The organism is Shewanella sp. UCD-KL12 (genome assembly GCF_001957125.1).
GTDB lineage: Bacteria > Pseudomonadota > Gammaproteobacteria > Enterobacterales > Shewanellaceae > Shewanella.
On the sequence record NZ_MPHJ01000008.1, the window covers coordinates 115344 to 230686 of the forward strand.

At 42.1% G+C, this 115343-nt stretch carries 90 protein-coding genes, 12 tRNA genes and 1 riboswitch (2 of these 103 cut by a window edge); of the genes, 47 read left to right on the plus strand and 55 right to left on the minus strand.

Annotated elements, in window-relative coordinates:
- From recB to rmuC, 8 genes are all read right to left on the minus strand, one after another.
- Positions 1-3166, minus strand: partial view of an exodeoxyribonuclease V subunit beta gene (gene recB / locus BM736_RS15215; RefSeq protein WP_076413701.1) — the 5' portion only. The gene continues 548 nt to the left of window position 1, outside the view; only the first 3166 of its 3714 coding nucleotides appear in the window; its start codon is at positions 3164-3166; its stop codon lies off the left edge, out of view.
- Positions 3166-6729, minus strand: coding sequence for an exodeoxyribonuclease V subunit gamma (gene recC, locus BM736_RS15220; protein ID WP_076413703.1), 3564 nt, complete (start codon positions 6727-6729; stop codon positions 3166-3168). The genes recB and recC overlap by 1 nt, the downstream gene beginning before the upstream one ends.
- 253 nt (positions 6730-6982) lie before the next feature.
- Positions 6983-9004 (minus strand): DUF3488 and transglutaminase-like domain-containing protein, encoded by a 2022-nt coding sequence (locus tag BM736_RS15225; protein ID WP_076413705.1) that lies wholly within the window; start codon positions 9002-9004, stop codon positions 6983-6985.
- Complete coding sequence (locus tag BM736_RS15230; protein WP_076413706.1) at positions 9001-10002, minus strand: DUF58 domain-containing protein; 1002 nt, start codon at positions 10000-10002, stop codon at positions 9001-9003. Before BM736_RS15230 ends, BM736_RS15225 begins: the two co-directional genes overlap by 4 nt.
- Entirely contained in the window at positions 9999-10910 is a 912-nt protein-coding gene (locus tag BM736_RS15235; RefSeq protein ID WP_076413708.1) for a MoxR family ATPase, read from the minus strand. Before BM736_RS15235 ends, BM736_RS15230 begins: the two co-directional genes overlap by 4 nt.
- A gap of 136 nt (positions 10911-11046) precedes the next feature.
- Positions 11047-11805, minus strand: coding sequence for an EAL domain-containing protein (locus tag BM736_RS15240; protein ID WP_076413710.1), 759 nt, complete (start codon positions 11803-11805; stop codon positions 11047-11049).
- 161 nt (positions 11806-11966) lie between these two features.
- Positions 11967-13916: a transglycosylase SLT domain-containing protein gene (locus BM736_RS15245; protein ID WP_076413711.1), complete on the minus strand. Its 1950-nt coding sequence runs from the start codon at positions 13914-13916 to the stop codon at positions 11967-11969.
- 43 nt (positions 13917-13959) lie between these two features.
- A complete protein-coding gene (gene rmuC, locus BM736_RS15250) occupies positions 13960-15456 on the minus strand; it encodes a DNA recombination protein RmuC (RefSeq protein WP_076413713.1) in 1497 nt (498 codons plus the stop codon).
- A 242-nt stretch (positions 15457-15698) separates the two neighbouring features.
- Here rmuC and msrP point away from each other — a divergent pair, with 242 nt between their 5' ends.
- The 3 genes from msrP to BM736_RS15265 all read left to right on the plus strand — a co-directional run bounded on the left by msrP (position 15699) and on the right by BM736_RS15265 (position 19225).
- The gene (msrP, locus tag BM736_RS15255) at positions 15699-16724 is read left to right on the plus strand and encodes a protein-methionine-sulfoxide reductase catalytic subunit MsrP (RefSeq protein ID WP_076413715.1); all 1026 of its coding nucleotides are present in this window, start codon (positions 15699-15701) and stop codon (positions 16722-16724) included.
- A gap of 53 nt (positions 16725-16777) precedes the next feature.
- Positions 16778-17410: a protein-methionine-sulfoxide reductase heme-binding subunit MsrQ gene (msrQ, locus tag BM736_RS15260; RefSeq protein ID WP_076413716.1), complete on the plus strand. Its 633-nt coding sequence runs from the start codon at positions 16778-16780 to the stop codon at positions 17408-17410.
- Positions 17411-17578: 168 nt separating this feature from the next.
- On the plus strand, positions 17579-19225 hold the full coding sequence (locus BM736_RS15265; RefSeq protein ID WP_083700214.1) for a methyl-accepting chemotaxis protein: 1647 nt from the start codon (positions 17579-17581) through the stop codon (positions 19223-19225).
- A 47-nt stretch (positions 19226-19272) separates the two neighbouring features.
- Here the strand turns inward: BM736_RS15265 and BM736_RS15270 are convergent, their stop codons facing one another.
- Positions 19273-19596, minus strand: a complete 324-nt coding sequence (locus BM736_RS15270; protein WP_076413718.1) for a hypothetical protein — start codon at positions 19594-19596, stop codon at positions 19273-19275.
- A 181-nt stretch (positions 19597-19777) separates the two neighbouring features.
- Here BM736_RS15270 and BM736_RS15275 point away from each other — a divergent pair, with 181 nt between their 5' ends.
- The 3 genes from BM736_RS15275 to BM736_RS15285 are packed head-to-tail and all read left to right on the plus strand — an operon-like array spanning position 19778 to position 22692.
- Positions 19778-20272: a putative 4-hydroxy-4-methyl-2-oxoglutarate aldolase gene (locus BM736_RS15275; protein WP_076413720.1), complete on the plus strand. Its 495-nt coding sequence runs from the start codon at positions 19778-19780 to the stop codon at positions 20270-20272.
- A gap of 30 nt (positions 20273-20302) precedes the next feature.
- Positions 20303-22129: an AsmA family protein gene (locus tag BM736_RS15280; RefSeq protein WP_076413721.1), complete on the plus strand. Its 1827-nt coding sequence runs from the start codon at positions 20303-20305 to the stop codon at positions 22127-22129.
- Positions 22129-22692 (plus strand): BsuPI-related putative proteinase inhibitor, encoded by a 564-nt coding sequence (locus tag BM736_RS15285; protein WP_076413723.1) that lies wholly within the window; start codon positions 22129-22131, stop codon positions 22690-22692. Before BM736_RS15280 ends, BM736_RS15285 begins: the two co-directional genes overlap by 1 nt.
- A gap of 49 nt (positions 22693-22741) precedes the next feature.
- On the opposite strand, the gene BM736_RS15290 is transcribed toward BM736_RS15285, so the two are convergent.
- The 3 genes from BM736_RS15290 to gloB all read right to left on the minus strand — a co-directional run bounded on the left by BM736_RS15290 (position 22742) and on the right by gloB (position 26987).
- Positions 22742-24304, minus strand: a complete 1563-nt coding sequence (locus BM736_RS15290; protein ID WP_076413725.1) for a PAS domain-containing methyl-accepting chemotaxis protein — start codon at positions 24302-24304, stop codon at positions 22742-22744.
- 248 nt (positions 24305-24552) lie between these two features.
- On the minus strand, positions 24553-26106 hold the full coding sequence (locus BM736_RS15295; protein ID WP_076413727.1) for a LysM peptidoglycan-binding domain-containing protein: 1554 nt from the start codon (positions 26104-26106) through the stop codon (positions 24553-24555).
- Positions 26107-26189: 83 nt separating this feature from the next.
- Entirely contained in the window at positions 26190-26987 is a 798-nt protein-coding gene (gene gloB / locus BM736_RS15300; RefSeq protein ID WP_076413729.1) for a hydroxyacylglutathione hydrolase, read from the minus strand.
- Positions 26988-27218: 231 nt separating this feature from the next.
- Between gloB and BM736_RS15305 the strand changes: the two genes are divergently transcribed.
- The gene (locus BM736_RS15305) at positions 27219-27953 is read left to right on the plus strand and encodes a class I SAM-dependent methyltransferase (protein WP_076413904.1); all 735 of its coding nucleotides are present in this window, start codon (positions 27219-27221) and stop codon (positions 27951-27953) included.
- Positions 27954-28859, plus strand: coding sequence for a LysR substrate-binding domain-containing protein (locus tag BM736_RS15310; RefSeq protein WP_076413732.1), 906 nt, complete (start codon positions 27954-27956; stop codon positions 28857-28859).
- Here BM736_RS15310 and rnhA read toward each other — a convergent pair whose 3' ends face one another.
- Positions 28860-29321: a ribonuclease HI gene (rnhA, locus tag BM736_RS15315; RefSeq protein WP_179079063.1), complete on the minus strand. Its 462-nt coding sequence runs from the start codon at positions 29319-29321 to the stop codon at positions 28860-28862.
- Positions 29322-29558: 237 nt separating this feature from the next.
- Here rnhA and dnaQ point away from each other — a divergent pair, with 237 nt between their 5' ends.
- The 5 genes from dnaQ (at position 29559) to BM736_RS15340 (ending at position 34081) form a co-directional block, all read left to right on the plus strand.
- Positions 29559-30287, plus strand: a complete 729-nt coding sequence (gene dnaQ, locus BM736_RS15320) for a DNA polymerase III subunit epsilon (RefSeq protein ID WP_076413736.1) — start codon at positions 29559-29561, stop codon at positions 30285-30287.
- A gap of 112 nt (positions 30288-30399) precedes the next feature.
- Positions 30400-31731, plus strand: coding sequence for a TIGR03503 family protein (locus BM736_RS15325; protein ID WP_076413737.1), 1332 nt, complete (start codon positions 30400-30402; stop codon positions 31729-31731).
- Between the two features lie 130 nt (positions 31732-31861).
- Positions 31862-31938 (plus strand) — tRNA-Asp (locus tag BM736_RS15330).
- A 68-nt stretch (positions 31939-32006) separates the two neighbouring features.
- A tRNA-Asp gene (locus BM736_RS15335) sits at positions 32007-32083 on the plus strand.
- 147 nt (positions 32084-32230) lie between these two features.
- Positions 32231-34081: a sodium:proton antiporter gene (locus BM736_RS15340; protein WP_076413739.1), complete on the plus strand. Its 1851-nt coding sequence runs from the start codon at positions 32231-32233 to the stop codon at positions 34079-34081.
- 170 nt (positions 34082-34251) lie between these two features.
- Here the strand turns inward: BM736_RS15340 and fadE are convergent, their stop codons facing one another.
- Complete coding sequence (fadE, locus tag BM736_RS15345; protein ID WP_076413906.1) at positions 34252-36699, minus strand: acyl-CoA dehydrogenase FadE; 2448 nt, start codon at positions 36697-36699, stop codon at positions 34252-34254.
- Between the two features lie 252 nt (positions 36700-36951).
- Here fadE and BM736_RS15350 point away from each other — a divergent pair, with 252 nt between their 5' ends.
- Positions 36952-37755 carry a class II glutamine amidotransferase gene (locus tag BM736_RS15350; protein ID WP_076413741.1) on the plus strand — a complete coding sequence of 268 codons (804 nt, stop codon included), beginning with the start codon at positions 36952-36954 and terminating at the stop codon, positions 37753-37755.
- 83 nt (positions 37756-37838) lie between these two features.
- Here BM736_RS15350 and BM736_RS15355 read toward each other — a convergent pair whose 3' ends face one another.
- Together BM736_RS15355 and BM736_RS15360 are read right to left on the minus strand one after the other, a co-directional pair.
- The gene (locus BM736_RS15355; protein ID WP_076413743.1) at positions 37839-38606 is read right to left on the minus strand and encodes a DUF3108 domain-containing protein; all 768 of its coding nucleotides are present in this window, start codon (positions 38604-38606) and stop codon (positions 37839-37841) included.
- 179 nt (positions 38607-38785) lie between these two features.
- The gene (locus tag BM736_RS15360; RefSeq protein ID WP_256717889.1) at positions 38786-39142 is read right to left on the minus strand and encodes an MGMT family protein; all 357 of its coding nucleotides are present in this window, start codon (positions 39140-39142) and stop codon (positions 38786-38788) included.
- 267 nt (positions 39143-39409) lie between these two features.
- Here BM736_RS15360 and BM736_RS15365 point away from each other — a divergent pair, with 267 nt between their 5' ends.
- Positions 39410-40111 carry a hypothetical protein gene (locus BM736_RS15365; protein ID WP_076413908.1) on the plus strand — a complete coding sequence of 234 codons (702 nt, stop codon included), beginning with the start codon at positions 39410-39412 and terminating at the stop codon, positions 40109-40111.
- A 208-nt stretch (positions 40112-40319) separates the two neighbouring features.
- On the opposite strand, the gene BM736_RS15370 is transcribed toward BM736_RS15365, so the two are convergent.
- Positions 40320-40535, minus strand: a complete 216-nt coding sequence (locus BM736_RS15370) for a hypothetical protein (RefSeq protein ID WP_256717890.1) — start codon at positions 40533-40535, stop codon at positions 40320-40322.
- Positions 40516-42237: an MFS transporter gene (locus tag BM736_RS15375; protein WP_076413747.1), complete on the minus strand. Its 1722-nt coding sequence runs from the start codon at positions 42235-42237 to the stop codon at positions 40516-40518. The genes BM736_RS15370 and BM736_RS15375 overlap by 20 nt, the downstream gene beginning before the upstream one ends.
- A 172-nt stretch (positions 42238-42409) precedes the next feature.
- Here BM736_RS15375 and def point away from each other — a divergent pair, with 172 nt between their 5' ends.
- Complete coding sequence (def, locus tag BM736_RS15380; RefSeq protein ID WP_076413749.1) at positions 42410-42901, plus strand: peptide deformylase; 492 nt, start codon at positions 42410-42412, stop codon at positions 42899-42901.
- An 85-nt stretch (positions 42902-42986) separates the two neighbouring features.
- Here the strand turns inward: def and BM736_RS15385 are convergent, their stop codons facing one another.
- Positions 42987-44420, minus strand: a complete 1434-nt coding sequence (locus tag BM736_RS15385) for an ATP-binding protein (RefSeq protein WP_076413751.1) — start codon at positions 44418-44420, stop codon at positions 42987-42989.
- Positions 44421-44630: 210 nt separating this feature from the next.
- Between BM736_RS15385 and BM736_RS15390 the strand changes: the two genes are divergently transcribed.
- Complete coding sequence (locus BM736_RS15390; protein WP_076413753.1) at positions 44631-45140, plus strand: tRNA-uridine aminocarboxypropyltransferase; 510 nt, start codon at positions 44631-44633, stop codon at positions 45138-45140.
- Positions 45141-45230: 90 nt separating this feature from the next.
- On the opposite strand, the gene BM736_RS15395 is transcribed toward BM736_RS15390, so the two are convergent.
- Entirely contained in the window at positions 45231-45914 is a 684-nt protein-coding gene (locus tag BM736_RS15395) for a hemolysin III family protein (RefSeq protein WP_076413910.1), read from the minus strand.
- Positions 45915-46297: 383 nt separating this feature from the next.
- Here BM736_RS15395 and BM736_RS15400 point away from each other — a divergent pair, with 383 nt between their 5' ends.
- The 9 genes from BM736_RS15400 (at position 46298) to BM736_RS15440 (ending at position 56093) form a co-directional block, all read left to right on the plus strand.
- Entirely contained in the window at positions 46298-47362 is a 1065-nt protein-coding gene (locus BM736_RS15400; RefSeq protein ID WP_143562412.1) for a hypothetical protein, read from the plus strand.
- 176 nt (positions 47363-47538) lie between these two features.
- Positions 47539-47637, plus strand: a riboswitch (TPP riboswitch).
- A 198-nt stretch (positions 47638-47835) separates the two neighbouring features.
- A complete protein-coding gene (thiC, locus tag BM736_RS15405) occupies positions 47836-49818 on the plus strand; it encodes a phosphomethylpyrimidine synthase ThiC (protein ID WP_076413757.1) in 1983 nt (660 codons plus the stop codon).
- Positions 49819-49821: 3 nt separating this feature from the next.
- Complete coding sequence (gene thiE / locus BM736_RS15410; RefSeq protein WP_076413758.1) at positions 49822-51399, plus strand: thiamine phosphate synthase; 1578 nt, start codon at positions 49822-49824, stop codon at positions 51397-51399.
- Complete coding sequence (locus BM736_RS15415; RefSeq protein WP_076413760.1) at positions 51386-52159, plus strand: HesA/MoeB/ThiF family protein; 774 nt, start codon at positions 51386-51388, stop codon at positions 52157-52159. Before thiE ends, BM736_RS15415 begins: the two co-directional genes overlap by 14 nt.
- Before the next feature lie 9 nt (positions 52160-52168).
- Positions 52169-52423: a sulfur carrier protein ThiS gene (gene thiS / locus BM736_RS15420; protein ID WP_083700220.1), complete on the plus strand. Its 255-nt coding sequence runs from the start codon at positions 52169-52171 to the stop codon at positions 52421-52423.
- Between the two features lies 1 nt (position 52424).
- Positions 52425-53189 carry a thiazole synthase gene (locus BM736_RS15425; protein WP_076413762.1) on the plus strand — a complete coding sequence of 255 codons (765 nt, stop codon included), beginning with the start codon at positions 52425-52427 and terminating at the stop codon, positions 53187-53189.
- Positions 53190-53216: 27 nt separating this feature from the next.
- The gene (gene thiH, locus BM736_RS15430; protein ID WP_076413763.1) at positions 53217-54326 is read left to right on the plus strand and encodes a 2-iminoacetate synthase ThiH; all 1110 of its coding nucleotides are present in this window, start codon (positions 53217-53219) and stop codon (positions 54324-54326) included.
- Between the two features lie 172 nt (positions 54327-54498).
- On the plus strand, positions 54499-54756 hold the full coding sequence (locus BM736_RS15435) for a chemotaxis protein (RefSeq protein WP_076413765.1): 258 nt from the start codon (positions 54499-54501) through the stop codon (positions 54754-54756).
- 5 nt (positions 54757-54761) lie between these two features.
- On the plus strand, positions 54762-56093 hold the full coding sequence (locus tag BM736_RS15440) for a putative metalloprotease CJM1_0395 family protein (protein WP_076413767.1): 1332 nt from the start codon (positions 54762-54764) through the stop codon (positions 56091-56093).
- A 148-nt stretch (positions 56094-56241) separates the two neighbouring features.
- Here BM736_RS15440 and BM736_RS15445 read toward each other — a convergent pair whose 3' ends face one another.
- From BM736_RS15445 to cmoA, 7 genes are all read right to left on the minus strand, one after another.
- Positions 56242-57339 carry a DUF3541 domain-containing protein gene (locus BM736_RS15445; RefSeq protein WP_076413768.1) on the minus strand — a complete coding sequence of 366 codons (1098 nt, stop codon included), beginning with the start codon at positions 57337-57339 and terminating at the stop codon, positions 56242-56244.
- A complete protein-coding gene (locus BM736_RS15450; protein ID WP_076413770.1) occupies positions 57272-59047 on the minus strand; it encodes a M2 family metallopeptidase in 1776 nt (591 codons plus the stop codon). Before BM736_RS15450 ends, BM736_RS15445 begins: the two co-directional genes overlap by 68 nt.
- On the minus strand, positions 59010-59972 hold the full coding sequence (locus BM736_RS15455) for an alpha-L-glutamate ligase-like protein (RefSeq protein WP_076413771.1): 963 nt from the start codon (positions 59970-59972) through the stop codon (positions 59010-59012). Before BM736_RS15455 ends, BM736_RS15450 begins: the two co-directional genes overlap by 38 nt.
- 2 nt (positions 59973-59974) lie before the next feature.
- The gene (locus tag BM736_RS15460) at positions 59975-61480 is read right to left on the minus strand and encodes an inactive transglutaminase family protein (RefSeq protein ID WP_076413773.1); all 1506 of its coding nucleotides are present in this window, start codon (positions 61478-61480) and stop codon (positions 59975-59977) included.
- 12 nt (positions 61481-61492) lie between these two features.
- Positions 61493-62236 carry an ATP-dependent zinc protease gene (locus BM736_RS15465; RefSeq protein WP_076413775.1) on the minus strand — a complete coding sequence of 248 codons (744 nt, stop codon included), beginning with the start codon at positions 62234-62236 and terminating at the stop codon, positions 61493-61495.
- Between the two features lie 75 nt (positions 62237-62311).
- Positions 62312-63304 (minus strand): tRNA 5-methoxyuridine(34)/uridine 5-oxyacetic acid(34) synthase CmoB, encoded by a 993-nt coding sequence (gene cmoB / locus BM736_RS15470; protein WP_076413777.1) that lies wholly within the window; start codon positions 63302-63304, stop codon positions 62312-62314.
- A gap of 51 nt (positions 63305-63355) precedes the next feature.
- Positions 63356-64087: a carboxy-S-adenosyl-L-methionine synthase CmoA gene (gene cmoA / locus BM736_RS15475; RefSeq protein WP_076413778.1), complete on the minus strand. Its 732-nt coding sequence runs from the start codon at positions 64085-64087 to the stop codon at positions 63356-63358.
- 158 nt (positions 64088-64245) lie between these two features.
- Between cmoA and BM736_RS15480 the strand changes: the two genes are divergently transcribed.
- From BM736_RS15480 to ruvB, 6 genes are all read left to right on the plus strand, one after another.
- Positions 64246-67032, plus strand: a complete 2787-nt coding sequence (locus BM736_RS15480; protein WP_256717897.1) for a transporter substrate-binding domain-containing protein — start codon at positions 64246-64248, stop codon at positions 67030-67032.
- Between the two features lie 171 nt (positions 67033-67203).
- Complete coding sequence (aspS, locus tag BM736_RS15485; protein WP_076413782.1) at positions 67204-68985, plus strand: aspartate--tRNA ligase; 1782 nt, start codon at positions 67204-67206, stop codon at positions 68983-68985.
- Between the two features lie 130 nt (positions 68986-69115).
- Complete coding sequence (locus BM736_RS15490; protein WP_076413784.1) at positions 69116-69862, plus strand: YebC/PmpR family DNA-binding transcriptional regulator; 747 nt, start codon at positions 69116-69118, stop codon at positions 69860-69862.
- Positions 69863-69865: 3 nt separating this feature from the next.
- Positions 69866-70387 carry a crossover junction endodeoxyribonuclease RuvC gene (gene ruvC, locus BM736_RS15495; protein ID WP_076413786.1) on the plus strand — a complete coding sequence of 174 codons (522 nt, stop codon included), beginning with the start codon at positions 69866-69868 and terminating at the stop codon, positions 70385-70387.
- Positions 70384-71001: a Holliday junction branch migration protein RuvA gene (ruvA, locus tag BM736_RS15500; RefSeq protein WP_076413788.1), complete on the plus strand. Its 618-nt coding sequence runs from the start codon at positions 70384-70386 to the stop codon at positions 70999-71001. Before ruvC ends, ruvA begins: the two co-directional genes overlap by 4 nt.
- A 20-nt stretch (positions 71002-71021) precedes the next feature.
- On the plus strand, positions 71022-72038 hold the full coding sequence (gene ruvB, locus BM736_RS15505; protein WP_076413789.1) for a Holliday junction branch migration DNA helicase RuvB: 1017 nt from the start codon (positions 71022-71024) through the stop codon (positions 72036-72038).
- A gap of 297 nt (positions 72039-72335) precedes the next feature.
- Here the strand turns inward: ruvB and BM736_RS15510 are convergent, their stop codons facing one another.
- Positions 72336-72836, minus strand: coding sequence for a hypothetical protein (locus tag BM736_RS15510; RefSeq protein ID WP_179079065.1), 501 nt, complete (start codon positions 72834-72836; stop codon positions 72336-72338).
- A gap of 569 nt (positions 72837-73405) precedes the next feature.
- On the opposite strand from BM736_RS15510, the gene BM736_RS15515 reads away from it, so the two are divergent.
- The 5 genes from BM736_RS15515 (at position 73406) to BM736_RS15535 (ending at position 81829) form a co-directional block, all read left to right on the plus strand.
- Entirely contained in the window at positions 73406-73873 is a 468-nt protein-coding gene (locus BM736_RS15515; RefSeq protein ID WP_076413792.1) for a DUF4402 domain-containing protein, read from the plus strand.
- 143 nt (positions 73874-74016) lie between these two features.
- Positions 74017-74817 carry a hypothetical protein gene (locus BM736_RS15520; protein WP_076413794.1) on the plus strand — a complete coding sequence of 267 codons (801 nt, stop codon included), beginning with the start codon at positions 74017-74019 and terminating at the stop codon, positions 74815-74817.
- A gap of 28 nt (positions 74818-74845) precedes the next feature.
- On the plus strand, positions 74846-78043 hold the full coding sequence (locus BM736_RS15525; RefSeq protein WP_076413795.1) for a hypothetical protein: 3198 nt from the start codon (positions 74846-74848) through the stop codon (positions 78041-78043).
- 114 nt (positions 78044-78157) lie between these two features.
- Positions 78158-78586, plus strand: a complete 429-nt coding sequence (locus BM736_RS15530) for a hypothetical protein (protein WP_076413796.1) — start codon at positions 78158-78160, stop codon at positions 78584-78586.
- 714 nt (positions 78587-79300) lie between these two features.
- A complete protein-coding gene (locus BM736_RS15535; protein WP_256717893.1) occupies positions 79301-81829 on the plus strand; it encodes a TonB-dependent siderophore receptor in 2529 nt (842 codons plus the stop codon).
- Positions 81830-81895: 66 nt separating this feature from the next.
- On the opposite strand, the gene gloA is transcribed toward BM736_RS15535, so the two are convergent.
- From gloA to BM736_RS15610, 15 genes are all read right to left on the minus strand, one after another.
- Complete coding sequence (gene gloA, locus BM736_RS15540) at positions 81896-82306, minus strand: lactoylglutathione lyase (protein ID WP_076413798.1); 411 nt, start codon at positions 82304-82306, stop codon at positions 81896-81898.
- A gap of 729 nt (positions 82307-83035) precedes the next feature.
- A complete protein-coding gene (nth, locus tag BM736_RS15545; protein ID WP_076413799.1) occupies positions 83036-83674 on the minus strand; it encodes an endonuclease III in 639 nt (212 codons plus the stop codon).
- A 15-nt stretch (positions 83675-83689) separates the two neighbouring features.
- Positions 83690-84418 carry an electron transport complex subunit E gene (locus BM736_RS15550; RefSeq protein WP_076413916.1) on the minus strand — a complete coding sequence of 243 codons (729 nt, stop codon included), beginning with the start codon at positions 84416-84418 and terminating at the stop codon, positions 83690-83692.
- A gap of 26 nt (positions 84419-84444) precedes the next feature.
- Positions 84445-85083, minus strand: coding sequence for an electron transport complex subunit RsxG (gene rsxG, locus BM736_RS15555; RefSeq protein WP_076413800.1), 639 nt, complete (start codon positions 85081-85083; stop codon positions 84445-84447).
- A 10-nt stretch (positions 85084-85093) separates the two neighbouring features.
- Positions 85094-86125: an electron transport complex subunit RsxD gene (rsxD, locus tag BM736_RS15560; RefSeq protein WP_076413801.1), complete on the minus strand. Its 1032-nt coding sequence runs from the start codon at positions 86123-86125 to the stop codon at positions 85094-85096.
- 2 nt (positions 86126-86127) lie between these two features.
- Positions 86128-88803 (minus strand): electron transport complex subunit RsxC, encoded by a 2676-nt coding sequence (rsxC, locus tag BM736_RS15565; RefSeq protein ID WP_076413803.1) that lies wholly within the window; start codon positions 88801-88803, stop codon positions 86128-86130.
- Positions 88797-89366: an electron transport complex subunit RsxB gene (gene rsxB, locus BM736_RS15570; protein ID WP_076413805.1), complete on the minus strand. Its 570-nt coding sequence runs from the start codon at positions 89364-89366 to the stop codon at positions 88797-88799. The genes rsxC and rsxB overlap by 7 nt, the downstream gene beginning before the upstream one ends.
- Positions 89367-89368: 2 nt before the next feature.
- Positions 89369-89947, minus strand: coding sequence for an electron transport complex subunit RsxA (rsxA, locus tag BM736_RS15575; RefSeq protein ID WP_076413807.1), 579 nt, complete (start codon positions 89945-89947; stop codon positions 89369-89371).
- Between the two features lie 112 nt (positions 89948-90059).
- Positions 90060-91964 (minus strand): EAL domain-containing protein, encoded by a 1905-nt coding sequence (locus BM736_RS15580; RefSeq protein WP_076413809.1) that lies wholly within the window; start codon positions 91962-91964, stop codon positions 90060-90062.
- A 135-nt stretch (positions 91965-92099) separates the two neighbouring features.
- A tRNA-Asn gene (locus BM736_RS15585) sits at positions 92100-92175 on the minus strand.
- Between the two features lie 26 nt (positions 92176-92201).
- Positions 92202-92277: transfer RNA gene (locus tag BM736_RS15590), tRNA-Asn, on the minus strand.
- Between the two features lie 37 nt (positions 92278-92314).
- Positions 92315-92390: transfer RNA gene (locus tag BM736_RS15595), tRNA-Asn, on the minus strand.
- Between the two features lie 32 nt (positions 92391-92422).
- A tRNA-Asn gene (locus BM736_RS15600) sits at positions 92423-92498 on the minus strand.
- Between the two features lie 33 nt (positions 92499-92531).
- A tRNA-Asn gene (locus BM736_RS15605) sits at positions 92532-92607 on the minus strand.
- A gap of 51 nt (positions 92608-92658) precedes the next feature.
- A tRNA-Asn gene (locus BM736_RS15610) sits at positions 92659-92734 on the minus strand.
- A 1374-nt stretch (positions 92735-94108) separates the two neighbouring features.
- Between BM736_RS15610 and uvrB the strand changes: the two genes are divergently transcribed.
- Positions 94109-96124, plus strand: a complete 2016-nt coding sequence (gene uvrB, locus BM736_RS15615; RefSeq protein ID WP_076413811.1) for an excinuclease ABC subunit UvrB — start codon at positions 94109-94111, stop codon at positions 96122-96124.
- A gap of 107 nt (positions 96125-96231) precedes the next feature.
- Here the strand turns inward: uvrB and rrtA are convergent, their stop codons facing one another.
- Both rrtA and queC read right to left on the minus strand, forming a co-directional pair.
- Complete coding sequence (rrtA, locus tag BM736_RS15620; protein ID WP_076413813.1) at positions 96232-96840, minus strand: rhombosortase; 609 nt, start codon at positions 96838-96840, stop codon at positions 96232-96234.
- Between the two features lie 2 nt (positions 96841-96842).
- On the minus strand, positions 96843-97532 hold the full coding sequence (gene queC, locus BM736_RS15625) for a 7-cyano-7-deazaguanine synthase QueC (protein ID WP_076413815.1): 690 nt from the start codon (positions 97530-97532) through the stop codon (positions 96843-96845).
- 194 nt (positions 97533-97726) lie between these two features.
- On the opposite strand from queC, the gene queE reads away from it, so the two are divergent.
- Positions 97727-98395, plus strand: coding sequence for a 7-carboxy-7-deazaguanine synthase QueE (queE, locus tag BM736_RS15630; protein WP_076413817.1), 669 nt, complete (start codon positions 97727-97729; stop codon positions 98393-98395).
- 102 nt (positions 98396-98497) lie between these two features.
- Here queE and BM736_RS15635 read toward each other — a convergent pair whose 3' ends face one another.
- From BM736_RS15635 to BM736_RS15655, 5 genes are all read right to left on the minus strand, one after another.
- Positions 98498-99559 (minus strand): PLP-dependent cysteine synthase family protein, encoded by a 1062-nt coding sequence (locus BM736_RS15635; RefSeq protein WP_076413819.1) that lies wholly within the window; start codon positions 99557-99559, stop codon positions 98498-98500.
- Between the two features lie 208 nt (positions 99560-99767).
- Positions 99768-99852 (minus strand) — tRNA-Tyr (locus BM736_RS15640).
- An 89-nt stretch (positions 99853-99941) separates the two neighbouring features.
- Positions 99942-100026 (minus strand) — tRNA-Tyr (locus tag BM736_RS15645).
- Between the two features lie 97 nt (positions 100027-100123).
- Positions 100124-100208: transfer RNA gene (locus tag BM736_RS15650), tRNA-Tyr, on the minus strand.
- Positions 100209-100238: 30 nt separating this feature from the next.
- Positions 100239-100323: transfer RNA gene (locus BM736_RS15655), tRNA-Tyr, on the minus strand.
- Positions 100324-100448: 125 nt separating this feature from the next.
- Between BM736_RS15655 and BM736_RS15660 the strand changes: the two genes are divergently transcribed.
- The 3 genes from BM736_RS15660 (at position 100449) to BM736_RS15670 (ending at position 103731) form a co-directional block, all read left to right on the plus strand.
- Entirely contained in the window at positions 100449-100961 is a 513-nt protein-coding gene (locus BM736_RS15660) for a VC2046/SO_2500 family protein (protein ID WP_076413821.1), read from the plus strand.
- A gap of 163 nt (positions 100962-101124) precedes the next feature.
- The gene (locus BM736_RS15665) at positions 101125-101412 is read left to right on the plus strand and encodes a DUF406 family protein (protein WP_076413823.1); all 288 of its coding nucleotides are present in this window, start codon (positions 101125-101127) and stop codon (positions 101410-101412) included.
- Between the two features lie 150 nt (positions 101413-101562).
- Entirely contained in the window at positions 101563-103731 is a 2169-nt protein-coding gene (locus BM736_RS15670) for a bifunctional diguanylate cyclase/phosphodiesterase (RefSeq protein ID WP_076413825.1), read from the plus strand.
- A 21-nt stretch (positions 103732-103752) separates the two neighbouring features.
- Here the strand turns inward: BM736_RS15670 and BM736_RS15675 are convergent, their stop codons facing one another.
- Both BM736_RS15675 and BM736_RS15680 read right to left on the minus strand, forming a co-directional pair.
- Complete coding sequence (locus BM736_RS15675) at positions 103753-104238, minus strand: YchJ family protein (protein ID WP_076413827.1); 486 nt, start codon at positions 104236-104238, stop codon at positions 103753-103755.
- Entirely contained in the window at positions 104228-104797 is a 570-nt protein-coding gene (locus tag BM736_RS15680) for a nuclear transport factor 2 family protein (RefSeq protein ID WP_076413829.1), read from the minus strand. Before BM736_RS15680 ends, BM736_RS15675 begins: the two co-directional genes overlap by 11 nt.
- A 105-nt stretch (positions 104798-104902) precedes the next feature.
- Here BM736_RS15680 and smrA point away from each other — a divergent pair, with 105 nt between their 5' ends.
- The gene (gene smrA / locus BM736_RS15685; protein ID WP_076413832.1) at positions 104903-105490 is read left to right on the plus strand and encodes a DNA endonuclease SmrA; all 588 of its coding nucleotides are present in this window, start codon (positions 104903-104905) and stop codon (positions 105488-105490) included.
- Between the two features lie 115 nt (positions 105491-105605).
- Here smrA and BM736_RS15690 read toward each other — a convergent pair whose 3' ends face one another.
- On the minus strand, positions 105606-107444 hold the full coding sequence (locus BM736_RS15690; protein ID WP_076413834.1) for a M2 family metallopeptidase: 1839 nt from the start codon (positions 107442-107444) through the stop codon (positions 105606-105608).
- A 197-nt stretch (positions 107445-107641) separates the two neighbouring features.
- Here BM736_RS15690 and BM736_RS15695 point away from each other — a divergent pair, with 197 nt between their 5' ends.
- Together BM736_RS15695 and BM736_RS15700 are read left to right on the plus strand one after the other, a co-directional pair.
- A complete protein-coding gene (locus tag BM736_RS15695) occupies positions 107642-108280 on the plus strand; it encodes a TetR/AcrR family transcriptional regulator (RefSeq protein ID WP_076413837.1) in 639 nt (212 codons plus the stop codon).
- Positions 108281-108305: 25 nt separating this feature from the next.
- A complete protein-coding gene (locus BM736_RS15700; protein ID WP_076413839.1) occupies positions 108306-110582 on the plus strand; it encodes an acyl-CoA dehydrogenase in 2277 nt (758 codons plus the stop codon).
- A gap of 243 nt (positions 110583-110825) precedes the next feature.
- Here the strand turns inward: BM736_RS15700 and pyk are convergent, their stop codons facing one another.
- Positions 110826-112265: a pyruvate kinase gene (gene pyk / locus BM736_RS15705; RefSeq protein ID WP_076413841.1), complete on the minus strand. Its 1440-nt coding sequence runs from the start codon at positions 112263-112265 to the stop codon at positions 110826-110828.
- A 182-nt stretch (positions 112266-112447) separates the two neighbouring features.
- The gene (locus tag BM736_RS15710; protein ID WP_076413844.1) at positions 112448-113302 is read right to left on the minus strand and encodes a MurR/RpiR family transcriptional regulator; all 855 of its coding nucleotides are present in this window, start codon (positions 113300-113302) and stop codon (positions 112448-112450) included.
- Positions 113303-113611: 309 nt separating this feature from the next.
- On the opposite strand from BM736_RS15710, the gene zwf reads away from it, so the two are divergent.
- On the plus strand, positions 113612-115084 hold the full coding sequence (gene zwf, locus BM736_RS15715; RefSeq protein WP_076413847.1) for a glucose-6-phosphate dehydrogenase: 1473 nt from the start codon (positions 113612-113614) through the stop codon (positions 115082-115084).
- A gap of 12 nt (positions 115085-115096) precedes the next feature.
- Positions 115097-115343: the 5' end (the start) of a 6-phosphogluconolactonase gene (gene pgl / locus BM736_RS15720; RefSeq protein WP_076413849.1), read on the plus strand. The gene runs 452 nt beyond the window's last position; 247 of the gene's 699 nt are visible here — the first part of the coding sequence; the start codon lies at positions 115097-115099; the stop codon falls past the right edge of the window.

Consider the following 115343-nt stretch of genomic DNA (forward strand, 5'->3'; position numbering starts at 1 on the left):
TGAGAAGATCCAGGTACCATGGATAAAGTACGTCATACCAGCTTTCATCGATACCATACTTTTCCATCGCAGTGGGTAGGTGTTCAGCAAGCTCTTTATCTGCTTGATTAAAGTCGATGAGCTCTAATACAAGGTGCATAAAGCTACCCGCATTAGCGCCACGTTCAAAACTGAAACGTGAAGGTAAAGGCTCTATATCCTCTTTAATCTTTTCAAGCTCTGGAAAAACCTCGTCATCTGCACCGGGCACGACTCGCTCGTGGGGCAAGTCTCGAACCAAACCAGAATAACTTCCTACACGCCACGGAGTAGAATAAGGGCGCTTTAATACCTTAGGTGCAAGTGTTTGCTCTATTTGGCTCAGCTGTAATAAAGGGCTAGGGTCTATGTGGTCATCGAGTTCACTCACTGAGATAGCTTCACAGGAGAGTTTATCTGCTTGAGTTTGAATAAGTGTAAAATCACAGGACTTGTCATTGATACCCAATAGGTAACCTATGCCCGTTTCATGGAGTCGACTGGTGATCCCCGCCTTTTTAGTGAAGCGGCTTTGGTTTGCGATATACAGGTAACATAAATAAACAGGTCTAGTCAGAGCGACATAAAGCAAGCGAAGGTCTTCTGCAAGGTTCTCCTGTTTATGGCGTTCCCAGCCCTCATCACTTTGTTCAATATCCCAAATTAACTGGTTATTGTCGTGATAAAGCATAGGTGTAGGTTTACGGCGATTGTCGCGGGCTAAACTCACAAAGGGAATAAAGCAGATAGGGTATTCGAGCCCTTTACTCTTATGGATCGTAACGATTTGTACTAGGTTCTGTTCGCTTTCTAGTCTGAGCTGTGCCTCTTCATGGGCATTACTGTCAATGAGCGCTTGCTCATACCAGTTAACCAATGCACTGACACCATCGAGCTCAGTGGCTTTTTGCTGTAGTAATTCGGCCAAATGTCTAAAGTCGGTAAGACGACGGTCGCCGCCATCGCCGTTAAGTAAACGCTCAATCAGTTTGGTCTCATTGGCCAAATTGAGTAATGCTGGCATAACACCACGCCTCAGCCAGTTTTGATGAAGTCGATCAAACTGTTCAAGTAAACCTTGTCTTACCATCTCATCTTGATTGAATTGGTGAATCTCCTCTGCGCCATAACCAAGTAGCGATGTGGCAAGGGCCGAGCGAAGTGCTCGCTCATCTTTTGGGTTGGCTAAGGCTTTAAGTACCAGCGCCATCTCTCTAGCTTCAATGGTATTAAACACACTATCTCGGCTCAGAAATACACTGCCTATCCCTCGGTCTCTCAGGGATGCTTGGATAACAGCAGCTTCATTTCTATCACGCACGAGTATGGCAATATCTTTAGCTTTAAGAGGCTCTGAATGTTCAGCATTATTGGACTTAGAAACAATACCACACTCGCCAGTTTGCGCCTCACTGAGCAATCTTTTGATTTCACTCGCTGCATCTTCTGATAATCGCTTTCGGGCAGTGGTTTTGTTCAGGCCCTTATCTGAATCTTCACTGAGCAACCTAACTTTAAGGGCTGCTGCACTTGCACTCGTGTCATTGAGAATTTTTCCCGTTGCAAATGGGGAGGGTTTTACGCCTTCAAACGGGATAGAGTGACTAATAAAAGGGTTATCTCTACCTTCGAATAGGGTATTGACGGCCACAATCATGTTGTGGCTTGAGCGGTAATTGGTATCTAAGTTGTAGTGCTGCTGTGTTTGCGTGCGGGCCTGAATATAGGTGTGAATATCTGCGCCCCTGAAAGCATAAATCGCTTGTTTAGGATCGCCAATCATCAATAAGCTCAGATCGCGAGTTTCGTTTAACTTAGCGGTCTCATCTATATCGTCATCTGGTTGATAGATACGGTTAAATATGGTGTATTGAAGAGGATCGGTGTCTTGGAACTCATCAATTAATGCGATAGGAAAACGCTTTGCGATAGTTTTGGCAAGCAACTGGGCACTATCACTCGCTTTTGTTGGGTCTAATACTGGCTCAGCTAAAGGAGTCAGTGCGCCAGCGAGAGTGATTAACAGATCATCTGGGGTGAGTAAATTTCGCTCTATTTTTTGTTGGGCAAAGCGCTGCTTAATTCCGTCCCGGGCACAGTAGATGAAGCTAGGAACCAACTGTTTGATATGTTCAGACAACCGCTCAATATGAGCGAGCAACGAAGCTTGTTCAGCACTGGGGACTTCACCGCCTTTATTGAGCTTGAGATTATTTAAACTCAACGCGTCTAACACCTTTAATGGTGGTAGTCCTTGACTGCTTCTGCACCAATTATCCATGGCATCAAACATGGCTGCAAGTTTAGGAAAGTTATCAGCTTTTTTCCCGAATCGAACACCGTTTAAGGGCAGTAAATGCAGTAATGCTTCAGTTTCATCACGCTCTCTTGGCCAGATAAGCTTTAGTCTACTTAAGCTGGTGGTTAATAGCGCCTGGATTTTACTAAACTCTATGGGCTTAGGTTGTGCGTTTGCCTGGCTTGCCCCTAAAAGTGGCCTCAGTTGCTTTGATAGTGTATCTGGGTCTGCAAATTTATTTTGGATAATTTCAGCTAAGAACAGAGGCAGTGAATAACACTGCTCGCGCCAAAAATCACGCACTGCATGATGTAAAAACTCACTGTCATCTAAGGTAAATTCTGACTCAAATAGTAAAGAAGATTCAAAAGCCATATCGGCTAAGATCCGTTGACAGAAGCCATGAATTGTAAAAATGGCGGCTTCGTCCAGTGACTTTAGCGCTAAATCGAGTCGCTTTAATGCCAGCGGTCGTTCTGTTTCAGGTGTTTGTTGATAGAGCGCATCAATAAGCTGATCACCGGTATCAAGGCCAATGAAGTGACGATAGGCGAGTTGAATTTTTTTGCGAATTCGATCTCTTAGCTCGCCAGTGGCGGCATTGGTAAAGGTTACTACCAATATCTGCTCACAGGTTAATGGGGCACTCAGCTTGTGGCCTAACAATAAACGGATATAAAGCCCTGCAATGGTATACGTTTTACCTGTGCCGGCACTGGCCTCAATGAGCCGACTACCACCGAAGGGGAGGGTAAGAGTATCGAGTGGCTGTGATATGATAGCTTGAGTATCTAATGCAGTAGATGCAGCCACATCCGTATCCTTGTTCTGATTCGAGTGAGTCGACATTAGCAGCTCCCCTCAACAAAATTTGATAATTCACTGAGCTTGTCTTTGTGATATAAACTCAACATTGGGCTCAGCAAGCTTGTTGCTATGTAGCCAAAATCAGACTCAGTGAAGTCTTCTGGAAATTGGTATAAACGTTGGTAATGTGGCTCATAGCCTTCCCCTAACTGGCTCTGCTCATCCATCCATTGACTCTGTGCTTCTTTAAGCTTGTCCTCATGCTCCCCCTCAGCTTCTACATAGGCCAGTGCTGTTCTGGGCATAAACATGAGTGGGTTCATTTGACCTGCATGAAAGTAATTTAGCCATTGGGACAATAGCGTTTGGGCCTGTTCACTTTCAATGGCATGAAAAGCGTGGAAATGGCCTATATCCAGAAGATAGCTGTGACGGGGGCTGACAGCTTCATCCTTACCGTTCTGTAATTTATCACTCATGGCGTTGATAGCTAAGTGTCTCAGGTAAACACGAATAAGATCGCGGCCATTAGCTGTGCCAGGACGGTAGTTGACTAGGCCCTTTGCACATAAATCATCGATACGGCCCACTAATGTTGTTTTGTTCGTGGCGTGTTCATTGTGAAAATCGAGCTCGATATCCAGAGAATTTTGCGTTTCACCTAACAGGTAAATGGCGCGGCCTATTAGTGGCTTAATATCGTGTAAATATTGATTTAAAAGTAGATCATCGAAGGGGTGAAGAGGGAGCTCTCCCGAAGCCTTTAATTTTGTTACGAGCGCTTCTTCGGGAAGCGTTAAGCCTTGCGATATAGCATTATCTAATAGGGTTGATTGTAACTTGTATCGCTCAAGGGCATTGAGGCTAAAAGGCTCATCGTTATCGTCAGCCTGAATATTGAGGCCAAGATCTACCTTTAGGGTACGGTTAAAGAAGTATTGAGCTGGGTTTCTAAAAAAGCGTATGAGTGCTGATAAGTCGAGCTGTTCATCTTCAATGGTGCCAGAGTCTTGCTGGTGGTTCGGCTCAGTTTTCTCGATGTTTATCTCGGTGGTTTTATTGATAAAGTTAACTGGCACAATACTATCTTTTAATGGCGATGTTGGGCACCACTGAGCACTGTAACTTTGTTTAGGCATAAAATGTAAGTCAGCCTGCTCTACGTAAAGCTGCTCATCAAAGGGCTGCAACGGCTGCTCAATCAGTAATTGATTAAAGATAGCTTGTTCTATGTTGGCAATATCTGTTTCATTGCTCTGGGCATCAATCTCAGCCAAGTAACAGAGCTGACAGTACTCGATGAGCTCTGAGATTAACATAGAGGGAATTCGCTCAGAGTTATCACGTTCGCTATGACCGATATAACTGATATATAGCTGCTCACGAGCAGATAAGATGGCTTCAAGAAAGAGGTATCGGTCATCAAGTCTACGGGAGCGATCACCTTTTCTGGGACCATATTGGGCGACTAAGTCAAAGCCCACTGGGTGCTGTACTCTCGGGTATACCCCATCATTCATACCTACCAAACACACCACTTTAAAGGGGATTGAGCGCATGGGCATGAGGGTGCAGAAGTTGACGCTGCCTGCTAAGTAACGCTGCCCAACACTGGACTCAGAAAGTGTACGGGTGAACCAGCTTTGCAAAACCTGGCTGGTGAGAGGAGTCACTTGGCCGGCTTCAAGCAATTGTGTTTTTAGCTTGCTCACCGCTTCTCGAATAGCCAATAACTGTGGCTGCTCCTCATCATCCACATCATAAAATAGCTCCAGCATCTCTGTAAGCTGCGATAAACGGGTATCGATATCGCAGTGGCTGGATAGTTGTTGACGACAAGCGTCTAATGCTTCGATAAAGTTAAGTAGCTTACCTAAGGCTTGAGCAGAGCCTCCTTCTACGCCTTGGACAAGGAGGGTTTCTTGATAGATATCAGCCTCATCATCAAACGCATAACCAAGAATTAATCTTCTCAGGCCAAAGGCCCAGGAGTTTTTATCAAAAGCGGGTAAGGACTGTTCTACACGGCTGCTCTCATCTCGACCCCAGCGAACGCCGGCTTGCTCAAGCCAGTGGCGGATGGTCAGCAGGGCTTCATCATCAAGTTCAAAACGTCTTAAAACCGCTGGAACCTCTAAGATCCCCATGATATCAGTCAATGCAAATCGACTTTGATTGATAGACAGTAAGTGTAAGAAGCTATTGATTAGCGGCGACTCTTGAGCGGCACCTCGATCGGCAATGGCGTAAGGGATAAAATGATCCCCCTGTTTTGCTGAGAAGACGGCATCGATATAGGGAGCATAAGCGGCGACATCAGGTAACATGATAACGATATCTTTTGGCATTAAGTTATTGCCACTATCGCTACTTTCTCTTGCGAGCATCTCTAGTAAATGGTCATGAAGGGTCTCAATTTCCCGCAGTGGGCTATGACAGCTTCTTAGGGTCAGAGAGTCATCATCTTTGGCCAGTACTCTTCGGTCATCTAAGCTCAGATAGAGCTCTGCATCAGGGCCTAAACTTCGGTTTCGAGTGCTAAGCTCTAAAATATCATGTTGAATACCATGAAGAAGGCGCTCTTGCCCCGGGTCTTGGTAACACTCGAAATTAAAGTTTGTATGGGCCTCTGGTAGCTCAAGAATCAGGTCAAGCAACTCGCGACCCATCTTGCCATTGTTGGCCAATATAGGATTGCCAACCTCAAGTTTGTCCTCCCAATCAAGTTCAAGTTTTTGCTTACCTGAATATTCAACTGCCATACGTGCTCTTAGCCTAGGATCGACAATGTCTCCCCAGTAATGCTGGCATGGGCTTAAGTTCAACATGATCACATCAATGCGTTTGGCAAGGTGATAGAGCACATCTAAGGTTTGCGGTGCCATCGATGAGATACCAAACACAAATAACCGCTTAGGCAGGCCATTTAGACAAGTTGCTGGATTATCAAGAGCATCGAAAAGTTGCTGATGTAAATTTGCACGGTGATGCTGGCTTTTGCCTAAATGATTGTTGTTAAAGTCGATGAGTGCTCGCCATAATAGTGGCTGCCAGCGCTGTGCATCGGAGAGCTTGTCACCATTAGGGGGCAGTGTTGGCTCATTTGATTCCCAAGCGGCGATCCAGTCAGGACGATAGACTAAGTATTGGTCGAAAATATCTGCTATCTGTCCGCAAAGTTGAAATAGCTTCAACGGGTGCTCTGCCGGTGAGTTTATTACAGGCTTGCTGCTATTCTCATCTGTGCTGGCTTGTGCAAGATAATTGTTCAGCGGAGCAAACTCTTCAATATGTAATAGCTCGGGCAACAACTCCATTAACTTCCATGTCATTGCAGGCTTAGTAAACGCATTTTCTTTAGGCACATCGGGTAGCAAGGTATGGCAAAGTTGCCAGATAAAGCTTGATGGCAAGGGAAACTCTAGCGCTGCTGCTATTTTGTTACTATTGGCTATCTCGAGTCTTAACCAGGTAGACATACCTGGACTTTGGACCAGTATCTGCTCTGGCATCAACAGCGGCATACCCTGGATTGGCGTTTGGAGCTCAAAGGCAAGCTGCTTTGATAGGGATTCCATTCGATTAGACTGAACGAGATAGAGCATCAAATTTCCTATTATGTGACTTTTGAGGTCATTGCAACTGCTTACTTGTTATTGAGCTGATTATCGCAAGTATACAGCTGATTAATGAGGAACTATTTTATGTTATTGAGAGAGTATGTCTATTGAAAGTAGTGGGTAAGAGATTAGTTTATTTTAACCAGTAAAATCAGCTTGGTATATTTAAGTTTATCTGTATTGTTTCGTTGAAAGCCTGTCAGCAATCAATACTGATGAAGAGGACGTGTTTTCTTACTTAATCCGTTGGTTTTTCTTTTAAAATATTTATTCTCAACAACCTCGACTGCCTGATAAATAGTTTGGTCATTCGACGATTACTGGCCTGTGTTAAGGGTTTATATTTGAGTGCGATATAGTATTTAGTAAACTGTGTAAAGTCCCCCGCAATGTTAGGGTATTTAGATTTAACAGCTTGGCAATAGTCTAGTGGTCCTTGATGAGTTGCACGGGGCACACCTTTTTTGTGTAAGAGTTGACATGTTTTGTTATAAACCGTGGCGATTCTATCCTTGTTGCGGGTAAAGTGCAGTAAGCCTGCAGTATAAGCTATGACTAATCCGATAATACAGATACTGACCAGCATGAATATGATGAGCCTCTCTTGAGTGACCTTACCTAAAAGTTGCTCTAAGACTTTGTCCTGCTTATCGGAGTCAAACCCAAGTACCCAGACACTCCAGTAGTAATCGATACTGGCTAATGTCATTCTGAGATCCGCAAGCAGTGGGAACTCTCTTAGTCTAAGACTGTTAAATGGGTTATCAATTAAGTAACTATCTTGTCCTTGAAAGTAAGCGTCAAAACCTTCTAATACCCGCTGAGGGGCAATCATTGCAGTAGGGTCTAAGCGTACCCAGCCCCGGTCTTGCAGCCATACCTCTACCCAAGCATGAGCCATATATTGGTAAACGCTGAGGTAGTTAGCTTTTGGGTTCCATTCCCCGCCTTGATAGCCAGTAACCATTCTGGCAGGTATCCCCGTAGCCCTAGCCATAAATGTCAAAGCACTTGCATAATGGACGCAAAAACCTTGCTTGTTTTCTAAGAGAAAGTCATCAATTTGATGAGGGCCTACGGGTGGAGGGCTCAAGGTATAGTAATACTTTTCTTGGCCAAAAAGATTCATCATAGCAAGCACTCTTTGTGCTGGATCTGGGTATTTTTCATGGAACTCATTGGCGAGTTGTAGGGTTTTGGGATTGCTGTCTTCAGGTAGTTGTAAATTAACTTGCCTAAGCACAGAGGGGAGCTGTTTATCCATGATAAGACTAGGGTAAGAAGTGACCTTATATTGAAATTTTCTATTTATCACTTTAGTCGAGTACAAGCGATAGTCGGGCAATTGAATGATATGAGCATTATCGCTTGTGCCTACGTCGAGGGAGAATAACCAATGTTGGTTACTGCGTTCTGCGATGATGGAATAATCTTGAGACAGGCCTGTAGGTACAATGTCAATTGAATGCTTGTTAGTGGCCTCTAAATCTATAATGCTCTCATTTTGTTTCCATGTCTCGCCATCATAGTCCTCAAGAACCAATGCTCGCCAGTATAGTTTATTGTTAGCAGGAGGCTTGCCCGTAAAGCTTGCTCTGAAAGCCAAAGCAGAGGAGCGAGTCAGCCGCTCAATCTCACCGAAGCTTACCTCATCAGATATTCCCGTTTGTGCCGTTTTAAATTGGGGAACCATCCACAATGGAGGCAGTCGAGGAAAAACTAAAAAGAGTAGGGCGGCGAGCGGCAAGCTTTGTAGGATGAGCGTAAAGCCTATTTTTGCCGTTTCTTTCACTTTTACATCTTCACGATAAAGACTGACTAGCACGCAAGTATTAATAGCCACAATAATCATCAGAATAATGCTGTAATAGATAGATTGTTGACCAATGAGAGTAATCGCGATAAGGAAATAACCAACTAATACAACGGTTCTCACATCACGTCTGTCTTGCATCTCAATATACTTGAGTGCGTAGCCAAGAATTAGCAGGTTAAATAAACCATTTAAAATACCAATTTGCGACGTGGCTAAAGCTAAGGTGAGGGCAGAACCAAGTGCTAAGGTTGTCACCAATATTCGAGGCGGTTTTGCGACCTTACCGACAAAAATACCGTAGCGCCATACCAGGCATATTGCGCAAATCGCCATAGTCCAAGGAGTAAACTTATCGTATAAAGGGATAAGTACGGCAACATTGATGATAAGTAGCCAGAGTAAGCTATGCCTTGAGATAATTTCTTGCTGGGAGTTTTTACTCATACAGAAGCCACATTCCGAGTTGGAATAAGGGCAATGGTTTGTTGACACAACACTCGGTGTTGCTCACCTTCTGAAGGGGGGATTTTATGCTGACCAACGGCTAGTCCAAATATCTGTCCACGCTCACTTAACCTGTCGATAGACCAAGTTAACTGACTAATTCTCGTCTCGATATCTGGCGCTCCTAATCTGTCTAAGGTGAGCCAAAGAGGTTGTCCTTGTGGCTGCTGAAACTCTTTACTTAACATGCCTCTGCCTTGGGCAAGCTGTTTCCATGCAACCTGACGTAGAGACTCACCTGGAATGTGCTGTCTAAGCCCTTTAAATTCATCAACACCTGGAATGTGCAAACCTTTGTCTAAGGTATGACTGATATCTTCAGTCTCCATGGCGGTGAGAGAGGCTTTGGACTCTAAAGGGGTAGCAAATACAATCAGTTGGTTGTCTAAATCAATATGGGACCAAGCTCTGCAAAGACCTAATGGGTATCTAGATTCCACTTTTAAGCGACCAGGAGAGACTCGACCCCGTTGGCCATTTTTAAAAGGCACGAGAGAAATAAAGGCTTGATCATCAACTACTTTTATTATGTTTGTTTGGTTATTAGGGTAAGTCAGCAGTACTTCAAACTGGGCCTGTTTGGCCTGCAGTTTAATGGGAAATACTAAAGTCTCTCCTGCGTAGGATTGAGGGGAGTTATTCGAGCTAAGCGTGAGTCCCGCCAAGTTACGGTAACTGTAGATGATGCAGGTATTAAATAGACTCAATAAGAGAAAACTGAGGCCTATTACTAAGTTATTCTGGTAGTTGGTACCAAAAAGAAAAAGCAGCAAGATAAGGCAAGCCCATAACAAACCAAATCCGGTTGGCAAAATAAAGATACTTTTGTGTGCGAGTGTCACCTGTTTTGATGGGGGTAACCTTCTCGATAGCCAGCCGCTCCACCACCGAGAGATTCGACTTGGTTTATTTGAGCTTGCCGCTTTAGTACCTATCATAAAATAGGATTAACAATACTAAGAATTTTTTGTGAAAGCGCAGCTCCCTGTTGTTGGCTACTGCTACGGATCCTATGCTCTGCTACTGCAGCAAAAACAGCTTGTACATCTTCTGGCACCAAATAGTTACGACCATGAAGAAAGGCCCAAGCTTTAGCGGCTTGCAGTAGCGCCTTACTTGCTCTTGGCGATAAGCCATAACCTTCATTTTGACTTCGAGATGAGTCGATTAATGCGAGAACATAATTGAGCAAAGCATCAGAAGCTTTCACTTTTTCAACGGCTTGCTGCAGCTTTGTTAGCTCTAATTGAGTAATACACTGAGGCAATGTTATCACTTGCGGGGACTGGTCATGACCCTTAAGCATATCCAATTCAGCTTCTTTACTGGGATAACCAATAGACAGGCGCATCATAAATCTGTCTAACTGTGATTCAGGGAGCGGAAAAGTACCAGATTGTTCACTGGGGTTTTGCGTTGCTATTACAAAAAATGGGCTGGGTAATGGATGAGTTACTCCATCAACGGTGATCTGATTTTCAGCCATAGCTTCAAGCAGTGCACTTTGTGTTTTTGGGCTGGCGCGATTGATCTCATCAGCTAAAACCATCTGTTTAAAAATCGGACCTGGATGGAAGACAAATTGTGCCTGCTCTTTATCAAAAATAGACACGCCTAGAATATCGGCTGGCAGCATATCACTGGTAAATTGGACTCTTTGGTAGCTCAAGCCAAGGCTCTGAGCAATACCGTGAGATAGGCTTGTTTTCCCCATACCCGGTAGGTCTTCAATTAAAAGATGTCCCTTGGCAAGAATGCAGGTCAGCGCCAGTTTTATCTGTTCAGGCTTTCCAAGTAATACGCGACCAAGTTGTTCGATTATCTCAGATATCGATTGTTTATCCATAAAACTCCCTTTATTGATATCCCGAGCAATTAAGCAGAAGTAACTGTGCTAAAAGGTAATATATTACTATGCGATAAAATATCTGATTGATCCAGTGATACCCATAGCTCAGCCATTTAAGTTTAACGCCACATGTTTAGGAACATAAGCTTAATGTTTTACTTTTTATTGAAATACCAGCCCCATTGTTGGCGAGCGTGGTGATTAATGGGACGACAACAGGGGCAGTTATAAACTTAGATTTAAATAAAAAACCTTGGACTAAATCAATCCCAAGTTGCTTTGCAAGCTCAAAGTGTTCCTCTGTTTCAACACCTTCTAACACAGTGAGTTTATGGCAATCTTTGGCAAAGCGGATCAAGGCTCTCATTAGATGTTGCTGTTCAATATTGTTTGCTTGGTTTAACCAATCGATATCAAACTTTAGCGTATCGACCTGGCTTAGAACTGTAAGTGACAGCATTGAGTGCGGCGCACCAATATCGTCCAAGGCCACTTTAACTTGCTTAGACTTTAGGTGTGAAATAAGTATGGCAGACAGGTTAGCATCGTTAATGCAGGTGTTTTCAATTATCTCAACCGTTAAATTAGGTCTGTGAGATAACAGGTTTAACATATGTTGGCTTTGTTGACCGATGGCATGAGGGTCAAGATTAATAAATAGGGGTAATGTTGAAACTGAGTGCTTGAGTTGAAATAGTTTTGCTTGTATTTCAACTTTTTCAAGCAGTGTTTCTTGACGATGAAGTTGGTCAAAAACAAGGTTGGGAGGCGTGTGTCGGCCATTTATATCTGTAAATCGAGAGAGGGCTTCATAGCCAAATACCGTGGCGTCACAGGTACGTATTAAAGGTTGATACTCAGCGCCCAAGTATAGATTTTCCAGTGAGATCATAGATTGACATAATAATTATATGTTAATAAGAATTATTCACACAATCTTCATACTGTCTAATTTCTTTACATTAAGTGATGCTGAGTGCCTTATTATTCGGCAGTAAGTCGAAAGTATTGCTGATTACGCCCAATTGAGTTGGCTTTGATAGCTATTAATATTCAATAGTTATGGTTGAGCTCTTTTGCTGAAAACAGTTCGGCAGGCTTACCTTGTTTAATCTGATAGATGACACGATAGCTCAATACAGCTTGCACATATTCACGCGTCTCAGAGTAGGGGATAGATTCAATGAACGCTATCGCATCTAGCTCGCCATTCGTTGCCTTTAGCCAGCGTTTAACTCTGTGGGGGCCTGCATTATAAGCCGCTGTAGCTAAAATACGATTATCATCAAATTGCTTCAATAGAGAAGCATAATAGGCACTGCCCAAGCGAATATTAAGGTCATTTTGATACAAACTTCTATGGCCTGTGTATTTTATGCCAGCCCTTTTTGCAGTCTCCTTTGCCGTAGCTGGCATCAACTGCATCAAACCTCTCGCACCGACACCTGAAGTGGCATAGGGGTAAAAAGCACTTTCTCTTCTGGCGATAGCCCTTAATTCATCAATATTGACACTGAGTTTGTTGCTCGATTTTACAAAAGCTTCATTGGCGGCATAGGGGAATCTCAATGTCATATCATTCCAAAGCTTGCCTTGAATGCTTGCTTGAACGCCGAGTGCGTCCCAGCCGTTTGTTAACGCAAATGTGGCATACTCTTTTTGCATCGCTTTATCGTGACGATTAAGCATCAACACCCATTCACTACGCGCATCGATAACTTTATCTATAGCAAGCAGCTCAATGACACGAGCTAACCCTTTGTCTTGATAGAGCTGTTCTCTGAGACTGTTATTACTGACTGTGTCTGCATGTTCTAGCTGATATTCACTTTGAAGCTTATTGGCGGCAGCAAAACCATAGAAATTTCGCCGTTGGCTCAATTGGGTTAATATTTTGTCATCGCTTGCTTTCTGTGAGTTAGAGCGAGATTGCCAGTACTGCCATCTCGGGTTAGCTTGTTTTTTATCACTAAGTAGCGCGAGATAAGTATCTATGCTCTTAGTATCATTCTGCCTTATTGCCCATCTTAACCTAAGCTCAACTAAATCATCACTGTCTAGCATAGGTAGCATAGTATCAACGAACGACTTTAACTTTTCTTCTTGCTTAATGATGGCTCGTTTAACGAAGTATCGACTCAGCTTTCGACCTTGGTAATCGGTGAACCTATCGTTTTTCTGGTATTTTACATAGAGCTTTACTGCTTTATTAAGGTCTTTTCGGGCAAGTTTTCTGAGCCCTGCAGCGATGATATCCCCATAAATATTGGCACTGCCAACAAAGCGTTTAGTATGCCTTAAGCTTCTTGGGTCTTTATACACTGAGAGGAGTAATTTAGCTTCATCTCTATGAGTGGTTACTTTTCTTGATAAGTAGGTCAATAGACCATACTGATTAGCATCGAAGCTAAGTAGCATGCGCGACCAGATTAGCTCTTGAGTCCTCTGTCCCGCTTTTTGCCAAGCATTAAAAAGGGGATCGCACTCTTCGGGTCTTGACTTACCATATAACCATAGCGAAACCGCACCTTTAAATGCTTGATCTTTATCTCCATTAGCCAATTGAGCACGGTAATAGTAGCACTGTAAGACGGTGTTATTGGGTCTGCTGGGGCTAACAATGAGAAAATCATTCCAATGTTTACGAGCGCCTGCTCTCATTAGGTAGCGGTATCTTGCGGTATTAAAAAGAGGGGTGTCCTTAAATTGAGTGATTTCATTTAAGGCATCAACGCCATCGAGTTTAATGATGTCATTTATTTTATAATGGAAATCCAGATATACCGTTAATGGGTAGGTATCAAGCTGACTTCGAAGTTTTTTGTATTTGCTAATCGTGTTCTGTTGGAGGGCTTTGCGGGCGTCGAGATAGTTTTGCTGCTCAGGGGTAAAATCGTTCCCGTGAGCAACGGAAAGGCTTACTAAGGATGAAAGTAAAAGAAATACACTTAGTTTTACGTAAATATTTAAGTGACTAACAATGCCTATTAACTGCTTGTGCATTCCTTTTCCTTTGAATAACTGTATGGTTCTACCTGTTAAAGCCTTAGTTTAACTTCGTCTCCTCAATCCGGAAATCAGACAGGGCCGAATCGAGTAGTTTCTGGTCGATTTTCTTACTAGTATCAACACCTAATTGTTGCATCTGATGTGCTTGTCTGACTAAGTTACCTTTACCGCTAGCAAGTTTCCCCATAGCATTGGTGTAACTTTTTTCAGCACCTTCAATCGCTCTACCGAGCTTTTCCATATCTTCAATATAACCGCAGAGTTTATCGTATATCTTTCCAGCCTGTTTAGCGATACGTTGTGCATTTTGATTTTGATATTCGTATCGCCAGATATTGTTAATTGTTCTTAAGGCAACGAGCAAGTTAGTAGGGCTGACCAACATAATGTTTAGCTCTAACGCATAATTGACCAAGCTTGGGTCGTGCTCTAGAGCAAGTAAAAATGCGGGCTCCAGGGGAATAAACATTAATACGTAATCTAGACTCTTTAATCCGTGTAATTTTTGGTAATCCTTTTGGCTGAGTCCTTTGATATGCCCACGTATGGAGGCAATATGATCTTTTAATGCCTGAGCTCTAATCGTTTCATCATCGCTGTTAAAGTAACGCTCATAGGCGAGCAAGGACATTTTGGCGTCTATGACGACATCTTTATTTTCCGGTAGGTGCACGATAACATCTGGTTTGAATCGTTTACCATCATCATTTTTAAGATCTGCTTGAGTATCATATTCATGACCTTCTCTTAGGCCACTTTCTTGCAATACTCTCTCTAAAATGACCTCTCCCCAATTACCTTGCTGCTTATTATCTCCTTTTAGGGCTTTTGTGAGATTAACTGCATCATGGCTCATCTGCAGGTTAAGTGCTTTTAGTGACTCAAGTTGATGAGAAAAAGCACTCCGTTGAGATTGCTCATTAGTATAGGATTCATGAACTTGTTTCCTAAAGCCCTCTAATTGTTGCTTGAAAGGCGCAAGTACTGAGTCCAAATGATGTGTACTTTGGTTTTTAAGCTTTTCACTTTTTTCGTCAAAAATCTTGTTCGCAAGATTTTCAAATTGAATATTTAATCTCGACTCAGCTTCTTCGAGAACCGATATTTTTTCTTCTAAGGCTTGCTGCTGTGTATCGTATTTAACCGTTAATGTTTGCTGCATCGCATTGGATTTAGACAGCGCTAGTTGAGTTTCCATCAACTTTCTTTGAGCATCTTGCAGTTGTGTCTCACAATGGTTAAGTCTTGCAGAATCTGCTTGTGCTTGGCCTAAAGCACTTAAGTTGTGTTCAAATTTGAGGTGTAGTTGATTAAGGTGGGATTCTTTCTCTGCAAGGAGTGATTCAAGGTGGCTTATTTCATTTTGTAGTGCTTCTGCTGTACGTGACTGCGCTTCAATCAATTGGGCTTTTACATTTTCCCATTTATGCCTCGTTAGGCGTTGATTGATCAAGGCGCCAATAAGGATGGAGAGGAAAGCGACTGCAGATAGGACAATAATTTGAGGAATAGAAAGTGCAAGCTCAATAGGCATGTGCTGGGGATCCTAAGGAATAAATGCGTAGACTCTCACGGGATGGAATGATCTTCAAGTCGTCAGACACGGGAAATGTATAAATGAATAACAGTTAATTATCTGTTCATCGTTGTCGCCGTGAAATATGGTCCTTGTTAAAACAGAAAAGTGATGAAAAAACACTTACCAGGAAAGTTTTTCTGCTTTAAGCCTGTCTTATACTGAGTGCAAGCTAGAACCCATTCGCAGTAGAGGTTTCAATGACATTTATTAAAGGTATATCAAAAAGTGCGCCATGGAAGGTAAAAGAATCTGAAGTCACGCCAGAGTCAGTCTTTAAGGATAGAAGGCGTATTATTCAAGCTATGGGGTTAGGGGCTGTCGGTGCGAGTATCCCAGGCTATGTTCAGGCCGGCATCTTTGATCTTTTTGGCAGTCCCAAAAGCACTACACCCTTTAAGACTATCCCATTAGCATTTCATTCTAACCCCCTATTTAGTCAGCAGGAGGGTGTCACACCCATAGAGAAGGTGATGAGCCATAACAATTTCTATGAGTTTGGTACGGGTAAATCAGATCCCGCTGAAAATGCTCAAGGGTTCAATGTTGACCCATGGAAACTTGTGGTAGATGGAGAGGTTGAGCGTACATTGACCTTAGATTTAGACGACCTGACCAAACTTATTGCTCTTGAAGAGCGTACGTATCGTCTTAGGTGTGTAGAAGCTTGGTCTATGGTGATCCCTTGGGTTGGATTTCCGCTAGCAAGTCTACTTAAAAAAGCAGGCTTAACTGATAAAGCTAAATATGTTGCATTTGAAACCCTCTATGATCCAGAGCAGATGCCTGGTCAGAAAAGTCGCTTAATGGGGGGAGGTATCCATTACCCTTATGTAGAAGGCTTAACTGTTGCTGAAGCGATGAATGATCTGTCGTTCTTATCAGTGGGTTTATACGGGAAAACCTTACCACCACAAAACGGGGCGCCAATCAGGTTAGTGGTGCCGTGGAAATATGGTTTTAAGAGCATAAAGTCAATCGTTAGGATCAGAGTCATGGATAAACAGCCGCCAACCAGTTGGAATCAGTTGGCTTCCCATGAATATGGGTTCTATGCCAATGTTAATCCAAAAGTTGATCACCCTCGTTGGTCCCAAGCCACTGAAAGAAGAATTGGTGAAGGAGGGCTATTTTCAGCTAAGCGAATTGAGACTGAGTTGTTTAATGGTTATGGCGATCAGGTCGCAGAGCTGTATAAAGGGGTGGACCTGCGTAAGTACTTTTAATGTGATTCATTTGTAAAATAATAAAACATCGTAAAAAGCGTGTAGGAGCAAATATGAGGCTATCAGCAAAACATCTTCTTTGGTTAAAAGGCGCTGTCCACTTAACGGCAATATTACCTATTATCCTTCTTATCCTCTCAGTTGTTTCTGGTAGCGCTGGCGGCGACCCTGTCGAGTATATCATCCACTATACGGGGGTTGGTGCTTTGAACACCTTAGTGGTTCTATTAATGCTCTCACCTTTAGCACGATATTTTAAACAGGGGGCTTTAATACAGCTACGCAGACCAATTGGCTTGTATGTTTTTGCTTATGCGAGTTTACATATTCTGGCATTTCTTGCTTTTGACCTGCTGTTTGAGTGGTCATTGTTTCTACAAGAGGTTGTTAAACGGCCCTATATTGTCGTTGGCGCTTTGGGCTACATCATTCTCATAGCTTTGTCTGTGACTTCATTTAAGTTCATTAAAAGAAAGATGGGTAAGCGGTGGCAGCAGCTGCATAATTTTGTTTATCTCGTTGCACTACTTGTTCCTATTCATTTCTATTGGTCCGTTAAATCCGAAGTTATAGAGCCGAGTATCTATTTTGTGATTATGGGGCTGCTTCTTTCATTACGTATACCTAAATCCGATAAAATATTGTCCTCTATATCGAGAATGAAGCTTAAATGGAATAATTCATAAAACCTGTTTAAAACGGGTTTTATGAATATCGCTTAGCGGCAATACACTACTCGATATAACAAGTCACCTCTTAGACTAATTAATTCCAAGTGTTTTTTGACAAATAGTCAATTATCTCTAAAAGTTATATTGGTAGCTGTAATTACTTAAAAGGCTTAAGGGTGCAAAATGGATACTATTATCAGTATGTTTCGTAAAGTAAAAATCTCTAAGCGATTGTACTTTATGCTGGGGTTATCGATTGTTGCCACCATTTTTATGTTCCTATTTGCACTGTTCAATATCGAGAATGTCTTAGTCGATGAGAAAGAGGCAAAGCTTGCGTCTTTAGCTGATGTGGGCGAGAAGGTTATCGCTCAGTATTATGAGAGTGCTCAAAAAGGGTTAATGAGCGAAGAGGAAGCAAAGGCCGGAGCCATTTTAGCGTTAGATACCTTAAGGTACGCAGGTAAAGAGTATTACTGGACAATTGATAGGCAAGGAATAATGGTTCAGCATGCTTTTGCGAAAAAATTAGTGGGTACCAATGTGCTCAACATGAAGGATCCTAACGGAGTAAAACTGTTTGAGGAGATGGTCAAAGGGACTGCTAACAAGGATCTTGCCAGAGTAGAATATATGTGGAATCGACCTAATGCCACAGAGCCTAGCCCCAAAATGAGTGTGGTTAAACGATTTAAACCTTGGGGATGGATTGTCGGTACGGGTATGTATGTTGATGATATTAATCAGCAAAAAACGGCATTTGCTTGGCAATACCTCTTAGTTGTAGCCCTAGTTTGGTTTCCTGTTATATCGATTCTATTTATAATCACTAGTAGTATCTCAACACCCATGAGACAGACGATTTTAGCTCTGGAGAATATTGCAAAGGGAGAAGGCGATCTGACATTACGGTTAGAAGAAGTGGGAAATGATGAGCTCAAAGAGGTGGCGAGCAACTTTAATCTCTTTGTCGTTAAAATACAGACCTTAGTTCAATCGGTCTTTACGTCAGTAAACCATAGTCGTGAACTTGCCACTGGGCTTGCCACTATCTCAACTGAAGCCAATGAGATAACCAGCAACATGCAAGCTGAAACTGAAAGTGTTGCGACTGCAATCAATGAGATGTCGATGGCGGCATCTGAAGTTGCCTCCAATGCGCAGTTAGCTGCCGATAGTGCTGGGAGTGCAGACACTGAAGCCGATAAAACGACGCGTGTAGTTGATAGCGCGGTGCATAAGATTAATGAGTTGTCACAAGAGTTAGAAACGACATCTGAGGTGGCTCAAGGGCTTCAAGTTAGCTCCGGTAAGATAGGTCAAATTTTAGATGTGATAGTCGGTATTGCTGAGCAAACAAACTTACTGGCATTAAATGCGGCCATTGAAGCTGCTCGCGCTGGAGAGGCAGGCAGAGGGTTTGCTGTCGTGGCTGATGAAGTCAGAACACTCGCTAGCCGTACCCAAGAGTCAACACAAGAGATCAATGGGATTATTGATGCGATTCGAGGATCGATCGAGAGTGTCAATGCCTCCGTTGAACGTGCAAAAACTCGATCAAGTCAAACAGTGCAAGAAACTTCCCAAGTTGTTGAAGCCTTAGATGTAATCAAATCTTCTATCGGTCAAATATCAGATATGAATATTCAAATAGCGGCAGCAACAGAGGAGCAAAGTGCGGTAATCGCCGAGCTAAATATGAATGTAACTAGAATCAATGACATCTCTGTGGAAAACCAACAAAAGAGTGTTCAAATTGGTGAAACGAGTGAGCAGATACAACAAGGTTCATCAGAATTAGATGGCTTAGTATCAAGCTTTAAGGTTTAAGTAATCGAGCGTTCGTTATATTAAGCTCAGCATTTAAAGCCAGACATCTACCTTGTCTGGTTTTTTGTTTGTCTCATTATTTGTAATACTTCATCATAGGAGATATTGAACTGTCTGGATAAATTTATCACTTTAGTTTTATAGGTTTGAACAGCTTCCTGTTTCGCTATTATACTTTTCTTTTCTAGGACAAGTTCATTTACAGTATCTTGCAATATCAGCAATCTTCGTAAACTATAATCAAGTGAATCTATGTACTTACTCATCTGTTGCTTGTTTCTAGCCTGAGATAAATCACTGGAGTGCTTCTTTTCAAAGCCATATTCATCAAGTGCATTAAGCGCACTTTGTAGTTCTTCATTTTCAAGCATTGAGGTTCACTTATGATAGGTGGTGGGTAATATTAACCAATAAAAATTATTATAGCTTCATCAGTGATGCACTAAAAGATATTTGCACCTTATATTGATATTAACAGTTAAAGGTTTATTGTAAATATTGTTCCAATAATCACATACAAGTAATTTAATGGTTTGTTTATGGAGTTTATAGATGAAGGACCTATTGCCAGATTTATTTGATCATTATAGTGATGACTTATCATTACTAACCTCTCGTTACACCCACTTTGGCCACCGTAGAATATTTTGGGGGGAGATAGTAACGGTCAAGTGTTTCGAAGATAACTCTAAAGTAAAACAGATACTCAATACTAATGGCAAAGGTAAAGTACTCGTTGTTGATGGCGCAGCTTCAATGGAGCGAGCTCTTCTAGGTGATATGATAGCGCTTTGTGCTGTCGATAACTGTTGGGAAGGGATTGTGATAAATGGTTGTGTCCGTGATGTTGGGGCATTAAAGGAGATGGAAATAGGCGTTTTGGCCTTAGGCACTAACCCTATCAAGACCGTTAAGAAAGATGTGGGCGAGATTAATGTTCCCCTGCAGCTGGATAACATTAATGTAGAGCCGGGCATGATGATATATTGTGATGAAAATGGTATTGGGCTCGCTAAGTCTGCATTAGCGCTCTCTTGCTTGCTATAATTTAAAAATCTTATTCAGATGGAACCTGTTATGAAAATTTTGAAGTGGTTGTTTATCTCATTCTTCCTCTTAATCCTCACGCTGGCACTGTATTTAACGTTAATCTTCGATCCAAATGACTTTAAGCCTCAATTAGTCGAAGAGGTAAAAGGGCAAACAGGTAGAGAGCTAATTATTGATAACGATCTATCTTGGACTTTCTTTCCGAGTTTAGGTATCGAATTATCAGCTATCTCATTGTCTAACCCTGAAGGATTTGATTCAGCCGCTATGGTTGAAGTTCAACACATTGTCGCCGAAGTTAAATTGATGCCACTTTTTAGTCGTGAAGTTGAAATTTCACAATTAAATCTGGATGGGCTAAAACTTCACATCGAAAATCATAAAGACGGCCGTTCAAGCTTTGATGGGCTTCAAGGTAATAAACCCAGTAAAGAGCAAGCAGCCCCTAAAGAGACATCAACTGGCGCTGGCTTAGCGAGCCTCGAGATTGGTGGTGTAGCAATCACCAATACTCAGATAACGTTAACAGATCACAAAGCCGGAACTGAGCAAGTATTTACCTTAGATGAACTTCACTTAGGGCAATTTTCGCTGGGAGAGTTCGCATCACTGGACTATAAATTTTCCGCAAACACGGCCGAAGTCAATGCATTGAGCAAAGGTAAAGGCTTGATTAGAATTGCACCTTCCATGAAACAAGTAGAGCTTAAAGATCTCTCAATTGAGAACAGCATTGCTGGAGAGGGATTGCCTAATAACAAGCTTGATGTCAGCTTTAATGCTCAAGTACTCGTTGATCTTGATGCCCAGCAACTAAGTATGAATCTCGAGCAATTAAAAGCTGCAAACATTGAAGCTAGCTTAGGATTAAAGGTCGAGTATGGAAAAAAGGTTCCTTTTGTTGATCTGGCAGTTGAGCTTGGCGATATTGATTTAGATACCTTGATGCCGAAAGAAGAGAATGAAGCAAGTAAAAGCGTAAACACGGATGATAAAAATCGCCCTGTGAGTGAGCCGGACTTATCTGCGCTGCAATCAGTCGATATGGATTTAGCCCTAACGGCTAAATCGATAAAAGTGTCCAATATGCTCACCGAAAACTGGCAAATGGACCTAGTGTTGAAAGCGGGCGTACTAACGCTTAATAAGCTTAATGCCGATCTCTATGACGGTAAATTACTTGCTTCTGCAACCTTAGATGGTAAACAAGCTACTCCAAGCTACAGGTTTAAAAAGTCTGTAACTGGGGTGAAAATTCGTCAGCTGTTGATTGATGCTGCGGATACTGATCTACTGGCTGGAGCGGCTAATTTTACCGTGGAAGGAAAGGGAAGAAGTTTAATCACTGAAAATTTAAAGAAAAATTTAGCAATGAAAGGTCAATTTGAAGTTGCAGATGGTGCGCTCTATGGCGTCAACATCCCGCAAATGATTAGAGATGCACAAGCAAAATTAAGTGGTGATTTATCTGCGCCTGCATCATCAGAAAAGAAAACTGACTTTACGTCTCTAACCGGTACATTTTCAATGGTTAATGGCGTAGCATCCAATCCAGACTTATTGATGGCTTCACCGTTAATCAGGCTTTCAGGTGCTGGCACGGCTAATATTATTTCTGAAGCACTGGATTATAAACTCAGTACTTCAGTGGTTGGCTCTTTAGAAGGGCAAGGGGGAGGTGAAAGAGACATGTTGTATGGTGTTGAGATCCCCTTTGCTATTACAGGTACCATGTCATCGCCTGAGTTTGCGCTCGATACAGCTGCGTTATTTGATGCTAAGCTCAAGCAGGAAACAGACAAGGTTCAAGATAAACTCAAAGATAGTATTTTGAAGAAGCTAGGTGGATTTTAATGAAAAAGGTGTTTAGTTCTATAGTGTGTGTTTTTACTTTAAGTGCTTGCTCTCAAGGCATGTCTACGAGCGAGGTTAAGCATGAGAGTAGCGGTGATCATACCAAACCTAAAGTACAGCAAATAGAAAAAGCAGATAGAGGTGAGATTACCTTGATTAATCCAGACTCAGCGAAAGTAATCCCAAAAGGGCTCTTTACAGGAGAGTTGCAAGTCTCTTTAGATACCGGGTTCGTGGTAACTTTGCTTATTACAAACACACAAACCTTTGGGGTGCCTGTGCAATACCGCTCGGGCATGACTGCTGATGTAAAGCTTGTTGATCCGCAAGGGAATAAAGTTTGGGCTTGGTCTGATGATATGATGTTTACTCAGGCTATTCGTGATGAGGTTATACCTGCAGATAAAGTGAATCCAGTAAGGTTCAATTTACCTAAAACTGTAGTAGCTCAAGTCAATAAGAAGGGTTATCAACTTATAGCTACCTATAAAGGACATTTAACTGAATCAAAAGGCGTGGCTATGGCAGACGTAACTCTGTCTTTAGATCCATTCCTAAACTGAGCTATAACTTAATGACAGTAGGCCAACATGAACTTCATGTTGGCCTTTTTTATCTTTTATTATCGAATTGATTGACGAGATCTAATTGCCTGCTGCACTGTATTTGTATCCTTTGGCTGCTTATTGCCGTAGCGGAACAACTTTGTTTAAATTGCTCATTCCCATCTGCAAGTTCTTGTGCATTTCCGTATACTTGGTTTATTACTGTAGCCTGCTCCTCTGAAGCGACGGCAATCATTTCGCCATTTGAGACAATGTTTGTAAGGGACTGGCTCACTGAGTTCAGGTTATCCTGTAACATGCGATCCGACTCTACACTTTTTCGTGTTAAGTGGTGACTTTGCTCCATTTTGGAGACTGCTTGAGAGGTTGTTTGACCTAAAGCATCGATGATAGCTTGGATCTCTTGTGCCGATGTTTGGGAACGGTTTGCCAAACTTCTCACTTCATCGGCTACGACAGCAAAACCGCGACCAGCTTCACCTGCACGAGCAGCTTCAATCGCTGCATTTAGAGCAAGTAGGTTGGTTTGCTCTGCTAACGACTCGATAACTTCGAGAACTGAGTTGACCTCGCTACATTGCTGTTCTAATGCTGATATAGATTGTTGTGAGTCAACGAGTAGTTGCGTGATCTCCGCAGTGGTCATTTGACTTGTTTTCAATGCCGATTCAGTTGTGGCTATCTGCTGTACTAACCTAGATATCTCATCTGTCGACTTAGTTGTATTGTGGGCAATATCAGAGACCGCGCTGTTCATCTGCCCGATAGCGACAACTATCTGATCTAAGTTTTCCGTTTGCTCCTCTAATTGCTGCTGGTTACCCATATTTTGTTGGTTATTACTCTCCATCTCCCGGTTGAGAGCTTCTGATGAGTCGTGAACTCGGCCAACAATTGAGAGACTTTCAGCCATTTTCATTCGTAAGCTAAACTCCAGGTGTGAGAGTTCATCTCGATAGCCAGTATAGATTTTCTGACCAAGGTCATTATTTTGCACTTGTGTGCTTAACTTTAAAACGAGCTTGAATCTCTGCTTGAGTTTAATGATTGGATATAAACTGGAAGCCATTGCCATTAAGGTTAAAGGCACTGCATAAGTAAGGCTCAGCTGACTGGCTATAAGCAAGAGGCCAAAGCTGCAGAGGCTACCTAGTAACAGTGTTGTGGTAATGCTGAAGCTGTTTTTTGCTTTTAGTGGTTTACCAGCATTTATCGCTTGGTAGCAAGTATTGGCTCGCTCTTTTAGACCTGACTCTGGTTTAGTTCTTACTGATTGATATTCGACAATCTTACCATTAATGCTAATGGGGCTAACAAATGCATTGACCCAATAAAATCGTCCATCTTTACATCGATTTTTAACTAAGCCCATCCAATTTTGACCACTTTTGATGGTTTGCCACAGATCTTCAAAAGCCGCTTTAGGCATGTCTGGATGCCTAATAACATTATGTGGTTTACTCAAGAGTTCTTGGTTTTCATAACCTGAGACTTGAGTAAAGTCGTCATTTACATGGGTGATCAAACTGTCTAGATCTGTCGTAGATAATATCTTGTATTCGTCAGGGTAGATCAGTTCTACTTCATGAGCATATAGGCTGCTATCCATAATATCCTTTAGCCAAAATGATTATAGTTGATTTGGATGTCAGCGTTTTATATCACAATACTTTTCATAATCAATGCATTATAAACTGCATGTTATATGTTTATTATTGAGTTGTGATCGAGATCTATGGACTGGGAGCAGGGCTTTGTTTGAAAGTGACTTATGATACAGATAGGGGGAAAGGCGTGATGAGTAAGCAAGATAACAACAATACTGATGTTATCTTGCTAAGTGTGTGTCAAGCATGTTTATGCTCTAACATTACTCATATCTACGTAAAGCTGCAGTTGTTGGCCCGGCTGAATATACTTACTTTTTTCAAGAGAGTTCCATCGTACCAGATCGGCTACCTTAACCTTAAACTTGGACGCAATTCTAGCAAGAGAGTCACCAGAACGAACGGTATAACGGACTTTACGTGTTACTGAGTTTTCACTTTTACTTCCAGTCCATATTGCCAATTTTTTACCCACTCTAAGTGAGTCTTTAGGTGCCATATTGTTCCAGCGTGCTAGCTCACTGACTGTGACTTTATGGGTATTAGCAATTTTCCAAAAGGAGTCACCAGACTTAACGGTGTAATCTATTTTTTGATTACCACGACTGACATTTTGTTTGGCTTTTATTCTTTGCTCTAGTGTATGTGTGTATTGAGCTGGATCATTGGCAGATACCGGGATCAACAGATGGCGTCCAGCGATAATTTTATTGCCTTTAATATCGTTAACCGCACGCAAGGCCGATGGCGTCGTATGGTACGCTTGTGCAATACGGCCTAAGCTATCACCAGACTTAATTTTATAGCGCTCCCAGTTTAATCTGTCATTGATTGGGGTGTCAGCGAGTGCAAGACTAAAGTCTGCAACTTTATCAACTGGGAGTACTATATTATGCGGGCCTTCTGGTGAGGTAGCCCAGCGATTATACCCAGGGTTAAGCTGATGAAGTTCAGATGTCGTCATGCCTGCAAAACCAGCAGCTAGGGCTAGGTCTATCTGGCCACCAACATTCACCACTTCGATGTGAGGTGTATTATCGATAGGATTGAGTATGATTCCATATTGATCAGCATGTTGAATGACATCAGCCAAGGCGAGTAACTGTGGAACATACCTTTGGGTTTCTGTTGGTAGCTTAAGTGCCCAAAAATCGGTTGGCTTACCTTTTTTCTTATTGCGCTTTACAGCGTTTAGCACTCGACCTTCGCCGGTATTATAGGCAGCTATTGCATACAACCAGTTACCGTTGGTTTTTTTATAAAGATATTCAAGCATATCAAGTGCTGCGATAGTCGCTGCTGGTACATCTCTGCGACCGTCATACCACCAGTTCATCTCTAAGCCAAAATGTCTGGCCATCGGGGAGGTGAATTGCCATAAGCCAGATGCGGCTCCATGGGAATAGGCAAATGGATCGAATGCACTTTCTACAATAGGTAGGAGAGCCAGTTCAATAGGCAGATCACGCTTCTCTATCTCCTCTACGATGAGATAGAGAAAGGGGGTGGCTCGCTCTGAGATCCTTGCCAAATGTTGAGGGTTTTTTATATACCAATCTCGGTACTGATTTACCAGCTTTTCATCAGGTATATCGAACTCAAGCCCTAGACGGATCCTTTGCCATACATCAGTAATTTCGGCAACCTCTGGAACGGATACAACTTCAGTTTTAGGTTTGGATGCTGGAGGTGCTGGTACTAGGGTTTCTTGTGTTTGCTTATCATCTATATTGCTTGAGTCGAATGACTGGCAGCCTGAAAGCAGGATGATACTTCCTGCTATTACAAGTCTATTTATGCGCATTGAAAAAGAATTCCTTAATTCTGTCCCTCTGTTTGAAAGTCAAAAACGGGGACTTATTTTAGCGCAACATTGTAATCTGTTTTTTAGAAATTGTCTTTCCATTGCCTGAGAAGAGTAAAAACCTGCTGAGGATCTGAGTTATTTGTCCCGAAATGTTGGTTAACTGAAGAGGCTACAGTATCGATATTGCAACGAAGAAAGGGATTAATGTTACGCTCAATGGCTATGCTTGAAGGGATTGTTGCAATTCGTTGTTGCCGCTTATTGAGACAAAGGGAATAATAATCCTGCAAGTTCAGGTTTGATGGCTCAACAGCCAGCGCAAACTTTAAGTTATCTAAGGTATATTCATGTGCGCAATATACTTGGGTATCTGCGGGTAACTGAGAGAGACGTGATAATGACTCATGCATCTGCTCGGCAGTGCCTTCGAAAATTCTGCCACAACCACCACTAAATAATGTATCTCCGCAAAAAAGGTTGCTATCGATTAGATAGCCAATATGACCTAGTGTATGTCCAGGTAGTTGAATGACCTCCGCAGATAAGTTAAATGCCTTAAGCAAAATACTTTTCTGGTTTGATATCGGTTTATTAACGCCGTTAATTCCCTCTTTTTCAGGTCCGTATATCTCGACTGAAGTTTGAGCATGTTCAATAAGTTTAGTCACTCCACCGGTATGGTCATTATGATGATGAGTGATCAAGACCCCCGCTAAGCTCAGATTATTATTGGTTAAATATTCAATGACCGCTTCACCGTCACCAGGGTCGACGACATAGACAGCTTTATTATTTTCACAGGCTATCACCCAGATGTAGTTATCGTTAAATACTGCTAATGGGTTAATGGTCAGTTTTACGCTATCTTTTGTTTGCATAGGTGTTTTAACTCGTCTCTATAACGCAGGAATTAGAGGTAACGCCCATTTATACGGGTATTAGCTAAGCAATGGCTGCAAATAGTTTGCGTGTTTTGCTTATAAGCGTTGTAATAGTTATAAATGATTATACCATCAAGATGTACCACAGTTATAAACGTATTCCAATATCCCAAACATTGCGCTTTGGGGAGTCAGATGTAAGTTTAGGAGCGCTGCTTGTTTGATGAAATGAGTATTTTGGTACCCCAAAGTTGGCCAGATCTACCTAATGGTGAAAGGGTAAAGCGCACTGTAGAGCTTCAGTTAGCCCCTTGGTGGCCTAAGGTATTTGGGTATCACATGTTGAGCTTAGGACCGTTAAGTGCTCAATTAGATATGCCAGGCCTGCCTGTGGGGAGGACGTTTTCCATGTTTGATGGGCAGGGGGCGTCAGTTTGCGCCGATTTCAATGCGCTACCTATTAAAAGTGGCGTGATAGATGCCGTTGTCATGAATATGTTGTTAGAGTTTGAATCGGATCCATACAAGCTATTGAGAGAAACCGATAGGGTACTTATATCTGGCGGCTATCTATTTATCGTTGGTTTTAATCCATTAAGCCCAGCTTTTGTTGGTAAGATATTGCCTCAGTTTCAAAATAAGTTGCCTTGGTGTGGCCGTTTTTTTACTCCATCAAGAGTCAAAGATTGGTTAGGTTTACTTGGCTATCAGGTTGTTGCCGATGAGCGCATTATCCATCACCACCTACTAAGCGAAATAGAAAAGGAGAGTATCTGGCAACATGCCCTTAAGGCATGGTTACCGGGTACAGGCAGCATTTATATTATTGTCGCTCGTAAGCTTGAAACCCCTTTAACGCCAATTTATGGGAAGCAGAAGATGCGTCAGCCTAATTGGACACCAGCGCCCACTGCGGGACGAACGTCTTTAGACAATACCCGGATAAATAAATTTAAGAACTAAATGCGAATAACATTAAAGCAATTATCAATTTTTGAAGCCGTCGCGAGAAGTGGCCAAGTAGCCAGAGCGGCGGAAATGATGAACCTGTCAGCGCCCGCGACCTCAATGGCGTTAGCCGAACTTGAAAAACAGTTAGATGCCAGGTTATTTGAACGTGTTGGCAACCGTTTAAGGCTCAACTCTCAAGGTAGCCTATTGTTACCTTTAGCGACCGAAGCTTTACAGAAGGTTAATCAAATTGAGCACGTTTTCTCATCACCTGAAGCTGAACTGAGTGGCACATTGAATGTGAGTGCAAGCTCGACCATAGGTAACTTTCTGATGGCCAAAAGTGCGGTCGCATTTTGCCAACAACATACTAGCGCTTTAGTGGATCTTGATATTGATAATACTCAAGCTGTGATCAAGTCCGTTTTAGAGTTTCGAAGTGAAATCGGTTTTATTGAAGGCCAGTGCTTAGATAGCCGACTTAAAGTTGAGTCATGGCATAAAGATCGTTTACTTATTTTTTGTCATCCCGCTCATCCACTTGCGGGACAAGTCGTGTCACCTCATGCTATTAGAGGCATGCCTTGGGTAATGCGAGAGGAGGGCTCTGGCACAAGGGACTATTTCATCAGTGCAGCCAATGCGCTGGATATGCAACCTGTTGAGCGCTTTAGTTTCAGCACGCCAGATGCAATTAAGCAAGCGGTTAAGCAAGGTGCCGGTCTGGCTGTTTTATCTGAATTGACGTTAGAGAAGGAGTTAAACCGAAAAGAACTCGCTGTGATTGAAGTGGAAGGTTTAGCTTTAACCAGACAGTTTTATCGCATCCATCACAAGAGCCGCAATCTGACGCCTCTATGTGATGCATTCAATGACTTTTGTATAAAATTTAATAAATTAGAACTAAATGTTGATTAATTAACCGGGATAGCCGCTATCTTCTTGGCTTGGTGAGGCTTCAGCAGCTTCTCGGGCCAAGGTATCACAACGTTCATTCTCAATATGACCTGCATGGCCTTTAACCCAGCGCCAATCGATATCATGAACAGCCGATGCTGCGTCTAAGCGTTTCCATAGGTCGACATTTTTTACGGGCTGTTTGGTCGACGTTAGCCAGCCTTTCTGTTTCCAGCCGTGGATCCATTGGGTGATCCCTTTTCGCATGTATTGACTATCACTGGTTAGTACGATTTTACAAGGCACCTTTAAGGCTTCTAGTGCAATGATTGGCGCAAGTAACTCCATCCGGTTATTTGTCGTCATTGAGAATCCATCAGCCATCTCTTTGGTGTGTGCCTTATACTTCATGACCACACCATAACCACCAGGACCTGGATTTCCAAGACAGGAACCATCGGTATAAATTGCTAATGACTTCATAACACCTCTTGAATAAACCATAAATGGCTTTTTTTAAAATTGAGAAATCCAGTGGTAGTCAATACCGCCATCAACTTGTTACCATATCTAAATTATCGCAAAATTATACCCAAATTAGCTCAAAGAGCGAGGCAGTCTGTGTTTAAACGGATACTTTTCAGCCTTACTTTGAAGATAATGGCTAACCTCTTTAGATGTAGGCTAGCTAAATGTTTAATTAAATGAGTTATCCCTCTTATGAATATAGTCTCCAGCTCAAAACGCCAAATCATTCTTGATACTGAAACAACCGGTATGAACCAAGGCGCAGGTGCGATCTATCTCGGTCATAGGATCATTGAAATTGGTTGCGTTGAAGTGGTTAATCGCCGTCTAACTGGCCGTCATTATCATGAGTATATCAACCCTCAGCAGATTATTGATGAAGAGGCCATTGAAGTTCACGGGATCACCAATGAGTATGTCGCTAATAAACCAAAGTTTGCCGAGGTGGCACAAAGCTTTATAGAGTTTATCGATGGTGCTGAAGTTGTCGCTCATAATGCATCATTCGATGTTAGCTTTATGGATCATGAGTTTTCATTGCTGCAGCCAAGAGGGCCAAAAACTGCTGATATTTGCCCTATTTTAGATACTTTAGAAATTGCAAAGTTTCTTCATCCAGGTCAAAAGAATAACCTTGATGCACTCTGTAAGCGTTACGGCATTGACAATTCACGTCGTGATTTACACGGTGCATTATTAGATGCGGAGATTCTAGCTGATGTTTACCTGATGATGACAGGTGGACAAACGAAATTTAATCTCTCTAGCGATGCTGCCAGTGAAACTGCTGGTGGCATCATTCGTTTAGCGCAAGATCGAGCAAAACTTAAAGTGATCTCAGCATCTGCCGATGAACTAGCTAAGCATGAAGAGAGACTCGACTTAGTTGCAAAGGGTGGGATGTGTGTTTGGCGTGACTAAGTCGGTGTACTGAATCCTCTATTTTTTATTTACTTGGCTTTACGGCCAACCCAAAAAATCATCCACATTGTATTGATACTTTAATTCATTGACTAAGGTTAACGTCATTTTTATGAGTTCAAATTGGTTTGTGTTGAGCAGGAATCTTGTTTGCTGTTTTCTTATCGGTCTCAGTGCACTCGTGAGTAGCACTGCTATAGCAAATGTAGTCTCTTCCAGTGAAGCAAGCGTGCTAAAAAATAGATTTAGAATCGATCATATGGTTGATAGCGTCACGCTCTTTATTCAGAGGCAATATGGTAGCGCGCCAGTCGTCATTGTATTACCCGATGGCAGTAAATGGTATGCGAGTCGCCACCCAGAACAGGTGCAATGGGTTGATGGATTAAGTGGCGATATGGTCACTATTGAAAAGCCAATGCCAGGGCCTTGGCAACTTATAGGTCGAGTAGTAGAGGGCTCAACGATACAGAAGATCTCAAAGCTTGGTATTCGTGTAGAGCCTCTTCCGCAGCCATTATTTCAGGGGGAGCGGGTTAAAGTTACCGCCCACCTGCTTGGAGATGAGCAGCGCCTAAGAATGGCTGGACTGGATTATCTGGTTGAATGGACTGCAAGGTTTATTAGTGAGCACCTTCCTGGAGATGAAAACTTTGCTTCGGGTACTTTGATCGTGGGCTCCTATAAAGATCACGGCGAAGGACTTGATGAGCGACCTGATGATGGTATTTTTACAGGAAAAATTAATCTTAATCAGCCTTGGGGACACTACACATTCCAAGTGAAGGTAAGGAATAATGTATTTACTCGTGAGAGTACGCATAAATTTGTGCTGTCACCCATTCCTATAGAGATTGATGTTATAGAGCCAGAGGATCCCTTAACCGGCCGCTACAAACTCTTTATAAAGGTTAATGAAGAGGTTGTTCAGCTAGCCGATACTCATTTAGATCTAGAGCTCGTAGGACCTGCAGGTCTGCAACTGCCTATTACTCAAAATGGTTTAGCGTTAGCCCAAACAGAAATAGCTCTTCCTGAGGTTTCTGATTTTGGTAGTTACAGAATTAAAGGGGTAGCGGCTTCTACGACAACAAGTGGGCGTGAAATTATTTTATCTTTGCCAGAGAAGTTTTTTAACTTAATTGAACCTCCAAAGCCGCCACCATCAGCTGAAGAGTTAGCGGCCGTAGCAGCAAAGAAAGCGGCTATTGCAGAGAAAAAAGCAAAAGATGATGCAATATTTTGGATCATTACCGTTAATTTGGTTTTGTTGATCTTAGGCACGCTTTTATTACTCATTTGGCGTAAGAGGCGGAACCTAAAAGAGGCTTTAGCGGCAACACAGCAGCGATTAGATCAAGAGAAAGAGAAGGACATTGGGCCGAGTTTGGATGAGATAGATCTCACTATGCCTGAAGATCTGCCCGAAGAGGAAAAGAACTAATCGACTATTTGCATACGCCAACGGCTATTAAGGCATCATATTGCTGCTTTTTTGGCTGATTGGTTTGTCTGTGAAAAATAACTATTGACGGGGCTATCAGGTCTACGTATTATTCACCGCAACTTGATGTGGAGCGGTAGTTCAGTTGGTTAGAATACCGGCCTGTCACGCCGGGGGTCGCGGGTTCGAGTCCCGTCCGCTCCGCCAATCAAGTTACTAAATTTAGTTTAATTGTTAGTGACATAACAGTTAAATGCCGAAAGGCAATAAGTTTAGGAGCGGTAGTTCAGTTGGTTAGAATACCGGCCTGTCACGCCGGGGGTCGCGGGTTCGAGTCCCGTCCGCTCCGCCAAACAACGAAGCCCTTGTCGAAAGACAAGGGCTTTTTTGTATCTGCAATATGTGTAGCCTAGGGCTAGTTGCAAAAATCTTCAATTCGCGCTTTCTCCTTTCAAAGATCTGTTACCTATACTGATAACATTATTGAAAGGATATTCTTATGGTTGAGCAGATCACTGCTATGCTGGGTTTACTCGGCGTTCTGTCATTACTGTGCCAATGGTTAGGTTGGAAGTTACGCCTGCCTGCAATTTTACCGCTACTTTTATGCGGATTAATATTAGGTCCAGGTCTTAATATTCTTAACCCAGATGCAATTTTTGGTGATCTGCTTTTTCCTATCATCTCTTTAGGTGTTGCCATCATTTTGTTTGAAGGGGCTTTAACGCTTAATTTTTCTGAAATAAAAGATCATGGCCGTATGGTGACTAACCTTGTCACGATAGGCACTGTCATTACTTGGGTATGTATCTCGACAGCAACACATTTTCTCATTGGTTTTCAGTGGGAAGTCGCGATGCTATTTGGCGCATTAGTTGTCGTAACTGGCCCAACGGTTATTGTTCCTATGCTAAGAAGTGTGAAACCTAAGTCAGAACTTGCACGGATTTTGCGCTGGGAAGGGATAGTGATAGATCCGATTGGTGCGTTGCTTGCGGTATTAGTTTTTGAATATATAGCCGTTGCGGCAGATCCGACAGAGCATGTTTTGTATGCTTTAGGCTATATGTTAGGTATCGGTTTAGGGCTTGGCGCGATAACAGGTTACCTACTCGGTATCATTATCAAAAGACATCTTCTACCTCATTATTTAAAGAATGCCGGTGTACTCACCATTATGTTAGGTGTGTTTGTGGCTTCGAATCTTTTACAGGAAGAATCAGGCTTATTGACGGTGACTGTAATGGGGATAGTACTTGCGAATATGCGGGGCATTGATATCGCAGATATTATCGAGTTTAAAGAAACGCTTACTGTATTGTTAATCTCTGCACTTTTCATTTTATTGGCTGCACGACTCGATTCCTCTGCATTACTCGATCTTGGCTGGGGAGGGTTTGGCTTGCTCTGTATTGTGATGTTTATTGCTAGACCGCTCAGCGTGTGGGTATGCGGAATAGGTACTTCATTGAGACGTAATGATAAATGGTTTTTAAGCTGGGTGGCGCCAAGAGGCATAGTGGCCGCGGCAGTGTCGTCATTATTTGCAATAAAGCTGGAGAATCTAGGGGTGCAAGGTGCGGGCTTGATTGTGCCATTGGTCTTTTTGATCATCATAGGAACGGTTGTTATCCAAAGTCTAACTGCAGGTGCATGGGCTAGGTTTTTGAATGTTAATGCTGGCTCTGCACAAGGCTTGCTAATATTTGGCGCTTCACATTTTTCTAGAGAATTAGCTAAAGTACTAAGGTCTAAAAATATCACCGTGCAATTAGCCGACAATAACTGGGACAGTATTCGACTAGCAAGAATGGATAATATTCCCGTTTATTTTGGTAACCCGACATCGGAGCATGCTGGGAATTTCCTTGATATGACAGGTATAGGGCGGTTATTAGTATTATCACCTTATAGGCAACTTAACCCTCTGGTCTGTTTTCACTTTCAAGATCTGTTGGGAACTAAAAAAGTCTTTGGCCTTAATAACAATGAGGGGAGCAGTGCAAGGCATCAATTATCTGAAAGCTATCTAGAGAGAATGTGTTTATTTGGTGAGTCAGTTACCTATGCAAAATTAGCCAGTTTAATGTCAAAAGGGGCAGTTATTAAAAGTACCAATATCACCGACAGCTTTAGCTTTGATGATTTTGTTGCACGCTACGGCGAGTGTGCAATGCCGTTAGTCTACTTAGCTAATGGAAAAGTAAATATTTTTACAGGAGACATTGCTAAGTTGGTGAGCGGTATTGAGTTAATAAGTTTATTGCCACTAGAGGCGCAGACATTGGCAAAAGAGCATGATCTTGCTCATCAAGTATCCAGTGAGGCAATGACTAAAGAAGAAGCCTAAAGAGTAGTATTGGCCGAGTGATTAAACTTATCGGGCATTAGCCAGCGTTCCCTCTTTATTAATGACATTAAAAAAGGAGGCTTTCGCCTCCTTTATCTTATCTAAAGCCTGAGCCTATTGGCTTCAATACTGTGCATCAAGGCCATGGTGATTAACCAAGACCTGTACTGCTAAGCAGCTTGTTCGTGCTTTCGACTGCTTACCTCTACAGCTTTTAGCTCATCAGAGTCAAAGTCATCAACATTAATGCTCTTTAGTCGACCGATTTCGGCGCGTTTAAGAAGATCAACTTCGGCATCTGAAAGGATACCCAGAGATACTCCCTCTTCGGCGAGCTTATCTAACCAAATAAAAGGTAAGCGCTTGCCTGCAGCTTTACAGATCTTTTCATGAAGAGGTTCACAAGCAAGAATGTCCTTGAACGTTTGCTCTTGAACACCTACAGGGTTGTTCTCGCAAGGTGTCCAGAATTGGCCTTGACCTAATCGCTCACGGCTAGAACAAGGCGTTTGCATTATCTTTGCGACCTTATGATCTAAGACGTCACTCGGGCGCTTGATAGGGCGTCCAAAGGGAAAGATAACCGCGCGCAATACAAAACCTAACCCCATAGGGAAGTTGTCTAGTAGATCATCAAGTGAGTCCTGTAACTTGTAGAGTGAATCTTCAGCTGCCCACTGTACTAGTGCTAGATCTTCACTTTGTCGACCTTCATCTTGATAGCGTTTTAGCGTCGCTGATGTCAGATAGAGTTGACTGAGTAGATCACCAAGTCTTGCTGAAACTCGCTCTTTACGCTTAAGACCGCCTCCTAGTGTTGCCATCGCAAGATCTGAAAGCAAAGCTAAGTTAGCGCTAAAGCGATTCATATGTTGGTAGTAGCGCTTGGTTTTATCTGAATAAGGGCTATTAGAGAATCGACTCGATGTTAATCCAAGCCAAAAGCTTCGCACTAAGTTACTGGTTGTAAAGCCAATGTGACCAAATAAGGCTGAATCAAAATTACTTAAACCGCGATGATTATCGGTATCAAATGCTGATTCCATCTCTGCTATGACATAGGGATGACAGCGGATGGCACCTTGACCATAGATGATCATAGAACGGGTGAGTATGTTTGCTCCCTCTACAGTAATAGCAATAGGAGCGGCTTGATAACCACGGCCTAGATAGTTATTGGGTCCTAAACAGACACCTTTACCACCATGAATATCCATAGCGTCAATAACACACTTTTGCATTCTGTCGGTAAGGTGAAACTTTACGATTGCAGAGATAACAGAAGGCTTTTCACCTAGGTCGATACCTGTCGTAGTCAAGCTAGTCACAGCATCCATTAAGTAGGCATTACCACCAATTCGCGCCATCGGCTCTTCGATACCTTCAAGCTTACCAATTGGTAATTTAAATTGACGGCGGATCCTTGCATAGGCTCCAGTTGCGACTGCCGCAGTTTTGATACCACCTGCAGAGTTTGATGGTAAGGTAATACCACGTCCAACGGATAAACATTCAACCAGCATACGCCAGCCTTGCCCCGCCATTTCTGGTCCGCCAATAATAAAGCTAAGAGGAACAAAAACTTCGTTACCTTTTGTTGGACCGTTTTGGAACATACAATTAAGCGGAAAATGACGACGACCGGTTTCAACACCCTCTATATCTGTAGGGATAAGCGCACAGGTAATACCCAGCTCCTCTTTATCGCCTAATAGCTTATTAGGATCTCGCAGTTTAAATGCTAGGCCTAAAACAGTAGCTACTGGCGCTAAGGTGATATATCGCTTGTTCCAGGTCAATTTCATCCCGAGAACTTCTTCACCTTCCCATTGACCTTTACATACAATACCAAAGTCAGGTATTGCACCAGCATCACTGCCCGCTTCAGGGCTTGTTAGTGCAAAGCAGGGGACTTCAAGACCTTTAGCAAGTCTAGGCAGGTAATGATCTTGCTGTGCCTCTGTACCATAATGTTGTAGTAATTCACCTGGGCCTAATGAATTAGGTACACCAACAGTCGATGCTAATTCACTACTGACACCGGCAAGCTTTTGCAGTACACGTGATTGAGCGTAGGCTGAATACTCTAGACCGCCGTACTTCTTTTTAATGATCATCGCGAAGAAGCCATGATCTTTAAGGTATTGCCAAATTTCTGGAGGGAGATCACCGAGTTGATGAGACACCTGATGCTGACTAAGCATTTTACAGGCTTCTTCTACGGGTCCATCAAGAAATGCCTGCTCCTCAGCGCTTAATCGCGCGACAGGGTAATTATGCAGCTTTTTCCAGTCTGGGTTTCCTGCAAAAAGATCCGCTTCCCACCAAGTGGTTCCTGCTTCAATCGCTTCTTTTTCAGTAGAAGACATTTCAGGCATGATCCCACGATAAAGCTTTAGTAACGGCTTAGTAATAAAGCTTTTTCTAAATGCATTAATATTGAGTGGCAAAGCAATTGCCAAGAAGATGAGCCACACTAGGGGACTGACAACTTCGAGTACTGAGCCCACCGCTATAACTGCTGCAACGGCGATGCTGGAGCTAAGCAAAGATACTCTCATGTAGGCAAATGTGCCTATGACAAAAAGAAACGCGATTATCCATAGTAGGGTTGTCACTGTCATTCTCCTTAAATGCGACCTAATTTTTGACCTAAAGTCAGTATTTTTTGACGATCATTATCACAATTATAGGTTGTGGTCTGACCTGTGTCGCATAAAATTTAAACCTATGTGAAATTTAATACAAGTATTATTTCAAACAAACGTTTAATAAAATGGATTTAGGTCATAAACTACTTTTCTAATCATATGGTTAAAATTAAGTTAGAATAGATTATCTAACGAGTAGTAATTTAAAAGGTTAAATGAATGTGCGAACTCCTAGCCATGAGTGCTAATGTGCCTACAGATATTGTTTTTAGTTTTACAGGCTTAGCTCAAAGAGGTGGTGTGACAGGACCCCATGTTGATGGTTGGGGGATCACCTTCTATGAGGGTAAAGGGAGCAGAACATTTAAAGATGCCCGTCCAAGCAGTGAATCTCATATTGCTGAACTCATACAAAGTTACCCTATCAAAAGCGAAGTGGTAGTGAGTCACATACGCCAGGCAAATCGTGGCTGTGTATCCTTAGAAAATACGCATCCATTTACCCGTGAACTATGGGGCCGCTATTGGACATATGCCCATAATGGCCAACTCAGCGACTACCAAGAGAAATTTGTCGTCTCTAAATTTCAGCCTGTTGGAGATACCGATAGTGAATTAGCATTTTGTTGGTTGCTTGAGCAGGTTGTGAAGCAGTTTGGCGAGCAAGAGCCAGATAACATTGTAGAGGTTTATCAGTTTATTGCTCAATTAGCGGATGAGGTGAGAGCCTTAGGTGTGTTTAATATGATCCTCACCGACGGGGATAACTTGATGAGCTACTGTAGCAATAACTTGTGTTATATCACTCGAAAAGCCCCATTTGGTGAGGCTAAGCTGATTGATACTGATGTTGTTATTGATTTCAAAAAAGAGACAACCCCTGAAGATATTGTGACCGTAATCGCGACAAGGCCCCTTACAAAAAATGAAAGTTGGCATATCCTAGCTGCCGGAGACTGGAAGCTTTTTCATAAGGGGGAATTGATAATGAGTGAATCTAATGAGGCTAAGGTGCCAGTCTAGTTAATTTGGACTAAGCGCTTGGGTGTGATGAGGAGCTGAATATAAGCTCCTTTTACGTATTGATATAATCGATACACACTCTTTTACGGTTGTATATTGACGGCGGGCTTGAGCTCTTCATGCTTTACGGTTTGTTGAGTAGGCGAAAAATGATAGTTCAGTAGTTTTATATCGAGCTGTTTACTGCCTTTTTCAAAGTGGGTTAAACGTACTGGTAGATAGGCGAGATCGGGTGCCATCCAAAAAAAGGTTTGTCTTTTACTACTGTCTCTGACCACCTCAATCTTGATTGTTTCATAGCTCCCACTGTCAATATTCATCCGCTCTTTACCTATGACTTTAAAATCGTACTCATCGACTTCTCCCTCTTTAACCATGGCATAATGGAAGGCCTTCTTCCCTTCAACCATATCAAGCCTAAATTGTAATTGCGCCATTAATGGGTCATAAAGAATGTCGGTGTATTCAAGTTTTGAGCGTTCATCTTTATAACGACTGTGTACAACTCCTTGCCCTTTTGCAAAAGCAGCTTGCTCTTGAAAACTTGGGCCCGTTCCCTTTCTGTTATGGGTATAACGCATAGGGGTCAATTGTCCACCGTCTAAAGTGAAGTCACTGCGTATATTTCTACGGTCAGATAAGACAAGTAAGCTTACATCGCTATCGAATCGGTAATGGTATAGATTACCTTCAGCTTGTGGTAACTGATAGCGCGCCTTACCCAACTCAATACTGCCATAATTCACTTGGTATTCAGCTGTATGAGGGGTTAGCGGGGTAGGGGTTGCCGCTACCGAAAAGCTAAATAATACAATACTGGTTGCTAACACTAAACGCTTACCTATCGACAATGAATTATCCTTCTTAACTATTTTTCTTGATGGCTATGCTGACGATTTAACTCAATATATGTGAACAACATAAGGTTAATAATAGGCAATCTTATCAACTCATGTATGAGTTAATAAGTGGCTAAAGACATAATGTCAGACACTAAATCTAGGCTTTGGTTCACACAGTACCTGTTTCGTTAAAACGGCAATTGGAGTACTAATGTTGCCATATCAGGCTTCCATTCAAATTCAGAAAGTATGACTTTTCCGCTGTTTACTTCAACACCTTCAAGCCTTAGCAGTTCAGTTTGAGTGTGAAAAGGTTGCGTGTTTTGTTTGAATGAAATTTTTCCTTGGCTATTGATCACTCTGTGCCAAGGTAAGTTTAATGTCTCGGGTGCTAATTTTAATGCTTTAGAGACATAACGGGCACGACCGGGTAAACCAGCTAAGTCGGCGACCTTGCCATAGGAGCTTACGCTCCCTGTTGGGATCATCCCGACAATTAACCAGATTTTCTCCATCGGCGACATCTTTGACGCTGTTGAATTCATAAGGTTACCTGAATAAGGATAAACAAAAAACGTATTAAAATTTGTCGAATTTATAAATTAAAAAGTTATCACAATACAAGGTTAAATATCATATCTTTTTAGCTCATTAGTCGCTAGTAAAACCCATTTTAGGCGCTGTAACTTGATGCATTTGTTGCGTATTACGCATAAAGTTGCAGTCAGATTGTCTGGGTGTAAAAACATGTAAAACACCTTGAACTGGCAAGGTGGCATAGCAATAATGCATTTATTTATACGGTATAGATGATGTTTTACTTTACTAATTTATCTCTTAGACACCTCAGTGTTATATCATTAGCATCTCTTTCATTACTTTCTCATAATGTTCACGCTCAGCCAACACGCCATATAGCAGACCCGCTTAATTTGACCACAAATTTAGGTTTTGGTTTTGATGCCGATGTATTAAAAGTCGGTGGCAGGCTAGGGGGAGAAAGTCAGAGCATATCAGTAAACAGCAATTTCTCAGGTGACAAATGGTCACTTGCATATTTGTATGCGCCTAATGACCCAAAGAGCAATTGGAATATAACTAGCTCTATAAATCGAGGTAAAACTGATACAGAGCAAGGTCGATTTGCACATTATAAATATCAATTAGGTGTCATAAATGAGTTTAAAGGATGGCTAGAAACTGCTGTATTCACTGAGTTCGCAGCCAATTATTTAGAGGTAAAAGACAGTAGCACTCATAATAGTTTGGCTGCTAAAGCTAAGGTGTTAATACTCAAGCCATGGAGTGAGCGCTTGTACAATCAGTTTTCCACAGAGCTTGCGGGGGGGATTGATGGCACTGAACGTATTGAAACAAAAGTCGGCCTTTCATTGGGGTATAGGATTAGCGAGCAGTGGTCATGGGAGCTAGGTTATCAATACCAAAAGGCAAAAATTGATGGTGTGGATGATGAGGAGACAAAGTGGTTACTCGGGTTTAAGTCTCAATTTTAACGCTTCACCTGTTTACGATCTTGTTGTTCACTTGCTTAATACCAATCAGTATAAGAAAGCGATCTACTCAGAGTGCTTTTTTGCAACTAATTCAAGACGAATAGCTGATGGAATGGTTATTCCTTTGTGAAGCTGTTCAACGAAGAAGTAGGCGGCCAAAAACACTCCTGAAGGCGAGTTTTAGCACTTCATATGCTGTGTTAAAGAGCTAGAACATAGAATAACTATGCGCTTCACTCGTTGCTAGCCACATGGATGTGGTGAATGTCATTAATGCAGGAGCATTTAATGACCTTGCCTCTGAAGCGCTAAACTCTCGCTGAGCGATCTCATCTTTATATTGATTGATATAAATACTCAATGGCAAAATAGATTGCAGCCATTGAGTTCTGTCACCGCTCGGTTTAGATAGCCTTAGCCTCATTAGATATCTGCTGACTATTCTTGTTTTGTTGCACACTAAATTTATGGAAGATCACTAACCCTACGGCAGTAACTAGTCCAAATAGACCTATGATGTACCACATCAGATCTGGTCGCTGGGCTTGCTTTGCAACCTCTGAGTAGAGAAAGCCTGATAGCGGCCCAGCCAGTAAGAATCCAATAGCCGATGAAACAAAGTAGTAGCCCATAAACATCGCTTTTTTGTCGTTAGGGGCAAAGCTTGCCACATACTCCTGACTTTTAGGCGAAGCGACCATCTCACCAATTGAAAATACTAATATAGAAGTTAAAACCATCACACCACCCATTATAGCCCCATGAGCAACACCACCAAGTGCAGTTCCAAAGGCAATAATCACAGTGCCTGCGACAAGTACAGGAAGGGCCTGAAATCGCTCAGCGAATCGACTGACAAGCAGTTGCAGTACAACTATTGATAAGAAGTTAAGTCCAATTAAGTATTCAGGGTTAACCTGTCGATATTCATTTGACCATAATGATGCAAAATGCTCTGTTTGTGAGGGGTCTGAAGCTATTGCTGTTAAGCCTTGGCCAATTTCTGCAACGGGTACCATGACCTTGTAGTGAACCAGTTCAAAATAGGCCGCTTGAAGATCTATCTCCTTTAACAGGAGCGCTTGTGATAAACGAGCAAGTTCAGTTTGAAGACTTGGAAGATCGACTGGTGCAAAAAAATTCAATAAGCTTGGGTAGGCCGAGAGCATTGCGATGAGATCTGAAGTATCAACAAAGTCTCTTATATAAATAGGTAGTGTGATAAAAATCTGTTGGTAGACCATCCAAAAGCCAGACAAGATAAGCAAGTAGGTGACGAACGGCTTATTGCCGATGGCAATTTTCTGTTTATACCAAGGTGCTTGCAATGATTTTGTTGCTTTTACATTCCATAAATAGTGAGCGGTAAACCAGCCTAAATAGATTAAGACCGTTGTTTGTCCTGAGATCCATTTAGCACCGTATGACATGAGAATAATGAGTGTGCCAAAGAAGAGCAAAGCAAACCGGACGTTACCTAACACCTCTTGGATATCAGCAAACACCGCTTTTAAAGGTTTCCCTTTTTGTGCGTTTTGATCTGTTGGCTCTTTATAAAAAAGCAGGGCAGGGATGAAGTTAACTGCTATCCAAAATGATGACATGATAAATACCCAATCCCAACTGATCGCACGTACATATCCTGCGATGAAGGGACCAAGAAACCCACCTATATTGACCATCATATAGAAAATGCCAAAACCTAAACCGCGGTTTGTTTCGTCTGTGGTTCGAGCTACTGTGCCTGTCACTACCGGCTTAAAGCAGGCGGCACCTAGCGCTACCCCCATGAAGGCAATGAAAAAGCCTGCAAAAGAGTCGACTTGGCCTAAGATAAAGTAGCTAGGGCACATGATGGCATAGGCGATAAGAAACATTTTCCGATAACCGTATCTGTCAGCTAATGCACCTGTAACAACCGGAAAGAGATAGAGGAAAAATGGGATCATACCTTGTAGCAACCCACGCTCAGAGTCACTAAACCCTAATCCTCCTTGGTGTGTTGGAGAGGTCATATAGAGTGAAGATAGAGTAAAAAAACCATACCAAGCAAGCCGTTCAAATATCTCCATGGTATTGGCGACATAGAAAGTTTTGGAAAGCGGTGTGCGTTGAGCTACTGACATAGTACATCCTGTATATTTTATACGATCCACTTTATACTATCGAGCTAGAGGCATTTTTACAAGTCATGTTAAAATTGGTTAAATAACTGCTGCTAATTTATACATAGGTGTGTTGCCTTTATGAGGCATTCGGTCATAATGACGCCAAATTTTTCCATTATGTGATCTAAAAATGGCAGTACTTGATATTTTAACTATTCCTGATGAGCGACTGAAACGAAAAGCTCGCCCTGTTGAAGATATTGCAGCTGTTCAGAGTTTTATTGATGATCTTCTTGAAACTATGTATCACACTGATGATGGTATTGGTTTAGCTGCAACACAAGTAGGTAGTACTCATTCAATATTGGTGATTGACCTTTCTCCGGATAGAGATCAGCCACAAGTACTGATAAATCCTGAAATAGTTGCAGCTGAAGGTGAGTGCAAAGGTGAGGAAGGGTGTTTATCTATTCCTGGTTACCGTGCAAAAGTTACAAGAAGTGAGAAAGTAAAAGTTGCAGCCCTTGATAGAAATGGCAAGCCCTTTGAAATCGAAACCGATGAGTTTTTAGCCATAGTGCTTCAGCATGAGATGGACCATCTCGATGGGATCGTATTTACCGATCACCTCTCTAAACTAAAACAACAGATTGCACTTAAGAAAGTTAAAAAGCATAGCTAATTACTACAGCTAATTACTACAGCTAAATACTACAGCTGTAGTATCGCTATCTACAGCTGAACTCTACTGAGGGATATTAGCAGGCTTAGCCGACTTTAAATCCTAATGTATTATTTACATAGCTTTGCTTTTCCTCAACTCGGTCCTTGGGTGTATGAGGGAGCGTTAAGCGAATACACAAGCCCGTTTGGTGATGATTTCTAGCACTGACCTCTCCGCCTAATAGGTTCAGGCTTTTTTTGACAATAGCAAGGCCGAGCCCATACCCACCTTGGCTGGAGTGCCTTGCTTCATCCATTCTGGTAAAGGGGTTGAAGATATTTTCTAGTTCAGCACTGGCAATACCTGGACCGTCATCTTCTATCTCGATAATCAGTAACTCACCTTTTGCTCGGCAACTGACCATTACAGTACAACTTTCACCTGCGTATTTAAGTGCGTTTCTTAATACATTGTCTATTGCACGTAAAAGAAAACTTGCATCGGTATTTAATTGGATATCTTGTGATAGTTCATTCCAAACAACCTGTTGTTGGTGAGCTGCTTCAAATTGAATATCCTCCAATACTTTTGCACGGATCTCACTGATCCAAACAGGTTCAATATTCAGTTTAACATAAGCATTGTTAAGCCTACTGTAATCCAAAATACTATCTATGAGCGTAGCCATTTGTTGGTTTTCATTTTCTAAACGGGTAATAAATTTATTCTCTTCATTACCCGGTTGCTTTGATAAGAGGTGCAGCGCTAGCTCCTGCCTTGCTAGTGGGGTTCTCAGTTCGTGAGAGACATCCCTGAGTAAACGTTTCTGGTTTTGCATCGCGTTTTGAACTTGTTCTGCCATATGATCAAATTCAGTGGCTAAATGATAGAACTCAGGTTCATTAACCGAAAAGTGTTGGGCGATCCTAGTATCTAATTGCCCATTAGCAAGCTCTTGGGTTCCCGCTTTAAGGTGTTTTAATGGCGTGATCAAGTAACGGGTTAAGATTGATGTAAAAACCAGTAATACAGCTACCCCTACAAGCAGCCGTATAAGCCATAAGCTTTGTGAAAGTTTCTGAGCAGGATGAAGCTCTTCTCTCAATTGAATGACAAGCGTTAGCGGCCCGTTTGATGGGTAGCTGTTTTGCAGTGGAATGCCGATAAGCGGTTTTCTAACACTGTCTCCCATGGGAAGATCGAGTTGTCTTAAATATTGAAGTTTAAATACAAAGTGAGGATGCAAGGCCGTTTTGGTGATTGATTCTAGGTCCTTATCTAGCACATAAAGCCTAAAATCCTGTTGCTTTTCCCACCTGGAAAGTCCAACTAAATCTTGGTTGTTGACCAATTGTGTTGCTTCAGTGGCAAGCTGATGTAACTGCGTTTGTGTCGATACAGGTAATGTCAGTAATCGATTAATTACAACTCTTTCAATCCCTGTTGCAATCAGTAAAATAGCTAATAAGGATACTGAAAAATAACTAAAAATTTTAAACTGTAATCGAGAAAATAGCCCTGCTAATGGTGTAAGCATAAATTGTCACGGCTCAAAATTGGGAATGAGAATTGTTTTCATTGATTTTATCTTAAACTAAGTTGGTTGCATAGCCTAAAGTTTTAAAAGGGTGATGGACCTCTCTGTGCTTAGATGTAGCGAGTTTGGCTAGCTGAAATAGTCGTGCAGACTCATTATTAAACCGTGCATTTTTGAGTAGAGCTGAGAAACCTTAATGGAAGTTAAAAAATGAAGTTTGTGTTATTAACACATGAAAGAGAGTTGCTACGTACAACTAATACAGGAAGCCTAGCTGTAAAGGCTTATCCTGAGTGGTGTGAGAGGCGAGTTTGGTCAAGAGTTCATCCTGATGAAGCACTAGTCGCTCAGCTGAAAAACCATCAAGCAGCCTTACTGTACCCTAAGCTTGATGGCAGAGGTGAACCTGATATTACCCAATCTGGACAAGGTATAGATCTTGACCAAGGCAACTATATAGATTCACTTCCATATACCTTGATCATTCTGGATGCAACGTGGCAAGAAGCTCGAAAAATGATCAAGCGTAGTCCCTATCTGCAGCTGGCAGATAAGTATGCACTCAATACGGACACCGTTTCCGACTTCACCTTAAGGCGTAATCAGATAGAAGGGGGCCTATGTACGCTCGAATGTATTATAGAAGTGTGTAAAGTAAATGGGTTGCTTGATGAAGCTCATGGGCTAAAGATTGCGTTGACAGAGTTTCAATTAGATTGAGTTTAACCGTTAATATCATACACAATATTTAGAGGCTCTATGAGCCTCAAAGAAATGACTTTATACTGAATAAATTTATAGTGATAGCTATTAATGTATTAAGGTTAAATAGACACAAAAAAAATGACTGATGGCACCGGCAAGCACAAAAAGGTGCCATATAGCGTGGTTATAAGGGAGCCTTTTCCCCACATAGAAGATAACCCCCACACTGTAAAAAATGCCTCCCCATAACAATAGCTGAAAACCTAACTCAGTCATCGATACGATTAAATCGCTCATTACAGTTGCACATAACCATCCCATGAGCAGGTAGAGTGCCACACTGAATTTTTTAAAGCGGTTTATAAATAGGGTTTTAAATAATACACCACCAAACGCAAGAGACCAGATTAATACTAAGATCACATTGGCTTTAAAACCATCCAATGCAATAAGCATTAAGGGGGTATAGGTACCCGCTATTAAAAAATAGATGGCACAGTGATCAGCAACTTTAAGTTTATGTTTCCATTTTGGGGAACTGATCCCGTGATAGAGCGTTGAGCAGCTAAAAAGCAGAATAATACTGCTGCAATAGATGACTACACCAAAGAGTTGGATTGAACTTAGTGAGTCAGCGCCTTTTATGAGAGAAAGGACGAGACCTACAATACCTGCAATGACGCCAAGGGCATGGCTCATGGTATTGGCAAACTCCTCTTTAGGAGAGTAGCTAGCAACTGTTGGGGTGACTGCTGGAGACTGATTGGCGATAGATTCTTCTACTGTCATTAAACTGCTTATGATGAATATTTTAAGGAAGTCTATCAGTAATTGGTTTGCAAAACTAGCTTGAGCGTACATGTGTACGCTTAGTTGATTTGAACCTTCATAAATAACTTGATGAAGACGGGTTTTACTTGCTGACGTTTTTACTCAACAAACGCATATGACTCAGGGGCTGGCAATAAAGTGTTTTGCACTAAAAATGAACTTATTTAGAGATTTATAATCTGACTTGATGTTAAGTTCATATCAGTAAACCTAAACTGATACCAATTACAGCAATGCAAGCGTCACTGTCTGTCTGCTTGCGTAGGTTCGTAAAGCAAGAGTTAGGATAGTTGCTGCTAGCTTAGATAGCTTTAATAACGTTGATAATCAGGGAAGAATGAGTGAGTCAATTTTCGACCAGATCTGTGAGGGATTTAGAAGTGTTGCATGATCAAACACTGATAGACACTAATGTACTCACTCATCGCGAGCCTATCATTGACTTCCCGGTAATTAGTCAGCAGATGCTTGCATCAAATGGACATGTAGCTGACGTACCAAAACTTCTTTTACAAGATAATTTTCGGCGAAATCTAGAATCTACCCATGAAAAGATAAATAAACCTAACAGCCTGTGGAGCATAGTTTTAGTTTTTAGCTTACATTTGCTATTACTTGTTTTATTGGGACAATTATGGAGCCCAAGTCTACTACAAATTCCTGTACGTTCTCCTTATAAGCCTTCAAAGCTCAATGCCTATATGTATTACACCAGCAACGTAAAGAATGAAGCATCGTTAACACAAGCGGCTCATGCAGTAGTCAATATAATCCAAGCTGAAAAGGTAGTATCGAGTCGCCAAACAGAGACAAAGGATACAAGTCGTTCAGCAACTTTATCGCTATCATCAAAAGAGGAAGACAAACTAGCTGCTCAAGTACCTGTGGCGGTAGAAGAAGTAAACACCAATAGTGATGACCAAGCGCTAAAAGCATTGTTTAAAGCGATGGATAATAAAACTGTAGGTATAAACTCAGGTTCATATTATGACTCACCTAGCTACAACGAACTTAAGACAAAAAGTGATAGCTCCATTGCTTATTTTGATAACAAGACTCAAAGGTATCTCACTCGTCAGAATGATCAGCGCCTCGATAATTTAGTTAAGGATAGCGCAGATCAATTTACTCAAATTAAAACCCTGAGTGAGATGGATGGCGAGATGATTATCCTCCAATTACCTGAAGTGGATACATGGAGTGAGGCCAAAACACTGGATAATGCGTTAGACCCCAATAGAGTCGTTAAGCAGGGGGATACTTGTTATAGAATCGTAAAAACACCAAACCCTATCAATCCACATGCTGAAAACTTAGGCTACCCCTTTCGTTGCGATGGTGATTCAGTCGTTGAGTCCTTAAAACGAGCTATAGCAAAAAGAACATATAAAAACGCAAAAAAATAGCGGGATTAGATATGAAAATTATTAATCATAAAAACAAAACTTCATCGATATTTTTCATATTGAAATTGTATGCTTTTGTTTTTAATTTGTTTTATTTAAACTTTTAAGTGATTTTATTTGATTGGGCTGCCTTTACAAAGCACTTGTTAATTTTAGTTGTTTACGATTATACTGCTCACATCTTGTCGGAGTGCCTATTGGCTGAGACCGTTTATTCGGGATCCGTTGAACCTGATCGGGTTAAAACCTGCGAAGGAAACAAGCATGATAATTACAATAAATCGTGTGTACAGCTGCGTGTTTAATATCTGTTTTAGGTGATTACTAAGGCAGATGTTATCGATTTTGAACGATCGGAAACGCCAACCCAATTACGATAAAATGTCATTATTTTACATATAAGAACACTCTTATATGTTGCTAATCAACTCTCCAGGCAAGCAACTTCATTTCAATTAAAAGTGAGATTGCTTATGTCAAACCGCCGTGAAACCCGAGCTCAAGCTCAACAGTTTATTGATACATTAAAACCTCTTCAGCACCCTAATTCTGAGAAAGTTTACCTTACAGGTAGTCGTGACGATATCCGTGTGGGTATGCGCCAAATCTTACAATCCGATACGCTTGTTGGTGGCAGTGAATCAGAGCCTGTTTTTGAGACCAACCCGCCTTTAAAAGTCTATGATTGCGCCGGACCATATTCAGATCCTGATGCAAGCATTAACGTGCGAAATGGCTTAGATAAAGCGAGACAGAACTGGATTTTAGAGCGTGATGATACGCAGCAGTTAGTTGGCGTCAGCTCAGGTTTTACTCAACAGCGTCTTGCCGATGATGGGCTAGATCACCTTAGGTTCGAATCACTACTTCTTCCAAGAAAAGCTAAGTTAGGCCAATGTGTTACCCAGCTTCATTATGCCAGAAAGGGAATAATTACCCCTGAAATGGAATATATCGCCATTAGAGAGAATATGGCGTTATCTGAAGTGACGGATGAGGTTCTTACACAAAAGGCGCCAGGAGAAAGCTTTGGTGCATCGATATCTCAGCCAATAACACCTGAATTTGTTAGAGAAGAGGTCGCCCGAGGGCGCGCCATTATTCCACTTAATATTAACCACCCAGAAGCAGAGCCTATGATTATTGGTCGCAACTTCTTGGTGAAAGTGAACGCTAATATTGGTAATTCGGCAGTCACTTCGTCCATTGAGGAGGAAGTTGAGAAACTAGTGTGGTCTACTCGGTGGGGCGCCGATACCGTGATGGACCTTTCTACAGGTCGTTATATTCATGAAACTCGTGAGTGGATTATTCGAAATTCTCCAGTGCCAATTGGGACAGTACCAATTTACCAAGCGCTTGAGAAAGTCAATGGTGTCGCTGAAGATCTCACTTGGGATGTTTTTAAAGATACCTTGATTGAGCAAGCAGAGCAGGGCGTTGATTACTTTACTATTCATGCTGGCGTATTACTACGATATGTCCCTATGACGGCGAAAAGATTGACTGGCATAGTCTCTCGTGGTGGCTCGATTATGGCTAAGTGGTGTTTATCTCATCATCAAGAAAACTTCCTATATGAGCACTTCAGAGATATCTGTGAAATTTGTGCCGCGTATGATGTGTCTTTATCGTTAGGTGATGGCATGCGACCAGGTTCCATTGCTGATGCAAATGACGAAGCGCAGTTCTCTGAATTAGAGACATTAGGTGAGCTGGTTAAAATTGCTTGGCAGTATGATGTTCAGACAATCATCGAAGGCCCAGGTCATATTCCCATGAACTTAATAAAAGAGAACATGGATAAGCAGCTGGAGGTGTGTGATGAAGCACCTTTTTATACGTTAGGCCCACAAACTACTGATATAGCACCAGGTTATGATCATTTTACCTCTGGGATCGGTGCGGCAATGATTGCCTGGTATGGTTGTGCGATGCTGTGTTACGTGACGCCAAAGGAGCATCTAGGACTTCCAAATAAAGAAGATGTTAAACAGGGGCTTATCGCATATAAGATCGCAGCGCATGCTGGCGACGTTGCAAAAGGACACCCCACAGCTCAGATCCGCGACAATGCGCTATCTAAAGCACGTTTCGAATTTCGCTGGGAAGATCAATATAACCTAGGTTTAGATCCTGAAACAGCAAGAGCTTATCATGATGAGTCGCTACCTCAAGAATCAGCCAAAGTTGCTCATTTTTGCTCTATGTGTGGACCGAAGTTCTGCTCGATGAAGATCAGTCAAGAGGTACGTGAATACGCGGCTACTCAGAAAATTGAGATGCAAAGCAAGGATGCCTTTAAGCTGAAAAACAATGAGGACATTCAATCTGGTATGGCACAGATGTCTGCTGAGTTTAAAGCCAAAGGCGCAGCCCTTTACCATGAAGCGACAGCTGATAAAACATCACTGCCACAAGCCGATAAAGCGCTTGCTGAAGAGGTTGAGGGCTAATACATGACAAGTACATCGTCATTGCCTTCGTCGTCAAAACCTATTGTCTGGACCATTGCTGGTTCAGACAGTGGCGGTGGTGCGGGAATACAAACCGACTTGTTAACCATCAATGATCTCAATTGTCATGCTTGTACCATAGTCACGGCTATCACAGCACAGAGTTCGGTGGCGGTTAACGCAGTCGAACCTGTGTCTGATGGGATGTTTTTGTCTCAGCTTGATACGTTGCTACAAGATATGCCACCTAGTGCGATCAAGATTGGCCTTCTGGCGAGCCAGAGGCAAGTTGCGCTTTTAGCGCGTTGGCTATCAATTGATCTACATGATTATAAAAAGAGAAACACCGTAGAGGTCCCGGTTATTTTAGACCCAGTTATGGTCGCGAGTTGTGGTGATCGCCTTGATGATAGTCAAGCTAATATCGATTTCTCCGCTTTAGCTGGATTGATAACACTGGTGACTCCTAATAGCGCAGAGCTTAGAGAGTTAGCGAGTCAAGAGTTAAGCACGATGGAGGCTTTTCATCATGCGGCTCAAGCATTATCGACGGCGTTAAACTGCAATGTGTTAGCTAAAGGTGGGGATAAAGGGGCCCTGTGGGGAGCTGATACTGCAGAAGACCTCTTTGTTTGCACTCATGCACCAGGGAGCTCAGTACTACACCAAGGGAGAAGTTTTTTACTGACAAGTCCCAGAGTTATATCTGAGAACACCCATGGCACAGGCTGTACCTTAAGTTCAGCCATCGCCTGTGTAATGGCATCTGGATTTGTGCTCCATGATGCTATCGTTGTCGCAAAGGCGTATGTGTCATCAGGCATCAAGCAAAGTTATCAGGTTGGCAAGGGCCCTGGCCCTGTCGCCAAAACCAGTTGGCCTAAAGTACTTGGTGACTTCCCTAAGATATCTAGCTATGACGATGGTCCGTCTTTAGACAAAGACCTTGTTTTTAAATCAATTGATGAACGCCTTGGTCTCTATCCCGTAGTATCTGACCTCTCAATGTTAGAGACCTTGTTACGGGCAGGAGCCAAGACTATTCAACTTAGGATCAAAGATAGCAATGATCCTGCATTGGAGAGCAAGATAGCTAACGCAGTCGCATTAGGTCGCGATCACCAGGCTCGTTTGTTTATCAATGACCATTGGGAGCTTGCACTAAAATACAATGCCTACGGGGTTCACTTAGGGCAAGAGGATCTTTATGAGGCCGATCTAACAAAGATTGCTCAATCGCAAATGGCGTTAGGAATATCGAGTCATAGCTATTTTGAGCTCTTATTAGCGTCTCAAATATCACCTTCCTATATCGCATTAGGGCATATTTTCCCTACGACAACCAAAGTAATGCCATCGGCACCACAAGGGCTCAGTAAACTCTGCCATTATGTCGAGCTTTTCAAAGGCCACTATCCTCTAGTGGCTATTGGTGGTATCGATCAAAGCCGAGTAAAAACGGTAAAGAAAACGGGTGTTGATGATATCGCCATTGTTAGAGCGGTAACAGAAGCCGATGATCCAGCTGCATCATTTCAAGCTTTGGCTCAAGCCTGGGAGGACGCAGATGTCACTGTCTGATGCGGACTTTATGCGCTTTTCAAGGCAAGTACTTCTTCCAGAGGTTGGAGAACGAGGGCAAGTTGCACTATCAAACGCTCATGTCACCGTTATTGGCATGGGTGGATTAGGTCACTTAGTGGCTCAATACCTTGCTGCGGCAGGAGTTGGAACGCTCACGCTAATCGATCATGATAAAATTGAGGTGTCTAACCTCCCAAGGCAACTGCTATATAGCAGCGATGATATTGGTTATTTTAAGGCTGATATAGCTAGAGATAAGCTAACTGTAACTAATCATGCTTGTGCTATAAACGCTGTCACCGTCAAAGCTATCGACTCTAATATCAGGGAGTTATTGGCCAAAACGGATCTGATACTGGACTGTACCGATAACTTCAGTACCCGCCAATTAATCAATACCACGTGTGTTAAACAACAAGTACCACTGATCAGTGCATCAGTGGCTCATTTCAGTGGTCAATTGCTTATTGTTGACCTAAACCAGTCCCCAGAGTCAGGCTGTTATAACTGTCTTTTTCCTGAAGACTCAGTTGTCACACACAACTGTCAAACAACGGGGGTGTTAGGGCCTATGGTTGGTGTTATGGCATCAATGCAATCCTTAGTCGCGATGAACTATCTAATGGGAATTGATGTGCCATTTGGCAAACTACTTCAGTTTGATGGATTGAAAATGTGCTGGCGAGAAATTGGATTAAGTCGGGATCTGTCCTGTGAGAGTTGTCAGTCAAGTATAGCAAATGCCACTCAATGTTAAGGGAAATCAATGAATCTTATCAACAATAACTGTGATGGCGAATTAGAGACTTGCTCAACGGCAATAGCGGTTAGCGTCAATGATAAAAGTGTAACGCTTGTTCGCTCAATAACTGTTCAGTCATTGCTAGAGCAACAAAATATAGCACTTAACTCGGTCGCGGTTGCATGTAATGGCCAGGTGGTTCCTAAATCACAATGGGACAATAGAATGTGTTTGCAGGGTGATAATTTTGAGTTGTTTGCTGTTGTAGCAGGGGGATAGAATGTTAAAGATAGCCGATCATAAATTTAGCTCTAGACTGTTCACTGGAACAGGCAAGTTTAGCGATTCATCAACGATGCTCAGCGCAATTAATCAGTCGGGCTCTGAGCTCGTCACTATGGCGATGAAGCGCCTTGATTTGAAATCCGGTCGTGATGATATCTTGCAGCCACTAAAACAAAGCGGTGTAAAGTTACTGCCAAATACATCAGGTGCAAGAAACGCCAAAGAGGCGGTCTTTGTTGCTCAGTTAGCTAAAGAGGTACTAGGTACCAACTGGGTAAAGCTTGAGATCCATCCCGATCCTAAGTACTTAATGCCTGATCCGATTGAGACATTAGAAGCTGCAAAAATACTGTGTGATGAAGGGTTTATCGTTTTACCTTATATTCATGCAGACCCTGTATTATGCCGGCGCTTAGAGGAAGTTGGCTGCGCAGCGGTTATGCCGTTAGGCAGCCCCATAGGCTCAAATCAGGGACTGGCTACAGAGACCTTTCTCAAGATAATCATTGAGCAAGCAAATATTCCAGTCGTCATTGATGCAGGAATAGGCGCTCCATCTCAGGCCACCTATGCGATGGAGCTTGGTGCTGATGCCGTTTTAGTCAATACTGCCATCGCCAGCAGCCCAGATCCTATCTCGATGGCGTCATGTTTTTCCCAAGCGGTGACAACAGGTCGAGAAGCTTATGTTGCGGGGTTAGGTAAAGTAAGCTCTAAAGCACATGAAACTAGCCCCTTAACCGGCTTTTTAACTATCTAAGCCTATAACAGGTTGAGGAGTGAGAAGATGAGCTTTTTAGCTTATTTACAAACCATCTCTCGTGAAAAACTATCGCTATCTTTATATTCAGCGACCTCTGTAGATGTAGAGAAGGCAATAGATTCACCAGCAGGGGATCTAAACAGTTTACTGGCGCTGCTTTCACCTGCAGCAGAGCCTTACCTAGAGAGTATGGCACAAAAATCGGCGCAATTAACAAAGCAAAGGTTTGGTGCCAATATCGGCATGTATATCCCCCTGTACCTGTCTAATTTATGTGCGAACGAGTGTGATTATTGCGGTTTTAGTATGAGTAACAAACTCAAACGCAAGACCCTAAATAGAGCTGAGTTGGCTGATGAGATGTCAGTGGTTAAATCTCAGGGATATGATTCGATCTTGTTAGTTTCTGGCGAGCATGAAACTAAGGTTGGAATTGATTATTTTAAAAAGGTCGTGCCTCAGGTGAAGGCCGAGTTTAGTTATCTCGCGATGGAGGTGCAGCCTCTAGCCGAAACGGAGTATCAAGAGCTAGTCAACCTTGGTTTAGATGCTGTGATGATCTATCAAGAAACTTACAATCCACATACTTACGCTCAGCACCACACACGTGGAAAGAAAAGTGATTATGCTTATCGCCTCGATACGCCAGAACGTATTGCTAAATCAGGTATTGATAAAATAGGCTTAGGTGTACTTTTAGGACTAGATGATTGGCGATTAGATGCCTTACTACTCGGGCACCACCTTGCCTATCTTGAGTCTAAATATTGGCGAACAAGGTACAGTGTATCATTACCTCGTTTACGGCCTTGTACTGGGGGGATTTCTCCTAAAGTGGAGTTGACGGACAAAGGCCTAGTTCAGCTTATTTGTGCGTTTCGCCTATTCAATCATCAGCTCGATATTAGCCTATCAACAAGGGAGACATCAGAGTTAAGGGATAATCTATTTGGGCTTGGTGTTACAACACTCAGTGCGGGTAGCTCTACTCAGCCGGGAGGGTACGTGAATCCAGATACTGAATTAGATCAGTTTGAAATTAGTGACGAGCGCACGCCAATAGAAGTTTGTGAAGCAATGAAGCTAAGAGGGCTTAACCCTGTTTGGAAAGACTGGGAGTCAGCTTGGGTTTAAAAGCTTTTCGCTAATGCTTTTATAACAGCATATTGTTAAATACCAGCGTGGAAAGGGGAGTTATCTAAAAAATGAGTTCTTTATAAAACAAGGGACTATAAATAGGCTGTACTTTCTTATAACGCTGGTTGATAATTAACCATAACACCAAGAAAATTTTGGAGCTATGGATATGCAAATTCCACCAAGTAATGTATCAGGTCTTGCTGGCTTACAGAGTGCTCAATCTGGTCTGACTCAAGCGACGATTGATATCGCTAAGCCTGCAGATACTAATCTGCAAACCGATGAAGCAAGAGCTGTTGAGCAGCCAGATAAAACTCAGGCTTTAGTTTCAGCCATTGAAGCAGAGCAGCAAGGTGAGGCTGCTGTTGAAGTGCTGGAAGCATCATCTGAAACAATTGGTACAATAATAGATTTAGAGGTGTAGTCACTATGTTAGGCGTAAATGCTTCGCCTGACATTCAAGTTGTGCCAAGCAGCTCGTCGTCGAAGCTTTCCAGCAAGGGAAAAGAGACAAGTGGGAGCGCTGTGCCGACGAAGCAGGCTTCTGTCAATCCACTTGTCAGTCAAGCTATTAACCATGCCTCCAGTCAATCTGTAACTCCCCGTTCGGGCGCATCTACTGAAGTTACTTCGGCTGATAGCACTAATCAGGCACCATTAAGTAGTCACCTCAGTATTAACCACAATGCTGCACTTAAATCGACTGAATCGTTGAATTTACCTTCTCACCTTTCATCCTCCACATCACCAACCAATGGCGTTAATGCCAGTAGCTTAATGAAGGGGTCAACGGGGGGAGAGCCTGTTACTTTCAGCTTAAACTTGGGGCCTTTGACAGTTTCCGGTTTGGTCAATACAGCCCCTTCTCGCACTACAAGTGGCGCTGAGCTAGGCTTAGGTTTAGATAATCCCCAAAATCCTTTTTTTCAAGAGCCATTTGATAATGCAAATCAGCAAAACGGCTTTGACTCTCAAACTCAAACTGCGATAAAAGGACAAGGTGACGTAAAGCCAGATAACCCTGCTAAAGAAGCCAAGCAAACTGAAGATGAGCCCCCTGTTATTTTTACCCATAACCTTAATCCTGTAGATGAAGGTGATGATCAAGATAGCGAAGCGCAAGCAGCCATAGAAAAGCAAATACTTGCAGAGCTTTCAAGCAGAGATTCTGAAGTCAAGGCTCACGAGCAAGCGCATTCTACAGTGGGTGGACATCTTGCTCAAAGTCCGCAATTTACTTACGAGCAGGGGAGCGATGGGCGACGTTATGCTGTCGATGGTGAAGTGCAAATTGATATTGCTACTGTGCCAGGCGATCCCTTAGCGACAGTAAATAAAATGAAACAGGTTTACGCGGCAGCTATGGCACCTACCAATCCCTCAATGGCGGATATACGTGTTGCATCTGAAGCGCTAAAGAAAATGAATGAAGCGAAAGCTCAGCTGGTTGAACAGCGCCAGGAAAAAGCACTCACACCGAGTGAGATGGCCCCCTTAATTGGGGCTGAGAATGCCATTAACGGTGTGGTCTTTCCTGAACCTCATCGGCCGATAGTGTCTGGAGAGGTGAAGGAGAACGGTAGCATTTCACCTCACTTAGTCGATTCGCCCTCTGCAATCGATGATATTGATCAACTCACACCGACTGTAGAGCAAATAAATAAGCAGTTACAACATACAGTACCTACTGATAAACCTGTGCTCAGTACTGTAAGCCTCAGCTTTTCGCCTGAAGTGATTGCACAAAGATATTCAGCCTAAAGCCATCAATAATTGCACTAATATCAACCAGCATACTCAAGTGGTCAACCGAGCGCCTGAAAGGCAAGCTTTAGCACTGCTGGTGCGGTGCCTCAAGCTTAACTCTCGCAGGCGGACATATCTTTATGCTTGCTGATATCACTAAATCCTACTGCTTCGGAGAAACTTGTTTCGGTAGGTACTTCTTGGTTGCTTTCAACTCTGTAAAGTACGGGCCTTTATGCAATTTTTCTGGCCACTTAAGCAGCATCATTGCAAGTACATTTCGGTGCTCACCGAGTGCAAGCGCTGGGTTACCCATAGGCGAAGGTATAAATTGCACCTCTTCATCGAACGCATTAACAATGTGAGCTTGTGTTTTAGCGACGACTGGGTGATTTGATAAACCAGCTAAATGAAAACTGATCCCCACTTCAGCAATAATATCATCAGTGGCATCTTTTAAGATCCTATCAATATTGTTATCGAAATAGCCTAGAATCCATGCGAACTCTTTAGGATCTACATTATGCTGATAATACTCACTTGCGGCAAAAATGAAGTGCGTCATTCCATATAACTTATTACGGTATTGTTTTTTATCTAACTCTTCATCTTTAGTTTCGGGGTAGGTTTTTATAAATGCCTGTTTATATTCATTAATATAATCACCAACACCTATCTGTTTTGCCCAGTAAGCGTAATTGATTAATTGTGCAGCCCATGACTCTATCATTGCAGGATCAGTTAAGCCTGTTTCTAAGTCCGCTTTTTTCAGTGCTGAAATAAGCTTGTCATTACAGGGACCTGTTAGGCCAAACTCATCAATTCTGCTTGAAAATCTAAGTAAGACATCGGTATAAAATAGAAACTCTGGAAAAGGTTTTAGTGCTTTCTTTCTCGCTTTAGCTCTAGGCCCTTTACCAAGTACTGAAATAGCTTTTTTAGCTTCACTCGTTATAAAGCCAGGCTCATCAAGTGAGCAAGCGTAAAAAGCTTGAGACTCTGTTACTGCATAGAGATCGACAAGGGCTGCATTAGCGTATTTCTCATCACCCGTCATTCGATATAATCGGATACCATAATGCCCTTGGATCCTCGGAGGCAATTGATATAGGTGCGCCTCTAGATTCTTTTGTATTCCTGTATAAACATACTCTTTTTGAGCTTGGTCTACCTCTTTAACAGCGCTCACTGCATTAAGGCTGAGTAGCGCAAGTGACAGTGTACTGATCTTGAGAATGTTTTTCCGAATAAGAAAAGTCATCATGTATCCTTTTTATAAGAGAACTGGCGTCAACCGGATCACCGATTAATGCCCTAAGCCTTTGGTCTAATGGTAAAGATTCTTCGTTAATTAGAAGCGTATTGTACACACTGCGCGGGTTTTTACAGCGTTTGGTCATTTTATAAATATAGTTTGCCAGCGAATCCTGCCATAACTCTTGGTAGTAGAGGGGACCTGAGCTGACAAGAGCATAAAAATTATAGGGATAATCTTCTACGTTATCCCACGTCCCGTTAAATGATTTTGTAAATTCCTCGCTTAAATCCTCATAGGGCCTATGGATTGGACTTGAATAAAAGTTAAGCGCAACCTTTGCTCTAAAAACCTTTTGCTGTTTAGAAAATTTGTCCATTAATGATTCACGGCTAGCGTGTTCACGTGGCAATAATATTCCATCAGAGAGATATAAGCTTAGCCAACGCTGGCCAAGCGTACTGGAGTCGATTGTTTCACCTAATGTATTAACCAGATAATAGTGACTACTGCCAGACAGTGAAGTGAGGGCTAAAGCATAAGCTTCAATAACTGATAGCTTATGAGAAAAACGGTTAATTTCCTCTTTTAAATTAAGTTGAACTTGACCAAATTGCCTACCTAAAACGGGTGACTTTAGCGTGTAGCTTCGGGACTGTTTAGCCTGCTTTATATAAATATCTCCGAGTAATCGGCCGTTTAGCCAGACTCTATGGGTGCTGCTCGAGATGTGCTCAAACTTAAAGCCTAAAGTTTGTGCCCTTAGTTCAATTTGCGCTTGTAAGGTAGCAATATCGGTCTTTGCTATCGGTGTCTTAGCTGAGTTTGCAAGCTGCTGACCAAATTGCCAAGGAGGCGTGGCTATCAAAGAGGTTTGTGTTTGTAAAAACTGCTTAACCAATGCTGTTGAGGAGAGTAGCTGATCCTTTAGGGCAAAGCTTGAGTAGTCATCAAAGCCACTTTGTAAGGCTTGTTGATTTTTGAGTTGTTTTACTCGCTGTAGAGCCCCACGATTTTTCTGTGCGGCTCGCCCTTGATAAGCTTGCCATACCAGTTTTTGGCATACGGGATCATTTTGAAGAATGAGATAATTAGCAATATTGATATTGAAGTTGTCTTGTTCGGCAGCTTGGTTAGTGCCGGCATCACTTACATTAGCTAGTTGGCAGTTGTTTGAGTGAAATGTTAAGGCCAGTTGCTGATCTCTAAGCCCTTTTTTGATACTAGCTTGAGCAGTATGCAGTCGTGACTTCTCCTTAATCGCAAGGTGAGTGGTTTGAATATACTTCAACCTAGTTGCAAGTAGAGTCAGTTCCTGATCAGCGTCGTCATGATTTTCTACCCCTGCAATCAGTTCAGTAAGCCAAGGTGAATTAATGGTTTCAGCCATTAAATCAGCTAAGTGAAGTTGACACTGAAGTAAGTGTTCTTGATAAAGGGCTGGTAGTGGGTATTTTTTATAATATGCCAGCCTATCTTTGATGTTGAATAGACTTAATAAAGACGCTTCGAATGTATCGGCTTTAACACGTTCATTGCTAACTTCTTCAGGCAGAGTTTGGCTGTACGTAGACGCAAGGTTGTTTTTAAACACGGGAGCTTGCAACTGCAGGCATTGCTCAATCAGCAAAGGAAGAGGAGAGGCGGCAAAAGCCGCCGAACTTGAAAAAGTGAGACTAAAGCTGAGCGCTATGAGAAAAATGCTTTTTCGCATATTCAACACGCTCATCCACAGACATATTATGGTTACCTAAGCTATCAACATGGTCAAGATAGGGAAGAATTCCACGGCCGTTAGCTATTTGAATAGCCAAACCTGGACGGGCATTGAGTTCAAGTAAAAGGGGACCTTTTACTTTATCTAGCACCATGTCAGTTCCTAAGTATCCCATTTCACTCATTTCATAAGCTTTAGATGCTGTATGAAGTAAGAAATCCCATTGAGGAACTTGAATGTCAATCAACACTTTATTGGTGTCTGGGTGAACATCAACAGGGGTATCAAACTGAACTGCGTGTAATCCTTTACCTGAGCCGATATCAACGCCAACACCAACTGCACCTTGGTGTAGGTTTGCCTTACCATCAGAGGCCGCAGTAGAGAGTCTTAGCATTCCCATTACTGGGAAACCTTTATAAACAATCAGGCGAATATCGGGTACACCTTCATAGGAATAGCCATCAAAGACAGGATCAAATTGAATGAGTCCTTCAACAATAGCTACATCCTGATTACCACCTAATGAAAAAAGACCACTTAGCACATTGGAAACATGTCTGTAGACATCAGATGGAGTGACCTCTTGTCCGTTGGGCTTATAGTAACGGCCAGCTTCAACTTTGGTGATCACTAAGATCCCTTTACCACCAGAGCCCTTTGATGGCTTAATGACAAAGCCATCTTCATTCGCTACCATTTCTGGTATCTCTTCAATCTCGTGTTGTTCTCGAACGACACCGATCAGAGCTGGCACTGCAATATCATTGGCTAATGCCAGTTGCTTAGTGGTTAACTTATCATCGACCCGCTTATAAAACTTCCTTGGATTATAGCGGCCGATATAGTCAATATTACGTTTATTCATACACAGCACACCATTGTTGCGCAGTGCAGAAGGCTTAGCGAAGGAGAGTCTCATCATTACTCTCCAGCCAAAGGTTTGAATCGTCTAAGCTCTAATAAACGGTAGCCAGTATATTGGCCTAGTAAAAGCACGACAGCTAAAATCACTAAATGGATGCCTAGGAAGTTAAATACCCAATGTTGAACCCAGCTTGCGCTCATCGCTAAATAGGCGAGTGTTGCGACGAATAGACTACCACCACCTTGTAATACAACCTCTTTAGGGCCTTCCTCTTCCCAAAGAATTGACATTCTTTCGATGGTCCATGCAAGGATGATCATAGGGAAGAAAGTGATCGTTAAGCCTTCACTCAAGCCAAATTTGTAGGAGAGTAGCGTGAATAAGCCTATGATGCCAATTACCACAATAATGACTGCCGATATTCGTGATATGAGCAATAAGTTAAGATCTGAGAGGTAAGCGCGGATCATCAAACCACAGGCAACGATTAGGATAAACCCAATCAAGCCAGTCAGCAGGGTAGTTTGTATAAAAGCCAATGCTATTAATACCGGCATAAAGGTACCTGAGGTTTTTAAGCCCACGATAACCCTTAAAAATACCACCATTAATACGCCAATCGGAATTAACAAGATCCCCTTAAAAAGTGACTGCTCTTCAAGAGGAAGCTGATAGAGAGAGAAATCCAATGTGCCTTGATTTTTCATAACATCAAGAGAGGTCGCTAATGCAGAGCGAGTATCTTGCAGCATTGAAAAATTAACTTGAGAGTTAATGCCACCAATAACATCTAAAGTTGATTTACCTGAGCGATCCCATAAAAGTAAGTTATCTGGTCGGCCTTGGCTACCGTCTGCTGGATTAAATAGATGCCATTCCCCTTCATTATAAACTTCCACAAAAGTCGTTAACTGCTGTCTACGGCGTTGATCTTCTAGATATAGCGCGCTAACTTCTTGGGCAGGTATTCCCTTATTATTGAGCATACGCACAAAGAGTCTTGCCGCCGAATTTGTGCTCAATAGTAGCTCTATGTTCTGGCTACGCTCTTCGGCATTAAGTGCTTTGTTTAATTGCTGAGCAAATGAAAGATTTGTCGCGCTTTTAGCCCAAACCTCTGCAATAGCTTGCTCTGCTGCAACTTTTTCAGCTGCTGGCCAGATATAAGGGGCGGCTGCTATAGGCGACTCGTCAGCTTCAATAGTCGTAATACCAGTAGGGATCAAGGTTACCTTGTAATAGAGGTCTTGCTGCCCTTGAGCCTGACGTACAGACCATATAGCGCGACGATTTTGTGGGTCATCTGAAATAGTTAGCCCATAACCTGGTGATGTCGCATTTTCGACTAACACCTCAAAAGCAGGATCGTTGGGTAGTGCGAAAGAGACCTCTGTCGGCTCGCCTGTTCCTTGGAATCTGACTTTTGCATCAACGGCCCAAGATTGTACTTGCTTGCCTGGTAAGAAAGGAACTTTGTGTTCTATTCCACGGTAAACACTAGCTGCTATACCTGAAATAAAGAGTAGGGCAACCAATATGTAAAAAGGCTTCTTAGAATGCATTAACTAAATTTCCTATTTTTTTTCGACTGTTGGAGTCGATTTTTTTCCATGGATAAACGTTTGTCCAACATCGACAACTGCAATGTCTTGCATAAACTTACGACCTAACAATAACGGAAAGTCGAGGTGGCTTCGGTCAACAAGGTTGAGGTCTGTTTCGGCCTTATATTTACCTATCTGTAGGTGTGCATGTATGACAGGTCGACGATCACTCTTTTCATCAGCATCTTGTTTAATACGTACAAAGCGCTCAACTTTAGACTCAAATGTTTCAGCAGGGGCTTTTTCACCTTGGGTGAAGACGTCAAAACGTACCCATTGTTTACCATCACGTTCAAACAAAATAATGTTGCGAGCATCTAAAGACGATGATTCTGCGCCAGTATCGATACGTGTTTTAAAGCTAGATTTTATCTCTTCGATAAACACATGCTCTGTTGCACCGAGTATTATCTTTCCGCCTAATGGTGAAGGAGGGCAATCAAGCGCTACAGGGATGGGTTGTTCTTCTGGTTTTAGTTCAAGTGTTGCAAGTTGAGCTTTTAAATCGGTAAGTTGGGCTGATAGTTCATTAAAGCTAGCATTCTGAGCTCGCTTATTTTCATCTATAGCAGTGAGGAGGCTCGCTTGCTGATTATTTAGGCCTGTTTCAAGTGCTGCTGCATCAATTGGCTGGGGTAAATCTTCAGTTTTTGTCGTTGTTGCGCAACCTGCTACTGTAAGAATTGCAGCGACACAAAATATCTGCTTAAACATAGTGCTTCCCATTACTATTTTATTTATATCTCGTTCATCTCTAACACTGAGTTTGTAGATGAACGATCGTTAAATTTAAACTAAATCTTTATTTGGCTGGTTTTTGGTTGCGATAAATGTCGCACGTTTAGGTGCTGGATAACCTTCGACCGTCAAATCAATATTGCTAGGATCAAGGTAGTCAACTAAAGACTCATTTGGCATCCAATCCGTACTGCGTTGCTCAGCCAATGACGTTACGTCAACATCGACACAGCGTACATCGATAAAGTCAGCTTTTTTCAACCAAGCCTCTAGCGCAGCCGCAGATGGAAGAAACCATACATTATTCATCTTGCCATATCTATCTCCAGGGACAAGAACAGTATTTTCATCACCATCAATGACTAATGTTTCTAAAACTAGTTCACCACCTGTTCGCAATTGATCTCTAAGCTGTAACAAATGATCAATAGGTGATCTTCTATGGTAAAGAACACCCATAGAAAACACTGTATCAAAAGCATCTAATGGAGGTAGCTCTTCGATGCCCAGTGGTAGCAAATGTACAGGGTGTTGATCGCCTGCAATACGTTTTATTGCTTCAAATTGACACAAAAATAGCGTGCTAGGGTCGATACCTACAACATGTTTTGCCCCCTCGCCGAGCATTCGCCACATGTGGTAACCGCTCCCGCAGCCAACATCTAACACAGTACGATTGGCTAAAGGTGATAGGTGAGGTAAAACTCGTTCCCACTTCCAATCTGAACGCCATTCAGTATCGATGTCGATACCGTGAACAGAAAAAGGGCCTTTTCTCCATGGCATAAAAATACGAAGTAGATTTTCTAACTTCTCTTTTTCTCCAGCAGTTAACTGAGACCCAGAGCCAATTGTGACACTGTTTGTTAGCTCAAGTGTATCAGGCGTTGGGTAGTGTAATTTGTTAAGCACTTTTTCCCATTTAGGTAAGCTGCCATGTTTGTGCTCACGTTGCCACTGGCCAAGAATGGCTGGTAAAGTTTCAAGCCAATGCTGTAAGCTTGAATCAGCAATCTGTTTGTAAAAAGAGCTGAAGCTAATCAATGTATTTATCACCTTTTAATACGACTAATAAGTCGGGATATATTGTTTAAATTACTTAATTGCAACCATTGAAGCAAAGTTAAAGCACTGAAACCATATGTTAAAGTGTTTAAAGCCGTGATGATTAAGACGCTGCTCATGTTGAGATAAGGTATCTGGCTTCATGACATGCTCTAATGAACTTCGCTTTTGGCTAATTTCAAGTTCGCTGTATCCATTAGCTCGCTTAAAGTCTAGATGAAGGTCATATAAAAGGGTCTGAATATCATCATCTTCAAAGTTTAGTTTCTCAGATAATACCAAAATCCCACCAGGGTTCAGGCCTTTATAGATTTTAGCTAACAACTCGTCTCTATCATTGGGGGCTAGGAACTGCATGGTAAAATTGAGTATTACCATAGATGCATTTTCTATTTTAATATCTCTGATGTCGCCACATATAAGGTCAACGGGAGTGTCACTGACATAAGCGGTTAGGTTTTCGCTACAACGTTCAATCATAGATTGACTGTTGTCTACTGCAATAATTCGACAGTTTCTATTTTTAATATGACGCCTAACACTTAACGTTGCTGCACCGAGTGAGCAACCTAAGTCATAGATATGGCTATCTTGAGTGACAAATTTATTCGCAAAATCACCCAGAGTATTGATGATTTGACCATAACCAGGCACTGACCGCTTGATCATGTCACTAAATACACCGGCAACCTTTTCGTCAAACTGAAAGTCACTGATGTTTTCGCATGCCGTAGCATATATATTGTCTTGGGATGATTTCATAAGATATATGTGTGTAAATTCAACACTCCATTCTATCTAATGATGTACTCATGCAGCAAGTCTAGTACTGGATATTTATCGTAAAGTTTTGTCTAATAGCGTTTGTATAACAAGCCTTTTACACTCGTATATCTTTTTGGGTATTGCTCTTGAAATTAATGATTAACCTGTTTGCAGCCATATTACTTGCTCTCCCTTCAATGCTCATTTGGGCGCAAGAAAGTGAGCCTCTCGTTATTGTGATGGGAGAAGATAGTTACCCATATCAATATGTCGATGACATGGGGGAAGCCCGGGGCCTGTTAGTTGATACATGGAAGGCTTGGTCAATGCAGGTAGAAACCCCCGTTGTTTTTGTCTCCCGTCATTGGAATGACTCACTGAAGCAGCTCTCGTTAGGACATGCTGATCTTCATATCGGTATGGCTAAAACTGCGAGTCGCAGTAATGATTTTTTATTTGCGGATCAAATTTCATCCGTCAATACCTATCTTTATTTACATCGCGATCTACAGCAAATAAATAATTTTTCAGAAATTAGCCCCTATCAAGTTGGGATAGTTTCAGGTTCATCCCATGAAACCGAACTGTTAGCGCAAAGCCCCTCTATGATTTTTAAGCGTTATTTAAATAGAGATAAACTATTACAGGGAGTCATCAAGGGAGAGGTAAAAATATTTGCAGGAATGGAGGGTTACCTCAGAGACCACCAACTTAATAAGCAGATAATCGATCAGTTTCCTCTTTCTAACAGGCTGTTAATCAAACAGGTCCCGATTAGACCAGCAATTAACTTAACTAATAAAGCATTGCTCGATAAAGTCAATAATGGTTTTGCCATGCTAGAGTCTGCAATATTTACTGAGATAGAACAGCGCTGGACAGGTATAGATCAGAGCCAAGTTGGCATATCGATTGCCACCGCGATGAATTTAGAACCTTATGTCTCTTTTGGAGGAGATAAGCAACCTCATGGTTTATATGTAGATATATGGCGTTTGTGGTCAGAAAAGACAGGTATTCCGATCTCATTTATTACCAGTGAGTTTAATGAATCAGTCGATAACGTGCTCGCAGGGCGTGCAAGTGTTCATATTGGCTACCCAGAAAGCGACGAGTTTAAAACAGGCCTATTAAGAAGCCAGCTGTTATATAAGGTAAAGAGTCGACTTCATAGTTTTGGTCAACCAATTGTTGATTTAGATAGTATCAAGGGCACTCGGGTTGGTGCTGTACCCACTGCGCCATACCTGTCTGAGCTTAAACAAGCTTTACCTGATGTAGAGCTCAAACTATACGACTCTGTAGCGGCAATGATTGTAGCGGCTAAAGAGGGGCATATTAGTAGTTTTGTTGCCGCATCATCCTGGACCCATCACTATCTTGTGTTAAATGATGCTTGGTCAGATTTCTACCCCTACTCGGATATCGAGTTTGTCACTGATATCTATGTACTCACGCACCTGAACAATACAGGTTTGGCTAAAAGGGTCAAAGCTGGCTTTGAGCTTATCGATAATTCAGCGTTAGTTGAGCTTGAAAAAAAATGGATTATCAACAGTCAAGACCGTATCTATGACAATCAACAATCTCCGTTGCCTCTCACAATAAAACAGCAGGATTATCTCTCTGAACTCGATACTATAAAAGTGGGTTACCTTAAAGACTGGAAGCCGATGGAGTATACAGACCGTAATGGTGACTTTGCAGGCATCAATAGTGAAGTGGCTTCATTATTCTCCGACTCTCTTGGGTTAAATATTGAACCTATAGTGTTTAATGAGTGGCAATCGTTAATCAATGCCCTAATAAAGGGAGACGTAGACATTGCTGGTAGTGTTGCAAAAACTGCTGAAAGGGGGAAAAAGTTACTTTTTAGTGAACCATACTGGCCGTCACCTTGGGCACTTGCGACGCCTATTGATAGAGAAGTCATTTTTAATCTGCATGAGTTAGCTGGTCAAAGGCTGGCTATCATCGAAGGATACCAACTGCTTAATAATATAATGGCGGCAGATTATGGTATCGAATTTGTCTTGGTAGCAGATGCAAAAGCTGGATTAAAGTCGGTAGCGGAAGGTAAAGCAGATGCGTTTGTCGATAAAGCCATAAACATGGCTACCTCACTTAAGCATGGTGATTACTCACAAATTAAAATGTCTGTATTGGCGGACTTTTCGGCGCAACATAGTCACTTCGGTGTACACCCTAAATTGGCACAGCTTGTTCCGTTAATGAATATTGCGATAAAACAACTCAATCAAAATAAACGTGAATCTATCTATCAAAACTGGTTAGCCCCCGCAGCGGATAACGGCCATAGCCAACTTTTTAAGTGGTGTTTAGCGACATTAGGAGCCTTAGGGTTATTACTCGTCACACTTGGAGCGGCTAACTATTTTATTATTAAAGAGAAGCGTAAAAACAGACAACTTGAAGCTAAGCTTGAGAAAATGAGCAATTATGACCAACTTACAGGGTACCCAAATCGTGCGCTTTTAGATGACAGGCTAGCTCAATCCATATTACTTCATAGTCGTGAACAAGCGTTATTTAGTGTGTTGTTTATTGATATTGGTGGTCTTAAAGCCGTGAATAAATCTGCCAGTCATAAGGTGGGCGACCAGTTATTAGTGATGGTCGCTAATGAGCTTGAATCTTGTTTAAGACGATCGGATACTTTAGCCAGATTTGGAAGTAATGAGTTTGTGGTTATTTTAAATAAGACTAAGGATCTCGATCTTGTTTGTCAGGTTGCAGACACCATTATCAGTCAGCTTTCAAAGACATTTGAGTATGAAGAGTTGCGTTTGAATGTCGATACGAGTATTGGCATTGCAATGTTTCCTGCTGATGGCGACAATGCAGTTGACCTTGTTAAATCAGCTGATAAATTAATGTATCGAGCCAAACAAAGTGGTGGAAATTGCTACAAATCAGCTTGATAATGGCATCAGAGATGGTGCAAAACGATAAATTTAGAAAAAAAGTGATTGATCCTTGGCCGACTAGTGGTTAAGTGGTTTTGTAATCGGCAATATTTCACTATAATGCCGCTTTTGTGTTGATTAAAATATTCCTCAGCCATAGGTTTGCGGATTAAAGGAAAGAGTTAGATGCGCAGTCAATATTGTGGAGACGTTAATAAGTCTCACGTTGGACAAGAAGTAACCCTAGTGGGTTGGGTAAATCGTAGCCGTGATCTTGGTGGGGTTGTTTTTCTCGATCTTAGAGACAGGGAAGGTATCATTCAGGTCGTTTATGATCCTGATTTACCTGAAGTGTTTGACGTTGCAAGTACGCTGCGTAGCGAGTTTTGTGTGCAAGTTAAAGGTCTTGTACGTGCGCGCCCTGATAGCCAAATCAATGATCAGATGCGTACTGGTGAGATTGAAGTTTTAGGTACAGGACTTACCATTCTTAATAGCTCTGCGCCTCTACCGATCAACATGGATAAAAACCAACATAACACTGAAGAGCAGCGCTTAAAGTATCGCTACTTAGATCTTCGACGTCCTGAGATGGCTGACCGAATCGTTTTCCGCTCAAAAGTGACCAGTGCCGTACGTCGATTCTTAGATGGCAATGGTTTCCTTGACATTGAAACCCCAATTTTGACCAAAGCAACGCCTGAAGGGGCGCGTGATTATCTTGTACCGAGCCGTACTTACAAAGGTCAATTTTTTGCACTACCGCAATCTCCTCAGTTGTTTAAGCAACTATTAATGATGTCTGGTTTCGACCGTTACTACCAGATCGTTAAGTGTTTCCGCGATGAAGACTTACGAGCAGACCGTCAACCTGAATTCACTCAAATTGATATCGAAACCTCTTTTATGTCATCTTCGCAGGTGATGGCTAAAACTGAAGAGATGACACGTGGTCTGTTTAAAGAGCTATTGAATGTAGATCTTGGTGAATTCCCTAAGATGACCTTCGAAGAAGCGATTCGTCGTTTTGGTTCTGATAAGCCTGATCTACGTAATCCACTTGAACTGATTGACGTCGCTGACTTGTTGGCAGATGTGGAGTTCAAAGTTTTTCAGGGACCAGCGACAGATCCAGAAGGACGTGTCGCAGTACTTTGTATCCCTGGTGGCGCAAAACTGTCACGTAAGCAATTAGATGAGTACGCTAAGTACGCGACAATCTATGGTGCAAAAGGCTTAGCATGGATGAAGGTGAATGATCGAGCTAAAGGCCTGGAAGGTATACAGTCTCCAGTACTGAAGTTCCTTAACGAAGACGTAGTTAACGGTCTACTTGAGCGCACAGATGCAAAAGATGGCGATCTAATACTATTTGGTGCAGATAAAGCTAACGTTGTTGCTGAAGCGATGGGCGCATTACGCTTAAAAGCGGGTGAAGACTTTGAATTGCTACAAGGCGAATGGAAACCGCTTTGGGTTGTTGATTTCCCAATGTTTGAGCGTACCTCTGACGGTGGCTTGCATGCTATGCATCATCCATTCACAGCGCCAAGCGGCATCACACCAGAGCAGCTAGAAGCTGATCCTACGGCGGCTATCTCTGATGCCTACGATATGGTACTTAATGGTTGCGAGCTAGGTGGTGGTTCAGTCCGTATTCACAATAGTGAAATGCAATCAGCTGTTTTCCGCATTCTAGGTATTGAAGAGGAAGAAGCGAATGAGAAGTTCGGCTTCCTACTTGAAGCTTTACGTTATGGTACACCGCCCCATGCAGGCCTTGCTTTTGGTTTAGACAGAATCATCATGCTGATGACGGGTGCAACCTCAATTCGTGATGTTATGGCTTTCCCGAAGACCACTACAGCAGCCTGTCCTTTGACAAATGCACCTGGGTTTGCAAATCCAGAGCAGCTGGTTGAATTAGGTATCGGTGTCATCAAGAGTGATGATGAGCAAGAAGCTTAAGACTAACCTGTAAAAAAGCCGAGGAAACTCGGCTTTTTTGTCGTAATACGTTCAATTTCGAAAATGTTCACTTTCAAATACCCATCTTTTTTATTTCAGCGTTTTATTTTTTTATTCGAGGAGCATTATCATGGCAGGTCATAGTAAATGGGCCAATATTAAGCACCGTAAAGCGGCGCAAGATGCTAAGCGTGGAAAGCTTTTTACCAAATTCATTCGAGAGCTCACCGTGGCTGCACGAGAGGGGGGATCAGATGCTGATTCGAACCCAAGATTAAGAGCTGCGATAGATAAAGCGCTGTCAAATAATATGACGAGAGATACCGTTGAGCGCGCTATCAAGCGTGGCGCCGGTGAACTAGATGGTCAGGTACTTGAAACAATCATGTATGAAGGCTATGGGCCAGGCGGAACCGCTGTGATGGTTGAAACCATGACAGATAATAAAAATCGTACCGTATCCGGCGTTCGTAATTCATTCAGTAAGTCTGGTGGCAACTTAGGTACTGACGGCTCTGTTGCTTACCTGTTTGATAAGAAAGGTATCATCTCTTACGATGAGGGCACAGATGAAGATGCCTTGATGGATGCTGCACTTGAAGCAGGCGCAGAAGATGTTATCACCCATGATGATGCTTCAATGGATGTGTTTACAACACCTGAAGATTTTGGTGCCGTAAAAGATGCACTCGATGCGGCAGGCCTTGTATCGGTTAACGCTGAAGTGACTATGTTCCCATCGACAAAGGCTGATCTGGATGCCAGTACAGCACCTAAATTTTTACGTTTAATTGATAATCTTGAAGAGCATGATGATGTTCAAGAGGTTTATCACAATGCTGAAATTTCAGAAGATGTCATGGAGACATTAGAGTAATCTATGTCAATAATTCTTGGTGTTGATCCTGGCTCTAGGATCACTGGATATGGGGTGATCCGCAGAAATGGTAGACATCCCATCTATGTAGGAAGCGGTTGTATTAGAACCGCTTCAGATGATTTTCCATATCGATTAAAGCAAATCTTTGACGGCGTCAGTGAGATCATACGCCAGTATCAACCTACAGAGTTTGCAATTGAACGTGTATTTATGGCAAAAAATGCCGATTCAGCATTAAAGCTCGGACAAGCCAGAGGCGCTGCAATTGTGGCAGCGACAAACGGCGAACTGCCTGTTGCTGAATACTCTGCGACTCAGATAAAGAGTGCTGTTGTTGGGACTGGTAGAGCGCAAAAATCTCAAGTTCAACACATGGTACAACAGATTTTAAAGCTGTCTGCATCGCCACAGGCTGATGCAGCCGATGCATTAGCCATCGCTATTTGTCATTTTCATACCAGTCAAAGCCTTGCGGTCTTGGGTGGAAAAGCTGATCGAAGAACATACGGACGTTATAGATGATAGGTCGTTTACGAGGCTTGCTAGTTGAAAAGCGAGCCCCAGAGATTTTAATTGATGTAAGTGGTCTTGGTTACGAAGTACAGATGCCATTGACCTGTTTTTATGAGCTGCCAGAGTTAAACCATGAAGCGGTCATTTATACCCATTTTGTTGTGCGTGAAGATGCTCAACTGCTGTATGGCTTCATCACGAAACAGGAACGGGCGCTATTTAGGTTATTGATTAAGACCAATGGTGTAGGGCCTAAGCTCGCTTTGACGATATTATCGGGTATGACATCGGCAGAGTTTGTCGCTTGTGTTGAGAGAGATGACATTGCTACTTTAGTCAAATTGCCCGGTGTTGGTAAAAAAACCGCCGAGCGTTTGTTAGTTGAAATGCGTGATAAGCTCAAAAGTCTTATGGAAGCATCTGCAGGCTCTGAGCGAGAGTTTATGCTCAAGTCAAATTATACACCTGCACCCGTCGTCAATACGGCAGAAGAAGATGCTATCGCTGCCTTGCTTGCACTTGGTTATAAACCTGCTCAGGCTAGTAAGTCGGTATCAGCGGCATACCAAGAAGGTATGAGTTCAGAAGCTTTAATAAAGGCTTCACTTAAGTCAATGCTGTGATTAAGTAAAAAGAGAGATAGATGATAGAAGCTGATCGTATCATTCATGCTGAACCTCAAGGTGTTGAGGAGTATGAAGAGCAAATTGATAGGGCGATGCGTCCTAAATTGCTCGATGAGTATACTGGACAAGATGCGACTCGATCGCAACTTAAGGTGTTCATTCAAGCTGCGCAAAATCGCGGTGAAGCACTCGATCACATGTTGATTTATGGCCCTCCAGGGCTTGGTAAAACGACACTCGCTTTGATTGTGGCTAATGAGATGGGGGTCAACATTAAATCGACTTCAGGTCCGGTACTTGAAAAGGCGGGAGATTTAGCTGCGCTGCTAACAAATCTAGACCCTGGTGATGTGTTATTTATTGATGAAATCCATAGACTAAGCCCTGCAGTTGAAGAGATTTTATACCCAGCAATGGAAGACTACCAGCTTGATATTATGATCGGAGAGGGGCCTGCTGCGCGTTCAATCAAGTTAGATCTGCCTCCGTTTACACTCATTGGTGCAACGACAAGAGCGGGATCGCTTACTTCACCTTTACGCGCGCGATTTGGCATTCCACTAAGACTTGAGTTTTATAATGTTAACGACCTTAGTTCTATTGTGACTCGCTCAGCCAATGTCTTAGAGTTGCCGATAGATCAACAAGGATCGATTGAAGTTGCAAGACGATCGCGTGGTACGCCTCGTATTGCTAATCGCCTGCTAAGGCGTGTACGTGACTACGCTGAGGTTAAGCATGATGGTGAGATCAATAAGCAGGTGGCTGATCTTGCATTGGATATGCTAGATGTCGATGCCGAAGGCTTTGACTATATGGATAGAAAGCTCTTATTGGCAATTATCGATAAATTTATGGGCGGGCCCGTTGGGCTAGATAATTTAGCTGCAGCCATTGGTGAAGAGCGGGAAACGATTGAAGATGTACTTGAACCTTTCCTCATTCAGCAGGGGTTTATTCAAAGAACGCCAAGAGGCAGAATAGCGACAGAAAGGGCTTATAGCCACTTTAATATTGTTCAGCCTGAACCTTAAGTTATACCAATCAGTATAAGAAAGTGATCTACTCAGAACTATTTTTGGCAAACTAATTCGAGGCGAATAAATGATACAATGGTGATCCCTTGTGAAGTTATTCAACGAAGAAATAGGCAGCCCAAAAAGCTCCCAAAGGGCGAGTTTTAGCGTTTCTGATGCGGTGTTAACGAATTTGAACGTAGAGCAACTATGCCCTTCATTCGCTGCCTTGCCTCAGAAGCGCTAAACTCTCGCTGAGCGATCACATCTTTATACTGATTGGTATTATATCACTATTGAGAGGAGCCATACTGGCTATTGCTCCTCTACTATCAAGGTATATTGAGGAAACTTCTCTCCAGCGGTTGATTTTTTAGATGCAATAACTTTAGCACCTATATCAAAATACTCCCCAGCTTGACCCGGATTATCTAGCCCTGTAACAGGAAAGCTCTTGTAGGTTTTATTTTTATATCTGATTCTTAGTGATTTTAGGTTCACCTTGGCTTCATTACCGACTTGAAAGAAGTTGATACTGATAGGGCTGTTAGTATCCGATGTGATTAAATAGCGTCCCTGGTGATAGTCATTATCTAACAAAGTTACATTAGTTGCTCCGCCTAGTGCACCTTTCCAGTTAACGTTAACAATTGAGCTTTTCGTTAAGTTTTTTATCACTGATGGATATTTAATTGGTTGGATCTCTGTGATTGTTATCGCGGCGCTAGCCTTGCATATTGGGCTGAGTAATAAAATTAAAGCAAAGCAATGCTTACTTCGAAACTTAATGTTTGGATTTGCTGGAATAACCATCATAAACCACCTAGATTCATTCTCTTACTGATTACCTTACTGATTCTCTTAAGCGATATTTTGTGAGTTGACTGCTTACTGTCAGCCCTTGAAAAATAATGTGAAGATCCAGTAAGTCATAATTATTCATAAAAATAAACGTGTATATGATACTTAGCTTTAGCCTTCATTTTGAATATAAGATATTACAAAATAGACGCAAGGGGCGTTTTACGCACTCTGATGGCTATTTTATGTATTTTATCTTATAGCAATGGATAGCCCGCTAAGACTACAAAAATAGGCAAATTTACTTGGTCCTGCTTACTCATATGATAAATCCTTAAAAGTATTAAGTGTATTCAGTACTTTACATGTTTCCATTTTAAATATTACTAAATGTGTCGTAAATGTAAATAAGGTGTTGCTAAATGTTTTTCTTTTGATAAGGTAAATAACAGGTGCTGATCAAAATGCACTTTAAACATAAGCTTATGTGTTTCATGGAAGAATTTTAGTTGTAAATTTGAACAAAAAGGATGTTTATCCGCATATAAGAATAAAATAACTAAAAGTACGCTTTGGAACATATTATGAAGAATAAAATTGCCCTATCTACACTTGTTGCCTCTACACTGCTTCTTTCAAGTCAAGCTGGCGCCGTTCAGCAGTCTGGTACAGCGAATTTTAATTTAGTTTACCCAATCACAGTGACAGAAAATACCGCCATGGAATTTGGTGATATTGATATTACATCTGATGGTTCGTGTGTTTTAGATTATGCGGATGGCACATCTGGTACTAACTGTGTTGCGGGTGGTGCTACTGCAGCTTCTGGTGATTTCACTATCACAGCGGCTGATGGCAATGTAACTGTAAGTCTCTCTGCTGCCGATACGAGTGTGGCTGGTGTTACTTTTACGCCTAGCGTAGCAAGTCCTACTGTTGGTATTACCGCAAATACAGCGAACCTGAAAGTTGGTGGTACTGTGGCTGTCGTTGCCGCTTCTGCTACAGCGGGTGCTCATGCGCTGACTTACACAGTTGATGTTATCTATTAAGTAAAAAAGCCTTAAGTAAAATCCTAATGTTTAATACCAATATTAGGATTTTTTACGGCTTTTAATGCTCGAAGTAAGCTAACCAATAATAAGGTTAAAACACGATTTCACGTGTTTTCTAATAATTTAGCTGGGCGTAAATGATGAAAAAATCCTTTTTGGGCTGTATTGCAGCCCTACTATTTTGTGTAAATGTTAATGCAAACTTGCTTGTTTCTCCAACAAGAGCTGAACTAGATGATAAAAAGCATCGCAGTGCAGTGTTCTCTCTCGTTAATAAGGGCGCAGCTAAAGCAAGATACAATATCTATTTTGAAGATAAGCTGCAGTTACCCGCTGGAGGTTATCAAACCCTCGAGGATGCAGAGCCTGTATTAGCTAAGTATGTTCGTTACTCTCCAAGACGCGTATCACTCGAGCCTGAAGAGGGGACTCGGGTCAGAATGGCGGCTAGATTACCAAAATCACTACCTTCCGCTGAATACCGTAGCTATATCGTGTTTCATCAAATTCCTAATACCCCAGAAGCATCGACATCGGATGATATTTCAAGTGATGTGTTTAGTTTATCTGTAACTGCCTATATGCGGATCTCCATTCCAGTCATATTACGAGTGGGTGAAATGAATGGCGAAGTCAGCATAGGTGAAGATGCCGCGATCAAAAATGATATGAGTGTTGATATTGTCATTAATAGACAAGGTGAGCGCAGTTCATATGGGGACATAGAGCTCTTTATTGAAACGCCTAGCAGTGACTCTGATGCAAAGTTGCAGTCAATAGGCAGTGTAAAGAACGCCACGATTTACACTGAACTTACCTCTAGAGTGTTTAACGTCAAATTAAACCAGCCTATTGAAAAGGGCGCTGTGATTCTTGTTAGGTACTCAGAGAGTAGCTCTATTGTTGATGCAAAGACGGTAGAAAGCACACTCGTGTTGTAATCGTTTATCTATTCGTCAAAGTGTACCGATGAATCAGTCAAGACAGAACAATAACAAAAAGCATGGCCTGCTTGGGCCACTGCTTTTATTAGTCTTTGTGCTGTTGCTCATCGGATTTTTGTTAAGTTACGTTTTACCCCATTACCTACTCAAGATTAATGTGCCAAGCGATAATCATTCGGATGCATTTATTGATAATAGTCTGACTTTCAACGATAAAAACTCCCACAGACCAAGCAGTACACCTGCAAGTTCACAAGCTCATCGCTTATTAACTCATGAGATGAGGCATACCGCGGCTAGCCAAGATGTTGTCATTGAGCCACAAGCACACTCGAAGCGGTCTGTTAAGCTGTCAGTCAGCGAAACCAGGCCAGTCACTACAAATAAAAAGCAAATAATTCATCCCATTTCCTCAGTTAGTGATAATGCTGTGCTATCTCATGTGCAGGACCCAGGGACTTTTTATGAGAAAAGGACTTTTAATGACAAAAAGGCAATGAGTGATCAAAGCGCTGTTAATGATAAAAGTATTGTTAATGATAAAAGTGCTATGCAGGCCAGTAGAGTTATCCAAGGTGAAGTAGTCATTAAGCAAGTGGCGACAAATATAGTGTCTTCCAATCATCAGCTTGATGAAAAAGGAGAGCCTGTAACTGTCAATTGGGAGCAAGCAAGTCAACGCAATACTGAGTCTACTTTAGATAAAGGGCGAGTAGTTACAAGCTTAAGATGCGATAAACAGGTATTGGTTTCCTATACCTCTGATCATGCCTCTGAGGAGTTATTTATCATCAGCCAACTTAAGTACGGCAGCATGATAATGAGTGATGAACTATTTGCATATCAGCAAGATGGAAAGCAATACCTGCCTATACAGCTACTAGCCGAGCTACTTTTATTACCAATACAGTTAGATTCAGAAACACAATCAGTATCTGGTTGGTTCATTGATAAAGAAAAGCGAATAAATATCAGTGATGGACTCATGGCTTTTTGGGGGAATGGCGCAAGTTGCTCATCACAAATGAGTAAACTGTTTTATGACGACTGGGATCTCTATCTAGACGCCGAGATCATTGAAAGTATGTTTGGTTTATCAATAAGTTTTGAGCCAGCAAGACAACAGTTTTTCATTGATGAGTCTGCAGCGATTCCTTTAACTCAACTTATGGCGAGAAAAAAACGTTATGAGTTGTTTACCGCTTTGCAAAAGCAGCAAGGATCTATACAGGTAAGTGAAATAGATAGAGAAGATGCCATGCTAGGGGATCTTGCCATGAGTATGGATCTAGGGGTTACATCACAAGACAAGGCAGCGCATAAAGCGACAAGGCTTGATGGCTTTGTTCAGGCAAGGGCTGATGTTGCTGGGCATAATACTTACGCGGGATACTCATGGTCGTCAACAGGGGAAACAGTAAATGCATATATTGAAAAGACCTTAGCTGACTCATGGGTAAGCCATTATAGGCTTGGGAGCATTGAGTCCCATTCTATTCCGCTAATTTCTGAGTCAACAGAAGGCGTTGGGGTCCGTATATCAGCTGGTGATAGCTTTACAGAAGACTTTCGCTCTATCACTGTTGAAGGGGAAGTTGAGCCTGGTTGGGATGTTGAATTATATCGTAACAACACCTTAGTGAGCGTTCAACGAGCTGGGCAAGACGCGAAGTATCGCTTTATTGACGTCCCTTTCTATATTGGTGTAAACCAATATCAATTACGATTTTTTGGGCTTAATGGTGAAACGCGGACTGAAACATTCAGTAAAGTGCTGGATCAATCTGTCATGGAGCAGGGGGCATTGGGGTTTAGTTATGGCGCTATGGTCAGTGATGCAGACGAGCTTCAACAACATTACCTTAATGCTAATTGGGCTGTTAGTGATGGGTTAACGGCTGGTGTATCCCTAGTCCAACAGGAAACCATTGAAGGTCAGTGGCTAACTATTCCTAAAGTCAGTGTTAATTTGCTGGCAGGTCAAAATTTAGTTCAAATGAATTACGCTGCTGGTGATGGTGGGTTTGCTACAGGTCTAACAATTCAAGGGAGTAGTGGCGAGATTAACTGGTTAGCCGACTGGGAGTTGTATGATGATTTTGCTAGTTGGGAAAATAACAATAATAGCGTACATCAACAAGCTCAAGTAAACCTTAACGGTAGTTTAGCGCTATTGCCTTTGAGTTGGACGCTTTCTGGGAGTTGGAAAGACTATGATATTGCTGCGGATCACCTTCAATTAAGTGGCATTATATCAGGTCAAGTCAATAAGCTAGCGTTTAGTAATGAAGTCAGGTGGCAGCAAACGCCACAGCAAAACACAATAAACAATAGAGTTGCTGCGTCAGGAAGGTTAAATGAATGGTACCTTAGAACGTACCTTGATTTCTCTGTCACACCAGATCTCGCCATTAATCAATGGGTGGTAAATGCTAATTCGACATTGACTAAACGTTTCAATTATCAAGTTGAATTGAACTATCAACCACAAACCGATGATCCTTTTAGTATACGAAACTCACTCTCTTACCTGTTCGATCATAGCTCGTTACGACTGGTTATTGATAACTATTCGAGTGGTGACTGGTTTACACAGCTAAAATGGAACAGCTCACTCCTCTGGCATCCTGAAACTAATTTGTGGTTACTCGACAGAGTCAGTCACCTTAATACGGGTGCTGTCAAAATTCTCGCGTTTCAAGATGATAATGCCAATGGGATTTTTGATGATGAAGAGCAGGGCATTAGTGGTCTGAGCTTTTCTGGGCATAGTAATAGTGGTGATGTAACTGATGATAATGGCGAGTTATTGATCACGCACCTGCAAACAACACGTGCCCAAAGACTCATCCTTAAAGAGGCCAGTCTTCCAGATCCATTTTTAATACCACTCATGACAGCTATTAATGTAAATCCTCACCCGGGGAACATACAGGAGATTTTGTATCCGATACTGTATACGGCTGAGCTGGAGGGCGTTGTGCTTGAGCGAGTCGCAGGGGGCTCGTTACCTGCTAAAGGTATTCAAGTTGTTTTTATGGACAAATCTAACCATAGAGAATACAAAGCAATTGTTGAATTTGATGGCGTTTTTATAATAGATAGAATGCTACCTGGCCATTATGAGATGTCAATTGGCGATAAAATTATTTCAACGATTGAACTTCTTCCCGGTGAGTACAGAGAACTTAAGCCGATAGTGCTGCAAGCTGAGGTGGAGTAAAAATTTTTACTGATTAGTATTATAAGGCTGACACACGCTTTTTCTGTGCTTTTTGAACTACGACACAGCAATGCCCATAACTGCGTTCTATACTTTTTTTACGCAGCTAACATTATGGTCATCATGCTAACGACACTTTTTCTTGCTTCAGTTATTGGACAGGCACAATTTAATCTTGTTGTTCCGATTAAAGTGTCTGAAACCCAACAGCTCCAATTAGGTGAGATTGCCAATCAAGCTAATACCAGCTGTAAAGTGAATGTTGAACATAGAGTTGGCGATGCTTGCATCTCTTCTGAGTGGGCTACAGGTACGTTGCAGATCTCTGCCGCATCAGGTGAAAGTGTAAAAGTAGAATTGATACCAGCTAGCTATGCTGATTTTAAATTTTCCCCCTTACTTGCTAATGGAACGAATGCAGGCCGTTATGTGATTGATAACGGTCTACTGACCATTCCCATTGGTGGTGAACTCACAATTATAAACCCATCCGCAATAGGTCAACACAATGTGAGTTACATGATAGAAATTAATTATGAGTGAACGATTTGCCCTTATTTAGCTGGATAAGGGGATAAGGTTAAATCATTCCAGCTTAATTCATTATATTTAAAACGTGTCACCTCTCGGTAATAATTAAATTTGTTTAATTTTACCATTGGAATTAATAACTATGTAGCGCTTCCGTATTGATATTAACCTCATTCACGCAAGTGTATCAATTTGTATTTAATTGTAGATGTTAATAACTATGTAAATATAATTGTTCGGCTAGAAAATAGGCTGTATCAAGCCTGAATGTGAGCTGGTAATTAGTATATTTAAATAGTAATTGAATTGACCTCAATCAATAAGTTCCTTCAGTATGCCATACCATTTAGTTAACATTATCAATTTCTGTGACTAAGATCACACTTTGAGTTATTTCATAGGTTGTGGTTATGTTAACGATTACTCAGGTGTAATCTCTGCCTTTTCCTGCTTTGGTTAGTGTTTTGTTCTGCCTGTAACAGCTTGCAACCATTTAATTTTATATTGATCGCCTGCTGGTTACGCTTATTGCTATTTTATTTAACTTTTACTTATCACAGGTTAATTAAATTGGTGATTGACTGAATAATGGTGAAACTACAGTATCAATTCCAACGCCATTAACTTCGAATATGAAACTTATCTGTTTCGAAAAATAAACAAGGTAAACGGCGCAAAATAAAAACAAATAATAAGTAAGCAATATAAGTTAGGGAGTAAATCTTAATGATAAGAACATCACTGCATAAGAGTAGTAAATTATCTCAAGCGGTTAAGCTTGGGTTAATAGCATCAGTTTCTACTACAGCAATGACAGTATCTACTACTGCGTTTGCACAAGAAGAGACAGCCAATGTGGAACGCATTGCAGTAACAGGCTCCCGTATTCAACGTCAGGATATGGAAACTGCTTCACCAGTAACCGTTATTGACGCATCGGCAATTAAAGCTGAAGGTTACACATCAGTTGATGAGATCCTACAAGCACAACCTGCAATGGCAGGTATGGCAATGGGTTCTACCACTAACAATGGTTCTGACGGTGTTGCGCAAGTTGATCTTCGTGGTATGGGTGCAAGCAGAACGTTAGTACTCCTTGACGGTCGTCGTATGGTTAACTCAGGTTCTGGTGCTGATAGTGCTGTGGATTTGAACACTATTCCCGTCGCTATGATTGCACGTGTTGAAATTCTAAAAGATGGTGCTTCAGCAGTATATGGTTCAGATGCCATTGCTGGTGTTGTTAACATCATTACTAAGAAAGACTTTGAAGGCTTCCAGCTTGATATTAACGGCGGCGCTACAGATAAGAGCGACGGCGAAAACATAGAACTAAGTGCACTATACGGTTTCAGTACTGATACTGGTAACTTCACATTCGGTGCTGCTTATTCTGATCGTGGCGGCGTTATGCAGGGCGATCGTGATTGGGTTGAAGAGGGGGCAAGTTCATTTGTTCCTGGTGGCTCTTTGGACGGAAAAGTTCAAGATGAGAACGGCAACTGGGTAGATCGTACAGAAGGTTACGACTACACCAAGGACAGCTGGCTTCAAACCCCAAGCACTCGTTACAGTATTTTTGCTAATGCTACTCAAGATATCGGTAGCGATATGGTATTTACCGGTGACATTCTTTATACCAACCGTCAATCAAAGCAGATGATGGCGCCTCAGCCTGCATCAGTGATGCTAGATGTATGTGGTGAAGACGGTGTTGATCCAAGCAAATGTATTACGCTTACTGATGAGATGGTTGCTGGTGGCGTGACACCTGAAGAGGGCGCTGTTGAATATCGTCGTCGTATGACTGATGCGGGTAACCGTATTTATGAGCAAGATACAGATACATTACGTGTTTCTGGTGGCCTTGCAGGTTCTCTTGATGTTCATACTGGTATGGATTGGGATGTTTCATACACTTACGGTAGCAACAAGGCGACAACTTGGGTACATAACTCCATCAATGCAACAAAGATGGAACAGTCAATGTACGATAATCAAGATGCATGGTTCAGTGGTGACCCACTATCACAAGCGATCATTGATGATGTTAGCTACTTAGAAACTACCGATGGTGGTAACGAGCAGCATATCGTATCTGGTGTGATTAGCGGTGAAGCATTTGATTTAGACGCTGGTGCCGTTGCATTTGCAATCGGTGCAGAATATCGTCATGAAAGTGGTTATTACAACCCAGATCCAGTGATTGTTGCTGGTGACGGCACCGCGGCTCAGCAAGACCCTACAGATGGTAGCTACAGTGTTTTCTCTGTATACCAGGAAGTAAGTGTTCCGTTTACTGAAAAGCTGACGGGTGAATTTGCACTTCGTTTCGATGATTACTCTACATTTGGTAATGCATCGACTTGGAAAATTGGTCTTACATATGAAGCAACAGATGACCTAATGATGCGTACTGTTGCAGCGACAGGCTTCCGTGCACCAAACGTTAGTGAGCTATATGGCGGTAACGTTGGTTCATACGATTACCTAGATGATCCATGGGGCAATGAAGAAGATCCTCAGATCTTAGTTAACTACACGTCAGATGAAAATCTGCAAGCTGAAAGCTCTGAGTCTTACACAGCTGGTCTAGTTTACTCACCAAGCTACATTGACGGCATGTCCCTAACATTAGACTGGTGGCGCTTCAAGATTGAAGATGCTATCTCACGTCTAGATGTACAAGCCGGCCTTAATGCTTGTTACGAAGGTGATGCGACAGCGTGTGAAACATTCAAGATCGGTCCGAATGGTGACTTGAGTGAACTAACTAACCCACTAACAAACGTTGGTTACCAAGATACAAGCGGTGTTGATTTCAACTTAGCATATACCTTCGAAGGCCTAGGCTTAGACTGGAAGATCAACAATGACCTGACTTACCTGCTTGAGTTTGAGCAAGATGGTGTTGATTACACTGGTACAATCGGCGGTATGTTCGGTGGATATGCAGAAGTTAAAAATAACTTTAGCGTACAAGCTGGCCAAGGTGATTGGAGTGTAATGTACTCGAACCGTTATATCGGTGAGATGAATGATATCAACTCAGGTGATGTTGCAGAATCAGTGCTTTACCACAATATCTCTGGTATGTATCACTTCTCAGACGATATCAGCGCAACATTAGGTGTTAAAAACCTGACAGATGTTGAGCCGGTTATGGTTGGAAGTGGTAACACAGCAGGAACAGTACCTGAAGTTTATGACACCATCGGTCGTCAAATCTACGGTGGCGTGACATTCAAGTTCTAATTTGAATGACACTCATAAAAAAAGCGCCGAAAGGCGCTTTTTTTATGAAGTTTAAACAGATGAGTTTTAACCTAAACCTTGAGTGGCTGATGACATTTGAATAAGTTCAATTTTATAACCATCTGGATCTTCAACAAAAGCTATCTCTGTTGAGCCGCCTGCAACTGGGCCTGGTGCTCTAATAACTTTACCGCCCGCTAGCTCAATAGCCTTACATCTTGCGTAGATATCCTCTTCACCTATGGCTAAATGGCCGAAGGCATCACCTAAATCATAGCTGTCTGTATCCCAATTATGGGTTAGCTCTATCACTGAACTCCCCGTTGACTCCTCACTGAAACCTACAAAGGCAAGTGTATAACGGTACTGTTCATTTTCAGATTGTCGTAGCAGCTTCATACCCATGACTTGGGTATAGAAATGAATACTAGCGTCTAAATTGCTAACTCGTAGCATGGTATGGAGTAGTTGAGACATTGACACCTCGAGAGAATTAATTAGATTTATGAGCTGGATTATACCCAATAGCAATCACTATAAGAAAGTAACGACTTGAATTTATATCGTCTTGGATGGGTATTACCAATTCCATTAAATTGATGATCAATTCAGAGCACTCTCAGGGCTTTGAATTCAAGGCGCATCGTTGAGGAAATGGTTATTCCCTTTTGAGACGATGCAACACAGAAGGAGAAGTCCTGAGAGGCTTACGTAGTATGGGGTTTAAACCGCTTTATGCAGCTTAAGTGATTTTCGATATTGAATAACTATTAGCTTCAATTCACTTACTTGCCTACAGCAGTTTAAATTCCCGCTGAATGATCCCTTACTTAATGGAACTGGTATAAAACTGGGGCTAATGCATGAAGGGGCTGCGCGCGTCTAATCTGGGTAAAATATTCTGGTTCAAGTTCACGTTTTTGTTTCGTGCCGATTAACTTCTATTTGAATTATCATGATAATGCGCTAGGGGAAAGATTATTAATCATATTTGGAGAAGTATATGAGTACAGAATTAAAGTTTGCACTTGGTCTTACTGCCGTTGTAGCCTCGTTTTTATCAATCTTTTTCATTTCTATGTACTAAGTGATATATCCTGCGTAATGCTGTGCACTACGATTTATGTGGGTCAGCATCATGAGTTCCAATAAAAAAAGCCGCTTAGCGGCTTTTTTTATTGGTATTATTTAAAGACAATCGCGTCACTAATCAGGGTAGACTTTATCTTTAAACTCACATAACTCTTCGATTAGACAGCTGCCACATCGAGGCTTTCTTGCTAAGCAGGTATAACGGCCTTGTAAAATAAACCAGTGATGAACATCAACTTTAAACTCAGCTGGGACCACTTTAAGCATTTTCTGCTCAACAAGATCAACATTTTTACCCATTGCGAATTTGGTTCTATTAGCAACCCTAAAGATATGGGTATCAACAGCGATTGTTGGCCAACCAAATGCGGTATTTAACACTACATTTGCTGTTTTTCTGCCAACTCCAGGTAAAGACTCTAATGCTTCACGATTCTCAGGGACCTCTCCATCGTACTTTTCAAGGAGGATCTTACAGGCTTTAATGACATTAATGGCTTTATTGTTGTAAAGGCCAATTGTTTTTATATAGCCTTTAAGCCCATCAACACCTAGGTCATAGATAGCTTTGGCGGTATTAGCAACAGGAAACAGTTTATCCGTAGCCTTATTAACGCTGACATCAGTGGCCTGAGCAGAAAGTGTGACTGCAACAAGCAACTCAAAGGGACTAGAGAAGTTGAGTTCAGTCTCTGGCTTTGGGTTATTAGCCCTTAATATCTCTAAAATTTGTTGACGCTTAGCTTTATTCATTGAGTATTCTTATTCTTAGCTTACTTTGGTTATTCTTGCTCGTGTAACCACAGGCTCTTGTTGTTGCTGGGGAGCTGAGTCTGCTACCTTTTTATCGATCACATTCTTAAGTGCGATTAAAAAGCCCATAGCGATAAATGCACCCGGGGGTAACATCGCCAACAAAAAACTGGTCTCTAATTGCCAAAGATGGACAGTTAAGCCTGCTGCCCAATCACCTAGAAGTAGGTCGGCACCATCGAATAAGGTACCCTGACCTAAAACTTCTCTAGTTGCGCCTAATACAGCCAACACAGCTAAAAAACCTAGTCCCATCATCAAGCCATCGAATGCCGCTTTTACCACAGAGTTACGTGACGCAAAAGCTTCTGCACGGCCGATAATGACACAGTTGGTGACAATTAATGGCAGAAAGATGCCCAGTGATAAGTACAAGCCGTAAGCATAAGCATTGATGAGGAGTTGAACGCTAGTCACAAGCGCTGCGATTATCATCACAAAAATGGGGATACGTATCTCTTTAGGCACATAATTCTTAATGAGTGATACTAGAACATTTGAACCGACCAATACAATGAGTGTCGCAAGCCCAAGGCCTAGCGCATTGGTTAAGGTCGCTGTGACCGCCAAAAGGGGACAGAGTCCAAGTAACTGTACTAGCCCTGGGTTATTCTTCCATAGGCCTTGTATGGCTATTTGTTGGTACTCTCCGGGTACTGTAGGAGCTAATGTTGTATTAGCCATATCACTTTCTTGATCTTCAACTGTATTCATTGGTAGTCAACTTCGCAGTTCGCTGGACGTTGTAATAATGTTTGCTGGTTTTGATTGAAGTAAATCAATGCGTTCTTTATTGCTTTCACATAAGCTCTAGGAGTGATTGTAGCACCTGTAAATTGGTCAAACTCACCACCATCTTTTTTTACACTCCAGCGCTTATCATCCTCTGATATAAGTGACTTATGATTGAAACCTAGCACCCAGTCACTTTTTCTTAAATCTATTTTATCACCTAACCCTGGTGTTTCTGCATGGGAAAGTGTTCTTACACCGAGTACTTGCCCGTTGACATCGATACCGATAATTAACTTGATATTACCGTTGTAACCATCAGGTGCTATCGTTTCCATCGCTATGGCGACAGGTACTGACTGGTTAGTCGCAATATAAGCGGGAAGGGGCGTATCGACACCCAGTGCCTCTTCGTCATGGATCAAAATACAATATTGAGTCAGTTCATTATCATGTAGGCTGTCAGGAATTAATTGGTGCAGAACACGCTTTAATTCTAGCTGTTGTTGTTCGTTAATTTTATCAATTGTTTGATGATTGACTACGGCAACAAAGGCGGTACATATTAGCGCAAACAACGCGAGTAACAGTCCGTTTTTTAACATCGACTTTTTCATATGTGCTCTCTTAGCCTCTTGACCTATGGCCGTAGGCTCTAGGTTTCATATAATGATCGATAAATGGGGCACATAGGTTAGCCAGTAAAATAGCAAAAGCATAAGCATCGGGGTAGCCGCCATAGGTTCGTATCACATAGACGAGTACACCAATCAAAGCACCAAATACTAGACGGCCTCTGACGCTCGTTGCGGCTGTGACAGGATCTGTAGCGATAAAAAATGCGGCGAGCATAGTGGCACCTGAAAAGAGGTGCATCAACGGCCCCGCGTGGGTATCAGGGTTTAGTAAAAAGCCAACACTGGCACAGACAAAGAGGGAAGCGAGTATTGCGGTACTGATATGCCAACGAATAAGCTTGAGCTTTATCATCACGAGTCCACCCGCAAGATAAGCAAGGTTTATCCAGAACCAGCCAACACCGAAACCATCACTAAATACAGGCTTTGCTAGACTTTCATGACTGGTTAGGCCCATAGCAAGGTCGGTTTTTAATGTATCAAGTGGGGTTGCCATTGTCATGCTATCAACAATGGCTGATGACGCGCCTATAAAAATCATCTGTAAACTAGATAAAAATTCTACAGGTTGGCTTAACAAAGCGCTTGGCGTGGCCCAACTTGTCATCTGTACTGGAAATGAGATAAGTAGCATGACATAGGCAGCCATAGCTGGGTTAAATATGTTGTGCCCCAGCCCACCGTAGAGGTGCTTAACAATGACAATAGCGAATAGGGTGCCAAGTACCGTTAACCACCATGGGGCAAGAGAAGGGATGGCTATACCAATAAATAGCGCAGTTAACAGGGCACTATTATCTTTGAGCGTGGCAATTACAGGTCTTTTTCTCAGGCGTAGAACAGCAGCTTCACTGGCTAATGCAACACTGATTGCGATCAGTATTTGTATGATTGTCCCCCAACCGAAGAAATAACATTGCACCGCAACGCCAGGAAGTGCGCAAAGTAATACACGTTGCATTAACGTGCTTGTTTTAAAATGGCGGCTCAAATGAGGCGAAGAGGCTATCTTAAATGCCATCATTAATCCTTGTTGTTTTCATTAGTTTTAGTGAGAGAGCGTGATGCTTTTCGTGCTTTCGCCTTAGCGACCGCTGCGGCAATCTTAGCTTTTCTATCATCAAGCTCATCTGTGCCAACTTCATTAATGGTCAGAGTATCAGCTTGGTTGGTTTCAGGCTTGTCTGTAGCCTCATTAGTGGCGCTCGAACCATCTTTTACTGCCGCTTTCTTAGCTTTTGCTTTAGCGACCGCCGCGGCAATTTTAGCTTTCTTATCATCAAGCTTATCAGTGCCAATCTTATTAATGGTCAGAGTATCTGCTTGGTCAGTTTGAGGTTTGTCTGTAGCCTCATCAGTGGTGCTAGAACCATCTTTAGACGCAGCCTTCTTGGCTTTCGCCTTAGCCACCGCTGCAGCAATTTTTGCCTTCTTATCATCAAGCTCATCACTGCCAAGCTCATTAGCTTGATTGGTTTTAGGCTTGTCTGTAGTCTCATCAGTGGGGCTCAAACCATCTTTTTTCGCTGCTTTCTTGGCTTTCGCCTTAGCCACTGCTGCAGCAATCTTAGCCTTCTTATCATCAAGCTCATCACTGCCAAGCTCATTAGCTTGGTTGGTTTTAGGTTTGTCTGTAGCCTCATCAGCAGGGCTCAAACCATCTTTGGCCGCTGCTTTCTTAGCTTTTGCTCTTGCCACAGCTGCAGCAATCTTAGCCTTTTTATCACCAAGTTCGTCACTGCCAAGCTCATTCGCTTGGTTGGTTTCAGGCTTGTCTGTAGCTTCATCTGTGGGGCTCAAACCATCTTTGGCCGTTGCTTTCTTGGCTTTCGCTCTAGCCACTGCTGCAGCAATCTTAGCCTTCTTATCATCAAGTTCGTCAATGCCAAGCTCATTAGCTTGGTTAGTTTTAGGCTTGTCTGCAGCCTCATCAGCCGGGCTCGAACCATCTTTGGCTGCGGCTTTCTTGGCTTTCGCTCTAGCTACTGCGGCTGCAACTTTACTACTTCTTTCAGAATCTGTGACTGTCGAATTTGCTTCACTTTCCTCACTGGATGCCTTCGCCGCTTTCTTTGCTTTAGCGCGTGCAACTGCTGCTGAGATCTCTTTTCCTTTTGGCTTTGATGACTCTGCTCCTGAATTGGCGCTAGCCTCTTTTTTAGCCTTGATCCTCGCCATTGCCATAGCAACCGCGTCTTTATCGGTTGAGGTCATGGTCGATTTACGTCTTGCAGCAGCTTCTTTTTGCTTTTCTTCGCGAGCACGTTTTTCATCTTCAAGACGTTGAGTTCGTAGCTCAAACCTTTGTTTGGCAAGCTCTGCTTGTTTTTTCTCTTCTGTTTCAGTCTTAATCGCAGCTTTTGCAATTCTATAATATTCGACCAAAGGAATTTCACTGGGACACACATAGGTACAGCAACCACATTCAATGCAGTCTGCTAAGTTAAAGCTCGAAGCTTTATCATATTCTTGCGCTTTTGAGTGCCAAAATAACTGTTGAGGTAGCAGTTGGGCTGGGCACACTTGTGCGCACTCACCACAACGCACGCAGGGCATTTCTGCCTGCGGGGGCGCTAATTCGCTATTGGCGGGAAGCAGAACGCAGTTTGAGCCTTTTAATGTTGGCGCATTATCATTGTGTAATGCATATCCCATCATAGGGCCACCTATAATGACTTTGTCATTTTCATTGCCAGAAAAGTCTGCCTGAGTCAGCAAATGAGATATAGGGGTTCCGATAGGCAGCCAGTAGTTACCAGGCTTATTGGTATTTTCACCGGTAATGGTGACAACACGCTCAATTAGTGGGTAACCTTGTAAGACGGCCTCGTTAATGGCATAAGCTGTGGCAATATTTTGTACTAAAATACCCAGTTGGGCTGGAATCGCGCCAGAAGGCACCTCTTGTCCAGTTAAGATTTGAATTAACTGCTTTTCACCGCCCGACGGGTAGAGAGTTGGTAAGCAAGTAATGCGTACACCTGCTTGAGGCAAACTGCTTCGACTTAACGCGTGCTGCATGATCTCAATGGCTTCAGGCTTGTTATCTTCAATTGCGATGATAAGGCGCTTAGGCTTCAATAACCTATGTATGATAGCAATCCCGTTGAGGAGCTCATCGCTATTTTCACGCATGAGCATATCATCAGCAGTAATATAGGGTTCACATTCAATAGCGTTGATAATCACCAACTCAATATCACTTGCTGGGTTCAATTTGATATGAGTGGGAAATGCAGCGCCTCCAAGCCCGGCAATACCTGCTTGCTGAATCTTATTGAGGATCTGTTTATCTGTTAACTGTAAAACATCTTCTGCACTGAGTTTAGGATGTATCTCAGCACATGGCGTGTCTAAGCCATCGGGGGTAATAACACAACTTAAAACGTCAAGCCCAGAGGCATGATTACTTGGCCTTGCTTCGATAGCTGATATATAGCCTGAGGTCGGTGCGTGCACTGGGAGATGCGCAAAGTGCGTGCCTGCGGTTAGTACTGTGCCTTTAGCAACGTAATCACCTTGCTTTACAACAAGCACTGAAGACTCACCGACTTGAGTGAGAGGGATGACATACTCTTGGGCAAGTGGAAAGCGCCCAATTGCCTGTCTATTAGAGAGTGATTTACGCTCCGGAGGGTGAATCCCGCCTATTGAACGCCAAAGTGTCCCTTTATCAATCTGTTCAAATAAAGTTAGCACTTGTGGTCCTCATCTAGCATTTTTACTGGGATGGCATGTAACTTCCAATCCCAATTTTTCATATTTTGACTCACTGGTATCATATCAATGCAGTCGACAGGGCAGGGCTCGACACATAGATCGCAACCAGTACAGTAGTCGGTAATAACGGTATGCATCAACTTGCCTGTGCCCAGAATGGCATCAACAGGGCAGGCCTGAATGCACTTAGTACAACCTATGCATTCATCTTCTCTGATGTAGGCGACTTTTTTTATCTGCACCTCTTCTGTCATCGAGAGCGGTTCAGGGTCAACACCGGCCATTTCAGCAAGCTTCTCCATGGTAGCAACACCACCAGGGGGGCACTTGTTTATCTTTTCACCATTAGATATCGCTTCAGCGTATGGGCGACATCCAGGGTAGCCACACTGGCCACATTGTGTTTGAGGAAGGAGCGCTTCGAGTTGATCGACTAAAGGGTCGCCATCTACTTTGAATTTTTCTGCAGCGAAGCCAAGCACAACTCCAAATACAAGAGCAAGGAGAGTGACTAAAATTATTGCAATAAATATATCAGACATTGTTATTTTACAAGCCCCGTGAATCCCATGAAAGCGAGGGACATGAGTCCGGCAGTAATCATGGCTATTGCACCGCCTTTGAATGGTAAAGGTACATCAGCAGCTGCAAGACGTTCTCGCATTGCAGAGAATAGAATGAGCACAAGTGAAAAACCTACAGCAGCACCAAAGCCATAAATCGCAGATTGGATGAAGTTGTGTTTTTCATTGATATTAAGAAGGGCTACACCGAGCACTGCACAGTTCGTGGTGATAAGAGGCAGATAGATACCGAGTGCTCTATGTAATGATGCACTGGTTTTTTGCACCAACATCTCAGTGAACTGTACGACAACAGCGATGACTAAAATAAAGCTCATTGTTCGTAGGTAGCTAAGATCAAAAGGCAACAGCAAGTATTGATTGACGAGGTAACTCAGTACAGAGGCTAATGTCAATACAAACGTGGTCGCCATGGACATGCCAATAGCTGATTCAAGCTTGCTTGATACCCCCATGAATGGGCAAAGGCCAAGGAATTTTACTAATACAAAATTATTGACCAGTACAGTACTGACCAATAATAGGAGATACTCACTCATCTCGATTCATTTTTGGGAATAATTATTAGTGCTATTATCAGCTTTTCCTGAGCTAGAAACAACACATAGAATACAAGGTTTTAATTAATTTATAGATAATGCTAAAAATCGTTTATTTAGGATCCAATACCTGTACAGCTTGAGGTTGAGAGATGTAATAACCTTGTAGACCATCAATCAACATTTTTTCAAGTGCCAGTTTCTCTTCTTGCCTTTCAACTGAAGTGGCTATCACTCGAATGGCTAATCTTCTAGATATGTCGACAATCATCTTGATAAAAAACATATTATTTGTGTCTTTTTCAATGCCATCAGTATAGCTACCATCAAGTTTGATGAAGTCTGGTCTCACTTCTCTGAAGAATTTAAACGAGGTAAAGCCCATGCCGAAGTGCTCAACAGAGACTCTAGCCCCTACACTATGCATAACTTGTACAAACTTATAACTCGCAGCTAGATTTGATTGCATGCCAGCTTCGTTGGTCTCAAAAACCAGTCGCGAGGCGATATGTCGCTTTTTAACTAACTGATCTTTTAGCCATGCAACAAAGGATTCCTGCATGATAGAAGAGGAGCTAATGTTTATCCCGTACGCGCCTTCAAGAGATGGGGTATCCATTAATATTTTTAATGTGTTTAAGACAATCAACTTATCAAGCTCTAAAATCATGCCATGTCTTTCAGCCATAGCTATGACCGTGGTTGTTGGTAAAAACTTGCCATCTTTATTATAGAATCGCGAAAAGAGCTCTTTATAAACTTTGACTTCAGTGCGACAGGGTTGAATAGGTTGCTGATAAAATTTGATAGCGCGTCGCCTAATGAGATCTTCAATAGCAAGTTTCCAGCGAGTATCACCATAAACTTCATCACCATTAAGCTTGTCTTGCATGTGAAAGCAATTTGGACCGAGGGTTTGAGCAATACTCACAGCGGTATCGCTAAGTGTAAGTAAACTGACTGGGTCGCTGTCCTGATGGTAAGGCACTAGGCCGATATGGGCAATGGACTCACTTTTTAACGTCTGCTGATACTCATCAAATAGCGATTTTAATGATTCCAGAAATGGTACACCGTCTTTTAAAACAAGATTAGGGATAAAGATGGCGAAGTCAGCTGTTGAAATTCGATAACATTGAGAATTAGGGTATTTAGATACAGCTTTACGAATACAGTTTGCAATTTTAGCTAAATAATCATCCCCTGCAGAGCGTCCATGTGTTTGGTTTATCTGACCAAGCTCTGTGGCTTTAACCATTGCCAGTAAGCCAATCTCCTCTTTACTGAGGTTAGAGAAACTCTCTAGCTTTTGAGTGAATCGAACTCTAGTGTCAAAACCAGTAATGGTGTCTTGAAAAGCGACTTTTTGTAGCTTTTCATTTTCTTTGATTGCTTCATCTGAGCTAAATTTTAGCTCTACCTTACATTTTTCGAGCGCATTTTTGATCGGGGTTAATTCGCTGCAAAGTTTAGAGGCTGCAAGTGCATCATAAGAGTGGTTGGTTAGACTCTCAATATAGGAGGCGGCATAGGCGATAGATTTTTTAAACCTAAGCATAATAAGAGTAAATAGCACAACAATGAGTAGATAAGTAAGCCAGATAACGGCTAATGTTTTTTCGAAAGTCAGTAAAGTTTCACCAATAATATCATCAGTGCTTAGCCGTACTTGTAAACGACCTTGGTTTAAATTACGTGTATCAGGGAGTTCAACCGGAAAGACTTGGGCTAAAGGGTTTGTGTATTGGGGAAACAGCTCACCTTCAGTCAGGTTATAGCTACTGTCATTTTCGTGGATATATTGAAAGAACTGGAACGAAAAGTGTTTTTCTAAAGAGGAAAGTAAATTCATGCCATCAGTCGCTTCAAATTGAGTATTCGAAATGAGCGCTTGATAGCTTAAAAGTCTCTGTTGAGCTTTAGCATTGAGTGATGATTTGCTTTCCACATAAGAAAGCGAAGTTAAGCTGAAAAAAATCACAATCAAAAGGAGGTGAAAAAGTCGAGATAAGCTCATAAGCGTTCCGTTCGCTAGGATAGAATACATCTATTATTCTAGTAAATTCTGAACGTTATTCTAAACTTAATTGATGATAAATAGAAAGTGATACTTAGAGGTGAAGCAGAAGTGGTAAGTATATAAATAAAATTATGGCTCCCCAGACTGGACTCGAACCAGTGACATACGGATTAACAGTCCGCCGTTCTACCAACTGAACTACAGGGGAATCGATAAATTATTTACTTGCTAAATTGGCTCCCCAGACTGGACTCGAACCAGTGACATACGGATTAACAGTCCGCCGTTCTACCAACTGAACTACAGGGGAATCGATTTAGTTTAACTCAGATTATGTGATAAAAATATGGCTCCCCAGACTGGACTCGAACCAGTGACATACGGATTAACAGTCCGCCGTTCTACCAACTGAACTACAGGGGAATCGATATATTTTTATTACTATGTAAGTGAAGTGGCTCCCCAGACTGGACTCGAACCAGTGACATACGGATTAACAGTCCGCCGTTCTACCAACTGAACTACAGGGGAATCGTTTCACTCATCATATTATCTTATAAAAGTTGGCTCCCCAGACTGGACTCGAACCAGTGACATACGGATTAACAGTCCGCCGTTCTACCAACTGAACTACAGGGGAATACTTTTATTCAGATAACAATCTGATTTTGTTTTCAATTCTTAACAACTTTGGCTCCCCAGACTGGACTCGAACCAGTGACATACGGATTAACAGTCCGCCGTTCTACCAACTGAACTACAGGGGAATCGTTTAAGTTGCTCGTCGTTGAAGACGGAGCGCATATTAAATCGGTCTTGAGGATGAGTCAACTCGAGGAAGAAAAAAAAGTGTAATTATGCTGTTAAGTGCTCATCTAATGTTCGTCCTGACGCAGAAACACACATTTTGGTCTATTGGTGAGCAAAAATGCTAACGACTTTATACTCAGTAAGTTAGTCAATATTGCATAATGATGAAATTCTGCTCGATTATTGGATTCTAAGCCTTCAACTCACCTTGTTTATCGATATTTTTAACGTTTATGGCTCCTTAAGCGGTTTTACTTACTCTTTCTATCTATCTTTCTATCAAATTTCTTTACGCCTTGTTTGCTGTTGGTATGAACTCACTCTCAGGTGTAAAGTTGTTTGCCTAATAGAAACGTTAGCTTTCACCAAGGCTCGATTAATTAAAAAATATCGTTTGCTTTCATGTGTGGGTTTTCATTGAATGCTGTGTGGATCCAGTGTGGCAATGGGTGAAGGCTTTCATATGTTGTAAAATTACATCTCAGGGCATGGAGACAGGCTATTTGTATAACCTTGTTAAAAGCCCCATGTTGTAAGGGCTTGCAAGAGTTATCCACTAAATCTGTGGATAAACCTGTGGGTTAACATTAAAAATGTGTTTCTAACCCCGATGGAACGGGGGTTGAACTTAAAATCACCAATTATCTAGCTCTTAAATTAACCCCAGCAAAAACAGCAAGATAATAAAAGCAAGAAGTTATTTCAAGCTTACAATTAGTGTATATCTAAATGTAACTGAGATTATGTCCACTCTTGTGTATTAGTCCGCTATATTTGCTGGCTTTGCGGCGAGTTTTTCGTCGAATCGACGTGATATCTTGATTGTTCGAAAATTTCATAAATTTATCATTGAAAGTTCATCATTATCAGCTAAAGCAGTTTAATTGGGTGAAGTAAGGCCAGAAACTGTTAATGCTGATTGCGGCATATCCATAAGGTAATCATTTCACTCTTCAGTGATTACACCTGCCTATGAATTGGTTTAATACCAATCTGCATAAGCAAGTGTTCTACTCAGCGCTATTTTTGGCAAACTAATTCGAGGCGAATAATTGATGCAATGGTACTCCCTTGTGAAGTTATTCAACGAAGAAGTAGGCAGCCAAAAAAGCGCCTGAAAGGCGAGTTTTAGCAAGTCTGGTGCGGTGTTAACGAGCTTAAACGTAGAATAACTATGCTCTTCACTTGTTGCAAAGAACATGGATGTTCTGAATGTCGTTAATGCAGGAGCAATTAATGACCTTTCCCAGACGCGCTAAATTCTCGCTGAGTGGTCACATCTTTATGCAGATTGGTATAATATAGCTGCTGCTTATAAAAGGAACGCGTCTGTGACTGAATCAACATTTACCTTAAAATCCCACTATTCGCCCGCTGGCGATCAACCTAAGGCAATCGCAAAGCTTGTCGATGGTCTTGAATCTGGTTTAGCTTCTCAGACATTATTAGGCGTCACGGGGTCGGGTAAAACCTTTACCATAGCGAACGTGATTAAGCAGATGGCCAGACCGACGATAATCATGGCCCCTAATAAAACCTTAGCCGCTCAATTGTATGGTGAGATGAAAGAGTTCTTTCCCAATAATGCTGTTGAGTACTTCGTCTCCTATTATGACTACTACCAGCCTGAAGCTTATGTGCCTTCAACTAATACCTTTATTGAAAAAGATGCGTCTGTTAATGCTCACATAGAACAGATGCGCTTATCGGCAACAAAGGCACTGCTTGAAAGAAATGATGTTGTTTTGATTGCATCGGTATCGGCAATCTATGGTCTTGGCGATCCTGACTCTTACATGAAAATGTTGCTGCACCTTAGGCAGGGCGATTTTATGGGACAAAGAGACATCTTATTACGTTTGAGTGAACTGCAATATTCACGGAATGATATTGAGTTGGATAGAGGTACCTTTCGCGTGCGAGGCGAGGTTATCGATATATTTCCTGCAGATTCTGATAGGGATGCCATTCGTGTCGAGCTGTTTGATGGTGAAATAGAAAGGTTAAGTTTATTTGACCCATTAACAGGCCATATTGTTAAGCGAATAGCTCGCATCACTGTGTACCCTAAAAGCCACTATGTCACACCAAGAGAAAAGATACTTGCAGCTACAGAAGAGATTAAAGAGGAGTTGCGAGTTAGAAAGCAGCAACTACTCGATAATAATAAACTCATTGAGGCGCAACGGATCACTGAGCGAGTTCAATATGATCTTGAGATGATGGTTGAACTGGGTTATTGCTCCGGGATCGAAAACTATTCACGTTACTTATCAGGCAGAGCAACAGGCGAGGGACCACCTACCTTGCTCGATTACTTACCAGCCGACGGTTTACTCATTATCGATGAATCACACGTTACAGTGCCTCAGATAGGTGCTATGTATAAAGGTGATAGGTCAAGGAAGTCTAATCTAGTTGAATATGGCTTCAGATTACCTTCGGCATTGGATAACAGGCCACTGAAATTTGAAGAATTTGAAAACCTGATGCCCCAGGCTATCTTCGTATCGGCAACACCTAGCCAATACGAAATAGACAAGTCTGACGGTGAGATTGCTGAACAAGTTGTACGACCAACTGGCTTACTCGACCCAGAGCTAGAAGTCAGGCCAGTCGGGATACAAGTAGATGATCTGCTTTCAGAAATACGTAAAAGAATAGCCGTGAATGAAAGGGTATTGGTGACTACGTTAACTAAGCGTATGTCTGAAGATCTCAGCGAGTACTTAGATGATCATGGCATCAAAGTAAGGTATCTGCATTCTGATATCGATACCGTAGAGCGAGTCGAAATTATCAGGGATCTCCGATTAGGGGTTTTTGATGTGTTGGTGGGGATCAACTTACTCAGAGAGGGGCTTGATATGCCAGAAGTCTCACTAGTGTGTATTTTAGATGCAGACAAAGAAGGCTTTTTACGCTCTGAGCGTTCGTTAATCCAAACGATAGGCCGAGCAGCAAGAAATGTGAACGGTAAGGTGATTTTGTATGCTGATCGCATTACAGACTCTATGGCTAAGGCTATGGGGGAGACTGAAAGGCGTAGAAAGCTACAGCATCAATATAACCTCGATAACGGTATCGTACCAAAAGGCGTCGTTAAGAAAATCACCGATGTGATGGATGTTGGCGAGAGAGAGACGACGATCACTAGTGGTACGAAAACACTTAATGTTGCTGAAAATACAGCAAAATATAACTTAAACGATATGGCGAGCCTCAGCCATCAAATCGACGCGTTAGAGAAGCAGATGCACGAACATGCTAAAAACTTAGAGTTTGAGCAGGCTGCAGCCATGAGAGATCAAGTCATGAAATTAAGGGAAGCATTGATTAAAGCTTAATATCTATCGGTTCACGTTGAAAATGCAATTTACCGCTAACCTTTATGCTAGCGCTAAATTGACCTTATTTCGTAAGACTATTTGAACGTTGAGCTTTGGCGCTTGAGCTATTTAACTTGCTTAATTATTCGTTTTACTAAGAAAACAACAATAAATAGTACTATCGCAGAAATGACACCAATAAGGTGGGCTTCAGTGGCAACCCTTGCATTTATCATATCTGTTATCTGCTGTCCGGCCCCAAAGACCTGCTCATAGATGACTTTCAGTATTACGCCTGTCAGCAGTAAGTAGCCCGTTTTATAGCCCAGTAAAATATCTTTGATAGCACCGTAAGTAAACAGACCGTGTAACATGCCACTAAGTCCAACATAGCCGAGTAAACTGGGAACGAATAGATATAAACTCACACCTTGAAGTAAGCAAAATATTAAAAACAAGACTGAGAGTTGTAGTAGCCGGTAGTGCATATGGTGCAAGAGTAGAATGACCCAAAGCCCAGCTAAATTCATCGCTAAGTGCCATGCATTCGTGTGTAGCAGATTACCAGTTACTACTCGCCAATACTCTCCGTCAGCTATCTCGACTCGTCTATAGGCGAGAAAAGCTTCAGCGTTCATGAAGTAAAGTAAGATGCAAACTAACGTGATTGCTAAAGCAAACAAATAGCTGCTATTTCTACCGCTTAAGTTTACATCTGGTGTTTTACTCGACAAGGTTAAGCCTTCATTTTGCTATGGAGATCGGCTTGAACTTTATCTTTATTATTGAGGTAGTCATCTAAACCACCTTGTCTTAATAAACAGGCTGGACAGGTTTTACAGCCTGTACCAACAATACCGTTGTAACAGGTTAACGTTTCATCTCTGACTAATGCTAACTGCTCGTATTTATCTGCTAAAGCCCAAGTTTCAGCCTTGTTGAGCCACATTAGCGGGGTGACTAATTCAAGTTGTCTGTCCATACCTTGCACAAGCGCATTATTCATCGCTTTAACAAAGTCGTTGCGACAATCTGGATAACCTGAGTAATCGGTTTCACAAACGCCAGTGATCACAGTATCTGCGCCTAATTGATAGGCGTAAATTCCTGCTAAAGTTAGGAATAGTATGTTTCGACCGGGAACAAATGTATTAGGCAGGCCGTTTTCCATCAGATCGTTGGACACTTCGATTGAGTCACGCGTTAAGGCTGAAATGGCAAGCTCATTGAGCATAGTGACATCTAATACTTTGTGACTGACTAAGCCTAAACGCTTGCCAAGTTGCTCAGCAACTTCTATCTCCTCACGATGGCGCTGACCATAATCGAACGTGATCCCATGAACTTCATCATATTGTTCAAGTGCTTGAATTAAACAGGTTGTTGAGTCCTGTCCGCCACTGAAAACTACCACTGCTTTTGACATATAGATCACTAAGATATTTAAATAAAAGCTATTTTAACTGACAGGCTGCCACTTGTATAATATCAATTGTATGAAGTCGGTTGATTCAATAGCTCGTTAGTGAAGTATCGGTTTGCGATTAACCGTTTTGATTAATAGCTTGCGAACAGCAAAAAAATACACTATAAAAGCCGCCCATTGTTTAGAGGTTAGCCATGAAATACCCAGTTAATGAAGTTTTTGAGACCATCCAGGGAGAAGGTTACTTTACCGGCGTTCCAGCTATATTCCTTAGACTTCAAGGTTGTCCTGTAGGATGCTCATGGTGTGATACTAAGCATACGTGGGAGTTATTAGACGAAAACAAAGTTGCCCCTGAACTTGTTATTCAAGTAGATGGTGAAATTGGAAGATGGTCCAATATCTCGCCACAATCATTGCTTAACTATATAGAAGAAAAAGGATTTACTGCTAAGCACTTAGTCATCACAGGTGGCGAGCCGTGTATGTATGATCTCCAGCCATTGACTCAACACTTTAATGAAGCTGGCTTTAGTACCCAGATTGAAACCAGCGGCACCTTTGAGGTCATATGCTCACAGAGCACTTGGGTTACTGTGTCGCCAAAAGTGGACATGAAAGCGGGCATGTTGGTGTTACCACAATCTATTCAGAGAGCTAATGAGATAAAACACCCTGTGAGTATGACGAAACATATTGAGCAATTAGATGAGCTTTTAAATGGCATTGACCTTGTGGATAAGACTATTTGTCTGCAACCAATTAGTCAGAAACCAAGGGCGACGGAGCTCGCAATGAAAGTCTGTATTGAGCGCAACTGGCGATTATCGATTCAGACTCATAAGTATCTAAATATCGATTAACAGATCATTGATGTCATTCCCCTGTAAGCTTCTATTACACACTTTTTATTTCGCACTAAGGCGTACAGGGGATAATACCAAAGGGGATGACTAAGCTATCTATTAAAGCAATTGACCTGTCTGGCTGAGGTTTTCAAGACTTTTTTGGTACGCTTGAAGGTCACCAATATTTGAATCTATCCACTCGTTGTTGTAGTAGGTATCAAGGTAACGCTCACCTGAATCACATAATAGGGTTACAAGTGAGCCCTTTCTTCCCTCAGCATGCATTTTTGATGCAAGCATTAACACGCCGTAAAGATTCGTCCCTGTTGATGGACCTGCTTTTCTACCAATCAACTGCTCTAACCAATACATGGTTGCAATAGAGGCTGTATCGTCGATCTTCTCCATATGATCAATCACACCTGGTATAAAGGAAGGTTCAGCTCTTGGTCTGCCAATTCCCTCTATCTTACTGCCCTTCGTTGAGGTTATCTTGCTATCACCTTGGGTAAAGTAATCAAAGAAAACAGAGTTCTCTGGGTCGACGACACAGAGCTGAGTTTCAAGTTGTTGATAGCGTATATAGCGACCAATAGTCGCAGAGGTTCCACCAGTACCAGGACTCATCACTATCCATTGGGGAATAGGGTGTGGCTCCTTTGCCATCTGTTCAAAAATGGAATTAGCAATATTGTTATTACCGCGCCAGTCAGTAGCACGCTCTGCATAGGTAAATTGATCCATATAGTGACCATCTAACTCTGTGGCGAGCCGTTCAGATTCCGCATAGATCTCACTAGAGTGATCAACAAAGTGGCATCGACCACCATAAAACTCAATTTGTTGAACTTTCTTTTTGGCTGTAGAACGCGGCATAACAGCAATAAAAGGTAAGCCTAATAAACGGGCAAAGTAGGCTTCGGATACGGCGGTGCTCCCTGAAGAGGATTCAATGACACTCGTTCTCTCATTAATCCAGCCGTTACAGAGTGCATAAAGAAATAGAGAGCGGGCTAATCGATGTTTAAGACTGCCGGTAGGGTGAGTGCTCTCATCTTTAAGATAGATATCTATCCCTGCAAGTGATGGAATATCCAGTTTAATGAGGTGAGTATCTGCACTTCGCTGATAATCCGCTTCAATAATCGCAATAGCTTGATTTACCCATGAATTCTTCATTTTGCCTCTAAGGTGTTTCTCTAATTAATTAGATGATAGCTAAATTGAATTAGTCGTGGAAGCAAGTGCGAGAATATCTTTGGAAAAAAGGGGATTGATTAAACTATTTTAATTAAGATGGGGAGTCTAACTTTGATGGTGAAGTACGATGTATAAGTATGCAGTGAAACAAAAAAGCGGGGAGATGAGTCTACGTTAAATAAGAAAGTGGTGGAGGGAGAAGGATTCGAACCTTCGAAGGCTGAGCCGTCAGATTTACAGTCTGATCCCTTTGGCCACTCGGGAACCCCTCCACATTTTTCTTTACTCATATTTTATAAATTAATATCAAATATGTTTTACACATTTTAAAACTTAAAACTTAAAACTTAATACAAAAAGATGGTGGAGGGAGAAGGATTCGAACCTTCGAAGGCTGAGCCGTCAGATTTACAGTCTGATCCCTTTGGCCACTCGGGAACCCCTCCACATTGTCTCTTCATACTCACAGTCATAAATTAATATGAACTATCTTTTACAGATTGGTTTTACAACTTTTTAAAACTCTTACACATTAAACAGAAATGGTGGAGGGAGAAGGATTCGAACCTTCGAAGGCTGAGCCGTCAGATTTACAGTCTGATCCCTTTGGCCACTCGGGAACCCCTCCGGATATTTCTATTTTCTATCTAAGTGCAAATGGTGGAGGGAGAAGGATTCGAACCTTCGAAGGCTGAGCCGTCAGATTTACAGTCTGATCCCTTTGGCCACTCGGGAACCCCTCCTCAATTGCGGCGGCAATAGTAGTCACAAACTCTGTCAGTGTAAAGCCCCTATTTGAAAAAAAAGCTAAAGTATTACTTTAAGCGGTCGATTAACTATCAACGAGTTGATTTATTGATGTTTTTTTATGCGACCTGGTTCAATCTTAATAAATGAGTCACAATTAGGCTCACGGCTTAATCACGCTGTAGATAGTGAGCGCAGAGGGGAGTTTGCACTTCTCTTATCCTTACTCTCGACAGATGCCCGTGATATGGCTCAGTTCCAACTTGAAAAAGGTCAGCTAGATGAAGACAGTCAATTACGTGCAAAGTTTGAGCTTCCAAAAGCTGAGACGTTAATCAATGATCTTTCTAGAGAGAGTAATCCAGTCAATCATAGTGAGTCTTTTAGACATGGTGGGGTAAAAGCGTTTCAGCTGCAGCAAGCACTGTCCCCTGAAGCATTAGTCGTCAGGGGGACTGAGTCTGCTCAAATGCAAAAAGTGTTAACAAACTGCGATCTTATTACCCGAGAAAGATATCAATCAGCAAAAGCCCTAAATTCAACGAATAAAGATAGCATTCATCTGTCAGATGTTCATTTTGTTGACCTTTTATCTAAGCAAAGGCAGATGGGAAAGCTCATCGCATCCTGTTAACTTAATGTTTCATATGCTGCACCAATGGTGTGTAAAAACGAAATGGCCTTATATTTCATGCTATTTATTGGCATTTTTATTACTAAGTTTGAGTTAGGTAGCATTGCATTCATACAGTTAGCGTATAATGCACACTTCAAAACCCTGTAAGAGATAAAGAATCATGAAAAAAATTCAGAGCGCACAATCAAACTTAGTCAATGATACCTGTAATGATTGTGGTAGCTATGCTGATATTGGCGCTGTGATCGATGAGCACGACACTCAACTGATTATCACTTTTCAAGGTGAACAAGCTCAGTCTGAATCAGCAATGTTAGCCAAAAAAGCACAAGAACGATTTGAGCAGGTCGCTATCACTACCAGCAAAGATGACAAGGGCGTGACGTTACAGATTGATTTCAGTTTCAGTGCGGAAAAAATGATTTTTCAATTAGAAAACTCAATTTAATTATGAGTCTGTGTTGTTTATTGGTGATAGCTTCGTGTAGTGTAGGTTGAAAAATAATTAAAATAATAACTTTAAAATAAAGCTGCTAACAGTTAACTAGCTAGTTGGAAGCGTTGAGTAAGTGATTTCACTTACTGTTTAGGGACATTTGTGAAGAAGCGTGAGTATCAATACTTATTAGAGTCTATTGTTAACTCGAAAGAGAAACAAGATGGCAATTTTCAGAGTACAGCTGAGTTGGCTACAGAGTTACTGTGCCAACAGCTTGCTGTCTGTTATGTCGGCGTTAGTGTTATCTCTTGTGACGACAATACGCTGAATATCGCCGCGGATTATGGCCCTTCAAACGTGCTCGTCAAACAGCGCCCACTCCCTTCACAATGTCCAAATTATATCTGTGAGCTGAGAAACAAGCGTCTTATCGATGCTAGTGATGTTACCCATGACGACAGGGTCGAGGAGTTAAGAGAGGTTTACTTTACTCCTAAGCAGATCCTATCCAGTTTAGATGTTGCTATCAGAATTAATGGTCACCTTGAGGGAGTCCTCTATTTAGAGAGAACCTCAAACATACCTTGGACTGATAGCGAGATTCACCTCGCAACCCATGTTGCCGATCAATTAGCGCTCACGTTAGCTACCCGAAATGCTTATGAGAAAGATGAAAGGTTAACCTTACTATTAAGTGCCGATGAGCAATCTGAACAAGTCAGCATGCTCATCAATTTGAAAACAGATTTAGTTGAGTATGTTAATCAGGCCCATGAATCTATTTCTGGTACGGCTAAACAGCACATCATTGGTCAATCATTTAAGCAACTAGATTTCGTAAAACAACACCCAGAGGAAGCGATAGAAGCGCTAACTCAAGTTGCTAATGGTAGCGTTGCAAAAGGTGAGAATGAAATTACTCGAGCTGATGGAAGAACATATTGGCTACGATATTCGGTAAAACAGTTTATTACCGAGCGGGGTAACCATTATGCAATGGTTAAAGCGGACGATATCTCTGATGAAAAGCAGTATCAAGCTAAATTAGAACGTCTCGCTTGGCGCTGCGGACTTACTGGACTTTATAATCGAAGTTATTTCACAAAAGAGCTAGAGCTTTGTAAAACGGGTCATCTTGTGTTGGTCGATATTCGCGGTTTTAAGCGTTTTAATGATACTTACGGGCATGAAAATGGTGATGTTTTACTGATTGAAATAGCGCGAAGGTTAAAGCATTTTTCCAATATCAATCGCACCGAACAGCTTGCACGTGTTGGCAGTGATGAGTTTGCTATTATTTTACAACTACAAAGCCACGCCGATATTGAGTACATTACCACTCGACTTTATAGTCAACTCACCGCACCAATCATTATAGGCCGCGAAAAAATTAAGCCAAAACCTGCTTTATCGATTGTAGATATATCTACTGTCGAAGAAAACTTTATACCCCTAGCTTGCGCAGATATTGCTATTCAATATGCAAAGAAAAAGCAGGGTGACGCTATCCAAGTGTTCAATAATGCTTTACTAAACACCTTTAAAGAGGATGCTCAGATTGAGCGCGATCTACAAACGGCACTAAGAGGCCGTGAATTTGAACTTTATTATCAGCCATTGAGAGATCTTAAGAAGAAATCTTATATTGGGGCTGAAGCATTGATCCGTTGGCATCACCCTAAAAAAGGCGTGCTGTATCCTGGCGCGTTTATCGATATAGCAGAGCAGACCGGGATCATTAATGCGATAGGTACTTGGGTATTGGAAGCTGCATGTAGACAATTGAACTTGTGGCAGCACCATAGGTTAGATATTTCAATGCATGTCAACGTTTCGGCGAGGCAGTTTTTTAGTGGGAACCTGTTTGATCAGGTGTGGAGCCTTATCTCTAGATATCGTATTAAACCTGGTACGCTTATTTTAGAGATAACAGAAACTGAATTGATGGAAGATATTGAATATGCAACAAAGCTTTGTACTGAGCTTTCAGAGTTAGGTGTTGGTTTAGCCATTGATGACTTTGGTACTGGGTATAGCTCGATGAGATACCTAAAGCAGTTTCCAATCAGTAAGCTGAAAATAGACCGCTCCTTTATTTCAGATCTCACCGTGAGCCGTGAAAGTCGTGAGATAGTCAGTGCGATTATTGCAATGGCATCGGCGCTCAATATTTCACTCACAGCCGAAGGGGTTGAAACCCAAGAGCAAGAAGCGTTTCTTTCTGATCATCGTTGCGATCAAGCCCAAGGGTTTTTATATAGTCCCGCTTTAAGAGAGTCTGACTTTAGTCAGTTTCTTGTAAAATCGTCGAATGAATTAATACACTAATTTTATATATGTAGTTCTTGTTTACCTTGAGCAACACTGCTTAAATTTTTTCCCACTACCGCAAACACACACTTGGTTTCGCTTAGGCAGGTCAGCTTCAAACTGCTCGCCTTGAGTATACAGCCATGAGCCATCGACAAAAATAAACTCTGAACGCTCATGAATAGCATCTATGCCATCTTCTGTTCTATACCAAGCTTGAAACTCTACTTGCCCTGCTGGGCTAGTCATCGAGCTTGAAATGATCTGCAGTGATAACCAGTCTGGCTCTCCCCCTTGAGAAAGATCAGAAGCCGTCATACCGTTTAGGTAGCTTGGATGGTGTGTCAAAATGAGGTAGTCGTAATCTTGATAAACGAAAGCGCTATACCTACTTCTCATCAGCGCTTCAGGTGTTTGGGCTTTATGTTCACCTTGGTGAAGTTTACCGCAACAAGTTAAATATGGCAGGGGCTTACTATTTTCTTGTTTTCCACAGGGGCAAGGTGCTGATTGATTAATTGTCATTATTTGCTGATATGAGAGGGGAGAATTGTCGGCCATAATACAGGTTGGGAGAGGGCTTTGCATTGTAATAAAATGGGGGTTCTGAACGATTGTTGGTATCGACGGTTAATTGCCATTTTCCTTCACTGTTTTTCTTAGAAACAGTGACAAATTTTCCAGCAAACTCACTAACGGGTTCTTCTGTATCAACGGGGGGATGAAAACGAATTAAGAAATAGCCAACATCGGTTGCATTGTTCGCTTCCATTTGTCTATCGATAACTCTAAAATCGACCTCAATTCTCGCTTCTTTATGTCTAATCTTACCAAAAAACTTTTTATATAGAGCAATGATATTGTCACGACCCATAGTGATCTCTTTACTCTGTGTTTCTGGTATATAGCAGGCATCTTCAGCATACACTTTTTCAACCAGATCGGCGTCTAAGTGTTCAAACGCTTGGGTAAACTGGGTATAGAATTGATTTATTGCAGCATTATCTTCCTGCACGGCAGCCGCAGGCTGTATCATGCAAAGTGTAATAAACGCAAAGAGTGCAATGTTTTTTATCAAGGTCATTGAGTATTTCAAAATCAACTATTACTACAGACACTATAATTGATGACCTTAATGATCTAAAGTTTTAGTTCTTAACAAAGTGTGTCTACTCAAAGGGGATTTTTAATGAGTGATGATGTTTCCTCTTTTCTTGAAGAGATGGAAGGGGTTAAGCCTCTTGGCGGGCAACCTAAAGTACTGCATCAAAATAGCTATCAGCAAACTAGCGCGCAGCTTGCCAGAAATAAAGCTGCACAAGCTTCAGCCTTGTTATTAGCTATGCCTGTTGATCCAGCGTTAATCTCACCTGTTGCACCTGACGAAGAGCTTAGCTTTTGTAAGGAGGGTGTTCAGGGCGCTGTTTTTAGAAAGTTAAGCTCAGGTCAGTATCAGGCTAAGAGTGAACTTAATCTCACTGGACTTAATGTAAAGCAAGCTAGGGAGGCTGTTTTTCTGTTTGTACAAGCATGTATAGAGAAAGGCGATCGTAGTGCGCTGATCATCCACGGTAAAGGCTATAAGAGTAAGCCTTACCCTGCTGTTATAAAATCGTTTGTGGCACACTGGTTATCAAATACTGAAGGCGTGCTCGCGTTTCACAGCGCCAAGCGTGATCATGGTGGAACAGGGGCTTTATACCTAATGCTAGTCAAATCAAAACAAAAGAAAATTGAAAACAGTGAAATAAACAGGAAGGGTTCGGGAACGCGGTAATTGTTACAACAATCTTAGCCACAAAAAAGCGCTAGAGACTTTCTAGCGCTTGTTAGTACAACTCAATAGAATTTTAGTTTATATCGTCGATTCTACAGATTGATCCTACTTGCCACTACCAGCCACACTGACGGTTGGCTTCGCTGTTTTGCTCGTTTAACCAAGTTTGCAAGGGGGCGAAGTAATCTAATACGGCAGTAGCATCCATTTCAGGACTCCCGGTCACAACTTCTAACGCTTCTGGCCACGGACGGCTTTGCCCCATTTCCAACATGGTATTTAGCTTACTGCCAGCCGCTTCATTACCATATATGCTGCATCTATGGACTGGCCCTTTATCTCCTGCAATATCACACAGAGATTTATGGAACTGAAACTGCAAAATGTGTGCTAAGAAATAGCGAGTATATGGTACGTTTCCTGGTACATGGTATTTAGCGCCTGGATCAAAATAATCCTCACCTCGCTCAATTGGTGCTTTAACACCTTGGTATTTCTCTCTAAGGTCCCACCAAGCTTGGTTATATTGCTCAGGGGTTATTTCGCCGCTAAACACTTTCCAGCGCCATTGATCTATCATGAGCCCAAAAGGCATAAAGGCCACTTTGTCGAGGGCCTGTTTTAGTAGCAATCCGATATCTTTAGACGCGTCAGGGACCTCATCAAGCAAGCCTATCTGTTTAAGGTAGCTTGGGGTGATAGAGAGGGCAATCGTGTCACCAATCGCTTCATGGAAACCATCATTTGCACTGTTTTTAAAGATGAAAGGTTGATTCTTATAAGCTCTTTGATAGTAATTATGTCCAAGCTCGTGGTGTATAACAGTAAAGTCTTCAGCCGTTTTTTGAATACACATCTTGATGCGAATATCATCGAGATTATCGAGATCCCAAGCAGAGGCATGACATACTACATCACGATCTTCAGGTTGAACGAATAACGAGCGTTGCCAAAATGTATCAGGTAGCTCTTCAAACCCCAGTGAACTAAAGAAGCTTTCTGCTTGTTTCACCATCTTGATTTCATCATAGTTATGCTTAGCAAGTAACTCAGTGACATCATAGCCAGGATCGGCATCAGCAGGTGAGACCTTGTCATAAATATTGCCCCAACTTTGCGCCCACATATTTCCTAGAAGGTGTGCAGGAATAGCGCCATTGGATGGAACAACATCTTCACCATACTCTTCGTTTAGCTCACCACGTACATAACAATGCAGTGAATCATAAAGTGGCTTAACTTGACCCCAAAGGCGATCTAGCTCTGTTGAAAACTCATCGGGTTTCATATCATATTGACTGCGCCAAAGCTCTGATAAGTTGGCATAACCAAGATCTTTTGCCCCTTCATTAGCAAGCTCCACTTCTCGCTCGAAAAGCGGACGCATTGGTTTAGCAATTTCTCGCCAGCCTTTCCAAACCTCAAGCAGTAGGGCTGGATCTTTTGATTCTCCCATAATGGCTGACAGTTCAGGCTGCGTTAGACAGCGGCCATCTTCAAAGCAGTATTTACCTTTACCATACAAGCCATTTAATTCAGAGCTTATTGCTGCTAACTCAGCATTTTTAGCGGGATCGAGAGGAGCGGGTAATACCAGCGAGCTACGGAGGATATTCAGTTTTCTCATGCTAGCTTCATCTAAAGGTAGTGAAGTATATTTAGCCGCTTGTGTGGCAAGTTTTACTGAAGTTGCTGTTTGCTTTTCTCCTACAGAAGCTGAAAGTGCTGCAGTATCATCTGTGATGAAGTTGCTATAGATCCACTCTGAGCGGTTTATCTCAATAGATAAGTCACTCAATGTTTTTTCTGATTCATCAAGAAACTGTTTTGCTYCATCTAGTTGGGATTGCTTAGTGTCAACCTGTTCAGATTGAGATGTATTACAGGCTGTTAAACCTAATGAAAATGCGATAAGCAGTGAAATTCGTGACAGCTTTGGTATGGAAGGTTTCATTAAATCAGTTCCCTTGTTGTTTTTGTGTTGAGTATTTTATCGAAAAACTGATGATTTAAAAGTGCAACAGATGAAAAGGGATACAAAGGTGTGTAAATCTAGTAACAGCTGGTCATTGGACAATAATTTAGTTTGACAAAATGTGAACCAGTGTTTAATTTAAACGAGTGTTTTAAATAGAGTCAAAAGGTCACGGAATGGCAAGTCGATCCGATACAAAAATTAGAATTCTCGATGCCGCAGAGAAATTATTTGCTGAGCGGGGCTTTTCAGAAACCTCACTGCGTCTGATAACAAGTAAAGCAGAAGTTAACTTAGCCTCTGTTAACTATCATTTTGGTTCAAAAAAAGAGCTCATCCGTGCTGTGCTTGCACGCTATTTGGATGTTTTTATGCCCGCAGCGTCTTCGGAGATTGTCAGTTTACAAGCTGCCGATAAAAATGCATCCCTTAATGATATATTTTCGACATTGGTTAAACCCTTGCTCGATCTTAATCAGCTAAGGTCTGAAGGTACTCGTACCTTTTTGCAACTACTTGGCCGAGGTTACATTGAAAGCCAAGGGCATCTTCGCTGGTTTATTACGACCCACTATGGGCAACATCTCACTCAGTTTGTTAAAGCCGTTGCTGATAGTGCACCACATATTCCTCCCGCGGAGATGTTTTGGCGTTTACACTTTACCTTAGGCACGGTTGTTTTCACTATGGCATCGGCAGATGCATTAACTGAGATTGCTGCAGCTGATTTTGATGAACATAATGACATTGAAGCTGTGATTAGAAAAGTGATCCCATACCTTTCTGCTGGCGTTGCAGTTCCTGTATCTACTTAAATGGTAATGAGAAAAAGGTAACCCCATGACACTGTTCATACTTGCACTATTAATTATTATTGTGCTCTTTGGTGTAAAAAATATCAGGATGCAGTTTATTACTCGTCCTGTTTTTTCATTTTTTAAAAAACTACTTCCCCCATTATCAGATACTGAAAAAGAAGCCATGGAAGCTGGCGATGTTTGGTGGGAAGGCGAGTTATTTAGAGGTAAACCTAATTGGGAAACCTTACACAGTTACGGTAGACCTAAGCTGACTGCTGAAGAACAGGATTTTTTGGACAATCAGGTCGTGACTGCACTGTCTATGATTGATGATTATGACATTGTTCAAAATCGCAAAGATTTACCGCCTGAACTGTGGCAGTATTTTAAAGATGAAGGCTTTTTTGCCCTGATTATCCCTAAGCAATATGGCGGTAAAGCATTCTCTGCCTATGCAAACTCTACCATAGTGAGCAAACTCGCTAGCAGAAGTGTCAGTGCTGCGGTCACGGTAATGGTGCCAAATTCTTTAGGTCCTGGCGAGCTACTTACTCATTACGGTACACAGGAGCAAAGAGAGCATTGGTTACCTAAGTTAGCGACTGGTGAAGCGGTTCCATGTTTTGCATTAACCGGTCCTGAAGCGGGTTCTGATGCTGGCGCCATTCCTGATGAAGGGATTGTGTGCAGACAGGAATTTGAAGGGAAGGAGGTGTTAGGCCTTCGACTTAATTGGGATAAACGCTACATTACATTAGCGCCAGTTGCGACCGTGTTAGGCCTAGCTTTTCAAATGCGAGATCCTGACAAGCTCCTGGGTGATACAGAGTCCTTAGGCATCACTTGTGCACTTATCCCAACCGATCATGCAGGTGTTAAGATCGGCCAAAGGCATAACCCACTCAATATGGCGTTTATGAATGGTACGACCCAAGGGGAGGATGTCTTTATTCCTCTGGATTGGATCATTGGCGGACCGCAATATGCAGGGAGAGGCTGGCGTATGCTTGTCGAATGTCTGTCTGCTGGCCGAGGGATCTCTCTCCCTGCACTGGCTACTGCATCTGGACACACATGCACTAAAACCACAACGGCATACAGTTATGTTCGTCATCAGTTTGGCCTATCGATAGGCAGTTTTGAAGGCGTGCAAGAAGCAATGGCAAGAATCATTGCTAATACTTATCAGCTTGAAGCGGCAAGGCGTTTAACGACGACGGGCATTGACCTTAAAGTTAAACCTTCTGTGGTGACTGCAATTGCTAAATACCACATGACTGAAATGAGCCGTGATGTATTAAACGATGCAATGGATATTCAATCTGGTAAGGGGATCCAGCTCGGACCTAAAAACTATCTTGGGCACCCTTACATGGCTAATCCTATTTCCATAACGGTTGAAGGGGCGAACATACTGACCAGAAGCTTGATGATTTTTGGGCAGGGGGCAACACGTTGTCATCCATATGTGTTGGCTGAGATGGAAACTGCTGCAATGGAGGATGCTAGTGCTGCACTTGAGCGATTTGATTCATTATTGCTAGGACATATAGGGTACGGTGCCAGAAATGCGTTTAGTGCCTTGTTCAGTGCGCTCACCGCTAGCCGTTTCAATCAATCTCCAGTGAGTGGAGAGACACAGCAGTATTATAAAGACATGACCCGATTTTCATCAGCGCTCGCATTTATGACAGACATATCTATGTTAATGCTTGGTGGTGATCTGAAACGTAAAGAGATGCTATCTGCCAGAATGGGCGATGTGCTCAGTGAGCTATATTTAGGCTCTGCGACGCTTAAGTTATTTGAAGATAATGGTAGGCAGCAGGATGATCTACCTGCAGTTCGTTATGTTATGGCGACTCGATTACAGAATGCTGCTAAGGCACTAGAGGATGCATTACGTAACTTCCCTAACCGTCCTGTAGCGTGGTTGATGCGCGGGCTAATATTCCCGTTAGGTAACCACTTTAAGGGCGCCACCGATAAGATGGCCATTGAGCTAGTCAAAGGCATGTCAAAGCCAGGTCCTGCTCGCGATCGCATTACCTTCTTATGCCCTGATGTAGATGGCGAAGAAAGTGGTATCGCTGATGTTGAAAACGCATTTATCGCTCAATATGCTTGTAAACAGATATACAGCAAAATAAAGGCTGCACAGCGAAAAGGCGTACTACCTAAGAAAGTAGATAATCAGCAATTATTTAAGCTCGCGCTTGAAGAGAAAGTGATTGATGATTCTGAATACGCAAAAATCCTTGATGCGGATAAACTGAGAGCGGCTGCGATTAATGTAGATGACTTTAATCAGTTATAAAGCGGGGTAAGCTTGAATAAAGAAAGGGCGCTTAGGCGTCCTTTTTTATATCAATAATTCAATGCGACACAGGATTAACAGGCTTTTATCTTATATTGAGCAAAGCTTTGACTATTAATTGTATCTAGGCTTCTGAACAAGGCGTTTAGGTCATCATGCATTTAACTGAGTTACTGATGATAATGGTTGGCCAGATACAAAAAAGGCATGCTAATGCATGCCTTTTATTAAGCAAGTATCTGCTTATGCGACGATTAATACCTTACAAGTATTGGTGCCGCCAATGGTTTCCATTGAATCACCTTTCGTCATCAGAACCATGTCACCACTCTGGAGGTAACCAGCTTGAGCTAGAGTTTCTAATGCTTTACGAGCAACGTCTTCAGCTTTTACACTGGTTGAGTCAAACTCTACAGCCTGAACACCACGATAAACAGCCATCTTCGCAAGCGTCTTCTCATGACGAGATAGTGCGAAAATAGGTAGAGAAGAGCTGATTCGAGACATAAGCTGCGGCGTTGCACCCGATTCAGTCAATGCTACAATCGCTTTAATACCTTTAAGGTGGTTTGCAGCATACATGGTAGAAAGCGCAATAGTCTCTTCAACAGTGCTGAAGCTTTCGTCTAGTCTATGCTTTGACACTTGCACACTTGGGTGTGACTCTGCGCCAAGACAAACTTCAGACATTGCTTTAACGGTTTCTTCAGGGAAGTCACCAGCTGCAGTTTCTGCAGACAACATCACAGCATCAGTGCCATCAAGTACAGCGTTTGCTACATCCATAACCTCTGCACGTGTAGGCATAGGGCTAGTGATCATAGACTCCATCATCTGAGTCGCAGTGATCACGCTTTTGTTAAGCTGACGAGCGCGGCTGATGAGTTTCTTCTGTACTGCAACAAGTGCAGGGTCGCCAATTTCAACACCTAAATCACCACGTGCTACCATGACAACATCAGAGGCTTTGATCACATCATCCATAGCTTCATCAGTTGCAACAGCTTCTGCACGCTCAACTTTAGAGACGATAAGTGCATTGCTACCGGCTTGTTGAGCAAGTTCACGGGCATAATCTAGATCGGCACCGGTGCGTGGGAAAGAGACAGCAAGGTAATCAACTTGAATTTCAGCAGCAGTAACGATATCGCGCTTGTCTTTTTCTGTTAGCGCAGCTGCAGATAAACCACCGCCTTGCTTGTTGATACCTTTGTTATTTGACAAAGGACCTGCAACAGTAACAGTAGTGTGAACCTTATTACCGTCGACACTTTCAACTTTAAGCTGAACGCGTCCATCGTCAAGCATCAAGATATCACCGATATTAACGTCGTTTGGTAACTCTTTATAATCGATACCGACTTGCTTTTCGTCACCTTCACCTTTTTCAAGATCAGCATCCAAAATAAAGCTGTCACCTAAGTTAAGCTGTACTTTTTTGTTGTCTTTAAAAGTTGAAACGCGAATTTTGGGACCTTGTAGATCACCAAGAACAGCAACATGCACACCCAACTCAGCAGCGATTCTACGTGTATCTGAAGCGCGTTTAAGATGATCTTCTGGTGAGCCGTGGGAGAAGTTAAGTCTAACAACATTAGCGCCGGCTTTGATAATGCGGCGTAGGTTGTCATCTCTATCGGTGGCTGGACCCAAAGTGGTTACAATTTTGGTTCTGCGGAACATGACATACTCCGTTAAGTTTAAAGAAATCTGACACTATATTAACAGAGCTTTGGGAATTATGTAGGAAAATTACAAACAAAATGATCTAAAACAATATATAAAATTTGTGAAGCCAAGCTTAAAACAGATAAAAAAGGCAGTACAAAAAAATTGTACTGCCTTAAATTGCGGTGGGAAGAGGGTTACAGGATAGGATCTTTATCGATTCTAGATTCCTTTAGTACCTCTTTAACACGCTTTAAACTTTCTCTAAAGCGTGGGCCACGTCTCAGCGTAAACCCTGTTGCCAATACGTCAACGACAACCAATTGAGCCAGTCTTGATGCCATAGGAAGATACATATCAGTATCTTCAGGGACTTCCATAGTGACAGGTAGCGTACACTCAGTTGAAAGGGGAGAGTGACGGGCTGTAATGCCGATAACTGCTGCGCCATTCTCACGGGCAAGCCTAGCAATATCGATTAATGATTTCGTTCGACCTGTGTGGGAGATAAGTACAATAACATCTCCCTCACCGCTGTTGATGCAGCTCATACGTTGCATTAATACATCGTCGAAACAGATAACAGGCACATTAAAGCGAAAGAACTTATTTTGTGCATCATGGGCGACAGAAGCAGATGCACCTAGGCCGAAAAAGGAGATCTTTTTAGCCTGAGTCAAAATATCGACCGCCTTATTAATGGCCGAAGTATCAATACTCTGTCTAGCTGTATCTAGGGAAGCCATTGAAGACTCGAAGATTTTTGTTGTGTAAGAGTCAGGGCTGTCATCTTCTTCCACATGTCGGCTGACATAAGGAGTACCATTAGCTAAGCTTTGAGCTAGGTGAAGTTTAAAGTCTGGAAAACCTTTGGTATCAAGGCGTCGGCAGAATCTATTTACTGTAGGCTCACTGACATCGGCCATCTTCGCAAGAGTAGCAATACTTGAGTGGATTGCCGTCTGTGGAGAAGCCAAAATGACCTCTGCAACTTTGCGCTCTGATTTGCTAAAATGGGTAAGGCTTTTTTGTACCTTTTCTAGGGTATTCATATGCGTACGTCCACTCGAAAAATATGTAATTTTATTATTTCTTTTTTGTCATTTTAGAAAGTTTTTTAAAATAAGAAACTTGACCCGTATGACGAATTATACTTTAACAAAGATTAAAACTTTCTACTGTATAGAGTAATTTAATCACAAAAAGCATATCAGATTAATGGGTCGTATGCCTAGTTAGCAAACTGTCGTTTTTTTGCAAAATTTAGATGCAATTAACAAATTCTGTTGTTATATTACAACAAACACGTGAGATTCACATCGATTCGATTGAACATTGTGACATTAGGAGATTAAGAAGCTATGGGCATAACAACACCAGAAGCCAAAGCTTGCGATTTTGTTTTGTTTGGCACGAAAGGGGATTTAGCTCGTCGTAAATTACTTCCCTCACTGTACCAACTAGACAAAGCTGGGCTACTCAACGTTGATACTAAAGTGCTTGGCGTTGCCAAAGACAGCTTTAGCCAAGAAGAGTTTAAAGAGTTAGTCGATAAAGCACTTCGCGGTTTTGTAAAAGATGAACTCTGTGAAGATACAGTCCAGCGCTTCTTACAACGATGTCATTATATCGGTACTAATTTTACAGAGTCAGAAGGTTACCAATCGTTCCACGATATTTTAGAGCCAGAAAAACGGGTGATGGTCAGTTACTTTGCTACCCCGCCTGCCATCTTCGGTGATATCTGTCGTTGCCTTCATGAACAAAACCTTATTTTCCCTGATTCACGTGTCGTTTTAGAAAAACCAATTGGTTACGATTTAGAATCATCTAAAGTCATTAACGATAATGTCTCCGCTTATTTCAATGAAAATCAAATTTATCGTATTGACCACTATCTTGGTAAAGAAACCGTTCAAAACCTGATCGCACTGCGCTTTGCTAATTCGCTATTCGCGTCTAAGTGGGATAACCGAACCATAGACCATGTACAGATCACTGTGGCCGAAGAGGTTGGTATCGAAGGCCGATGGGGTTATTTTGATAAAGCGGGTCAAATGAGAGATATGATCCAAAACCATCTGTTACAGGTATTAACCCTTGTTGCAATGGACCCGCCAGTTAATCTCGATGCCGATAGCATTCGTGATGAGAAAGTAAAAGTCCTTAAGTCTTTACGTCCAATCACTTCAGATACCATCTATGAAAGCACGGTTCGTGGGCAATACTCTTCAGGTTTCCTAAAAGGCTCTCCAGTTCCTGGTTATTTAGAGGAAGAGGGGGCAAATACACAATCTTACGCTGAAACATTTGTTGCGCTTAGAGTTGATATCGACAACTGGCGTTGGGCTGGCGTACCTTTCTACTTACGTAGTGGTAAGCGTATGCCATCTAAGAGCTCTGAGATCGTGGTCTACTTTAAGAATCCGCCTCATAACTTGTACCGTTCAAACTATAGAAACCTGCCACCAAATAAGCTCACCATCCGACTTCAGCCCCATGAAGGCGTAGAAATTCAGATGATGAACAAGGTACCTGGCCTTGAACAGAAGCAACGTCTTCAAACGACAAAACTCGATTTAAGCTTCTCTGATACGTTTAAAAATGAGCGTATTGCAGATGCCTACGAGCGTCTACTTCTTGAGGCGATGCTGGGTAATCAAGCGCTGTTTGTTCGTCGTGATGAAGTTGAGCAAGCTTGGTCATGGGTTGATGGCATTATTCAAGCTTGGGAAGAGAGTAACGAGAAGCCAAAGCCGTACCCTGCAGGTAGTTGGGGGCCAGTGGCATCAGTTGCTTTGATAGCTAAAGACGGCCGTTCTTGGGACGAGTAAGAGGATTTATTGATGATTAAAGAAAGTGTATTCAAATCATTTGATGATAAAGCAGCCCTAGAGTCACAGTTAGCTGATCGCATCGCGAAACAACTGCAAGAAGCGGTTGATACCCGTGGTAAAGCAAGTTTGATTGTTTCTGGTGGTTCAACACCATTAAACCTATTTATGTTGCTCAGCAACAAAAATATAGAGTGGTCAAACGTGTATATCACCCTTGCAGATGAGCGTTGGGTAGATATCAGTTCTGATGACTCAA

Bases quoted from the DNA above. Each gene is read 5' to 3' on its own strand.
- recC (WP_076413703.1), bottom strand. From the start codon at position 6,729: ATGCTCTATCTCGTTCAGTCTAATCGAATGGAATCCCTATCAAAGCAG.
- BM736_RS15225 (WP_076413705.1), bottom strand. From the start codon at position 9,004: ATGAGTAAAAACTCCCAGCAAGAAATTATCTCAAGGCATAGCTTACTC.
- BM736_RS15230 (WP_076413706.1), bottom strand. From the start codon at position 10,002: ATGATAGGTACTAAAGCGGCAAGCTCAAATAAACCAAGTCGAATCTCT.
- BM736_RS15235 (WP_076413708.1), bottom strand. From the start codon at position 10,910: ATGGATAAACAATCGATATCTGAGATAATCGAACAACTTGGTCGCGTA.
- BM736_RS15240 (WP_076413710.1), bottom strand. From the start codon at position 11,805: ATGATCTCACTGGAAAATCTATACTTGGGCGCTGAGTATCAACCTTTA.
- BM736_RS15245 (WP_076413711.1), bottom strand. From the start codon at position 13,916: ATGCACAAGCAGTTAATAGGCATTGTTAGTCACTTAAATATTTACGTA.
- rmuC (WP_076413713.1), bottom strand. From the start codon at position 15,456: ATGCCTATTGAGCTTGCACTTTCTATTCCTCAAATTATTGTCCTATCT.
- msrP (WP_076413715.1), top strand. From the start codon at position 15,699: ATGACATTTATTAAAGGTATATCAAAAAGTGCGCCATGGAAGGTAAAA.
- msrQ (WP_076413716.1), top strand. From the start codon at position 16,778: ATGAGGCTATCAGCAAAACATCTTCTTTGGTTAAAAGGCGCTGTCCAC.
- BM736_RS15265 (WP_083700214.1), top strand. From the start codon at position 17,579: ATGGATACTATTATCAGTATGTTTCGTAAAGTAAAAATCTCTAAGCGA.
- BM736_RS15270 (WP_076413718.1), bottom strand. From the start codon at position 19,596: ATGCTTGAAAATGAAGAACTACAAAGTGCGCTTAATGCACTTGATGAA.
- BM736_RS15275 (WP_076413720.1), top strand. From the start codon at position 19,778: ATGAAGGACCTATTGCCAGATTTATTTGATCATTATAGTGATGACTTA.
- BM736_RS15280 (WP_076413721.1), top strand. From the start codon at position 20,303: ATGAAAATTTTGAAGTGGTTGTTTATCTCATTCTTCCTCTTAATCCTC.
- BM736_RS15285 (WP_076413723.1), top strand. From the start codon at position 22,129: ATGAAAAAGGTGTTTAGTTCTATAGTGTGTGTTTTTACTTTAAGTGCT.
- BM736_RS15290 (WP_076413725.1), bottom strand. From the start codon at position 24,304: ATGGATAGCAGCCTATATGCTCATGAAGTAGAACTGATCTACCCTGAC.
- BM736_RS15295 (WP_076413727.1), bottom strand. From the start codon at position 26,106: ATGCGCATAAATAGACTTGTAATAGCAGGAAGTATCATCCTGCTTTCA.
- gloB (WP_076413729.1), bottom strand. From the start codon at position 26,987: ATGCAAACAAAAGATAGCGTAAAACTGACCATTAACCCATTAGCAGTA.
- BM736_RS15305 (WP_076413904.1), top strand. From the start codon at position 27,219: ATGAGTATTTTGGTACCCCAAAGTTGGCCAGATCTACCTAATGGTGAA.
- BM736_RS15310 (WP_076413732.1), top strand. From the start codon at position 27,954: ATGCGAATAACATTAAAGCAATTATCAATTTTTGAAGCCGTCGCGAGA.
- rnhA (WP_179079063.1), bottom strand. From the start codon at position 29,321: ATGAAGTCATTAGCAATTTATACCGATGGTTCCTGTCTTGGAAATCCA.
- dnaQ (WP_076413736.1), top strand. From the start codon at position 29,559: ATGAATATAGTCTCCAGCTCAAAACGCCAAATCATTCTTGATACTGAA.
- BM736_RS15325 (WP_076413737.1), top strand. From the start codon at position 30,400: ATGAGTTCAAATTGGTTTGTGTTGAGCAGGAATCTTGTTTGCTGTTTT.
- BM736_RS15340 (WP_076413739.1), top strand. From the start codon at position 32,231: ATGGTTGAGCAGATCACTGCTATGCTGGGTTTACTCGGCGTTCTGTCA.
- BM736_RS15350 (WP_076413741.1), top strand. From the start codon at position 36,952: ATGTGCGAACTCCTAGCCATGAGTGCTAATGTGCCTACAGATATTGTT.
- BM736_RS15360 (WP_256717889.1), bottom strand. From the start codon at position 39,142: ATGAATTCAACAGCGTCAAAGATGTCGCCGATGGAGAAAATCTGGTTA.
- BM736_RS15365 (WP_076413908.1), top strand. From the start codon at position 39,410: ATGTTTTACTTTACTAATTTATCTCTTAGACACCTCAGTGTTATATCA.
- BM736_RS15370 (WP_256717890.1), bottom strand. From the start codon at position 40,535: ATGAGGCTAAGGCTATCTAAACCGAGCGGTGACAGAACTCAATGGCTG.
- BM736_RS15375 (WP_076413747.1), bottom strand. From the start codon at position 42,237: ATGTCAGTAGCTCAACGCACACCGCTTTCCAAAACTTTCTATGTCGCC.
- def (WP_076413749.1), top strand. From the start codon at position 42,410: ATGGCAGTACTTGATATTTTAACTATTCCTGATGAGCGACTGAAACGA.
- BM736_RS15385 (WP_076413751.1), bottom strand. From the start codon at position 44,420: ATGCTTACACCATTAGCAGGGCTATTTTCTCGATTACAGTTTAAAATT.
- BM736_RS15390 (WP_076413753.1), top strand. From the start codon at position 44,631: ATGAAGTTTGTGTTATTAACACATGAAAGAGAGTTGCTACGTACAACT.
- BM736_RS15395 (WP_076413910.1), bottom strand. From the start codon at position 45,914: ATGACAGTAGAAGAATCTATCGCCAATCAGTCTCCAGCAGTCACCCCA.
- thiC (WP_076413757.1), top strand. From the start codon at position 47,836: ATGTCAAACCGCCGTGAAACCCGAGCTCAAGCTCAACAGTTTATTGAT.
- thiE (WP_076413758.1), top strand. From the start codon at position 49,822: ATGACAAGTACATCGTCATTGCCTTCGTCGTCAAAACCTATTGTCTGG.
- BM736_RS15415 (WP_076413760.1), top strand. From the start codon at position 51,386: ATGTCACTGTCTGATGCGGACTTTATGCGCTTTTCAAGGCAAGTACTT.
- thiS (WP_083700220.1), top strand. From the start codon at position 52,169: ATGAATCTTATCAACAATAACTGTGATGGCGAATTAGAGACTTGCTCA.
- BM736_RS15425 (WP_076413762.1), top strand. From the start codon at position 52,425: ATGTTAAAGATAGCCGATCATAAATTTAGCTCTAGACTGTTCACTGGA.
- thiH (WP_076413763.1), top strand. From the start codon at position 53,217: ATGAGCTTTTTAGCTTATTTACAAACCATCTCTCGTGAAAAACTATCG.
- BM736_RS15435 (WP_076413765.1), top strand. From the start codon at position 54,499: ATGCAAATTCCACCAAGTAATGTATCAGGTCTTGCTGGCTTACAGAGT.
- BM736_RS15440 (WP_076413767.1), top strand. From the start codon at position 54,762: ATGTTAGGCGTAAATGCTTCGCCTGACATTCAAGTTGTGCCAAGCAGC.
- BM736_RS15445 (WP_076413768.1), bottom strand. From the start codon at position 57,339: ATGACTTTTCTTATTCGGAAAAACATTCTCAAGATCAGTACACTGTCA.
- BM736_RS15450 (WP_076413770.1), bottom strand. From the start codon at position 59,047: ATGCGAAAAAGCATTTTTCTCATAGCGCTCAGCTTTAGTCTCACTTTT.
- BM736_RS15455 (WP_076413771.1), bottom strand. From the start codon at position 59,972: ATGAGACTCTCCTTCGCTAAGCCTTCTGCACTGCGCAACAATGGTGTG.
- BM736_RS15460 (WP_076413773.1), bottom strand. From the start codon at position 61,480: ATGCATTCTAAGAAGCCTTTTTACATATTGGTTGCCCTACTCTTTATT.
- BM736_RS15465 (WP_076413775.1), bottom strand. From the start codon at position 62,236: ATGTTTAAGCAGATATTTTGTGTCGCTGCAATTCTTACAGTAGCAGGT.
- cmoA (WP_076413778.1), bottom strand. From the start codon at position 64,087: ATGAAATCATCCCAAGACAATATATATGCTACGGCATGCGAAAACATC.
- BM736_RS15480 (WP_256717897.1), top strand. From the start codon at position 64,246: ATGATTAACCTGTTTGCAGCCATATTACTTGCTCTCCCTTCAATGCTC.
- aspS (WP_076413782.1), top strand. From the start codon at position 67,204: ATGCGCAGTCAATATTGTGGAGACGTTAATAAGTCTCACGTTGGACAA.
- BM736_RS15490 (WP_076413784.1), top strand. From the start codon at position 69,116: ATGGCAGGTCATAGTAAATGGGCCAATATTAAGCACCGTAAAGCGGCG.
- ruvC (WP_076413786.1), top strand. From the start codon at position 69,866: ATGTCAATAATTCTTGGTGTTGATCCTGGCTCTAGGATCACTGGATAT.
- ruvA (WP_076413788.1), top strand. From the start codon at position 70,384: ATGATAGGTCGTTTACGAGGCTTGCTAGTTGAAAAGCGAGCCCCAGAG.
- ruvB (WP_076413789.1), top strand. From the start codon at position 71,022: ATGATAGAAGCTGATCGTATCATTCATGCTGAACCTCAAGGTGTTGAG.
- BM736_RS15510 (WP_179079065.1), bottom strand. From the start codon at position 72,836: ATGATGGTTATTCCAGCAAATCCAAACATTAAGTTTCGAAGTAAGCAT.
- BM736_RS15515 (WP_076413792.1), top strand. From the start codon at position 73,406: ATGAAGAATAAAATTGCCCTATCTACACTTGTTGCCTCTACACTGCTT.
- BM736_RS15520 (WP_076413794.1), top strand. From the start codon at position 74,017: ATGAAAAAATCCTTTTTGGGCTGTATTGCAGCCCTACTATTTTGTGTA.
- BM736_RS15525 (WP_076413795.1), top strand. From the start codon at position 74,846: ATGAATCAGTCAAGACAGAACAATAACAAAAAGCATGGCCTGCTTGGG.
- BM736_RS15530 (WP_076413796.1), top strand. From the start codon at position 78,158: ATGGTCATCATGCTAACGACACTTTTTCTTGCTTCAGTTATTGGACAG.
- BM736_RS15535 (WP_256717893.1), top strand. From the start codon at position 79,301: ATGATAAGAACATCACTGCATAAGAGTAGTAAATTATCTCAAGCGGTT.
- gloA (WP_076413798.1), bottom strand. From the start codon at position 82,306: ATGTCTCAACTACTCCATACCATGCTACGAGTTAGCAATTTAGACGCT.
- nth (WP_076413799.1), bottom strand. From the start codon at position 83,674: ATGAATAAAGCTAAGCGTCAACAAATTTTAGAGATATTAAGGGCTAAT.
- BM736_RS15550 (WP_076413916.1), bottom strand. From the start codon at position 84,418: ATGGCTAATACAACATTAGCTCCTACAGTACCCGGAGAGTACCAACAA.
- rsxG (WP_076413800.1), bottom strand. From the start codon at position 85,083: ATGAAAAAGTCGATGTTAAAAAACGGACTGTTACTCGCGTTGTTTGCG.
- rsxD (WP_076413801.1), bottom strand. From the start codon at position 86,125: ATGGCATTTAAGATAGCCTCTTCGCCTCATTTGAGCCGCCATTTTAAA.
- rsxB (WP_076413805.1), bottom strand. From the start codon at position 89,366: ATGTCTGATATATTTATTGCAATAATTTTAGTCACTCTCCTTGCTCTT.
- rsxA (WP_076413807.1), bottom strand. From the start codon at position 89,947: ATGAGTGAGTATCTCCTATTATTGGTCAGTACTGTACTGGTCAATAAT.
- BM736_RS15580 (WP_076413809.1), bottom strand. From the start codon at position 91,964: ATGAGCTTATCTCGACTTTTTCACCTCCTTTTGATTGTGATTTTTTTC.
- queC (WP_076413815.1), bottom strand. From the start codon at position 97,532: ATGTCAAAAGCAGTGGTAGTTTTCAGTGGCGGACAGGACTCAACAACC.
- queE (WP_076413817.1), top strand. From the start codon at position 97,727: ATGAAATACCCAGTTAATGAAGTTTTTGAGACCATCCAGGGAGAAGGT.
- BM736_RS15635 (WP_076413819.1), bottom strand. From the start codon at position 99,559: ATGAAGAATTCATGGGTAAATCAAGCTATTGCGATTATTGAAGCGGAT.
- BM736_RS15660 (WP_076413821.1), top strand. From the start codon at position 100,449: ATGCGACCTGGTTCAATCTTAATAAATGAGTCACAATTAGGCTCACGG.
- BM736_RS15665 (WP_076413823.1), top strand. From the start codon at position 101,125: ATGAAAAAAATTCAGAGCGCACAATCAAACTTAGTCAATGATACCTGT.
- BM736_RS15675 (WP_076413827.1), bottom strand. From the start codon at position 104,238: ATGACAATTAATCAATCAGCACCTTGCCCCTGTGGAAAACAAGAAAAT.
- BM736_RS15680 (WP_076413829.1), bottom strand. From the start codon at position 104,797: ATGACCTTGATAAAAAACATTGCACTCTTTGCGTTTATTACACTTTGC.
- smrA (WP_076413832.1), top strand. From the start codon at position 104,903: ATGAGTGATGATGTTTCCTCTTTTCTTGAAGAGATGGAAGGGGTTAAG.
- BM736_RS15695 (WP_076413837.1), top strand. From the start codon at position 107,642: ATGGCAAGTCGATCCGATACAAAAATTAGAATTCTCGATGCCGCAGAG.
- BM736_RS15700 (WP_076413839.1), top strand. From the start codon at position 108,306: ATGACACTGTTCATACTTGCACTATTAATTATTATTGTGCTCTTTGGT.
- pyk (WP_076413841.1), bottom strand. From the start codon at position 112,265: ATGTTCCGCAGAACCAAAATTGTAACCACTTTGGGTCCAGCCACCGAT.
- BM736_RS15710 (WP_076413844.1), bottom strand. From the start codon at position 113,302: ATGAATACCCTAGAAAAGGTACAAAAAAGCCTTACCCATTTTAGCAAA.
- zwf (WP_076413847.1), top strand. From the start codon at position 113,612: ATGGGCATAACAACACCAGAAGCCAAAGCTTGCGATTTTGTTTTGTTT.